Raw genomic sequence first — 97884 nt, 5'->3', positions numbered from 1 at the left:
GCTACGAGCGCAAGCCGGAACACTTCCTCGCCTTCACCGCCATCGCCGCGACCCTCATATGTCACCGCCGACTCACCAAATGAAATGGCGTCTTAGTGGGGGCTGGTCGCGCCCACGCGGCGGTAGCCGCATATCAGACACAGCCCCGCGCCCCTAGGTTTGTGTCCCTGGCGCGCCTCAAGAGACTCGGACCTTTGATGCTGCTTTTCTCGCCGCCACCAGTACGGGGTCCCAGACCGGTGAGAACGGCGGTGCGTAGCCCAGGTCCAGGGCTGTCATCTGTTCCACCGTCATGTTCGCCGTCAGGGCCACCGCCGCGATGTCGACGCGTTTCGCGGCGCCCTCGCGGCCGACGATCTGGACGCCGAGGAGGCGGCCGGTGCGGCGTTCCGCGAGCATCTTGACCGTCATGAGGTCCGCGCCGGGGTAGTAGCCGGCGCGGCTCGTGGACTCGATGGTGACGGTCTCGAACTGGAGGCCCACGCGCAGGGCGTCCTTCTCGCGCAGGCCGGTGCGGGCGATCTCCAGGTCGCAGACCTTGCTCACGGCCGTGCCGACGACGCCCGGGAAGGTGGCGTAACCGCCGCCCACGTTGGTGCCGATGACCTGGCCGTGCTTGTTGGCGTGGGTGCCGAGGGGGACGTACTGCTCCTGGCCGGAGACCAGGTTCAGGACCTCCACGCAGTCGCCGCCCGCCCAGATGTCCTCATGGCCGCGCACCCGCATGGCGAGGTCGGTCAGCAGGCCGCCGCGGCGGCCGAGGGGCAGGCCCGCCGCGCGGGCGAGGCCGGTCTCGGGACGGACGCCGATGCCGAGGACCACCACGTCCGCCGGGTACTCGGCGTCCGCCGTGGCCACCGCGCGCACCCGGCCGTCCGGGCCGGTGCGCACCTCGGTGACCTCGGTGTCGTCGACCATGGTGATGCCGAGGCCCGCCATGGCCTTGTGGACCAGGCGGCCCATGTCCGGGTCGAGGGTGGACATGGGCTCGCGGCCGCGGTTGACGACCGTCACCTCGTAGCCGCGGTTGATCATCGCCTCGGCCATCTCGACGCCGATGTAACCGGCGCCGACCACCACGGCCCGGCGGCCACGGGTGCCCGCCAGCGTGTCCAGGAGGGCCTGGCCGTCGTCGAGGGTCTGCACGCCGTGCACGCCCGGCGCGTCCGCGCCCGGCATGTCGGGGCGGATCGGGTGCGCGCCGGTTCCGATGACGAGTTTGTCGTACGACGTCCAGGACTCGGCCCCGGAATCGACGTCACGCGCGCGTACCCGCTTCCCGGCCACGTCGATCTCCGTGACCTCGGTGCGCATCCGCAGGTCGATCCCGCGCGCCCGGTGCTCCTCGGGGGACCGGGCGATCAGCTGGTCCCGTTCCCCGACGTCACCGCCGACCCAGTACGGGATGCCGCACGCCGAGTACGAGCTGAAGTGGCCGCGCTCGAAGGCCACGATCTCCAGCTCGTCCGGTCCCCGCAGCCGACGTGCCTGGGAGGCCGCGGACATGCCCGCGGCGTCCCCGCCGATCACGACCAGCCGTTCCCGCCCACCGTTCATGCTCATGCGAACACGCTACGGGGCGCGGGCATTTCGGGCTCGCTCAGGGCCGGTGGAGGCTCGCTCAGGTCTCGCTGCCGGGCCGCGCGGGGGTACGGCGCCTGCGGACCAGCTTCCACCACAGCGCCGCCAGCAGGGCCGCGAGCGCCGCGAACGGCAGGGCCGCGCCCAGGGCCAGGGCGATCCAGCGCAGCATGGTGACGAAGACGTGCCAGCCGCCGGACAGGGCGTCCACGAACCCCGGGGAGTCGTCCTTCGCGGCCGCCTTCTTCACCGGGGTCTGGGTGAGGGACAGGGTGATGGTGGCCAGGCTGGTGCGGTCCTTGAGGGAGGCCTGCTGGGCGAGCAGCGCCTCCAGGTCGGACTCCCGGGTGCTCAACTCCCCTTCCAGGGTGACCACGTCACTGAGTTTGTCCGCCCGCCCCATCAGCTCGCGGACCCGGGCCACGCTGGCCCGCTGCGACTTGATCCGGCTCTCGACGTCCACCACCTGGTCGGTGACGTCCTGCGCCTTCGCGGTGCGGTCGAGCAGCTTGCCCGCGCCCTGGAGGTCGGAGAGCACCTCGTCGTACCGGTCGGTGGGCACGCGCAGGACCACCCGGGTGCGTTCATGGCCCTGGGAGTCGCGGCTGGTGGTCTCGTCGCCGACATAGCCTCCGGCGTTCTCGGCCGTGGTGCGGGCCTCGTCGAGGGCCTTGGGCACGTCCTTGACCTGCACGGTCAGGGAGGCGGTGCGGATGATGTGGTTCACCGTGAGGGTCGGGGCCTTGTCGGTGCCCCGGCCGCTGCTCTCCTTGGCGCCGGCGGAGCCCGCCGCGTCCTGCGCCGCGCTGTTCACGTCGGCCTTGCCGGCGCTGGCGGTGGCGCCGTTGTCCGAGCTGTCGTTCCCGCTGCAGCCGGTGAGGACGAGCGCGGCGGCGAGCAGAAGGCCGGCGAAGGCGGGTTGTACGGGATGTCGCATGGTTCCCCCCGAGGGACGTGGTGACTGACGCTTCTTCGACGCCCGAGCGGGGCGGGACGTTTGGCCGGGGACGGTCCCGATGCGGTCACGGTCCGGACGCGCGCCGGTCACCGGGCCGGGGCGGCGGTGCCGGAGGGGTCTGACAGAGTGGGGGGCATGAGCGCAACGGGTACGGGCACGGGGCAGGTCGTCGTCATCGGAGGCGGGATCGCCGGGCTGGCCGCGGCCCACCGGCTGCTGGAGCGCGGCGCGCGCGTGACCGTGCTGGAGGCCTCGCGGAGAGTCGGCGGCAAGCTGCTGCCCGGCGAGATCGCGGGCGTCCGGGTCGACCTGGGCGCCGAGTCGATGCTGGCCCGCCGGCCCGAGGCGGTCGCCCTCGCCCGCGAGGTGGGCCTCGGCGAGCGGCTGCGGCCACCGGCCACCGCCACCGCCTCGATCTGGACCCGGGGCGCGCTGCGCCCCATGCCCAAGGGCCATGTCATGGGCGTCCCCGGCACCGCCGCCGCGCTCTCCGGTGTGCTGTCCGAGGAGGGCCTCGCCCGGATCGAGCGCGACGCCGGCCTGCCCCGCACGGAGGTCGGCGACGACGTGGCGGTGGGGGAGTACGTGGCGGAACGGCTGGGCCGGGAGGTCGTCGACCGGCTGGTGGAGCCCCTGCTCGGCGGGGTCTACGCGGGCGACGCGTACCGCATCTCGATGCGCTCGGCGGTCCCGCAGCTCTACCAGGCCGCGCTCACCCACGACTCGCTCACCGAGGCCGTCCGCGAGATCCAGGCCAGGGCGGTCGCCCAGCAGCAGACCGGGCCGGTGTTCATGGGCATCGAGGGCGGGGTCGGCACCCTGCCGCTCGCCGTCGCGGAGTCCGTCAGGGCACGCGGCGGCGAGATCCTGACCGGGACACCGGTGACCGGACTGCGCCGGGAGCCGGAGGGCTGGCGGATCGTCGCCGGCGACCGGGTGCTGCACGCCGACGCCGTGGTGATGGCCGCTCCGGCGCCCGTCGCCGCCGCCCTGCTCGACGCCGAGGCGCCCGCCGCCGCGGCCGAACTGACCGCGATCGAGTACGCCTCCATGGCCCTGATCACCCTCGCCTACCGCCGCACCGGCCTCGGCCTCCCGGCCGGCAGCGGCTTCCTGGTGCCGCCCGTCGACGGCCGCACCATCAAGGCGTCGACCTTCGCCTCCCAGAAGTGGGGCTGGATCGCCGACGAGGACCCGGACGTGCTGGTGCTGCGCACCTCGGTCGGCCGGTACCGCGAGACCGCGATCCTCGGCCGCGAGGACGCCGAACTCGTCGACGTCTCCCGGCAGGACCTGCGCGCCGCCACCGGCCTCGACGCCACCCCGGTCGCCACCCGCGTCACCCGCTGGACCGACGGCCTGCCCCAGTACCCGGTCGGCCACCACGCGCGCGTGGCCCGGATCCGCGAGCACGTCGCCAAGCTCCCGGGCCTCGCGGTCTGCGGGGCGCAGTACGACGGGGTGGGCATCCCCGCCTGCGTCGCGAGCGCGTACGCGGCGGTGGACCAGCTTTCGGGTGACCTCGGCGGGGTCCGGGAGCTGACGGCCAACCCGGTGCAGAGTCTGCACGGCGGAGCGGGAGAATAGGGACCATGAGTGACGACGCCCCCACCACCGAGTCCGGCAGGATCCCGAACAAGGGCAAGCTGGCCAAGGACCTCAACGAGGTCATCCGCTACACCCTGTGGTCCGTCTTCCAGCTGAAGGACGTGCTCCCCGAGGACCGCGCGGGCTACGCCGACGAGGTCCAGGAGCTGTTCGACCAGCTCGCCGCCAAGGACGTGACCGTCCGCGGCACCTACGACCTCTCCGGTCTGCGCGCCGACGCCGATCTGATGATCTGGTGGCACGCCGAGACCAGCGACCAGCTGCAGGAGGCGTACAACCTCTTCCGCCGCACCCGGCTGGGCCGCGCCCTCAAGCCGGTCTGGTCGAACATGGCGCTGCACCGCCCCGCCGAGTTCAACCGCTCGCACATCCCGGCCTTCCTCGCCGACGAGACCCCGCGCGACTACGTCAGCGTGTACCCGTTCGTGCGCTCGTACGACTGGTACCTGCTGCCCGACGAGGACCGCCGCCGGATGCTCGCGGACCACGGCAAGATGGCCCGCGGCTACCCCGACGTGCGCGCCAACACGGTCGCCTCGTTCTCGCTCGGCGACTACGAGTGGCTGCTGGCCTTCGAGGCCGACGAGCTGTACCGCATCGTCGACCTCATGCGTCATCTGCGTGCCTCCGAGGCCCGGATGCACGTCCGCGAGGAGGTCCCGTTCTTCACGGGCCGCCGCAAGGACATCGCGGAGCTGGTCGCGGGCCTCGCGTAACCGCCGCTCAGCGCTGGTCGGCCTTGCCCTTCAGGGACTCCCGCAGCTCCTTGTGCCCGGGCCGGTCGGCCGGCGCCGCCGGCTTCGGCTCCGGGTGCCCCGCGCAGGCCGCGCGCCGGTCCGGCAGCCGCCCCTCCAGCAGGTAGGCGTCCAGGTACCCGTTGACGCACTTGTTGGGTCCGCCGCCGATGCCGTGCGTGCCCGCGTCCCGCTCGGTCACCAGCACCGAGCCGGCCAGCCGCCGGTTCATCTCCAGCGCGCCCGAGTACGGCGTGGCCGCGTCCCGCTCGGCCTGCAGGATCAGCGTCGGCGGCAGCTCACCGGGGCCCGTCTGCACGTCCAGGGCCTTCTGCCGGGACACCGGCCAGTAGGCGCACGGCAGGTTCATGAACGCGTTGTCCCAGGTCTCGAAGGGCGCCGTCCGCGCGAGCCGGGTGTTGTCCCGGTCCCAGGTCTGCCACTTCGTGGGCCAGGGGGCGTCGTTGCACTCGACGGCCGTGTAGACCGCGTTGCCGTTCTCCGCCTCGGCGGCCGCCTCCGGCGCGGGCGCCGCCAGCCGGACCAGCGGCTTGGAGTCCCCCTTCAGGAACTTCGACAGCGCCTCCGCCCGGCTCGGCCAGTAGTCGTCGTAGTACCCGGCCGACAGGAACGCGCCCTGCAGCTGCCCCGGCCCGACCTTCCCGCCGGCCGCCTTCTTCGCCAGCCGCCGGCTCGCCTTGTCGTAACTCGCCTGCACCTTCGCGGCCGTGTCGCCGAGCCCGTACACGTCGTCGTGCTCGGCGATCCACTCCCGGTAGTCCGCCCAGCGGCTCTCGAACGCGGCGGACTGCTCCAGGTTGTCGCGGTACCAGATCTGCGCCGGGTCCGGGTTCACCGCGGAGTCCAGCACCATCCGCCGTACGTGCGAGGGGAACAGGGTCGCGTACAGCGCGCCGAAGTAGGTGCCGTACGAGGCGCCCATGAAGGTCAGCCGGTCCTCGCCGAGCGCGGCGCGCAGCACGTCCAGGTCACGGGCGTTGTTGAGGGAGTTGTAGAAGCGGAGCTTGCTCCCGGACCGCTTCAGGCAGCCCCGCGCGTACGCCTTGGCCTCCTTGATCCGTGCCTTCTTGTACGACTCGGAGGGGTGCGTCGGCGACTGCGAGGGCGCCTTGAAGAAGTGCTTGGGGTCCACACAGGACAGCGGCGCCGAACGGTCCACCCCGCGCGGGGCGTAGCCGACCAGGTCGTAGGCGGCGGCGATGCGCTTCCACTCGGGCAGCACGCCGACCATGGGGAAGGCCATGCCGGAGGCGCCGGGGCCGCCCGGGTTGTAGACCAGGGTGCCCTGCCGGGGCACCTTGCGCTTGCTGTTGTGCGGGTCCTTGTGGGTGGCCCGCACCCGGCTGACGGTCAGTCTGATCTGCTTGCCGTCCGGGTGCGCGTAGTCCAGCGGGACGCTGAGCGTGCCGCACCGGAAGGCGTCGGGCAGCTCCAGGCCGAGGGCGCACTTGCCGAAGTCGATGCCTTCCGCGCGGGCCCGCGCGGCGGCCACGGCGGTACCGCGCAGTTCGGCCGCCGCCCCGGCCGGGACGCCGGGGGCGCTCCCGGCCGGGGCGGCGGCCAGGGTGGTCAGGATCAGGGACCCGGCTGCCGAGTACAGGGCGGGGGCTCTCATGGCGTATCCCTTTCGGTGCACGGCTGCGGTGGCGTGGCGGCAACGGCACCGCAGCGACTGCACGGCAGCAATAAAAGGGATATTTCGACCGGTTGTCGGTGAAGGCAAGCACCATCGGGCCGGTGTCGGCGCCAATGCCCCCTATGCGCCCCCGCTCACTCCCGCGGCGGCTGGTCCCGGTGTGCGAAGGCCGCGCGCAGCTCCGGTTCGCCGACGGCGCGAATGCCGCGCACGGCGACGGAGGTCAGCAGCGCGTGGTCGTCGACCGTGCGGTTCACCCGCCGGCGCAGGGTGCCGAGGAGCCGCTGCCCGGCCGGAGAGGCCCAGCGCGAGTACGGGTGCACCTCGAACCGGGCGATGCCCAGACAGCTCAGCGTCAGGGTGAACGGCAGCGCGAACCAGACGGCGACCAGGTCGCGCGGCATGTCGGTCGGGGCGGGCAGCAGCAGCGCCGTCACCCCCAGGCCGAACACGGCGACGGCGGCGGCCCGCACCTGCCGTACGCCGGACGCGACCGTCGTCCGCGCCGCCGCGTCGGGCACCGCGAGCCCGGCCCGCACCAGCCCCTCGCCGAGACTGCGCACGGCGTCCGCGTCGGCCGCCGCCGACCGCACCGGCGCTATCCGCGACTGCCCCTCGGGCCCGATGGCCCCTATCACCGACCGCTCCATCTCGTCCCGCCCCTTCGGGTCGACGACGGTCGCCCAGCCGGTGTGGGCGAGCAGCAGCCGCTGCTGCCGGGCCATCGACACCAGCGTCAGATCGGCGACCCGCGCGGGTCCGCCGGACAGGAACGCGGCCTCGTACAACGTCAGATCGTGCCCTCGGCCCGCGTCCGCGTCGAAGGCCGCCGTCCGTACGGCGGCCAGGCACAGCCGGGTGCAGGCGGTGCCGGCGACGGCCCAGGCCAGGAGCAGGAGAAGGACCCAGAACATGACACGTTTCTATGCCAGGGGCTTGCGAACCGCCATGCCCTGTTCACATTCCGGACCGAGTGTTGTCGGTCTGTGACGTTCCGTTTACCGCGCAGGTCAGGGGCTGTCGGCGGACGGCGACGGTGTCGCCGACGGTCCGACCGGGATCGCGTCGCTCGGCGCGAAGACCGGCGGTGAGGCGGCGGGGGAGGGGGTGACCGCCAACTGCTGCGCCAGCGTGGAGAAGTCGACGTACCCCGTGGCCTCCAGGACCTTGATGTGGTCCAGGACGGTGGTGTTGGCGTCGTCGGCGAGAGCACGGACCAGTGTGTTCTGGGTGGCGGCGCGGACCTGCGCGACGACGGAGAAGACCCGGCCGTGGGCCAGCCGCACGATGTTCGCGAACTCCCGGTCGAAGTCCTGCCCCTGCGCCGCGGTCAGCGTGGCGAGCCACTGCCGCTGCTGGTCGTTGGGCTGGTTCGGGATCGGCACGTTCAGCTGGGTCGCGACGCTGCGGACATGGGCGTCCAGGGAGATGTGCCCGTCGACGAGGTGCTGCCCGGCCGTCCGTACGGCCGCCGTGGTGCCCTTCTGCTCCGCCATCTCGCCGGCCGGCAGCTCCCAGAGCCCGGCCAGCCGGACCTTGACGACGAAGTCCCGGTCCTGCGCGGACAGCGGCCCGTACGCCGTCGACACGGTCTGCGCGCTGAGCACGTTCACCGAGCCGGTCGGGTCCGAACGGTCGGCGTACGACCAGATCGGGAACACCAGGGCGGCGAGGGTCGCCGCCAGACAGGCGATGATCAGTCCGGTCCCGCTGAGTATGCCTCGCCCCTGGACGGGGGGTCGGGGTCGCGCGCGCATGATGCCTCCAGCACCGCACGGTGGGGCTTCGCCGTGCGGGCTTGGCATAGTACCCAGGTGGGTGTGTGGGGGCTTGGGGCGGATGTCGTGTGCGGGTGGGTTGTGGTGTGGGGCGGATGTCGTGTGCGGGTGGAGTGTGGCTGGTCGCGCAGTTCCCCGCGCCCCTGACGGGGCGCTCCACGGCCGCATCTCTCAAGCCGCGGGCAGGCGTGCCGCAGGGCGGCACGGGTGGGCGCGGGCGGCACCCTGCCAGCGCCGGTGAGCGACACCCCCCGCCCTCAGCCCCCGCCGCTCACGCCCTCCGCAGCAGCGCCCTTCGCCGGGGCGCCGGTCCGGAGCGTTGCAGCCACCACGCCCGCAGTCGCCGATGCGTACCGCTGCCCCCGGTCCGCCCCTCCCGCAGCAGCTGCGCCGCGAAGTCCAGGGCGTCCCGCCGATAGCCCCCGGTCATCGGCCGCCGCTGCGCATACGCCAGGAACGCCTCCCGGTACGCCGTCCCCAGGATCTCCGGCAGCTCGGGCGCCACCTTCGCCACCACATCCGCCCGCTTCGCCGCCAGCGCCCGTGCCTGCACGCCCATCCGCACCCGGTCGAACCCCTCCGGGACCGGCGTCCCGGCGACCAGCGAGGAGAGCACCGCGGCCTGGGCGAGCCCGACCCGCTGCCGGGTGGCGTCGGCGATGTCGGGGATCTCGGCGGCGGCCGGTGGTGCCGGTGGTGCCGGGGGTTCCGACCGCCCGTCGGCGCCCCCGCCACCCGCCGCGACCGCCGCCCGGATCGCCCCCAACTCCCGCTCCAGCTCGGCCGGTTCCGGGAAGAGATCGTCCCGCTCCAGCAGGACGCCGGGCGGCGCGACCCGGGACGCGAGGTCGGTGAGGATGTCCAGGACCGCCGGGGGCACCGGGTGGGCGTGGCTGTCGTGCCAGACGCCGTCGCGCTCGACGCCGCCCGCGACATGGACGTAGGCGATGGCCTCGACGGGCAGCTCGGCGAGCGCCTTGGCCGGGTCCTCGCCCCGGTTGACGTGGTTGGTGTGCAGGTTCGCCACGTCGATCAGCAGCCGGACCCCGGTGCGGTCGACGAGGTCGTACAGGAACTGCCCCTCGGTCATCTCCTCGCCCGGCCAGGCGATCAGCGCGGCGATGTTCTCGACGGCGAGCGGCACCGGCAGCGCGGCCTGGGCGATCCGGATGTTCGCGCAGAGGACGTCGAGGGCGTCCCGGGTGCGCGGGACGGGGAGGAGATGGCCCGCCTCCAGGGCCGGGGAGGCGGTGAGCGGGCCGCCCGCGCGGACGAACGCGATGTGCTCGGTGACCAGCGGGGCGCCGAGCGCCGCCACCCGCTCGGCGAGGGCGGCGAGCCGCTCCTCGTCGGGGCGGTCCGCGCCGCCGAGGCCCAGCGAGACGCCGTGCGGGACGACGGTCACCCCGCGCTCGCGCAGCCGCCGCAGCGACTCGGGGAGGTGGCCCGGGCAGGTGTTCTCGGCCACGACCTCGACCCAGTCGATGCCCGGCATCCGCTCCACGGCGTCCGCGATCTCCGGCCGCCAGCCGATGCCCGTGCCCAGCCGCTGCAAGGTCATGGTTCTCCCCCTCCTGCCCCGAGTGCCGCTCCGAGTGCTGCCCCGAGTGAGGGGGGTATGGCCCCGGAGCGCGCCCGCGAACCGTGCTGCCTGCCGCTTCAGAGCAACATTTGAGGTTCGGGACCGCGCTCCGGGGAGCTCTTCGGCTACTGGCTGAGCACGCCGCCCTCGGAGGCCTCCGGGTCGGGGCGCCCGGTGTTCACCGTGCCCGGCGCGGCGGGGGACGGCTTGGACGTGGTGCGCACATTGCCGCTGGCCTGCGCGGCCGGCGCGGAGGGCGCCACCACCCCCGGCGCCGGCACCGCCGGACCGGTCGGGCTGGCCGTGGTCCCGTTGGCGATCTCGTTGGCGATGGCCTCGAAGTCGACCTTGCCGGTCTTCTCCAGGATCGTGATGTGGTCCAGCACGGTCTGGTTGGTGTCGGAGGCCAGCTGCCGCACCAGGCTGTTGCGGGTGGTGTTCCGTACCGTCCCGATCGCCGGGAAGATCTTGCCGTGGGCGGCCCGCAGCAGGTTCACGAACTTGTACTCGTACTCCTCGCCGGTCGCCGCCGACATCTCCTGGAGCCAGCCCTGCTGCTGCTCGTTGGGCACGTTCGGCAGCTCGACGCCCAGTTGCGCCGCGACGATCCGCACCCGCCGGTCCAGGTCGGTGTGGCCGACGATCAGGTGGTCGCCGGCCTCCTTGATCGCGGCGCTCGGCGCCCGCTGGATCGCCTGCTGCCCGGCCGGCAGCTCCCACAGCCCGGCCAGCCGGACCCGCACGATCAGATCGCGGTCGGAGGCCGTCAACGGTCCCCACTCGGTCATCACGGTCCCCGCCGCCACGTTGGCCTGCCCGGTGCCGGAGCGGTCGGCGTACGACCACACGGGGTACACGAGCGCGCCGACCGTACCGGCGAGGGTCGCCAGAATGAGGGCCGTTCCGTTCAAACGCCGCAAGGGGTGCCTCCCCGTGTCGCTGGTTCAGTGCCAGGAGTTACGGCCGGGACGGCGGCGCCGCTCAAACAAACGGTAAAGTTTTCCAGGGAAGTTAAAAAAGTGCAGGTCAGCGAAGTGCCGGATAGTCCGCGACCACCGTGCAGCTGCCCGGCGCGATCTCGGTGAACCCGGCGTCCCGCACCAACGGCAGCCCGCCGCCCGTCAGTTCACGCCACTCGGCCGGATCGGCGGTCCGTACGGCGAGCGGGAACCCGGCGTCCCGCCAAGCCACCCGCTCCTCCTCCGGCAGCGCCCACCAGGCCAGTTGGGCCCCGTGCCCGGCCTGCGCCATCGCCTTCCCCGCGGACATCTCCAACTCGGGGTTCAGCCACAGCACCGGCGCGGACCGGTCGACGCCGGCGGGCGGCTCCGGGTCCTCCAGCTCGGTCCCCGACACCTGCAACTTGGCCAGATCCTTCGGCCACCCGTCCAGGGGAACCGGCGGAAACACCCGTACCTCGGCCGCCTTCCCCGTGAGGGTGATCCCGGGCAGCCCCTCGGCCCGCCGCCACTCGGCTCCCCGCGCCCGCCGCACCACCTTCCGGATCCGCGCGTCCTCCCAGTCCCGAACGGCCTGCGCCCACTCCCCGTCCCCGAGGGCGCGCGGATCACTGAGCAGCGTCAGCACGGCCCGGGCGGCCGTCTCCAGGGCGTCGGTACGGGCCGGCGGAGCCGCCTTCTCGATCCGCACGACAAGCGGCAACACGAACTGGGGTGCTTCGTCACGACTATTGGCCGAGACCTGGAAGGGAGCGCTCACCGCACCAACCTTAAGGGGCGCGGGGCTGTGCCCGTTTTGCGGCTCCGCCGCGGGGGCGCGACCAGCCACCCACGTACCCGCACCCCGCCGCGTTGGGCACCACGCACCCCCGTCCCGCACGACAATGTCCCCATGCACCGTGATCTTGAACTGGCCCGCGTAGGCCGCCGCTACGGCATACGCGGCCCCTGGGTGTTAAGAGGCGTCGACCTCACCATCACCCCCGGCTCCCTCACCCGCGTCGAGGGAACGAACGGCACCGGCAAGTCCACCCTGCTCCGCCTGGTCGCCGGCATAGACAGCCCCACCGAGGGCCGGATCACCGGCCGCCCCCGCACCGCCTACGTCCCCGAGCGCTTCCCCTCGGCGCTCCCCTTCACCCCCTCCGGCTACCTCACCCACCTCGGCACGGTCCACGGCCTCTCCCGCCGTACGGCCGCCGCCCGCGCCGCGGACTGGCTGGAGCGGTTCGGCGCCGCCGCCTACGCGGCCACCCCCATGGCCCAGCTCTCCAAGGGCACCAGCCAGAAGGTCGCGGTCGCCCAGGCCCTGCTCGCCGACCCCCGGCTCCTCGTCCTCGACGAGGCCTGGACCGGCCTGGACGCCGAGGCGCGCGCGGAGCTGGAGCGGGCGGTGGCCGAACGCACCGCCGCCGGGGGCGCCGTCGTGTTCGTGGATCACGATCCGCGGCGGCTCGCGGGCGCGCCCGACGCGATCTACCGGGTGGTCGACGGCACCCTCGCCCCCGGTGCCGTACCGGTGGCCCCACCCGTCGGCCCGCACACCGTGGTGACCGTGCGGGGCCCGGCCGGCGGCCGTCTCCCCGCCGACGCGACCCGCACGGCGTCCTCGGCCGAGGAACCGACCCCCGGCACCTACCGTCTTACGGTTCCCGCGTCCCACTCGGACGTGGTCCTGCGCGCCCTCCTCACGACCGACCCGCCCTGGCACGTGGTCACCGTGGGCCCCGCAACCGCCCCAGCTGCCCCAGCCGTCCCACCGGACGAGAAAGACCGCCCATGACCGCACTCCTCCGCTACCAGACCGCACTCCTCCTGCGCTCCCAGCGCTGGCTGCCGCCGGTGATCCTGTACGCCGTGTTCCTCGGTGTGGGCGTGCAGAGCGGCCAGCCGGTGCTGGACTCGCTCGGCTACACGGCCGCCGCGCTGCTGCCGGTGGCCGCCTGGCTGGTACGGATCTGTGTCACCGGCGAACCGCCGGCCGCCCGCGCCTGTGTCACCGCCGCGAGCGGCCCGGCCAGGGCCCATCTCGCCGCCCTGCTCACCGCGCTCTTCGCCGCCGCGCTGCTCGGCACGGCGGCCACCCTGCTCGTGACGGTGATCAGCCGGCACGCCACCAACGACCACCGGCTCCCCGTGTCACCCCTGCGGGCCGGGGCCGCCGGCCTGCTCGCGACCCTCGTCTGCGCGCTGCTCGGCACCGCCGTCGGCGCGCTCACCAACCGGCCGCTGCTGCGCTCGCCGGGCCGCGCGGTGCCCACGATGCTGCTGGCCGCGCTGCTCGCCACGGTGGTCGCCGGCTCCCCGGCCCACGCGGCGGTCAGCGGCCTGGTCACCGGCTCGGAGTCCGGCCGGATCCCGGTCTCCCCGCTGCCGCCGGCCGCGGCGGCCCTGCTCACCACCGCGGCCTTCGCCATCGCCTGCGCCCTCAACGGCCGCCGCTCACCCTGAACAGGCGCTCCGCTGCCCCTCCAGCCACTCGCACCGGGGGCACATCGTGATGCCCTTGTACGACTCCGGGTACTCCGTCGGCTCCCGGCACAGCACACACTCGGCATACGGCGGCCCGTCGGCCGCAGGCGGCTTCGCGGCCCCGGTGATCGTGCAGTAGCCCTCGTCGCTCATGTCCCCAGCGTAGGACGGTCACCGGTGACCCGGTGTCTCCCCGATCAGCTCGGACACCTTCACGAAGCGGAAGCCTCGCTTGCGGAGTTCCGGTACGACGGTGCGGACCACCTGTTCGGTGGTGGGGGCGGCGCTGCGGGTGCAGTGCATGACGACCACGGAGCCGGGCTTCACACCGTCCAGGACCTGCTGGGTCACGGCGTCGGCGTCCGTGGCGAAGGCGTCGCCGCTGACCACGTCCCACTGGACCGCGGTGACCCCGAGGGCGCCGACCGCGCGGAGTGCCTGGTTGTCGTAACAGCCGCCGGGGAAGCGGAAGTACGGCATCGGGTGCGGTACCCCGGCCCGGAGCAGGGCGGCGTAGGCGCGCTCCACGTCCGACTTCATGTTCGCGGCGGAGACGGTCGGCAGGCCGTAGCAGTCGCCGGTGAAGGCGTAGTGGCTGTAGGAGTGGTTGGCGACCTCGAACTGCGGGTCGCGGCCGAGGGAGCGGGCCTGGTCCGGGTACTGGTCGGCCCAGCGGCCGGTCATGAAGACCGTGGCCGGCACCTTCAGGCGGCGCAGGGTCGCGATCAGCGCGGGGTTGTCGAAGTGTTCGCCCGCCGCCGCGCGCGGGCCCTGGTCGGCGGTCATGTCGGCGTCGAAGGTCAGGGCGACGGTCTTGCCCAGGGTGCGCGGGCCGTTCATGAAGACGGCGGCGGTACCGCCCGGGCCCGCCGCGAGCGTGGGCGGCTTGGCGGCGGGGGCGGGCTTCGCGGGGGCCGGGGGTCCGGCGTGCGGCGCCTGGGCGGTGCCGCAGGCGGCGAGCGCGGCGCCCAGGGCGACGCAGACGGCGGTCGTACCGGTAAGACGGCGTGCTAGTCGGATCACCGTATGAACGTAGGGTGGAATGTCCGATTTTCTGAGGTGGCGCGGCGCCGGGTCACCCGGGCGGCGGGCCTTGCCTCACCGCGCTCTCGCTGATCTCCGCCGGGGTGTCGCCGTTCGGCGCCGGCTGCTGGGCCCGTTCCAGGAAGCGCAGCAGTTCCACCGGGAAGGGCAGGACCAGGGTGGAGTTCTTCTCGGCCGCCACCGCCACGATCGTCTGCAGCAGCCGCAGTTGCAGGGCCGACGGGGTGGCCGCCATCTGCTGGGCCGCCTCGGCCAGTTTCTTCGAGGCCTGGAGCTCGGCGTCGGCGTTGATGATCCGGGCCCGGCGCTCACGGTCGGCCTCGGCCTGGCGGGCCATCGAGCGCTTCATCGTGTCCGGCAGCGACACGTCCTTGATCTCGACCCGGTCCACCTGCACCCCCCAGCCCACGGCCGGGCTGTCGATCATCAGCTCCAGCCCCTGGTTGAGCTGCTCGCGGTTGGAGAGCAGATCGTCCAGGTCGCTCTTGCCGATGATGGACCGCAGCGAGGTCTGGGCCATCTGCGAGACGGCGAACTTGTAGTCCTCGACCTTGACCAGCGCGCTCACCGCGTCGACCACCCGGAAGTAGACGACCGCGTCCACGCGCACGGTGACGTTGTCGCGGGTGATGCCCTCCTGGGCGGGCACCGGCAGCGTCACGATCTGCAGGTTGACCTTGTAGAGCCGGTCCACGAACGGGATCACCAGGTTGAAGCCGGGCTTCCGGACGTCACCGGTGACCCGGCCGAGCCGGAACAGCACACCCTGTTCGTACTGCTTGACGACCCGCGCCCCGGCGGCCAGGTACAGCGCGCCGGCGCTCAGCGCCGACACCACCGCGACCAGCAGCTCCTGAACCATCACGACCCCCAGGTAAAGAGGTCCGATTTATCTGATGCTGCAACGATATGCCCGGTGGGAGGGTCGGGGCCACGGTCGCCGGGAAGCAGGTCCGGGCCGGGATGCCGAGGGGCGTCGGCATCCCGGCCCGGGTGCGGCCGCCGGTTCAGGCGGCCGTGCCTCAGGTCGCCGCGACCCCGGTGGCCGTGGCTTCGGTGGCGGTGGCCTCGGCGGCCGTGACCTTCACCGGCTCGGTACCCGCGTCGCTGTGCCGCTCGGCCCAGCTCTCCAGGGCGGTCCGGCAGGCGTGGTCGAGGTGGTGCAGCCCCGACAGGTCCACCCGGATCGGGCGGTCCTGGGGCAGCGCCTCCAGACTGTCGAGGATCTTGGGCAGCCGCAGGAAGGTCGCGTTGCCCGAGAGATAGGCGTCGATCGGGCCCGCGCCCTTGTCGACCACCTCCAGCTTGAGGTGCGAGGCCTCCCAGGCGGTCTTGACGATCGACAGGGCCAGCCCGATGAGCACCCCCTCGAACATGCTCACCGCGACGATCGACACCGCCGTGACGACCAGGATCAGCGCCTCGCCCCGGTGCTCCCGCCACAGCGCGGCCAGCGCGCGCACCGGGATCAGCTTGGCGCCCGAGTAGACCAGGATTCCGGCGAGCGCCGGGATCGGTATGTAGCCCAGCGCTCCCGGCAGCAGGGCCGCGAACAGCAGCAGCCAGACACCGTGCAGCACCCGGGACGCCTTCGTCCGGGCACCCGCCTGCACATTGGCCGCGCTGCGCACGATCACCGCGGTCATCGGCAGCGCGCCGAGCACTCCGCAGAGCGCGTTGCCCGCGCCCTGGGCGATCAGCTCCTGGTTGTACCTGGTCCGTGGACCGCTGTGCAGCCGGTCCACGGCCGCCGCGCTGAACAGCGACTCGGCGGACGCGATCAGCGTGAACGCGACGATCGTGCCGATCACCCCGAGGCTCGCCAGCTCGCCGAAGGCGCTCAGCGGCGGCGGCTGGACGGAGCCCAGCAGCCCGTGCACCTCGACGGTGGCGACCGGCAGGCCCAGGAAGAGCGCGGCCAGGGTGGCGAGACCGACGGCGGCCAGCGGCCCGGGGACCGTACGCACCCGCGCCGGGACGTACTTCCACAGCACCAGCACCGCGACGGTGCCCGCGCCGAGGGCGAGGGAGGCCAGGGCCTTCCCGTCCCCGAGGGCGTCCAGGAACGCCCCCGGCAGTCCGGCGATCTTGCCGGGGCCGGACTCGGGGGCCTTGGCGGCGAGCGCCGGATACAGCTGGCCGGCGATCAGGACCAGACCGATTCCGGCCAGCATGCCCTCGACGACCGAGACCGAGATGGCCCGGAAGTACCGCCCCAGCTTCAGGGCGCCCATGGTGATCTGAAGGAGGCCGGTGACAAGCACGATCACCCCGAGCACCGGCAGCCCGAACTCCCGCACCGCCTCGAAGACGAGCACGGTCAGGCCGGCGGCCGGCCCCGACACCTGAAGGCTGCTGCCGCGCAGCAGCCCGGTGACGAGACCGCCCACGATGCCGGTGACCAGGCCCAGTTCGGCCGGGACACCGGAGGCGACGGCCACGCCCACGCACAGCGGGAGCGCGACCAGGAAGACGACGAGAGAGGCGGCGAAGTCCTGACGTATGTAAGGGAACTTGGTCATCGTGGCGCTCACAGGGCCTCGAAGGAGTCGGTGGCGGCGCGGTGTTCGCGCACGGCACCGGTGTGGACCTCGTAGTACCAGCCGCGCAGGGTCAGTCGGCCCTCCGTCAGCTTCCGGTCGATGAAGGGGTACGAGCGCAGCCGCAGCAGCTGGGCGAGCACATGGTTCTGCACGCCCTCGGCCACGGCCGGGTCCTCCACCGCCCCGCTCGGGCGCGGCTCGGCGCTGGCCAGCCAGTCCCGTACGGCGGGTACGGCGGTCAGGTCGTCGCCGCGCACCAGCGCGCCGACGGCGCCGCAGTGCGAGTGTCCGCAGACGACGATGTCGCGGACGCCGAGCACCTCCACGGCGTACTCGATGGTGGCCGCCTCGCTGGTGGGGTGGACCGAGGCGTACGGCGGGACGATGTTGCCCGCGGTGCGCAGCTCGAAGAGCTCGCCCGGGCGGGCGCCGGTGATCAGGGCCGGGACGACCCGGGAATCGGAGCAGGTGATGAAGAGCACCTGCGGGGACTGGCCTTCGGCGAGTCTGGCGAACTCCTCAGGGCGCTGTCCGAACGTACGGGCGTTGTCGATGAGGGGCTGCATGGTCTGTGGACTCCTCCTGGCGCGCCACAGCGGCGCGTCGGGCTTGCACGACGGGCGTGGGGGGTTGAAGAGCCGGGGCGGAACCCGCCCGTCAGCAGCGGAAGACCTGGAGCGCGGCCGGTGAGTGGGCTCTGGAGGCTCTTGTCGTGCGGTGGTGCCTGGCCTGGCGAGGCGTCGAGGCGTGTATGGCCTCGGTGGGCCGGGCGGCGGGCTGACGGTCGTCGGCCCAGCCGGCGGTGGGGGCGCGATGGCGGTCCGCGGTCGGTGGGGGGCTGGGGGGCTCCCCGCAGAGGCCGTGGTCCCGGAGGGTGTGCGAGCCGTCCCGTACGGCCTTCGCCGAGGACTTCGGTCCGGGCTGAGCCTTGGCCTCGACATGACTGAGGGTGTGCGCGGCTGCGAAGGTTGCGGCGGGCGCGAAGAACTGGACGGCGAGCAGGGCGGCGGCCAGGAGCGAGAACACGGTCCGGGCCGTCGTACCTCGGAACATGAGCCCCCCTCGCGGCAGTTCACGCCTCTCGTGTGCACCAAGCACAGGTCAATGGTTGGTCAAGAAACACGTTAACCCTGCAAAGTTGTTTGCAGGGTTAAATCGGTGTTGCGAGCCCAAGAGAGCGTGAAAAATGCCGGTGGGGTGGCTCGATCAGGCTCTTGACCTGGAGGGCTTGATCGAATAGCGGCCGACCGGGCCGACTATGCGGCGGTTACGAGCCCCTTGGCGTCCCGGGCCAGCGCGGTGAGCCGGGATATCGCGCGGAAGTACTTCTTGCGGTAGCCGCCGTTCAGCATCTCCTCGCTGAACAGCCTGTCGAAGGGCAGCCCGGAGGCCAGGACCGGCACCTCGCGGTCGTAGAGCCGGTCCGCGAGGACCACCAGCCGCAGCGCGGTCGACTGGTCCGGCACCGGCCGCACATCCGTCAGGCAGACCGCCGTCAGGCCGTCGGTCAGCGCGCCGTAGCGGCTGGGGTGCACCTTGGCCAGGTGGTCCAGGAGGTGCGGGAAGTCGTCGAGCGAGGCGCCCGGGGTGCCGTACGCCGCCTTGGTCACCTGCTCGTCGGAGTACGGCGCCGGCGCCTCGGGCAGGCCGCGGTGGCGGTAGTCCTCGCCGTCGATGCGCAGGGTGCGGAAGTGGGCGGACAGGCCCTGGATCTCGCGCAGGAAGTCGACGGCCGCGAACCGGCCCTCGCCGAGCTTGCCCGGCAGGGTGTTGGAGGTGGCGGCGAGCGCGACCCCGGCCTCGACCAGCCGGCCGAGCAGACTCGACACCAGGACCGTGTCGCCGGGGTCGTCCAGCTCGAACTCGTCGATGCACAGCAGGCGGTGGCCGGAGAGGGTCCGCACGGTCTGCTGGAAGCCGAGGGCGCCGACCAGGTTCGTCAGCTCCACGAAGGTGCCGAACGCCTTCAGCGCCGGCTCGGCCGGGGTGGCGTGCCAGAGGGAGGCCAGCAGGTGGGTCTTGCCGACGCCGTACCCGCCGTCGAGGTAGACCCCGCGGGGCCCGGCGGGCACCTTCGCCGCCTTGGCCTTCCCGAAGCCGAAGAAGCCGCGCTTCGCGCCGCCGGCCACCGCGTGCGCCCCGCCGAGACCGGCCGCGAAGCCTTCGAGGACCCCGACGGCCTCGGTCTGGCTCGGCTGGTTCGGGTCCGGGAGGTAGGTGGCGAAGCGCACCAGGTCGAAGCGCGGCGGCGGCACCATCTCGGCGACCAGCCGGTCCGCGGGCACGTGCGGCGAACGGGCGCACAGCGACAGCGGGCCCGCGTCGGCTATGGGACTGACCTCGGATGCGGCAGGAGAAGACGACACGGTTACCCATGCTAGTTGCCGTGCCACACTGCACGACATGCGACGCCTGTTCCCTGTGACCGAACAAACATCAGCCCAGGCCGGGGCCCCCGGCGGGGGGACCTGGGAGACGGGGGACGGCCCCGGTGGCGTGGGGGGCTCCGGTGGGAGTGGCGACGGGCGGGGGGCTTTGGGGCAGGGGTGGTCCGGCGACGGCCGGGTGGGCGGCTCCGGTGCGCCGGGCGAGGGGGCGGGTGGTGGCCGGGAGTGGAGTCTCGGCGAGCTGGCTCTTGCCTATGCCTATCCGGAGTCGGCCGGGCGGGAGCCGTGGCTGCGGGCCAACATGGTGTCCACGCTCGACGGGGCCGGTCAGCACGACGGGCGTTCGCAGCCCATCTCCGGTGCGGCCGACATGCGGATCTTCGGCACTCTGCGAGGGCTCGCGGATGTCGTCGTCGTAGGTGCGGAAACGGTACGGCAGGAGGGGTACCGGCCGGTACGCGAGCGGGCGGAGTTCGCGGGCGCCCGGGCCGCGGCGGGGCAGGCGACGGTCGCCGCGGTCGCCGTCGTCAGCGCGAGCCTGGACCTCGACTTCTCGCTGCCGCTGTTCACCTCGCCGCTGGTGCCCACGCTGGTCCTGACCGGCGCGGCGGCCGCCCCCGACCGGGTCGCCGCCGCCGAGCAGGCCGGCGCCCGGGTGGTGACCGCGGGTGACGGCACCGGCGTCGACCCCGACCGCGCGGTCCGCGCCCTCGCCGGTCTCGGCCACACCCGGCTGCTCACCGAGGGCGGCCCCAGGCTGCTCGGGCAGTTCATCGCCGCCGGTGTCCTCGACGAGCTGTGCCTGACGGTCTCGCCGATGCTCACGGCGGGGGCCGCGCAGCGCATCGCCGGGGGCCCCGGTGTCGCGGTACCCCAGCGCTTCGAACTAGTGTCCCTGCTTGAGGAGGCCGGATTCCTGTTCGGTCGTTACCGTCGGTCCTGAAATCAGCGGAATCTACCGTTCCGCTTAGCTTCCGGCGGGCACACTGAATCCGGCAGTACCCGTGCGATCACGGGGCAGGATGGTTTCCGCAGGGGTGCTCGGCCCCACGGAGGACAGAGGGCCGAAGCGGTCCTCCAAGGAGAAGAGGCGCCTGGTGTTCACAAGCGTTCTGATGATCGAGAAGGCCCTGACGTCCGCCGACGTGGAGTTCGTCACCACCTTGCACGGGGACGAGCCGGTCGTCTTCCATGTGCTCCTCCAGCCGCGCGGCGACCAGGCGGACCGTCTGCTGCGGGCCATCGACGACATCGCACTCGGCGAACTCGACGAGGCCGCGCGTGAGCGGGAGACCCCGGAGGGGGACGCGGCGAAGGGCCCGGCCGAGCAGGCGCTGGACGTGTCCCTGACGGCCCTGCGGGCGGCCGGGAGCAGTGCGGAGGGGCGGATGGTCGAGGACCACCCGCTGGACGCGCTGCGGAAGCTGGTGGAAGAGGTGGCCGCGGACGAGGTGATCGTGCTGACCGATCCGCACTATGTGGAGGAGTTCTTCCACCGGGACTGGGCGTCCCGGGCGCGGCACAAGGTGGGGGTGCCGGTGCTGAAGTTGTTCTCGCACAGTAAGGCGTAGGCGCCGGAGGGGGGTGCGGTGCGTCGGCGGGTGCCGGTGCGCTGTGGCTGGTCGCGCCCGCGCGGCGGTAGCCGCATATGAACACAGCCCCGCGCCCCTTTCGGGGGCGCTGATGCTCGCGCCCCTTGCACGGCACCGTGTGTCCGAGCACATAGGCTAGGGCTGCTTTCGCACGTCACCGTCTCTGGGAGAAACACATGGCACCCGGCCTTCCTTCCGCCATGGAGCGACCGCACTTCGTCGGGATCGGCGGCGCCGGGATGTCGGGGATCGCGAAGATCCTCGCGCAGCGCGGTGCCGCGGTGGCGGGGAGCGACGCCAAGGAGTCGGCGACGGCCGAGGCGCTGCGGGCGCTGGGGGCCACGGTGCACATCGGGCACGCGGCGGGGCACCTGGCGGACGACGCCAGCTGTGTCGTGGTGTCGTCGGCGATCCGGAAGGACAACCCCGAGCTGGCGCGCGCGGCCGAGCTGGGCATCCCGGTGGTGCACCGCTCGGACGCGCTGGCCGCGCTGATGGACGGGCTGCGGCCGATCGCGGTGGCCGGGACGCACGGCAAGACGACCACCACGTCCATGCTGGCCGTGTCGCTCACCGCGCTGGGCCGCGAGCCGTCGTACGCCATCGGCGGCGATCTGGACGCGCCCGGCTCGAACGCCCTGCACGGCGAGGGTGAGATCTTCGTCGCCGAGGCGGACGAATCGGACCGCAGCTTCCACAAGTACGCGCCCGAGGTCGCGATCGTCCTCAACGTGGAGCTGGACCACCACGCCAACTACGCCTCGATGGACGAGATCTACGAGTCCTTCGAGACCTTCGCGGACCGGATCGTGCCCGGCGGCACGCTGGTCATCAACGCCGATCATGAGGGCGCCAGGGAGCTGACCCGGCGGGTGGCCGGGAAGGTGCGGACGGTGACGTACGGCGAGGCCGCGGACGCCGACGTACGGGTGCTGTCCGTCGTACCGCAGGGCCTGAAGAGCGAGGTCACCGTCCTGCTGGACGGGGACGAGCTGACGTTCGCGGTGTCCGTCCCCGGGCGGCACTACGCCCACAACGCCGTCGCCGCGCTGGCCGCGGGCGTGGCCCTGGGGGTCCCGGCCGCGGAACTCGCACCCGCCCTGGCCGCCTACACGGGCGTCAAGCGGCGCCTCCAGCTCAAGGGCGAGGCGGCCGGCGTCCAGGTGATCGACTCCTACGCCCACCACCCGACCGAGATGACCGCCGACCTGGAGGCGATGCGCGGCGCCGCCGGTGACAGCCGCATCCTGGTCGTCTTCCAGCCGCACCTGTTCTCCCGCACCCAGGAGCTGGGCAAGGAGATGGGCGACGCGCTGGCCCTCGCGGACGCCTCGGTCGTCCTCGACATCTACCCGGCCCGCGAGGACCCGATCCCCGGCATCACCAGCGAGCTGATCATCGAGGCGGCGCGGGCCGCCGGCGCCGACGTCACCGCCGTGCACGACAAGGACGAGGTGCCCGCCGTGATCGCGGGAATGTCCAAGCCGGGTGATCTGGTTCTCACCATGGGCGCGGGCGATGTGACCGACCTGGGCCCGAGGATCCTGGAACGCCTGGCGAAGTAAGGGGCTGAGAGTCATGTCGTACGACGTAGAGAAGCCGGACGAGCAGTGGCGGGCGGAGCTGACCCCGGCCGAGTACGCCGTGCTGCGTCAGGCGGCGACCGAGCCGGCCTTCACCGGTGAGTACACCGACACCAAGGCCAAGGGCGTCTACTCCTGTCGCGCCTGCGGCGCCGAGCTGTTCACCTCCACCACCAAGTTCGAGTCGCACTGCGGCTGGCCGTCCTTCTACGACCCGAAGGACACCGACGCCGTCGAACTGATCGAGGACCGCACCCACGGCATGGTCCGCACCGAGGTGCGCTGCGCCCGCTGCGGCTCGCACCTCGGCCATGTCTTCGACGGCGAGGGGTACGCGACCCCGACCGACCAGCGGTACTGCATCAACTCGATCTCGCTGCGGCTCGCCGAGGACGAGAGCTGAGGGCAGGGCTCAGGAGAGCCGGACCGGGCTGGGCAGCAGTGCCCGGGCCGGTACCGGCGTCCACCGGACCTCACCGGCCGCGTCGCGTGTGACGCGGCCGAAGGCCTGGTCCCCGAAGTGGAACGCGAAGCCGTAGGTGCGGGGAGCGAGCAGCTGGTCCAGCAGGGTACGGCGGGCCTTCAGCACCCCCGCGACGTCCACGTCGGGTCCGGAGGGCCACTCCGGGTGGCTCAGCTGCGCGGGCGTGTGGAAGGCGTCCCCGAGGACCAGGATCCGCCTGCCGCGCGAGGCGGAGACCACGTACGTCGTGTGGCCGGGGCTGTGCCCGGGAGTGATCAGGGCGGTGACGCCCGGCCACACCTCGTCGCCGTCGTCGAACTCGCCCAGCACGCGGGACATCGGCACCATGAACCCGTCCCACGACGGGGCTCCCACCTTGATCTCCCCCCGCCAGAACGGGCCCCACTCGGCGCCCGCCACCAGGTAGCCGGCGCAGGGGAACGCCTTGTGCGGGGCCTGGTCGCGATCGGGGACGAAGCCGACGCCGGTGTGGTCGGTGTGCAGGTGGGTGAAGGCCACGGTGTCCACGGACTCCGGGGCGACCCGGAGCGCCCGCAGGGTCTTCAGCAGGGCACCCCCTCGGGAGACACCGAGCGCCGGTGACAGGACGTTGCCGCCCAGGCCCACGTCGATGAGCAGCCTGCGCCGGCCGCGTTCGACGAGCACGCCGCCCGCCGAGGCGGCGATCCGGCCGGAACGGGTCAACGCCTCCGGGTGCTCCTGCCAGTAGGCGGCCGGGACGGCCGGGAGAAAGCCCACGGGGTCCAGCTCCATCGCCGCGTCGACGACATAGGTGAGCCTGGTGTCTCCCAGGGTGAGGGTACGGACGGCGGACTGGTCGCTCAGCGCCCCGGTCCGGGGGCGGGCGGCGTGCGCGGGCGCGGTGTCCAGGAGGGTCGGGGACAGCGCCGCCGTGCTCGCGAGCGCGGTGCGCAGCACCCTGCGACGCGAGGGGCCGGGAGTGCGGGGCATGGCGGGATACCTCCGGTGGATGGAAGGGGGCGTCGACACGAGGACGTACGTCAGAGCGCCAGCAGTGTCGCGGGGTTGGCCGAGGTGACCGCGCGGAACTGGTGAGCCGTCAGCCCGGCTTCGGTGAACCAGCGCCGACTCGTGGCCAGCCAGTCGGTGGGGTCCGGCTGGTCCGGCTGACCGAGGTCGGAGCTGAACACGACGCGCGGATGGGCGCGCACCACCTCGGCCAGGTGCCGGGTGTCCCGGTGGCCCAGCAGGAGGGTCAGGGCGGTGAGTTCGACGTACAGGCCCGGAACCCGGGCCAGTTGGGCCAGGTCGGCCGGGGTGAGGCCGGACATCGGGTGGGTGGCGTGGGTCAGCAGCAGCCGGGGGAGTTCCAGACGCACCGCTTCGTCGATCACCCGCAGGGTCTCGTCCCGGTCGCAGTGTCCGGTCGCGAGGACGACGGGCAGGTCACGGGCGGCCCTGAGCACCTCGCGCACCCGCTCGCCGAGCCGGCCCGTGCCGTCCACGACGCGGTCGCCCCGCCAGCGGTCGGGGTCGAGGCGGGGGTGGAACGGCTCCCGGCGCAGCGCGGTCGGATGGGCGGGGCCGACCAGGGTGGGAAGGTGGACGACCAGCCGGGCCGGGCTGTCCGGTCCGTGGGCGTAGACGGCCTGTTCCACGACCTGGGGGCGGACTCCTCCGGCGAGATCGTTCAGCACGACCGAGCCGGAGACCGGCAGGCCCTCCTGCCGGGCCTCCCAGGCACTCGCCGCCGTGGACCCCAGATGGCTCTTGACCACCACCCAGCCGTCGACCTCCGCGTAGGCCCGGCCGGCGCCGCCGGTCGTCAGACGGCGCCGGTACAGGTCGGGCCCGGCGTGGTAGTGGACGTCCACCACCCGTCGTACCAGGTCACGCATTGCGGGAGGCGGGGTCGGCCGGGCCTTCCCACGGCTTGGCGTAGCCGAACCGGCGGCGGGCCTCGTCCAGGCGCAGGCCCGTGCCGACCGCCTCGGCGATGGCGGACTCGGTGCCTTCGACGCGTTCCGCCCGGTCCGCCACCTCGGCGGCCCGTTCGGCGGGTACCACGAGCACACCGTTGTCGTCGGCGACGATCACGTCACCGGGGCGCACGGTGACCTCGCCGATCGTGATGTGCCGTCCGGTCGCGGCGAGTTCCACTCGGTTCTTGCCGCTCACCATGGTGGCGCCGGTGCTGAACAGCGGGTATCCGGCGGCGCGGATCTCGCCGATGTCCCGGGCCGAGCCGTGCAGCGCGGTGCCGCGCACCCCGCGGCGCTGGGCCACCGAGGTCAGCAGCGAACCCCAGTTGGTGCAGGTGGTGGAGCCGCCGTTGTCGACCACCACGAAGGCTCCCGCGGGCACCTCGTCCAGGTAGTTGGCCGCGTTGCGGAACCTCCCGTCGGTACGGTCCACCGGCTGGTAGGTGACGGTGTACGCGAGGCCCGCGGTGCGCGCTCCGGGCACCCGCGCGCTGATTCCGGCGAGCACCCCGGCGATGCCGAGACTGTCCAGCGCGTCGGAGACCGAGGCGGTGTCGAGCGCGGCCAGCCGGTCCACCACGTCCACCGGGACGGCGGCCACGGGACCGGGGACCGTGGCCGCCGACTCGGCCTCCCCGCCCGGCAGTCGGGCGGCGACCGCCTCGGCGACCTGCCGGGTGCCCGCGCCGCCGCCCAGGTCGTAGGTGACGGTGGTACGGGCGCGGGCGACGGCGCGGACGGCGCCGCGCAGGTCCTCGGCCGGTACGGGCAGGCCGAGATGGTCCAGCATCTGGCCGATGGTGAGCAGCATCGCCATCGGGTTGGCCCGGTCCTGGCCGGCCATGGCCGGGGCGCTGCCGTGCACCGGCTCGAAGTAGCTGCCGTGGTCGCCGATGTTGCCGCTCGGCGCGAGACCGAGGCCGCCCATGACGCCGGCGCCGAGGTCGGAGAGGATGTCGCCGAACATGTTCTCGGCGACCAGGACGCCGAAGCGTTCGGGCCTGCGGACCATCCAGAGGGCGACGGCGTCGACGTTGAGGATCTCGGTCTCGATGTCCGGGTGGTCCCGGGAGATCAGTTCGAGACGTTCGCGCAGATGGTTGCCGCTCTGCCGGAGGACCATCGGCTTGTCCACCACGGTGAGCCGCCGGTGGCCGTGGGCCTCCGCGTGGGCGAAGCCGAACCGCAGCAGCCGGTCGATGCCGAACCGGGTCTGCAGCCGGAGTGTGACGCTGCTCTCCCCGGGGCCGGAGGCCAGGGCGTTCGGGTGCTCGCGCACGGCGTTCCACAGCGCCTCGTCGAGTCCGTGGACGTCGTAACCGGCGTACAGGCCCTCGGTGTTCTCGCGGATCACGGTGAAGTCGAACCGGCCGTGGTCCAGGTCGGTGACCGGGCGGATGTTGGCGTACAGGCCCAGACGCTGGCGGAGCTGGATGACCGGGGAGACGAACGTCCGGCCGGTACCGCGCAGCGACGGGGTGAGTTCGGCCTCCGCCTCACGCAGCGGCTTGCTGGTGATGGCGCCCAGCAGGCAGGTGTCGGTCTCCTCCAGCAGCTTCCAGGTCCGCTGGGGCACCGGGTCGCCCTCCTGGCGCCAGCACTCCCAGCCGATCTCCCCGAACCGGAAGTCCAGGGGCAGACGGAGCCGTTCGACGGTGCGCAGCGCGGCCTCGACGACCTCCGGGCCGATGCCGTCGCCGGGCAGGACGGCGACGCTCTTCCTCGGCGCGTTCCTCGGAGCCGACTTCATTGGATTCCCTTCTCCCGCAGATAGGTCTCGATCAGCGCGGCGACCTTCGCGGGCTGTTCGGCGTGGGGGCGCATACCGGCCCCGGCGACGACGTGCACTCTGTGGTGCGGGGCGGCGGCGGTGTGCCGCCGGGTGACGAGCTGGGAGTGGCTGCCCACGATCTGGAGCAACGGGCCCGGGTGGGCGCGTACGGCGGCACCGACGTCGATCCCGGACAGCAGCCGCATTCCGGCGGCGAGCCTGCGGCCGGCCGCCGCGTCGGCCCGCACGGGGACGGGGGCCGACGCCGGTGCGTCGTGCGGGAGGACCCGCCGGTTCAGCAGGGCGAGCGCCGGGCCGGGCCGGCCGGCCGCCGCCAGGTCGGCGATCTGTGCGAGCCGCCGCTCCAGGACCGGATCGGTGCGGGCGGGGCCCGAGACGAGCAGGGCCGCCGTGCCGGCGGCGCAGTCCGGGAGCAGGGCTTGGGCCACCGCGCCGCCCAGGGCGTTTCCGCAGAGCAGGTCGACGCGGCCGAAGTCCGGCAGCAGCGCCCGCCAGCGGGCGACGAGGGCGGCCATCGAGTCCACCGTCTCGTCCCACAGGGAGAGCGTGTCCACGACGGTCACCCGGAGCCCGGCCCCGGCCAGGGTCCGGATGACCGGGGCGAAGAACGCCCCCTCGTCCCAGTGGGGGATGACCGGGGCCAGGACGAGGGCGTGGGGCGCGCCGGCGGCGGTCTCCGGTCCGAAGACCGCCGTCGGCAGCACCGGTCGGGCGTGGGTCATCGGACGCCGGCGAGGGTGCGCGCGGTCGCGATGGCCTCGCCGTGCTCGCCGAGCAGGTCCTTGCGGTGCTCCACCGGCAGGTCGTAGCGGCCGAGGACCAGGTCCGGCAGCGGCAACGAGGGCCTGCCCTCGGGGATGTTGGCGAGCAGCAGGTCCGCCAGCTCCAGGGCCGGCGCCAGGTCGAGCCGGGCGGCGGCCTCGGGGTCGGTCCGGTCGAGGTGGGCCAGCCACTGCTCGGCGATGAGGTTTCCGGGGCCCTTGCCCATGCCCTGGATCGAGGAGTCCATCCAGGTCGCGCCGGCCGCGACCGCGCTGATGGCGTTGGCCAGGGCGAGCCCCAGGTTGTTGTGGGCGTGCAGCCCGACCGGGCCGCCGGTGACCGACTTGACCAGGGTGGTGAGGTCGGTGGTGTCGACGGGGGAGAGGCTGCCGTTGGAGTCGGCGAGGTAGACGAACTCGGCGCCGGCGTCGGTGGCGGCGGTGGCCACCTCGACCACGTCCCGGCCCGGCCACTGGCTGATCCGGGCGAAGTTGACGCCCACCGTGAAGCCGGTGTCCCTGGCCTGGCGGATGTAGTCGAGGCCGGTCTCGTAGCCCCGCGCGGGCAGGATGATCCGGACCAGCCGCGCACCCGCCGCGTACATGGCGGGCAGGTCGGCGCGGGTGATGTTCTTCGGGTGCAGGATCATCGCGACCCGCTCCGGGCCGATCTCCTGGGCCGTGGCGGCGATGAACTCGTCGTCGCCGCGGCCGGTCAGCCCGAGGTCGGGTATCGGGAGCAGGGAGCCCTTGCGGTAGGCGATCTCGATCCAGTCGAAGCCGGCCTCGACGCTCAGCCTCGCGTGCTTCAGGGCGTACTCGAGCGGGAAGGCGAAGCCGTTGCGGTAGCCGCCGTCGCGGAGGGTGACGTCGATGTTGACGATACTCATGGAGTCTCCAGAAGCTGCTGACTGTGGGTGGGGTCAGACGGTCTGCCGGGCGGTGGCCGCGTGGTGCGCGGCGAGCCGTCCGAAGATGAGCGAGCGCAGGACCGAGGTGGCCGGCGGGTAGGCGTGGTAGAAGAGGCCGGTGGCCTCGCCCGCGGCATACAGGCCGGGGATGGCGGTGCCGGACGGGGTGACGACGCGGGCGTCGAGGTCGGTGCGGACACCGCCGTAGGTGAAGCAGATCGCCGCGGTCACCGGGACGCCGATGAACGGCGCGGTGTCCAGCGGGGTGGCCCAGTTGGACTTCGGCGGGGTGATGCCGACGGTGTGCTTGCCGTCCAGCCGGGTCGGGTCGAACTCCCCGGGGGCGACGGCCGCGTTGAACTCGGCGACGGTCTTCTCCAGGCCCTCGGCGTCGACGCCCAGCTTCCCGGCGAGTTCCTCCAGGGAGTCCGCCTGCTCCGGCGGCACGTCGCTGAGCAGGGAGTTCATGATGCCCGGAATCGCCAGGGTCTTGGCGTCGGCGATCCAGTACGCCTCCTGGTCCTGGTTCTTCCAGATCTCGTGGCCGATGTGCTCGAAGGTGTTGTCCCAGGTGTCACGGCCCTCGTCGAAGAACCGCTCCAGCCGGCCGTTGACGAAGATGCCCGCCGGGAAGCCGTACAGCACCGAGTCGGCCTTGGTGGTACGGCGGTCGACCGGTTCGGCGTGGATGCCGTCGAACTGGCCGGCCGTGTCCGCGCCGAGCTCCAGCGCCATGCGCAGCGCGTCGCCGCGGTTGTTGGCGATGCCCGGCGCGATCAGCGGGAGGTCGCAGGCGCGGTCGCCCAGGTAGCGGGTGAGCATCTCGGTGTTGCCCTCGAAGCCGCCGCAGGCGAGCACCACCGCGCGGCCGGTCAACTGCCGGGTGCGGCCGTCGGATCCGCGCACCACGACGCCGTCCACGGAGCCGTCCTCGGCGGTGGTCAGGCGCAGCGCCTCGGTCTCGTAGTGGATCTCGACGCGGGGGTCGCGCTCCAGGGCGGCGCCCAGGTGCTCGACGATCGAGGCGCCGCCGCCCCGGGGGCTGGCCGGCGGGGTCATGGACGGGGTGCCCGCCTCGAAGGTGTGCGGGAGCGGGAAGTCCGCGAAGTCGATCTCGACGCCGTGCTTCTCGACGAAGGCCAGGGTCTGCGGAGCCTCCCGCTCGACGGTACGGCAGTAGTCGACGTCGGCCAGGCCGCCGGAGACCCGGCGGACGTGCTCGGCCCAGTCCGTGTCCAGCTTCCTGTTCTGGTCGATCCGCAGGAACGCGCCGGTCCAGCGGGTGGCGCCACCGCGCTCCTGCTCGGCGGACCGTTCCAGCACGGCTATCCGGGCGGGCGTCTCGCGGCCCTCGGTGGCCTCCGCGAAGGACAGGGCGGCCGACAGGCCTGCGGCGCCGAATCCGACGACCACGAGGTCGTACGCGGCGGACGTGGACGAGGTGGGCATGGTGTCTCCTAGATGTCTGGCGTGCGGTGAGGGGCCGGTCGGTTGGTCGGCCGGTCAGCGGTTCGGGGTGATGACCCGACTCGTCCGGTACAGGCGGTACTTGGCGCCGGTGGTGGTGTCCGCGAAGGCCCGGTAGCGGCGCTGGAACTCGGGGTCGTCGAAGATGGCGTTGAACCGCTTCTCGTCCGCCCAGGCCGCGAGGTTGACCATCGCGTCACCGTCGACGCTGGTCAGCAGGCGGGAGCCGCGGAAGCCGTCGGCGGTGGCGGCGACGTGCTCCACGGCCGAGGCGAGGGCGTCGACCGAGGCCGGCGCGTCGTCGGTGGTGGCCACGTTGATGAGCAGCACGCTCTCGTCCGGCTCGGCGGCGGTGACCACGCCGGGGCTGATGCCCCGCGCCTCGAAGGCGACGATGTCGTACGACGCGACGCCGAGCCGGGTCCACGGGTCGCCGGCGACCAGCTCGCGCACGGTGGCCTCGTCGAGGTCGGCCGTGACGATGACGGCGCCGCCGTCCGGGCGGGGCCCGCTCAGCAGGATGCGCCCCTGGTCGGAGTGGTCGCGCAGCCATGCCTTGTGCTCGGCAAGGTGCGCGGTGACGGTCTCGCGGGAGACGAGGTAGGTGAGGGTGAGGACGTGGATCACTTCAGGACTCCGGTCGGTTCGGGGATCGGCGCCCGTCCGGGGGTTCGGGACGTGGCCGGTCAGGGGGCAGGAGGGGGGCCGGTGTTCACGGCGCGGGCGTGATGCTCCCGGCGAGTCGGCGGAGAACCGTTTCGGCTTCGGCGACGGTGTCCCGCACCACGCTCTCGGCCGACGGCACGTCGTCGACCAGGTCGAGGACCTCGCCGGCGAACAGCGCCCGCTGCCCCGTGTCGTCGCGGGCGACCGCCGCGGTCCACTCGGGTTCGACCCCGGCCCGCCGCGCGGCCAGTTCCGCGTCCTTCCCGGTCCAGGCACGGGTGAACGCGTTGCCCACCGACCGTGCCGTGTACATCTCGTCCCACGGGATGCCGCGCACGACGTCGAAGGAACGGGTGTTCACCAGGTCGGCGGTGGCGCCGGACACCAGGGCCCGCTTGAAGCCGGTGGTGCCCATGGACTCCTCGGTGACCGCGAACCGCGTGCCCATCATCACGCCGTCGGCGCCGAGGGCCAGCGCGGCCGCCAGGCCCCGGCCGTCCGCGAAACCGCCGGCCGCCACCACGGGTACCGCGCCCCGCGCGAGATCGAGGACGGCGGGGATCAGCGGCAGCGTCGCCCGGGTCTTGTGATGGCCGCCGGCCTCGGCGCCCTGGGCCACCAGCACATGGGCCCCGGCCCGCAGGGCCACGGCCGCCTGCTCGGTGTCGTGCACCTGCACCACCACCCGCGCCCCGCTCTCGGCGGCGGAGCCCACGTACCGGCGCACCTGGTCGGCGTCGCCGAAGGAGAGGGCGATGACCGGCGGCGCGTAGCCCAGCACTTTGTCCCACAGGCCGGGTCGCTCGTCGAAGGTGAACATCACGCAGCCGACGCCCCAGGCTCCGCCGTGCTCCGCCGTCGCGGCCACCTGCTCGTCGATGAAGGCGGCGTCGCCGTAGCTGACGCCCACCAGACCCAGCCCTCCGGCGCGGGTGACGGCGGTGGCGAGCCGGGCCCCGGAGACGGAGCCCATCGGGGCGCTGACGATCGGATGGTCGATGTCCAGCAGCTCGGTCAGCTTGGTCGAGATCACGCTTCTCCTCTGTTTCCCGGCGCGGCCGATGGAAGGATCGGAAATGAGGTGCGAAACAAAGGGCCACGAAACGATTTCCGCATCCACTGGTTTCGTGTTCAAAGGCTAGGTTCCGGTGTTCTTCGCTGTCCAAGACGGAAAGCGCGTGGCGGCCATAGGGCCGGGGTTATGGAGGTGACCCAATTCACCTTCCGGTGCGCGGAATGAAATATTCCGGCCGGTCTCCGGTGAAATTCCGGTGCTGCCGGTCGAGGCAGGCTCGCCCAAGAAAAGGGTCGGGGCGGGGGCCCGGGGGGGGGCGGGGCGCCCGGGGGGGGGGGGGTGATTGATGAGGTGAGGAGACGCCCGCCGCGGCCGGCGGCCCGCCGGCCGAGATGGGGGGCCGGCGCGCCCCGCCCCCCCCCCCGCCCCCCCGCCCGCCCCCCCCCCCCCCCCCCCCCCCCCCCCCCCCCCCCCCGGGGGGGAGGGGAAGAGTGATCAGGTCAGGAGCGGCCAGCCGCGCCGGCCGGCCGCCGTCCGCAGATGGCGGGCCGAGCGGCCGTCGGCGAGCGCGGTGACGGCGAGTCGCTCGCGCGGTGCGGCCCTGGTGGGCAGCGGGCGCCAGACGAGCTGCGGGTCGCCCTGGACGGCGAGCCGCGGCCGCAGCGCCACCACGTCGCCCGCGGTCTGCAGCGCGTGCACGAACAGGGCCTGCTGGTCCTGGTCGATGGGGTGCAGCGCCGCGTTCCAGCCGAGGGCGGCGAGCTGGGCGGGCACGGTGTCCGCGTAACCGGGCGCGCATCCCTCGTCGTACCAGAGGAGCCGTTGCGTCGAGAGGTCCGACCAGGTCGGCCCCGGGCGGCGGGCCAGCGGATGGCCGGCGTCCATGACGACGCCGAGCGGCTCGTCCCAGACCACGGCCCGTACCAGACCGGGCACGGCCCCCGGCAGCCGTACGATCCCGAAGGCGAGCTCGCCGTGCTGCAGTAGTTCCGACTGGTCCGCCGCGTTGACGGAGCGCATCCGCAGCGCCGGCTCCGCGCGGCCCTCGGCGCGGTCGCCGGGCCGGCCGGTGAGGCCGTTCTGCACCTCGGCGAGCACCTCGGCCGGTACGCCGCCGCACACGCCCACGGGCCAGACCAGGGGAGACGGGGCGGCGGCCGCGATGGCGGACCGCAGCTGGCCGGGAATGCTCTGGATTTCCCTCAGGAATGCTCGCCCGCCCGTGGTCAATTCGACACCACGTGAACTCCGGATGAAAAGCGGTGCGCCTATCCGCTGCTCCAGCCGTTTGATCTGCTGGCTCAGACTCGGTTGGGATATCCGCAGTTCCTGCGCGGCTCCGGAAACAGTGCCCGCCCGGACCACGGTCAGGAAATAGCGGAGGTGCCGCATGTCGAAGTCGTCGACATGTTCGGCGTGGGTGACGGCGTGTCCCACTCCTTCGTGGGTCGGGTCACCGAGGGTGTCCTTGTCGTGGATCCGGCCGAGCGGGAACGGCCCGACCCGTTCGTCCAGCACAGTCATTCGCTTTTCCCCCTTGCAGGTGTCGAGTCCTGACCGCGGCCCGGTCCGCCGGCTGCCGTGCCGAGGCGGCCCTGGCGGACCGGGGCCACCTCAGCATCACAGAAAAATCCTTCTCGAAGGTATTTTTAACGGGTTCGCAACGCACTGCTCATCGGCTGTGCGCTCCTCCTTCGGTCCCCCGGTCGCCCGGCGGCGTCCGGGGATCGCCGGTGAGCGCGTCCAGGAGCAGCTGCCACACCGCCTCCCAGGCGGAGGCGTCGGTGCACCCCGTGGGCCCGAAGGACGCGTGCAGCGCGCCGTGCATCGCGGCCAGCAGCAGCTGGGCGACGAGTTCGGGCGGACGCGGGGGCATGCTGCCCTCCTGCTGCGCGCGCCGGACGAGTTCGACCAGGCCGCGCCGCACGTCCTCGGAGACGTCCGGCAGCCCTCGGGTCAGGCTCGGGCAGTCGGTGGCCAGCCGCAGGGCGGCCCGCAGCCGGACGTCCGCCTTCAGCCGGCGGGCGAGGTCGAGGACGAGGGTCTCCAGCGCCGTCCGGGCGGTGACGCCGGGGGTGTTCCGGGTCAGCACTATCTCCTCCCACACCTCGTGGGACTGTGACAGCAGGGCACAGGCGAGGACCTCCTTGGACGCGAAGTGCCCGTAGAGGGCACCCTTCGTCATCCCGGTCCGCGCGGCCACGGCGTTGAGCGTGGCTCTGCTGTAGCCCTGGACGGCGAACTCCTCTGCTGCGGCGTCCAGGACCTTCTCCCGGGTGCGCAGCGCCCGTTCCTGTCTGACCATGCGGGTGCCCTCCAGTCTTGACGAGGGAATAAACATACCCTCGCGAAGGAATGTTTTGGGGAGGGGGGAACCGGCCGGTCATCGGCTGTTGTCCGAGGCGGCCACGGACCGTCCGCCGCCCACCGCCGTGCGGCGCGGCCCGGTGTGCCCGGCGAGCACGGTCCAGCCGGCCCGCCGGGCCTCCGCCGTCAGCGGTGGTGAGCCGCCGACCACCACCGGATGCCCGACCGACCGCAGCATGGCGAGATCGCTCACGTGGTCGCCGTAGGCCCAGCAGTCCTCGGCGCGCGCTCCCCGCTCGTGTACGAAGGCGGTGACCGCGTCGGCCTTGGCCTGTCCGATCATCGGGCGGTCCACCTCGCCGGTGAGCAGCCCGCCGTCCGTCACGGACTGCTCGGCGCACCGCACCGCGGCGGCCCCGAAGTCCTCCGCCACCGCTTCCAGCAGCGGGCGCAGGGAACCGGACACGAGCACCACCTCGTCGCCACGGCACCGGTGGGCGTCGAGCGCCTCGACCGCGGTGGTCACGAACGCCCGCGGCCCCCGGCTGTGGGCGTCGTACCAGCGGCGCGCCATCGAGGTCAGCGTGGAGACGGGCACTCCGGCGAACCGGCGGTAGTACTCCCGGTTCAGGGTGTCGCGGTCCCCGCCCGCCGCCACCAGGGCCCGCAGATCGGGCACGCGGTCGGGGAGCGGCCAGGCACCCGAAGCGGCCCAGAAGTCCCAGAAGTCGAGCAGGGTCTTCGTGGCCAGCAGGGTCTCGTCGACGTCGAAGAAGGCCATGGACGGCTGGTGTCGTGCCTCGGTCACGGCGAGCCGCCCGGTTCCGCGGACAGCACGGCGGCCGCGTACGCCCGGGCCGCGGCGTCGGGGTCGAGCGTGGCGTGGCCCGCCGCCGCCGTGGCGTCCCGCCAGGCCCGCTGCACGGGGTGGTCCGGCGACTGGGCGCGCAGACCGCAGGTGCGGAACAGCTCGTCCACCGCCTCCCGGCACAGGGCGGCGGCCGCTGTCGCGTCCCTGCGGTTCTCGGCGACCGCGAGCGCGGTGATCTCCGCGTGGTCGGCCCGTTCGGCCGCTCCGCCGAGCAGCAGCCCGGCGCAGTGGATGTGCGCCGACGCCCGGGACAGCACGGTGTGCGTCGCCGGGTGCGGGGACGCCACGGCGGTCCGCTCGCGGATCCAGGCGCGCAGGGCTCCCCGGGCGATGCCGAGCAGGGGGGCGGCGAAGAGGAGGGCGGCGACCATGGGGAAGGGGACGGTGTGGCAGCGGGCCGCGCCGGGCTGCGGGCGCAGCAGCGCGTCCAGCGTGAACGAGCGGTGGCCCGGCACCCGTACCCCGTCGGCCACCACGGTGTTGCTGCCCGTCCCGCGCAGCCCCGACGTGTGCCAGGTGTCCCGCACCGACAGCTCCGCGCGGGGCACGGCGAAGATCCGGTGCTCCGGTTCGGCGCCGCCGGGCGTCCACGAGGCGAGCAGCACCCAGTCGGCGTGGTCCACCCCGCTGGCGGGCCGCCACTCACCGTCGAGCCGCCAGCCGTCTCCCTCCGCCACCGCACGCCCCTGGGGCGGTACGACGGCGGCGGCGATCCGCGCGCCGGGGCCCCGCTCCCAGACCTCGCGCTGCCCCTCGGCGGGCAGATAGGCGGCCAGCCGGCCGTGCGCGGCATACAGCGCGGCGCACCACGCCGTGGACCCGCAGGACTCCGCGACCTCCGCGACGGCGGTCACGAGCGCCCCGAACTCCCCGGCCGCGCCGCCCCAGCGGCCCGGCACGAAGTGGCGCGGGAAGCCGGCGGCGGTGATGGCGGCGACGACCTCGGGCGTCAGCCTGCGCTGCTCCTCGGCCCGGAGTGCCGCCTCGCGGGCGAGTTCCGTGAGTCCGGCCGGCTCCGGGACCGGGCGTGCCGGTGCGCGGTCCGTCCGGGGCACGGTCAGCATGTCGCTCCGGCGAGCCGGCGGTCGGCGCACGGCAGCGCCGAGATCACGCGCGCGGACGCGAGCTCGTGGCTTCCCTGTTCCGCCCGGAGCAGGAGCTCGACCTCGCGCCCGGTGCCGTCCACGTCGCCGACGCGCTCCGCGGTGACCGACACCGGCAGGTCCAGCTCGCCGAACGAGGTGAACCGGGTGACCATCGACTTTATGTACCGGGGCCGGTCCGCGGCGGTGGCGACGGCCACCTGGCGGAAGGCGGCGAGGAGCGCCATGCCCGGGATGTGGTCCGACGGGTGGTCGAACAGGACGGGGTGGTCGAGGTCCAGCCGCAGCCACCAGCGCTCGGGCCGCGCCGGGTCGGCGGATATCAGGACGTCGCGGTCCCGCCGCTGCCCGACCCGCGACGGCGCCAGGGGTACGGCCCTGGCGGGCTCCGGTGCGGGAGCCGCGCAGGCGTCGGCGGTGCCGCGCTTCCTGAGCAGCGCGTAGCGGCGCGGCTCCAGCACCTCCCAGCGCACCCGCGCCCGTCCCGCCCGGCCGGCCGGCGAGTGCACCTCCGCGTCCAGCTCCAGCCTCGTCCGGCGCGGATGCCGGTCCGTGCGCAGGCACCGGGTGTCGAGACCGAGCACGAGGGGCGCCGTACCCGGCGCGGGCAGCGGCGCGGTGAGTTCCACGCCGAGTTCGCCGAGGACGAAGTGGTGGCCGTACGGCACCTCGTGGAAGCGGTGCGACAGGTGGATGGCCGCCTGCCGCGCCGTCTCCGCGAGCAGGACCGGGTCGGACGTCGGGCCGCCCTGGTCGTCCAGGAAGTGGTCGCGGTGCCATGCGGCGCCGACGGCGAACCGTTCCTCCTCCAGCCGTGCCGCATCCGTGAGCAGGACTTCCGAGGCCTCGTACTTGTGCACCGTCTCGCGCGGCACGGGGTGGTCGAAACGGAGCCCGTTCCAGGGGTCTTGGAGGCCGTGGGGTTCCGGCGGCAGGGCGAGTGGTGGTACGAAATGCATGTTCTGCTTCCTCCCCGTAGTCGCGGCAGCGGGAGCGGGCCCGCTGTCGTCCCGTCCCCACGGGATGCGACCCTGAGAAAGATACCTTCCAGAAGGTTTCTTGTAGAGAACGTTTTTCGCCAACCTGGCCGGACGGAACCGTCCGCCGGGTCGTACACGTCATGTCCGTACCCGTGGAAGCCGGCCAGAGCCGGTGGAAGCCGCCAGACACAGAGGAACAGAGCCATGGTGGAGCCGCAGTCGGCGTATTCCTCGTTCGCCCACCGGAAGATCGTCACCAGAAGGGGGCCCGATCCCAAGCAGGACCGGTCCGCGCGCACCCGGCAGCTGGTGCTGACCGCGGCGTCGGAGCTGTTCGCGGAGCATGGATTCCGCCACACCTCGGTCAAGGACGTGGCCGACCGGGTGGAGATGACCAAGGGGGCCGTCTACTTCCACTACCCCACCAAAGAGGCCCTCGCGGTCGCCGTGGTGGAGGAGCACTACGCGCGCTGGCCGGCCCTGCTGGAGCAGGTCGTGACCGAGGGGCACGGTCCGCTCGGCACCGCCGCCCGCCTGCTGGAGCGGGCCGCCGTGGCCTTCCGCGACGACGTCATCGTGCAGGCGGGGGCGCGGCTGCAGATCGAGCGCCCGCAGATCGACGCCGAACTGCCGACGCCGTACCTCGACTGGACGGAACTCCTCGAGTCCCTGCTGCTCGCCGCCGCCGCCTCCGGTGAGCTCCGGGACGGGGTCGACCCGCGGGCGGCCGCGCGCGTGCTGGTCTCCGCCTTCTTCGGCGCCCAGCACATCTCGGACGTGCTGCACGGCCGGACGGATGTGGCGGACCGCTGGGCCGAGTCCAGCGAGCTGCTCTTCCACGCGATCCGCGCGTGAGGGGTCGACTCCGGTACGACGGCGCACCGCGGCCGGTGCCGCGGTGCGCCAGGGGAGGGAGGTGTGCGGGTGCCGACCGCTCACGCGGGCTCGGCGACCTTGTGCCGGGAGGCGACGACCACCAGGCCGCCGGTGACGGCGAGGCTCATCAGGACGACGGCGAACACGGTCGCGCCGCTGGTCAGCCCGATGGCGTCGCTGAGGTAGCCGGCCGAGACCGGCAACAGGCCCGCCGGTACGTAACCGCCCACGTTGAGGGCCGCGTTGGCCTCGGCGAGGCGCTGGGCCGGCACGCTGTGGTTGAGCAGGGAGAGCCCGCCGAGCTGCCCCATGCCCTGACCGGCCCCGGCCAGCAGCGCGGAGGCGATCAGCACCGGGACCGACGAGGTGTGCACGGCGGTGACCAGCGTGATCATGCTGAGCGTGGTGCTGATCGCGCCGGCGGTCAGGATGGTGCGCCGGGGCAGCTTCTGCACCGCGAACTGCACACCGGTCGCGGCCAGGAACATCGCGAACGCCATGGCTCCGGCGACGATCCGGCTGGTGGTGCCGAGCAGGCCGGACAGCAGTGAAGGACCGAGCGAGAGCACGAACGAGGTCGCGGTGATGCCGGGCGCGAACACCGCGATGCCGAGGACGAGCTGCCGGCCGCTGCCGTGCGGGACACCGGGTACGCGGATCCAGGCGCCCTTGGCGGGGCCGGCGGGGCGGCGCACCGGCATGCGCAGCACGGCGAGGACGGCGGTGGCGAGCAGCGCCATCTCCACCACGAAGACGGTGACGGTGGGGCCGGGCAGGGTCTCGGACAGCACGCCCGCGAGGAGCGGGCCGAGGCCGGCCCCGAAGACCATGGCGCAGGAGGCGAGCAGGGCCGCGAGCCGCTTGCGGTGCCCGCCTGCCACGTCCGTCACGGCGGCCATGCCCGCGGAGACGACCGCGCCGACGGCGATGCCGGTGAACAGCCGGGCCACGATCAGCGCGGCCACGCCGCCGGCGGTCGCGAAGATGACACAGGCGGCCAGCGCGAGCCCCAGCGCGGGCAGCAGGACCGTCTTGCGGCCGAGCCGGTCGGAGACGACGCCGGAGACGAGCAGGGATCCGAGCAGGCCGACGATGTAGAAGGCGAAGATCACGGTCAGGGTCCCCTTGGAGAACCCGATCTGCCGCTGCCACAGCACGTACAGCGGCGTCGCCGCGTTGGACAGGATGAAGACGGCCGTCACCGGCCAGGCGGCCAGCCATACCCACCAGGTGGGAGCGGTGCCCGCCCGCGGCGGCTCCTCCACCGCGGCCTCCCGCCCGCCCACCGCCTTCACGGGTGCGGTTCGACTCTCCGACATGACAGGTCCCTCCTGCTGGTGCAGTACGAGTTTCCTCGAACATAGCATGCAGTACGATTGGAGTCGTACAGGGGATTCAGGTCAGGAGGAGTTGTCCATGCCATCCACGGCGCGTCAGGCATCGGTGCGGGTGCCGGACTTCAAGGTGCTGCCGGTACCCGCGGATCTGCCCGAGCCGCTGCCCGAGCCGGCGGTGGAGGACCTGCGGCTGGAGGTGGTGCTGGGCGCCCTGAGCGACCCGCTGCGCCTGCGTATCGTGCAGAAGCTCCTGCTGGAGTCCGAGCGGTTCGACCACACCTGCGGCTGGTTCGGCTTCGACCGGCCCAAGTCCTCGCTGACCCATCACTTCAAGGCCCTGCGCGAGGCGGGCGTCACCCGGCAGCGCCAGTACGGCCTGGAGCGCCGCAGCCATGTCCGCGTCGACGACCTCGAGACCCGGTTCCCCGGCCTGCTGGAGCTGGTCGCGGCCTGGACACCGGACGGGGGCTGACCGGCGGGTTCGCTCCTCGGCGCCGGGGAGCGGCCTCGGCGGGCGCGGGCGACGGCGGGCACCCGCGCGGGGCCGCCCGGGGTGAACCGTTCGTCGTGGACGTGCCGCGGCCGCCTGCCGCACCCCTGGGGCGAGGGCGCACGGCCGTAGGCCGCGGCAACCTGCGCGCTCGCCGGCCCGGCGAACCGCCTCCGACAGCCCTGAGGTGTGAGTGGCTGGTGCCCGGTGCGGTGCTGTTTGAGATTCTGTGAGGGTGTCGGGTGTCGCGCGATGGTTCCAGTCCCGCAGGGGAGCCGCGTCCGCCGACGGCCCGGGCCGGTCGGGCCGGCCGGCCCGTCGGGGCGGCCCGGACGGGCTCACCGCGGCCGGCGATCCGGCCGCGCCGCTGAGGCTGCTGCGGACGGTGGCGGCGGGCATCGGCACGACCCTCGACGAGCCCACGACCTGCACGGAACTGACCCGGGCGGTGGTACGGACCGTCGGCGGCGGCGCGGCCGTGATGCGCCGGACCGGGGACACCGTCTCCGGCTACGAGTCGATCACCGGCGACCCCGACCTGCTGCCGGACGCCCGCTGGGCGACGGCGGTGGCCCGGGACGCGGGGACCCCGGCGGCCGACCGCTGGGCGGACCCCTGGCTGTCCCGCCCGGCCGCCGGCGGTATCCGTCCGGCCCTGTGCGCGCCCCTGACCAGCGGGTCCGACCAGTACGGCGTCCTGGTGTGCGCCCGGGAGGGCATCGCCTTCACCCGTGCGGAGGCCGAGCTGCTGGCCCTCCTCGCCGAACGCGCCGCCTCCCACATCCGGCACGCCCGGGAGTACGAGCAGGTCAACCGCACCGCGGGCGACCTGCAGCGGGCCCTGCTCTCCGAGCCGGGCCGCCCACACCCGAACCTCGACGTGGCGATCCGCTACCTCCCGGCCGGCGGGCGGGTGCTGGTCGGCGGCGACTGGTGCGAGACCGTACGGCTGCACTTCGGGCGCACCCTGCTGGTCGTCGGCGATGTGATGGGCCACGGCCTGGAGGCCGCCGTCGACATGAACGCCTACCGCTCCTCCCTGCGCTACATCGCCTCCTCCGAGCTGCCTCCGCACCGGGTGCTGCGCCAGCTCGACGACATCGCTGCCACCGAGGCCGACCGCAGACCCGCGACCTGCCTGCTGGTGCGCGTCGACCCGAGCCGCGGCCAGGTCACCCTGGCCAGCGCCGGCCATCTGCCGCCCGCGCTGATCACCGGGGCCGGCCGGACCTCACTCCTGCCGGTCCCCGTGGGCCCGCCCCTGGGCACCGGCTTCGGCGGCTACGAGTCGGCCACCCACCGGATCGAACCCGACCAGGCCCTGATCCTCTTCACCGACGGCCTCGTCGAACACCGCGGCGAGGACATCGACCGCTCCCTGCACCGCCTGGCCGCCCTCCACTTCAGCCCTGCCGTCGGGGTCGACGCCCTCCTCGAATCCATCCTCACCCGCCTCGACGCCCGCAACGCCGAGGACGACGTCGCGGTCCTCGCGGCGCGCCCACATCCCCGGCAGGGCCCGCTCGAACCAGAGGAGGGCTAGGCGGGTAGGGCGGTGGCCTGACCTCTCCGCTCCACCGAGGCGAGGGGATATCGCCGGACGGACACCGCTCCACGCGCCGGCGACGACCGCTCATCAGGCACAAGGTGTGCGGGTACCGACCCCGATCGGCGCCCGGGACGGCGGCAGCACGGCGTTCGACGGTCCGGCCCTCGGGCCCGCGTTCGGGAGCGTGCCCGCGCTCACCGGCCGTTCAGCCGGGGCAGAGTCAGGGTGAACACGGTGGTGTGCTCCGGGGCGTCGGTCAGGGTGATGGTGCCGCCGTGGGCCTGGAGGAGGGCGCGGGCCACCGAGAGGCCGAGGCCGCTGCCGCCGCGGTCGCGGCTGCGGGCCTTGTCGACGCGGTAGAAGCGGTCGAAGACCTGGGCCCGGTCGGCGGGCGGGATGCCGGGGCCCCGGTCGCCGACGCTCACGGAGGCCGAATCGGGCGTGACGGTGACGGACACGGAGACCGGTGTGCCCGTGGGCGTGTGCACCGCCGCGTTGGTGAGGAGGTTGTCCAGGACCTGGCGGATACGGACCGGGTCGAGGCGGAGCGGGACCGGGTCCGGGCCGGTGGTCACCGTCAGGGGATGGCCGGTGTGGGCCGCGCGGAAGGCGTCCGCGGCCTCCCGCACCAGCTCGGTCAGATCGGTGTCCTCCAGCCGCAGCGGGGCTTCCACCTCGGCCGCGTCCAGCCGGGCGAGCAGCAGCAGGTCGTCGAGGAGGATGCCCATCCGCGCGGCCTCCGCGCGCAGCCGGGCCAGGTGCTTGTCGCGTTCCTCGGGGGCGTTGGCGGCCGCGTACTGGAAGAGGTCGGCGTAGCCGCGTACCGACATCAGCGGCGTGCGCAGCTCGTGCGAGGCGTCCGCGACGAACCGGCGCAGCCGCTGCTCGGCCTCGGCGCGGACGGCGAGGGAGTGGTCGATGTGTTCGAGCATCGTGTTGAACGCGGTGCGCAGCTCCTCGACCTCGGGGCCGCCGCCCCGCTTGGCCGCGCGCAGCGGCAGCCGGGCCGCCGACTCGGTCAGGTTGTGCGAGGCGATGCCGTGCGCGGTGTGCGCCATGTCGCTCAGCGGCTCCAGGCCACTGCGCAGCAGCCGGCGGCCGAACACCACCAGCGCCAGCAGGGCCAGCCCGAACGCCACCACCTGGACGGTGACCAGCTGTCGTACCGTGTCGTCGATGGTGCCCGTCGGCGCGCCGCTGACCAGCACCACCCCCGGCTCCACCTCGCAGCCGCGCAGCCGGTACTCGCCCTGGCCGGTCAGGTCCTTGGTGCGCAGCACCTCGGTGCCCGCGGCGATCTGCGCCTTCGCCACCGAGGTGAGCGGGGCGATGTCCGAGGGCAGGTCACTGCTCTCCTCGGGCTTGCGCAGCACCGGGGTGCCGTGCGAGACGTCGTACACGGCGTAGTACCAGTGGTAGTACTTCTTGCCCTGGAGGGTGCCGTTCTGCACGATGCTCTTCGACTGGGCGGTCTGGGCGAGCCCGAGCTGGTCATCGAGCTGGGCCGAGAGATAGTCCCGCATATAGGTGGTCAGGGCCGTGCCGACGACCGCGAACACCACCAGGGCCAGCGCCCCCAGTCCCAGCGCCAGACGGGTGCCCAGGCGCATGCTCCGGTACGAGCGCAGCAGCCGGCCGATCACTCCGCGGCCTGCTGCCGGATGACGTACCCGAAGCCGCGCACGGTGTGGATCAGCGGCTCCCCGCCGGCCTCGTCCATCTTGCGGCGCAGCCGGCTGACCACCAGCTCCACGACGTTGGAGCGGCCGCCGAAGCCGTACTCCCACACATGGTCGAGGATCTGCGCCTTGGTGAGCACGGTCGGCGACTTGCGCATCAGGTAGCGCAGCACCTCGAACTCGGTGGGGGTCAGGGAGAGCAGCCGGTCGGCGCGGCGGACCTCACGGGTGTCCTCGTCCATCGTCAGATCGGCGATCCGGAGCACCGACCGCTGGAAGCCGGGACCGGCGCTGCGCCGCAGCACGGTCCGCAGCCGGGCCATCAGCTCCTCCACGGCGAACGGCTTGACCAGGTAGTCGTCCCCGCCCCGGGTCAGCCCCGCGACCCGGTCGGCGACCCCGTCGCGGGCCGTGAGGAACACCACCGGCACCATCGTCCCGGAGTGCCGCAGCCGGTCGAGCACCCCGAAGCCGTCCAGGTCCGGCAGCATCAGGTCGAGCACGACGATGTCCGGCCGGAAGTCGGCCGCCCGGGCCAGCGCGTCCTCACCCGAATACGCGGTGACCGCGTCCCAGCCCTCGTACCGCGCGACCGTCGCGACCAGGTCGGCGATCGGCGGGTCGTCGTCCACGACGAGGAGTCGTACTTTTTCCACCCGCTCATATTGCGCCACCCGGCCGTGGGCGCCAGACCCCTGCTCACACAGAGAACACATCGATAACCAGTTGAAAGCATCCCGACAGGAAAACGACAGCGGCCACGGGTGAAGCTCGACTCCCAGGACCCGATCAAGGAGCTGCCGACCCGTGACGACCGTCCAATCACCCCCTGCGCCCCCCACGGCGATACGCCCCAGGGTGGTGGCCCGCACGGGCCTGTACGCCGTGCTCGCCGTGAACGCGGCCGTGGTCGCCTACTTCTTCGCCCAGGCCGGTTTCGCCTCCAACGCGCTGATCGTCATCGGCCGCCTCTTCGGCCTGTACGGCGCCCTCGTCATGGCGTTCCAGCTGGTGCTGGTGGCCCGGCTGCCCTGGCTCGACCGCCGGATCGGCATGGACCGGCTGACCTCCTGGCACCGCTGGACCGGCTTCGCCCTGCTGTGGACGCTGCTCGCGCACGCCGTCTTCATCGGCTTCGGCTACGCCGACGGCGCGGGCGTCGGCCCGGTCGGCGAGATCGTCGACCTCGCGGAGACCACGGAAGGCGTGCTCAGGGCCGTGGTCGCGCTCGGCATCATCCTCGTGGTCGGCGCCGTCTCGGCCCGCTACGCCCGCCGCCGGCTCGCCTACGAGACCTGGCACTTCATCCACCTGTACACGTACGTGGCCGTGGTGCTCGCCTTCAGCCACCAGGTCGCGGTCGGTACGACCTTCACGGCGTCGTCCGCCGCCACGGCGTACTGGTACGCGGTGTGGGGCGTCGCGCTCGGCTCGGTGGTCCTCGGCCGCCTGGTCCTGCCGCTGTGGCGCAACTACCGGCACCAGTTCCGGGTCTCCGCCGTCGTCCCCGAGTCGGACAACGTCGTGTCCGTGTACGTCACCGGGCGCGACCTGGACCGGCTCGGCGCCCAGGCCGGCCAGTTCTTCCTGTGGCGGTTCCTGACCAGGGACCGCTGGTGGCAGGCGAACCCGTTCTCCCTGTCCGCCGCCCCCGACGGCCGCACCCTGCGCCTGACCGCCAAGGCGGCCGGCGACGGCAGCGCCGGCCTCCGGCACCTGAAGGCGGGCACCCGCGTCTTCGCCGAGGGCCCCTACGGCGCCTTCACCACCCTGCACCGGCAGAAGCCCGAGTCCCTGCTCATCGCGGGCGGCGTCGGCGTCACCCCGGTCCGCGCGCTCCTCGAGGACATCGAAGGCCACGCGATCGTCATCTACCGTGTCGGCAGCGACCGCGATGCCGTCCTCTACGACGAGCTGCGCGACCTCGCCGTCGCCAAGGGCGCCGAGCTGCACCTGGTCACCGGCCCGCCGGTCCCGGACAAGCTGGCCCCGCGCGAGCTGGTCCGCCTGGTGCCGGACATCGCCGACCGGGACGTCTTCCTCTGCGGCCCGCCCCCGATGATGAACGCGGTACTGCGCACCCTGGGAGACCTGGGCGTGCCCAAGCCGCAGATCCACTTCGAGCGTTTCAGCCTGGCGGGATGAGAGAGACACCGTGAAGCGAGCCATACCTGTCGTCGCCCTGAGCATCGCGGGCCTCATCCCCGTCTGGCGCTACGAGCCGTCCATCGGCGGTACGACCACCTCCGCCGCCGAGCCGACTCCCTCGGCCTCCTCCTCCGCCGCCACGTCCGGCACGGTCGTCAAGGGCACGACCATCGACACCGACAAGGGCCCGGTCCAGGTCCAGGTGACCTTCGACGGCGACAAGATCACCGCCGTGAAGATGCTGCAGCAGCCGGACCATCCGCAGACGACTGCCGCCGTGCCGGTGCTGATCTCGGAGACGCTGAAGGCGCAGAGCGCGGACATCGACACGGTCTCCGGCGCGACGATCACCAGCGACGCGTACAAGAAGTCCCTGCAGGCGGCGATCGACGACAACACCGAGTCGTCCTCCGCGTCGCCCTCGCCGTCCGCCTCCGCCTCGTCCGCCTCGGCTTCGGCCGCCGCGAAGGTGGTCGCCGGTTCGACGGTCAACACCGACAAGGGTCCCGTCCAGGTCCAGGTGACCTTCGCCGGGGAGAAGATCTCCGCGGTGAAGATGCTGCAGCAGCCGAATCATCCGCAGACGACGGCCGCGGTGCCGGTGCTGATCTCGGAGACGTTGAAGGCGCAGAGCGCGGACATCGACACGGTCTCCGGCGCGACGATCACCAGCGACGGCTACAGGGAGTCCCTCCAGGCCGCGATCGACGCGAAGGGCTGACCATGCACCGAGTCGAACACGTCATGGGGTTCCCGGTCTCGCTGCGGGTGGACGACGAGGGGGACTTCGCGGCGGCCGCGGACGCCGTCTTCGGCTGGCTGCGGGAGGTCGACGCGCGGTTCAGCCCCTTCCGGGCGGACAGCGAGGTCTCCCGGCTCGACCGGGGCGAACTCTCCGCGTCCGAGGTGAGCCCGGACCTCGCCGAGGTGCTCGCGCTGTGCGAGGAGTACCGGCTGGCGACCGGCGGCGCGTTCGACGTACGGCTGCCGGGGCGGGGTCTCGACCCGTGCGCGGTGGTCAAGGGCTGGTCGGTGCAGCGGGCGGCGGAGCTGCTGTCGGCGGCCGGGGCGAAGCGGTTCTGCCTGAACGCCGGGGGAGACGTGGTCGCGGCCGGCGGGCCCTGGCGGGTGGGGGTGCGCCACCCCGAGCACGCCGATCAGCTGTGCCTGGTCCTTGAGATCACGGACGGGGCGGTGGCCACCTCCGGGCGCTACGAGCGCGGCGACCACATCGTCGACGGCCGCACGGGCCGTCCGGCCACCGGCCTGCTCAGCGTCACCGTGGTCGCCCCGACGCTGACGGAGGCCGACTCCGCGGCGACGGCCGCCTTCGCGATGGGCACGGACGGCGCCGCGTGGGCGGCGGGCCGCCCGGGCTGCGAGGTGTTCGTGGTGGACGCGGACCGCGCCGTGCTGCGGACGCCGGGGCTGCCGGTCGCCGCGTGACCCCGGGTACGACACGAGAAGGCGGCCGCTCCGGGCGCCCCCCCTTCTCTTCCGGGGTGGGGATCAGCTGACGTCGGAGGCGTCCAGGCGGTACAGGCCGCTGTAGGCGCTCACGGCCGAGCCGTGCTTCTTCACCCAGGTCGCGATCTCGGTGTTGGTGCCCTGGCCGCCGTCGCTGCTGACCACGATGTAGTGCAGCTTGCCGGACTTCACCAGGCTCTTGAGCTTGGCGAGGGTCATCGCGTTGTCGCTGCCGGACCAGCCGCCCATGGAGATGACGGGCTGACCGGACTCCAGGATGATCGAGGAGGCCGTCTGGTCGGTGGCCACCGCCACCAGCCAGGTGGCGCCGTCCTGGTGCTTCTTCAGGTACGTGATCATCGCCGAGCTGACCTGGCCGCCGCCCATGCCTCCGGCGGTACGGCCGGACTGCGACTCGGAGCTGGAGCTGGAGCCGGACTCGGACTCGGAGCCGGTGCCGGACTCGGTGCCGGTGCTTCCCGTCCCGGTCGGCGGCTGCCCCATGGACTGCCCGCCGGAGCTTGCGGAGCTTCCGGTGCCGCTCGGGGCGCTGCCGCTCTTGGTCCCGCTCGGCGCGCTGCCGCTCGGGCGCTGGCCACCGCCGCCGCCCATCCCGCCCATGCCACCGCCGGTGCTGGGCCCGGCCGTCGGGTTGGTGCCGTTGGTGCTCGCGGTCGTGGCCGCCGAGACGGAGTACGCGGCCGGTCCGGCCAGCAGGGCGACGATCGCCGCCAGCGCCGCGAAGCCGATCAGCTTCTGCCGCTTCATGAACCGCCCGACCAGCAGCCCGGCCACCGCGAGCGCACCGCCCAGCGCGGCCACCAGCTCGGCGACCGTGTACACCGTGCCGGAGCCGGAGACCCGCTGGAGCAGGACGACCGCCCAGACCGTGCTGGCGGCGACGGCCGCCGGAAGCACCCAGCCCCACGCGGCTGCCGAGCCTTCGCGGAAGGCCTTGTACAGCATGACCCCGCCCGCGCCGGCCAGGGCGGCGATCCCCGGCGCCATGGCGGTGACGTAGTACGGGTGGAAGGTGCCCTCGGCGAGGGAGAAGGTCAGGAAGTGCAGGACGAACCAGCCGCCCCAGAGCAGCAGCGCCGCACGCCTGGCGTCGGTGCGCGGCGCCCGGCCGCGCAGCACCAGGCCGCCGACGAGGGCGATCGCGGCGAACGGGATCAGCCAGGAGATCTGGCCGCCCATGATGTCGTTGAACATCCGGTACAGACCCGAACTGCCGCCGAAGCTGGCGCCGTTGCCCGCCGAGCCCACCGAGGAGCTCGCCCCGAAGATCCGGCCGAAGCCGTTGTAGCCGATGACCAGGTCCCAGACCGTGTTGTCGGTGGAGCCGCCGATGTACGGCCGCGAGGAGGCCGGGATCAGGTCGACGATCACCATCCACCAGGCGCTGCTCACGACCAGGGCGACCGTGCCGACGGCCAGGTTGCGGACGCGCCTGCCCAGCGACAGGTTCGTGGCCCACAGATAGACCACGAAGAACGCGGGCAGTACGACGTAGGCCTGCATCATCTTGGTGTTGAACGCGAAGCCGATGGCGACCGCCGACCAGACCAGCGGCATCAACTTTCCGGTGCGCACGGCCTTCAGCAGGGCGGCCGCGCCGAGCAGCATCAGGAAGACCAGGATCGGGTCCGGGTTGGTGTCCCGGTTGATGGCGACGGTGATCGGCGTGAGGGTCAGGACGAGGGCGGCGATCGTACCGGCCACGACTCCGAAGTCCCGCTTGACCAGGCGGTACAGCAGGCCGACCGAGCCGACCCCGACCGCCACCATCGGCAGCATCAACTGCCAGGTGCCGTACCCGAAGGCGCGGGCGGACAGGCCCATCACCCACAGGGCGAAGGGGGGTTTGTCGACGGTGATGAAGCTGCCGGAGTCCAGGGCGCCGAAGAAGAACGCCTTCCAGCTCTTGGTGCCGGAGTAGACCGCCGCGTCGTAGAAGGTGTTGCCGGTGATCGAGGAGAGGTTCCAGGCGTACAGGGCGGTGGCCAGGAGCAGGATCGCCCAGAGGGCCGGGCGGGCCCAGCGCGGGTCCTCGGGGGCGCCCAGGAAGAGCCTTCTGGCGCGGGAGACCGGCGGGGTGGCGGCCCGGTGGCGGCCGTCCTGGACCGGGGTGGGCGGCGGGGCGAGGGTCGTCATGACGCGTACTCCATGGGCTCGACGGCGGTGGCTGCCGGGGCGGGCAGGGCCGTGACGTTCTGGGGGACGGTGGTGCGGCGGGGTACGGCCTGGATGCGGGTGCGGCCGGTGACGGTGGCCCGGAACATGCGGCCCATGCCCTTCAGGTCGTCGACGGCGGTGCGGACGATGTCGACCCGGCTGTCGGGGTCGTCGACCCAGTCGACCGGGACCTCGTGGACGCGCAGCCCGTTGCGCTGGGCGAGCACGAGAAGTTCGGTGTCGAAGAACCAGGCGGTGTCCTCGATGTGCGGGGCGAGGGCGCGGAAGACGTCGGTGCGGACGGCCTTGAAGCCGCACTGCGCGTCCGAGAAGCGGGCCCCGAGCCCGGCCTTGAGCAGCAGGTTGTAGGAGCGCGAGATGAACTCCCGCTTCGGGCCGCGCACGACGGCCGACTGCCGGTGCAGCCGGCTGCCGATCGCGAGGTCGCTGTGTCCGGACAGGAGCGGCGCGACCAGGGGCAGGAAGCCCTCGAGTCCCGTGGAGAGGTCGACGTCCATGTAGGCGACCACATCGGCCGTGGACCGGCTCCACACGTGCTTCAGGGCGCGGCCCCGGCCCTTCTCCTCCAGCCGCCGTGCGTGGACGTGCGGCAGGCGCAGGGTCAGGCCGGTCGCCACCGTCCAGGTGGCGTCCGTGCTCGCGTTGTCCGCGATCGTGATGCGGAACGGGAACGGGAAGGACTCTTCGAGGTATGCGTGGAGACGGCCGATGCTGTCGGCGAGGACATGGGCCTCGTTGTAGACCGGCACCACGATCTCGACCGACCGGCGCCGGACGCCTCCCGCGTTCGTTTCGTTCATGACGATGACGATCGGGGCGTCGTCTGGGGCGGTCCTGAGGCTTCACTGAGCGAACAATGAGAATCAGGGAACTCACAGGTGGCGCACAGTGGACACCGGCAGGTCACAGACTGAAGACGACCAGTCAGTCGCCAAAGTACTGAAACACTTGCGGTTTAAACTCTCTCAACAACGGCCTGTACCACGGCGACCGTGGTCGAAAACTGGGCACTCTCTGCCAAACCCGAAGGGTATTCGGCGTTTTGATACGGATAGATTCAGTCACCAAGCGGTACCCGGACGGTACGGTCGCCGTCGACCGACTCTCCCTGGAGATACCGGATCGCTCGATCACCGTCTTCGTCGGCCCCTCGGGCTGCGGCAAGACGACGACCCTGCGGATGATCAACCGCATGGTCGAGCCGAGCGAGGGCCGCATCCTGCTCGACGGCGCCGACATCCAGGCGCAGCCGGTCAACACCCTGCGCCGGTCCATGGGTTACGTCATCCAGAACGCCGGGCTCTTCCAGCACCGCACCATCATCGACAACATCGCCACCGTGCCCCGGCTGCTCGGCTGGACCAAGCAGAAGGCGCGCGCCCGGGCGGCCGAGCTGATGGAGCGGGTGGGTCTCGACTCGGCGCTCGCCAAGCGGTACCCCTACCAGCTCTCCGGCGGTCAGCAGCAGCGCGTCGGCGTGGCCCGGGCGCTCGCCGCCGACCCGCCGGTGCTCCTGATGGACGAGCCGTTCTCCGCCGTCGACCCCGTCGTCCGCAAGGGACTCCAGGACGAACTCCTGCGCATCCAGGACGAGTTGGGCAAGACGATCGTCTTCGTCACCCATGACATCGACGAGGCGATCAAGCTCGGCACGATGGTCGCCGTGATGCGCACCGGCGGCCACCTCGCCCAGTTCGCCCCGCCCGCCGAGCTGCTCACCGACCCCGCCGACGCCTTCGTCGAGGACTTCCTGGGCGCCGACCGGGGCATCCGCCGGCTCTCCTTCTTCCCGTCCGCCGGGCTCGAGTTGCAGCGGTCTCCGATCGTCCCGATCGACGCCGACGCCACCAAGCTCGGCGCCCGCACCTCGACGGACGCCCCCTACCTCCTCGTCACCGACCTGGACGGCAGGCCGCTCGGCTGGGGCGAGCCGCGCGCGCTCACCGCCGGTTCGATCGATCCGGCACGACTGCTCCCGTACGGACGGCCCTTCGTGCCCGGCAAGGACTCGCTGCGCGCCGCCCTCGACGGCTCGGTGCTCTCGCCGACCGGCTGGGCGGTGGCCGTGGACGGCGAGGGCCGCGCGGTCGGCGTCGTCTCGCAGCAGGTCATCGGCGCCGCGATCCGCGCCGCCCACGCCGAGGGCCACGACAACGCGAAGGTCGGGGGATGAGCGGCTTCTTCGACATCCCCAGCGACCTCCAGAACACCTACTTCGGACTGATCGGCCTCCACCTGCGCGAGGCCCTCATCCCGGTGCTGGCCGGTCTGCTGGTGTCCCTGCCCATCGCCCAGCTCTGCGTCCGCTTCCGCTGGCTGTACCCGCCGGTCCTCGGCGTGACCACGATCCTCTACGCCATCCCCTCCCTGGCCTTCTTCGTCGTCCTCATCGACTACACGGGCCAGACCGAGACGACGGTGATGATCCCGCTCGCGGTCTACAGCCTGGTGGTCCTGGTCCCGGCCATCGTGGACGGCGTCCGCTCGGTCCCGGCGGAGACCCTCGCCGCCGCGACCGCGATGGGCCTCGGCCCGGTACGCCGTTACTTCCAGGTCCAGTTGCCGATCGCCGTCCCCGCGATCATCGCGGGCCTGCGCGTCGCCACCGTCTCCAGCATCTCCCTGGTCAGCGTCGGCATGCTGATCGGCAACCAGGGCGCGCTCGGCAACCTGCTCAACGACGCGAACATCTACCACCGCCCCGAACTGGCGGTGAACTCGGTGGTGACCACCGCCGTGCTGGCCATCCTGGCCGACGCCGCCCTCGTCCTCGTACGCCGTGTGCTGACGCCCTGGATGCCGAAGGAGAGCACCCGGTGAACGTCCTCAACTTCGTCCACGCCTTCTTCAGCGACAGCTCCCACTGGCACGGCTACGACGGCATCCCCACCCGGCTCTGGGAGCACATCCAGTACTCCCTGGAGGCCCTCGCCTACGCGGCGGCCATCGGCCTGCCCATCGGGCTGGTCACCGGCCACTACGGGCGCGGCGGCAACACCCTCGCCCTGATCGCCACGGCCGGCCGGGCCCTGCCCAGCTTCGGTCTGCTGGTCCTCATGTTCATCTGGCTCGGCTTCGGCATGCTGCCGGTGATGATCCCGCTGGTGATCCTCGCCGTACCGCCGATCCTGGTCACCACGTACGAGGCGATGCGCTCGGTCGACCCGTCCCCGGTGGACGCGGCCCGGGGCATGGGCATGCCGGAGGCACGCGTCCTCTTCCAGGTCGAACTCCCGGTCGCCCTCCCGCTGATCCTCAGCGGCCTGCGCTCCGCGGCCATCCAGATCGTCTCCACCGCGACCATCGCGGCCTACGTCAGCCTGGGCGGTCTCGGCCGCTACATCATCGACGGCCTCTACCAGAAGAACTACGAGAAGGTGGTGGGCGGCGCGACCCTGGTGGCGGCGATGGCCCTGATCACCCTGGGCATCTTCTGGGCGGTACAGAGACTGACGGTGTCTCCTGGCGTACGCAGGGGATAGCAGCGCCCCCTAAGGGGCGCGGGGAACTGCGCGACCAGCCACATACGGCCCGCAGTTCCCCACCCACCGCCCTACCCCCCACTACGCGCCAACGCCAGCTCCAGCACAACGAGCAGCGCGTCCCGCACGGACCCCCGGTCCCGCGCGTCGAAGACGACCAGCGGCGTCGCCTCGGCGACGTCCAGCGCCCACCGCACCTCGTCCAGCGTGTGCTCGACCTTCCCGTCGAACGCGTTGATGGCGACGGCGAACGGGATGCCCTTGTGCTCGAAGTAGTCGACCGCGGCGTAGCAGTCGTCGAGGCGACGCGTGTCAACGATGACCAGACCGCCGAGCGCGCCCTCGACGATGTCGTCCCACATGAAGCCGAAGCGTTCCTGCCCCGGCGTGCCGAACAGGTACAGCTTCAGCGTCGGGTCGATGGTGATGCAGCCGAAGTCCATCGCCACGGTCGTGGTCGTCTTGCGCGGAGTGAGCGAGAGGTCGTCCACACCCGCCGCGACCTCGGTGATCGACGCCTCGGTGGTCAGTGGCTCGATCTCCGAGATCGAGCCGACGGCGGTGGTCTTGCCCACGCCGAAACCGCCCGCGATGACCATCTTCACCGGCAGCGGCGGCCGTACGGCCGTACGCCCGGCGCCCCGGGTCAGCGAGTCAGTCGGTGTCACGGAGTACCCCTCGGGAGTCTGGGATGGCCCGCAGGCCGTCGATAACCCTGCGCAGGACGGACGAGTCGTGGGTGGCCTCGAAGTCGGGCACATGCACGGACAGCTGTCCGGCCTCGCGCAGGTCTTCGGCCAGCACCCGGACCACGTTCAGGTGCAGCCGCAGCCGCGCCGCCAGTTCCGCGAGCGACTGCGGAATCCGGCACGCGGCGACGATGTCGTGCTGCTCGAAGGAGAGCCGGGCGAGCGCGGCGAGCCCGGCGGTGGTGGCCACCACCTGGGTCTCGACGGGCATCGCCGGTCCGGAGGCGCTGTCCGCCACCCGGCCGGCGGTGACCAGGAACGGCCGTACGGCGGGGGCGGGGCCGACCGGGTCCGGGCCCGGGGGCGGGGTGCCGTCCGCCATGGCTGTGTCTTCCTCTCTCGACCGGCGGTCCCGGTCAGCGCGTCTGTGGGACGCCGACGCTGTTCTTCAGTTCCAGCACGAGCTGCGGGCTGAGTGCGGAACCGGCACGGTTGGCGAACAGCGTCATCTCGTAGGCGATGTTGCCGAGCTTGGCCTCGTTGTCGGCGACCACGCCGAGCACGGCGCCGCTGCCGATCGCGGAGACGATGACATGGCCGCCCTCCAGGTCGATGATGACCTTGTTGAGGCCGCCCAGGCCGTAGTTGCCGGAGGCTCCGGCGGCCAGGCTGGTGATGCCGGAGACGATCGCGGCCAGTCGCTCGGAGTGGGCGCGTTCGCGCAGCTCCGAGACCGCGATCAGCAGACCGTCGGAGGACACGGCGATCGCGTCCACCACGCCCGCGGTCTCGGTGGCGAAGCGGTTCAGCAGCCAGGTGAAGTCGGCTGCGGCCGCCTGCAGGTCGGTCGGCGTGATGCCGCCCGTCGGGGTGTCACCTGTCGACGTGCTCACTGCTCGGCTCCTTCCGGAAGGTGGTTCTGGTCCTGCGGGGGGTTCGGGGGGTCGATGTGCGGCCTGGGCCGTCCGTGGCTTCCGGTCTCGCTGTCGCGCCGGGCGCGCTCCACCGCGGCCTCGAACTCGTCCAGCGCGTCCCGTTCGGCCTCGGCGTCGCGGGTGCGCGCCGGCTGGGAGAGCGTCTGGGCCGCGCCGACGGTGGTGCGGAGGGTCGCACCGCGTACCCGGCGGCGCAGCGGCCGGTTCCCGTCGGCGGAGTCGGCGGAGTCGGCGTCCGGGGCGGCCGGCGGCTCGCCGGAGCGGGCGGCGGGGATCAGCGGGGCCGCCGCCTCGGACCCGGGCGCGGTCTCCGCGGCCGGCTCGCGGCGCGGCAGCCTGCGGGGGAGCGGACCGTCGGGCTCGTCGGCGGCCTGCACCGAGGTGGCCCAGGTCGGTCCGGTCCGGCCGACCTGCTCGGCGGGTGCCGCCGACGCCGTGATCTCCGGTGCCGTCGGCTCCGCGGCGAGCGGGGTGCCGGCGGTGTCGGCCACCGCGCTCATCGTCAGCAACAGCGTGCTGGGCAGGGTCACTTCGGCGGTCACACCGCCGCCCGGGGTCCGGGTCAGCTCGACGCCGATCTCCCAGCGCCGGGCCAGCGCACCGACCACGAAGAGGCCGAGCACCTTGGTCGGCACCAGGTCGAGGCGCTCACGGCGGATCAGCCGCTGGTTCTCCTCGGCCAGCCGCTCGGCGCTCATGCCGAGGCCGTGGTCGGTGACAACGATGTGCGCGCCCTGGTCGCTGGAGCGGACGGTCACCTCGACGGGGCTGCCCGCCGGGGAGAACGACACCGCGTTCTCCAGGAGTTCGGCCACCATCAGCGTGAGGTCGCCGATGATGTCCGGCTCGATCATGGAGTCCGTGCCGGCGTACAGCCGTACCCGCTGATAGCCCTCGATCTGGCCGAGCGCGGCCCGGACCACGTTGGACACCGGGGTCGGGCCGGCCGCGAGGACGGTCTCGCGGATGCCGGCCAGCAGCATCAGGCTGTCGGCGTTGCGGCGCAGGCGGACGGCGATGTGGTCGATGGAGTAGAGGCGTTCCAGGAGCGCCGGGTCGGTCTCGGCGCGCTCCACCGCGTCGATGAACGCGAGCTGGCGGGTGGTCAGGTTGCTGACGCGGCGGCCGACGTTGCCGAACATCTCGGCGGTGTTGCGGCGGCTGAGCACCTGGCGTTCGAGCAGGGCCGCCGCCGTGGTCTGCACCTGGTTGAACGCCTCGGCCAGGTCGCCGATCTCGTCGCGGGCGGTGACCGGCATGTCCCGCAGCCGGGGCGGACCGGAGTCCTCGGCGTCGTCGTCGGCGACCCGGGCGAGCTCGCGGTTCGCGACCTCGGCGACCTCGTGCGCGACCCCGGTCAGGGCCTGCACCGGGCGGATCACGGAGCGGCGCACCAGCACCGACAGGGCGAACCAGAGGACGAAGCCGAGCAGCGAGCCGTTCAGCAGCCAGATCGCGCGCCACCGCGCGGAGTCGGCGGCCGAGTCCGCCCGGTCGGCGATCTGGCCGATGAGCGAGGTGGTGATGGTCAGCCGGGCGGTGGCCTGGTCGTGATAGGCCGGGTAGTCGGTCAGCGCGTCCTTGACGGCCTGCCGGATCTCCTGCTGACTGCCGGACTGCAGCTTGGTCGGGTCGATCTGCAGCTCGGCGTAGGACTCGGCGATGGTGCTCTGCGCCTTGGTGTGCTCGACGTCGGCGAGCTGCCGGGCCTGGCCCTCGGTGGCGAACCGGCTGAAGCGGTCGGCCTGGTGCTGGTAGAGGTCGTAGGCGCCGACCGCGTTGGTGAACTCGATCAGCGCGTTGGTGTCACCGGTGGTCGCCGCGAGCACGTTGGTCTCGAAGGCGCCGTGGGCGGCGTCCGCGCGCAGCAGCGAGTCCAGCAGGTTGCCGGTGAAGGTGGAGGCGAGGTTGGCGTTGCGGTCCAGGCCGAGGCCGTCGATCAGGTCGTTGGCCGCGTTGGCGTACGCCGGGTCGATGTTGTCGGCCGGCAGATAGGACTGCTCGACGGAGTCGCGCAGGCTGGTCAGACCCTCGACCTGCCGGAGCGCGGCCGCCTCGGTGTCCGGCAGCCGGTCGCCGAAGGTGTGACGGACCGTCTCCACCTGGGCGTCCACCGCCTCCTGCGCCGTCCGGTAGGCCGTCTGCGAGGGCCTGGAGGCACCGGACTCGTAACGCACGGACAACAGGATCGCCTGCTGGTGCTCCGCCTCGACCTTGTCCACGAGACGCGCCACCTGGGCGCTGTCCCGGACCATCTGCGCCGCGGAGTCCGCGCTGCTGGACTGCTGCACCAGGTCGGTGAAGACATACGCCAGCAGTACGCCGATGACGGCGAGCGGTACACCGACCAGCAGGTTGAGCTTGCGCCGGAAGGGCCAACGGTCGGCGAATCCCCGTATCCCGCCCCGCTCCTGGGCGGGCCGGACGGGCGCGTCCACCTGGTTCGTGGACACCGGGCCTCCTTCATGAGGGTGTCTGGTCTGGGGGGCGTCTTCACCCCGAGCTGCTGCGGAACGACACCGAGTAGCGGGCCCCGTGCACCGCTGTGACCGATATCAACTGCCGTGAGACTACAGCGTTCTTGAAGGGCCGTTCCGCTTGCTCTTTATCAAGAATCCGTTACAAAGAGACCGCGCTCCGTCCACAACTGGCCACGGATCGAAGCCAATCGGTGACCCGGAGACACTTGACTGACCGAGAACGGGCTGGATTGGATCGTCCGGAGTGGTTCGCAACACCCCCACCCTTCCCACAGCTCCCGGAACGGCAACCGTGACTCCCAACACCCTTCCCAGCAGGTCAATCCGGACATACCGAGGCGTGGCGGCCGTCGCGCTCGCCGCGACGACGGCCCTGCTGGCGGGCTGTTCCTCCTCCGACGACAGCAAGTCCGACCCGCTGTCGGACAGCAAGGCGAGTGGCGACACCGTCGTCGTCGGCTCCAACAACTTCGCCGAGAGCATCCTGATCGCGGACATCTACGGCGAGGCGCTCAAGGCCAAGGGCGTCAAGGTCACCTACAAGTCGAACATCGGCAGCCGTGAGACCACCTACGGCCTGCTCAAGAACGGTTCGATCTCGGTCCTGCCCGAGTACAACGGCGCGCTGCTCGCCTACCTCGACCCCAAGGCCGCCCCGAAGACCGTCGAGGAGACCACCCAGGCCATCGAGGCCAAGCTGGACTCCAAGCTGACGCTGCTGGACCCGGCGGACGCGCAGGACAAGGACACGGTGACGCTCAACGCGACCACCGCCGCCAAGTACAACCTCACCGAGAAGTCGTCCATAGCCGACCTGAAGAACATCGCCAAGGACCTGGTCATCGGCGCCTCGCCGGAGTTCCAGACCCGCCAGCAGGGCCTGGTCGGCCTGAAGGACGTCTACGGCCTGGAGTTCAAGTCCTTCAAGGCGCTCGACGCGGGCGGCCCGCTCACCGCAGCCGCCCTGAAGAAGAACGCGGTGCAGGCCGGCGACATCTTCAGCACGGACCCGACCATCACCAAGGAGAAGTTCGTCGTCCTCCAGGACTCGGAGAACCTCTTCGGCTTCGAGAACGTCCAGCCCCTGGTCTACAAGAGCGCCCTGAACCAGACGGCCACCGACGCCCTCAACGCCGTCTCCGCCAAGCTGGACACGGCGACCCTGCTGGACCTGGACACCCAGGTGCAGTCGGACAACAAGGACCCGCTGGACGTCGCCCAGGCCTGGCTGAAGAAGGTCGGCCTCAGCTGACCCGTCGCCGAACCCCCTTGGACGGCGGCACCACCGACGTACCGAGACGGGTGCCCCCGCGCCCCCGTGTCGTGCTCGACGGCGACGGCCTCGGCCTGTCCGGACTCGTCCGGCTGGCCGACGCCGTCGCCGAACCGGTCGTACCGCCCGAGGCGCTCGACCGGGTCCGCCGCGCCCACCGGACCGCCGACGACCTTGCCGCGCAAGGCCGTTGGTACGGGCGCGGCACCGGCGTCGGCGCCCTGCGCTCCGTCGCCGTCGACCCGTCCGACGCGGCCGGCCACACCCTGCGCCTGCTGCGCAGCCACGCCGGCGGCGCCGGCCCCCTGCTGTCGCCCCGCCGGGCCCGCGCGTTGCTCGCCGTCCGCGCCAACCAGCTGCTGGCCGGCGGTTCCGGCATCCACCCGTCCTTCGTGACGGCGCTGACCGATGCCCTGCGCCTCGGCGTCCACCCCGCGATCAACGAGTACGGCGGTGTGGGCACCGGCGACCTGACGGCCCTGGCCCAGACCGGCCTCACCCTGATCGGCGAACGCCCCTGGCTCACCACGGAACCCGACGCCGAACTGCCCGCCCCCGTCACCCTCCGCCCCGGCGACTCGCTGGCCCTGCTCAGCAGCAACGCCCTGGCCCTGGGCCGGGCCGCCCTGGTCTGCCACGACCTGGACGTCCTGCTGCGCGCCACGCACGTGGTGGCCGCCCTCTCGCTGGCCGCCGTCTCCGGCTCGGCGGAGGCCTACGCGGCCGAGGTGCACGCCCTGCGCCCGTACCCGGGCCCGGCCCGCGTCGCCGCGGAGATACGGCGTCTGCTCGCGATCCCCGACCGCTCCCTCACCACCGGCCGCCGTGTCCAGGACCCGTACGGCTTCCGGGCCTTCCCCCAGGTGCACGGCGCGGCGCTGGAGGCCGCCGACCGGCTCCGGGAGGTCGTCGAGACGGAGATCAACTGCCCATCGGAGAACCCCGTCCTGGCCCCCGACGGCGACGTCTACCACCACGGCGGCTTCTTCGCGGCCCCGCTCGCCCTGGCCCTGGACGGCCTCGACCTCGCCCTCCTGCAGACCGCCCAGTTCTCCGCGGCCCGCCTCCAGGCCCTCACCCGCGCCGACCTCACCGGCCTCCCCGCCTTCCTGACCACAGGCCCGACGAGCAGCTCCGGCACGATGATCCTGGAGTACACGGCCCACTCGGCCCTGGCGGAGATCCGTGCCGGCGCGGCCCCGGCATCGGCCGGCCACGCCGTCCTCTCCCACGGCCTGGAGGAGACGGCCGGCTTCGCGGGCCAGGCGGTGAAACAGGCGGAACGGGCGACCGAGGCGTACCCGGTGGTGCTGGCCTGCGAACTGGTCACGGCGGTACGGGCGTTGCGGCTGGCCCCGGTGCCACCGAGGATCCCGGCGTTCGAGGCGGCGGCGGACGCGTTGTCGGCGGACATGACGGACCGGGACCTGTCGGGAGACGTGAGCGCGGCCATGGAGCTGCTGAGGGTCCTGGCGGACCTGTGAGGGGCGCACGCGCCCCCGACCCCCCAAGCCCCGTCCCTCTCATGTGCCCGCATGCCTCACGACCTCGGCACCCCCGTGCCCGCCCCGCCGGCCCGCATGGCCGACCTCCTCGGCGCCACCGTCCTGCCGGCCGCCCGCCGCGCCACCCCCGTCACCGAGGTCGTCATCACCGAACCCGGCGACCGTCCCGCGGCCACCCCCGGCACCCTGGTCCTCGCGGTGGGCGCCCGGTCCACGGACCTCGCCGGCCGCCCGCCCGGCGCCGCCGTCGCCGTACGCGAGGACCCCGCGCTCCGCGAAGCCGCCGAGAAGGCAGGCGCCACCCTCCTCGTCGTCCCGGCCGGCATCCGCTGGGACGAGGTCGCCGCCGTCGTCCAGGGCGAACTCGTCCGGGCCGCCGCCGCGGCCGACGACCGCTCGCACGGCGACCTCTACTCCCTCGCCCAGACCGTCGCCGCCCTCGCCGGCGGCCCCGTCAGCATCGAGGACACCGCCCACCGCGTCCTGGCCCACGCCGGTTCCGTGGACGACGCGGACGACCTGCGCCGCCGTTCCGTGCTGGGCCGCTCCTGCCCCGAGCCGTATCTCGCCCTGCTGCGGCAGGAGGGCGTGTACCGCAGGGTCCGGGAGAGCGAGGACGTCGTCGAGGTCGGCGCCCGGCCCGACCTCGGGGCCCGGCGGCGCCTGGTCGTCGGCATCCGGGCCGGTACCCGGCCGCTCGGCACCATCTGGCTCCAGGAGGGCGGCGGCCCGCTCGCCGCGTACGCCGACGAGACCCTGCGCGGTGCCGCCCGGCTCGCCGCGGGCCGGCTGGTCGACCGCTACTACCGAGGACTGACCACCGCCGGCCGTTCGTCCCGTGCCGTCGGTGTCGGATTCCGTCACCGACGGCCGGGTCGGCGGAGGAAAACCGCGATTGTCCGGCCGGGTCCGGTGCGCCGCTCCTCGCCGCTCGCAGGCTGTCCCACGCCAGGCCCCGAGCGTGAGAGGACCGCCACCCCATGACATCCGCGACCGTCCGTCCGCCGGCCACCGCCACGCCCTACCGGTGGCGGTGGCCGGCCCTTTTCGCCCTGCTCCTCGCCGAGGCGATGAACCTCCTGGACGCGACGATCGTCCAGGTCGCCGCCCCCGTCGTGCACGCCGACCTCGGCGGCCCGGTCTCCGACGTCCAGTGGTTCAGCACGGCGTACACCCTCCCCTTCGCCGTCCTGCTGATCACCGGCGGACGTCTCGGCGACATCGCGGGCCGCCGCAGGCTCTTCGTCCTCGGTGTCGCCCTCTTCGCCGTGGCCTCGGCCGCCTGCGCCCTGGCGCCGTCCCCGGCCCTGCTGATCGCCTTCCGCGCCGTCCAGGGCGCCGCCGCGGCCGTGATCATCCCGCAGACCATCGGACTGATCAGGGCGATGTTCACGGGCGACGAGATGTCCCGGGCACTGGGCAGCATCGGCCCGGTGATGGGCCTCGCGGCCGTCTGCGGCCCGATCCTCGGCGGCGTCCTCACCCACGCCGACCTGTTCGGCTCCTCCTGGCGTGCCGCGTTCCTGGTGAACGTGCCGCTCGCCGTGGTCGTCCTGGTGCTGTCCCCGAAGCTCCTGGAGAACCGCGCGCCACACCGCCCCACCCTCGACTGGCCGGGCACGGCACTCGCCGCGACCGGCACGGGCCTGCTGGTCTACCCCCTGATCGGCACCGACCTCACCGAACTGCCCCCGCGCGGCTGGGCGTCGCTGGTGTCGGGCCTGCTGGCGCTGGCCGCGTTCGCGCTGCACCAGCGCCGCGCGAACGCCCCGCTGCTCGAACCCACCCTCTTCACCCACCGGGGGTTCCTGCCCGCCCTCGCCACCTCGACGGCGTTCTTCGCGGTGACGAACGGCCTGCTGACGGCGGTGGTCCTGCAACTCCAACTGGAGGCGGGCCAGGGCGTACTGGCGGCCGGTCTCAGCCTCACCCCGTGGTCGGCCGGCCTGGCCGTGTCGTCCTGGCTGTCGGGCCGGCACGGCGCCCGGCGCCGCATGATGCCGTACGGTCTGGCCCTGGTGCTCCCGGGTCTGGCCGCCGCCGCGGCCGGGTACACCGCCACCGGGTCCACCCGCTACCCCTGGCCGCTGCTGCCCGCGCTGACCCTGGTGGGCCTCGGCGCGGGGCTGTTCACCCCCGCCTTCTTCACGCTGGCGCTGAAGCCGCTGCGCCCCCAGGAGGTCGGTTCGGCGGCGGGTGCGCTGAACGCGGTACAGCAACTGGGGGCGACCCTGGGCGTGGCAGTCCTGGGCAGTGCCTACCTGGACGGCTCGGCGGAGGCGGCCTGTGCCGTGGCCATGGCCCTCACCGCGCTCTGCTGGGCCACGAGCCGACGGATGTGAGCCGCCCCCGTCCGGGCGTGCCGGTCAGAGGTCGAACTCGTGCGGCGGCAGGTCGAGCGTGTAGCAGGCCTCGCGGACCACGGCCTGCTCGGTCTTGTCGAAGTCGCCGTCCGCGCCGCCGATCACGATGCCGATCTGGATGACGGCACGCGCCTCGGCGGGCTTCTTCTTCGCCTTGGCGACCTCCTGGAGCACGCTCACCTTGCCGAAGGCGAAGTCGGTGGTCAGCTTGTTCAGGTTCTCCTCGAAACGGCGGCGCAGGTCGTCCGCCGGGAAGTTCTGCAGCACCTCGTTGGTGGCGATGAGCTGCGCGACCCGCTGCCGCTCCGCCGGGTCGATGGTGCCGTCGGCCGCCGCCACCAGCGCACACATCGCCATGCTCGCGTCGCGGAACGCACCGCTCTTCAGGTCGTTCTTCTTCGCCACGAGCTGGGTCTGCATCTGCGTCGCGGAATCCTTGATGCGGTCCCACAGAGCCATGCGCACTCACTCCTCGGTCGGTATGTGCTTGCCAAGAACGTCGCTTGCCAAGAATTTACTTCTACAACAACGTAGAAACTGCCCCGGCGGCCGAGAAGTTCCCGCGCCCTAGACTGGTGCCTCCCTTGGGGTGGTCAGGAGGAGTACGACGGTGGCGACAGCGCCCGGCAGTGGTATCGAGGACCCCTCCGCGGACGTGCTCACGGAAGCCGCCGCGGCCTTCGGGCTGCTCGCCTCGCCCGCCCGGCTGCACATCGTCTGGGCCCTGGCGCAGGGCGAGAGCGATGTCACGGGCCTCGCCGAGCGGGTCGGCGGCGCGCTGCCCGCGGTCAGCCAGCACCTCACCAAGCTGAAGCTCGCCGGGCTCGTCCGCTCCCGCCGGGAGGGCCGCCGCCAGGTGTACCTCCTGGACGACCCGGACGTCGTCGAGGTCGTAGGCCTCCTCGTCGGCCGGCTCACCGCCCGCGCCACCGGTGCCGAACTCCCGGCCCCCCGCCGTCTCCGTGGTCTCTGAGGGCGAGGCCGCCACCGCGCTGCAGGTGCTGCGCGGGCTGGACACGGGACCGCGCGGGCTGACCGAGGCCGAGGCGGCGGCCCGGCTCGCCGACGTCGGCGAGAACACCCCGCGCCTCCCGCACAGCGCCTCCTGGCCGCTGCGCTGCCTCCGGGCCCTGCGCGACCCCTTCACCGCCGTCCTCCTCACCCTCGGCCTGGTCTCCGCCCTCGTCGCCTCCTGGGGCACGGCCGTCGTGATCCTCGCCCTGGTCGCGGTCAGCGCCGGTCTGCGGGCCGCCGGCGAACACCGCGCCGACCGCTCGCTGGCCGCCCTGCGCGAACTCGTCGCCGGCACCGCCACCGTCCTGCGCCGCACCGGGGAGGACACCGAACCGCGGGCCCGGGAGGTCCCGGTCGCGGAACTGGTCCCGGGCGACGTCGTACGGCTCGGCCCCGGCGACCTGGTCCCGGCCGACGTACGACTGCTGCGCGCCCGCGGACTGACCGTGCACCAGGCCGTGCTCACCGGGGAGTCGGCGCCCGTCGCCAAGGCCGCCGCCGATGTCCCCGACCCGGCGGCCGAAGGCCCCTTCCAGGAGCCCTGTCTCTGTTTCCAGGGCAGCGGGGTCGCCTCGGGCAGCGCCACGGCGGTGGTCGTGGAGACGGGGGAGCGGACCCGGTTCGCCGTGGCGCAGAGCGCGGCCGGCGGGCGGCGGGAGCCCAGCGCCTTCGACCGTTCCGTGCACGGCATCTCCTGGGTGCTCATCCGGTTCATGCTGCTGACCCCGCCGCTGGTCCTCATGGCCAACGCGGCCCTGCGCGGCCGGGGCCTGGAGACGCTGCCCTTCGCCGTCGCGGTCGCCGTCGGGCTCACCCCCGAGATGCTCCCGGTGATCGTCACCACCTGCCTGGCCCGGGGCGCCGCCCTGCTCGCCCGCGCCCACCGGGTCGTCGTACGACGGCTGCCCGCCCTGCACGACCTGGGCGCGGTCGACGTGCTCTGCCTCGACAAGACCGGCACCCTCACCCAGGACCGGCCGGTGGTCGAACGCGCGCTGGGACCGGACGGGGACGACGACCCCGAGGTGCTGCGCTGGGCCGCCGTCGGCGCCTGGTGGACCCTCCAGCTCGCCGAACTCCCCGCCCCCGACGCCCTCGACGAGGCCCTGCTCACGGCGGCCGGACCGGTGGGGGAGGAGTACGACGGCCTCGGCGCCGTCCCCTTCGACCCCGAGCGGCGCACGGCGACCGCGATCGTCGCCGGTGCCGCCCTCGGCTGCCGTCTCCTGGTCACCAAGGGTGCCGCCGAGGACGTCCTGGACCGCTGCGACCTGGACCCCGCCGAACGTGAGCGCCTGCTCGCCCTCGCCGCCCGCGAGGCGGGTACCGGGCTGCGCGTGCTCGCCGTCGCCACCGCCGAGGTCCCCGCCCGCACCCGCGGCTACACCTCCGCCGACGAACGCGGCCTCGCCTTCCGGGGCCTGGTCACCTTCCGCGACGCGCTTGCCCCCGGCGCCGCCGAGGCGCTGCGCGGCCTGACCGACCTGGGCATCACGGTCCGGATCCTGACCGGCGACCACCCGGCGACGGCGGCCCGCGCCTGCCGGGACCTCGGCCTCGACACCGCGCGGACGGCCGTGGCCGGCGATCCCCACGACCTCGACGCCACCGTCGTCGCCCGCTGCACCCCCGAGGACAAGGCCCGGATCGTGGCCGGACTGCGGGCCGCCGGGCACACCGTCGGGTTCCTCGGGGACGGGGTCAACGACATCCCCGCCCTGCGCGCGGCCGACGTCGGTGTCGCCCCCCGCACCGCCGTGGACCTCGCCCGGGAGACCGCCGACGTCGTGCTCGCCGAGAAGGACCTCGGCGCGATCGGGCACGCCGTCACCGCGGGCCGGCACAGCAGCGCCAACATCGCCGCCTATCTGCGCGTCACGCTCTCCTCCAACCTCGGCAACGTCATCGCCATGCTCTCCGCGGGCCTGCTCCTGCCCTTCCTGCCGATGCTCCCGGCCCAGGTGCTCGCCCAGAACCTCTGCTTCGACGCCGCCCAGCTCGCCTTCGCCCACGACCGCCCCGGCCCGGCGGCGCTGCGCCGCCCGACCGTGCTGCGGTCGCGGGCCTTCCTGCGGTTCATCACCGGCTTCGGGGCGCTCAACGCGATCGCCGACCTCGCCACCTTCGGCGTCCTCGCGCTCGCCCTGCGCGGCCCCGACGCCCTCGACGACCAGGCCGTCTTCCACTCGGCCTGGTTCACCGAGAACCTGCTCACCCAGGCCCTGGTGATGTTCCTGCTGCGCGGCGGTGTCCGCCCGGGGCCCGTCGGCCGGGCGGCGGCCGTCCTGGCCGCCGTCGGTCTGCTGCTTCCGCCGAGCCCGCTGGGTGCGGCCCTGGGCATGACCGGCCTGCCGCCCGCCTACCACCTGCTGCTCGCCGCCGTCCTCGGGCTGTACGCCCTGGCGCTGCGGGCCGTGCGGGCACGTCACGACCGGCGTGGGCGATGACCCGCGAGCGGTGACAGTCGTGGGGCCGCGTTTGTCCACCGTTTCCCAGCCGGGTTGTACAGTTGCGCAATGTAGCAACCGTCGCTGCCCGGCCGAGGCGCGTGAAGCCCTCTCCGCCGGCCCGAGAAAACGTGAGAAAGGGAGGGGGCGGCCATGCTCCGCAACGGACTCGAACCCTGGCATCTGCTGATCGTCGCGATCGTCTTCATCGTGCTCTTCGGCTCCCGGAAGCTGCCCGACACCGCCCGGGCCCTGGGCAAGTCGATGCGCATCCTCAAGAGCGAGGCGAAGGCGATGAAGGCGGACGACGCGCCCCCGGTGGAACCGACGTCGGTGCAGATGGCGGCGGAGCCGGCCCCGGCCGCCGCGCAGCCGGAGCCCAGGACGGCCGGCGAACCGACCGCCTCCCCGAGCTGACGCCTCCCCGGCGCCCGGACGGGGCCTAGTCCTCGTCCCCCTCGAAGAAGTCGCCGATCTCGTCGACCACCTCGGCCGCCACCATTCCGCCGACCACGCCCACCGCGAGGCCCGCCGCACCCGCGGCGACCGCCGTGCCCAGGCCCGGTCCGGAGTGGTGGCGGTCGTCGTGGCCGTGGTGCTCGTCGTGGCCGTGGTGCTCGACATGGCCGTACGTCGCGTGGGCGCCGTAGGACTCGCGGTGCGCGATCAGCTGGCGGATCCAGCCGTCGACCTCGCCGTTCCAGTCGAGCGCGGGCACGTCCTCGTGGCGCACCGTGAACCGGGTCAGCGCGTCGTGCCCGGAGGAGAACGGGCCGCCGCGCTTGTCCGCCTCCAGGACGACCTCCAGACCCGTGGGGGAGGCCAGGAAGGTCAGCTCGATCTCGTTCACCGCGTGCGCGTACCGCGGCGCCGGGGTCAGCTCGATCTCCTGGTAGAACGGCAGCCGCTGGCCCGTGCCGCCGATCCGGCCGTACTCCAGATCCGCCGAGCGGAAGCCGAACCCCAGCTGTCCCAGGGCCTCAAGCACCGCCTCCTGGACGGGCAGCGGCCCGACGGTGAGCGGGTCCAGATCGCCCTTGTCCCGGGCACCGGCCACCCCGACCTCGGTGCGCACCCCGAGCACGATGCCCAGCGGCTGGCCGTACAACTCGGTGACCGGGGTCTCCCACGGCACCGGCACACTGAACGGCACCTCCCGCTTCTCCTCCGCGCCGAGCCGGAACCCGCCGCCCACGGTGAACCGCTCGAAGACGACGGCGCCCTCGCTCTCCCCGTCCTCGTGCTCCGCCTCCACCCGCGCGAGCAGTTCGAGCCCGATGTGCTCGATCTCCACCGCCGCCGAGCCGCCCTTCAGCCACACCCGCCCCGACACCGCTCCGCCGGGCACCACCACTCCGCTGTCGAGAACCGTGTCCACCGAGGGCCCACCGACCCCGATCGCTCCCAGCAGCCGTTTGAACACCATGAAGCCCGCCGCTCCTTCGCCGCACTCGTCACGCACACCCGGGCGGACCACACGCCACCCGACTGCCCGATGAACTCACCAGAACGGCAAAGAAGTTCCCAAGTCACCCGTTCGGCGGAAGCGCGTGCCAGGGGGCCGTACACAGAAAGAATGGGGCGGCCGATATCCACCGGCCGCCCCTTCTTCTTTCTCTTTATCTGTCAAACCGCTTCCGCACCGTCCCCGAAGCCCTGCGCGGCGGCTCGCGCCGCCTTGCGTCGCTTCCGGCGGCTGACGCGCGGCTCCTGGTCCGGCAGCCAGCCGAAGGTGATGCAGCTGCCGACCGCCCCGAGGAGCAGGCCGACCATGAAACCGCCGAGGTTCGAGGTGAGCCAGGTTCCCAGGGAGAGCAGGATGCCGAGAACGGAGTAGAAGAGCCGCTGCGCCGGGTTGAACACGGTCAGCACGCCGCAGACGATCATCAGGGCCGGCAGGAGATAACCCGCCAGGCCCTGCATGCCGATGTGCAGGATGACCGGAAGGGGTGCCTTCATGGTCACCAGGATCTCGGCACCGGCCAGCACGAGCAGCACGCCCCCCGCGAAGGGCCGTTCTCCCCGCCACTGCCGGAAGCGCTCGCTCCGGGTCCCTGAGTCGGTCATCAGTCGCAACCGTGGTCGGCGAACGACATGTGCAGGTTCGGGAGCTTGAAGACGGCCGCGGTGGCCGCGAAGTTGTGCTGGTAGAGGTTCTCGATCACGACGCTGTCGGCCTGCTGGCCGTAGACGCCCTTCGGACCCTGGACGCCGCCCTTGTCGAAGGTGCTGGCGTCGCGGCCGATCTCGATGTTGTTGAAGGTGGCGTCGCCCTTGATGTCGTCGGAGTCGATCGCCAGGTTCTGCACGGACACCGGCTTGGACCCGCCGCCGGCCGTGAGGAGAAGCTGGATGCCGCCGAGGTCGACGCTCTGGCACATGTTGGTGATCGTGCCGTTCTTCACCACCGACGTGACGACCAGCTCCTGGCCGCCGGTGTCACCGGCGTTGGGGCTGTTCTCGATCATGTTGTCGAGGGCGCCGAACTGCTCGAAGCCGGTGCCGTCGAGCCGGTCCGCGGTCACCACGAAGGGCATGCCGGAGATGGCGAACTGCACTCCCAGGACACCCTGCGCGGTGAAGATCGCGAGACCCGCGGCGACCAGGGTGGCGGGGATCGCCATCACCGCTGCCCGGCGCGCCCGGACCCGACCGCGTCTCTGGTCCCCTCCGGTGACCCCGGTGGTGTCTGGTGTTTCGGAAAGAGAACCGCTTCCCGGGTTCTCCGGCGTGTTGTCGGCGGACGGAACGTCCGAGGACGAGGCCATGTCTGCTCCCATGCATTAGTCACGCTGGTTGGGCTTCAGTTGGCGCGTTGTCCTGGCGCGGACAGCGGCTGCCGCGCACGCCTCCTCACAACTCCCGGCGGACGCAAGGGCTTTCTCGTTACGCAGCAGTAGCCACGCCGAAAGTTACCGGCGGTTACTTTTCAGGGTCAAGGTAGTTGTGAAAAAAGGGTGTTGAATATGCGTCAGTTCTGTTCTGACCTTGCATTCCCTTGATCGGTTGCTCAACTCCCTTGATCGGCCTTGACGTTGACGGTTGATCAGGTCTACAAATCTCCCTGGTTTCCTTCGGATCCGTGGCGCCGGATCCGCCGAGCGGCATCGACCGCTTCCCGGCCTCCTCGATCCCGCTCCGCTCGCGGCGTCGGCACGGTCGCTTCCCCCCAGGGGCCGTGCCCGAACGCCCTCAACCGGCCCGGCCGGAGGCCTAACCCCCCCAGGCTTTCGGCCGGTCCGGCACGGCTGCCGTTGCCGGTCCGTCACGTACGGAGAAGGCGTCACGGGTCGGCAACGGCTGGCGCCGCACACGCGCCCCCAGAACCCCCCACCTCACCCCATGCAAGTCCCCCCGAAGAAAGAGGCAACCCGCATGCGTACGCGTTCTCTCCTCGCCCTCGCCGGTACCGTCGTCGCCCTCTCGGTCGCGGCCACCGTGCCCGCCTCCGCCGACGGCGCGGTGCTCACCACCGGCAGTGCCGGCGGCACCGCCGTCGCGGTCGGTGACACCCTCACCGCGTCGCTGGCCAGCGGCACCACCGCCACCCTCTACTCCAGCTCCACCAGCACCAGCGGCATCACCTGCGCCGCCTCGACCTTCACCGCGACGGTCACCGACAACCCGGCCGCCTCCGGCACCGCCACCGAGTCGGCCACCGCGCAGACCTTCAGCAGCTGCACCAGCAACGTCACCGGCGTGACGGGCGTCTCCAGCATCACCGTCGACAACCTGCCGTACACCACGGCGGTCTCCTCGGACGGCAGCGTCACGGTCACCCCGCCGAGCGGCTCGACCGTCCAGACCACGGTCAAGCTGACCACCCTGCTGGGCAGCATCACCTGTGTCTACCAGGCCGCCAGCCTGAGCGGCACGAGCAGCAACACCGACAACAGCCTCGCCTTCAGCAACCAGGCGTTCACGAAGTCCTCGGGCTCCATCCTCTGCCCGTCGGCCGGCTACTTCACCGCGAAGTACGCCCCGGTCAGCGACAACGGCGCCGCCGTCTTCGTCAACTGACCTTCTGACTCGGCCAGTCAGCGTCGACGCAGACGCAAGGCCAGGGCGGCGCCGCCGGTGAGCACCAGCACCGCCGCGGCGCCGCCCGCCAGCAGGGGCGCCGACGGACCCGAACCGGAGTCCGTGTCGGAGGCCACGGGAGTACTGTCGGCGGCGGTGGTTCCGGTCTTTGGGGAGACCGGGGACGCCGCCGCCGTCGTCCGTGCCGGGGCGGCTCCGCTCTTCGAGGCGCTCGGGGTCGGCGTGGCACTCGCCCGCGGCTTCGCGCTCGCCGTCGCCCCGCCGCCCTTCCCCGCGTCGCCCCCGGTGTCCTTCTTCGCGTCCTTCTTGGCCGTGAACACCACGTCGGAGCACGAGTAGTAGGTGTCCGACGTGCTGCTGTTCTGCCAGATGGTGTACAGCAGCTGACGGCCCGTCCGGTCGGCCGGCAGCGTCGCGCCGAAGTGGTACGCCCCGTTCGTCAGCGGCGGGTCCTTGACCTCCGCGAAGGGCTGCGCGGGCAGCTCGGACCAGGTGAGCGGCTTCGTCGGGTCGTACCCCGGCTTGGTCAGATACAGCTTGAACGTGCCGGTGTGCGCGATCGTCGAGGCGTACGTCATCGTGAGCCGGGCGCCCGGGGTCAGTTCGGTGGCGGGCCAGTCCGCGCGCGCCAGGTCGAGCCCCCGGTACGCCGCCAGGTTGCCACTGCACAGCTTTCCGTCCGGAATGACCTGCCGGTCCCGGCCGTTGACGTCCGCCACCCGCAGGTTGTCCCAGGCGACGAAGTTCTGCCCGCTCGCCGCGATCGCCGCCTTGCAGGCCGCCGTACCGGCGCTGCCGCCGCTGGGCGAGCAGGCGTAGACCCGGCTGATCGGATCGGTGGGCGCGCCGTGCGCCTGGGCGGGCCCCGCCGCCCAGAACAGGAGCAGAAGCGGAGCCGCCACGGCGGCTCCCGTGGCTTTCATCCGGTCGGTCGTCCGAGTCATCGGGGACGTCTCCTCGGCGGGCGCGGGTACAAGGACTGCTGAGGTGAGTACGGGAACCGGGCGCGCACCGTTCAGCGCGGTTGATCACAGCGCCGGTCGGTGTGTACGCCGCCGACCGGCTCGTCCGTTTTATGGACTCCCCGTGCGCCGTTGAGAACCAACCGTCCGGCTCGTATCGTGGCGATCACCGATGTGCGCCCGGCTCTGCGCATCGCTTCCGGAAACCGGCACGAACACGAGGGAGGGACGCGTTCTGATCTCGTCCGTTTGTGCATTGTGGGCGCCGGTCGAAGCTCGGCGGGCGCGACTTACACGTGTCCGTCACCAGGTCCGCACAGTTGTCTCCCGCTGCCGCACGGTGAGCTATCGTGTGCACGGGGTAAAAAACAAACCGCATGCCCCGTCGGTTTGAAGCCGTGCAGTCGAGAACACGAAGTCGTGAAGCCGTGATGTCGTGAAGGAGTGTTGAGTCGATGGCGAGGCAGTTACGTGCGGAACAGACCCGTGCCACGATCATCACGGCCGCCGCCGACCTCTTCGACCGGCACGGCTACGAATCCACCAGCCTGAGCGAGATCGTCGAACACGCGCAGGTCACCAAGGGGGCGCTCTACTTCCACTTCGCCGCCAAGGAGGACCTGGCCCAGGCCATCATGGAGCTCCAGTCCCGCACCTCCGGCCAGTTGGTGAGGGAGATGGACAGCCGCGGCTACTCCTCGCTGGAGGGCCTGATGCGCACCACGTTCGCGATCGCCCGGCTCTCCGTCGACGGCCCGATCCCGCGCGCGGGACTGCGGCTCGCCACCGCGGACGTCACCGTACGGCCGCCGCTCAGGCACCCGTTCACGGAGTGGCTGGAGTTCGCCACGCGCAAACTCACGGGCGCCGTCAAGGAGTCCGACGTCCACCCGGACATCGACGTCGGCGCGGTCGCCCACTCGCTGGTCTGCTTCTTCGTCGGTACCCGGGTCGCCGGCCGCAACCTGGAACCGGTGGGACGACTGCCGCGCAGGGTCGCCGAGATGTGGTTCCTGATGATCCGCGGCCTGGTCCCGGTGCACCGGCGCGCCCGCTACCTGACCCTCGCCACGCAACTGGAGCGCGAGATCAGAACGGCGTGACCGGCGCCCCGCGTTCGGCGGAGCCGGGCGGCCCGCGCGATAGCGTGACGCCCATGCCCGACTCCGCCGCCGCACCCGTGATCCTCGGCACCACCGGCCCGTTCCCGCACAGCGTGCTGGCCGAACGCCACCCCGCGATCATCCAGCAGGTGCGGGACGCCTTCCCGTACGGCCCCGAGCAGCACCGCGCCCTCGACGCACTGCTGCGCAACTGCACCGAGGGCGCCATCGAAGCCCTGCCCGGCCACGACCGGTGGCACGACTGGGGCCTGGACGCCTACGCCGGACAGTCCTGGTTCGACGTGCCGTGGCTGTGGTCCGAGAGCTGGTTCTACCGGCGCCTCCTGGACGCCGTCGGCTACTTCGGCACCGGCCCCTGGCAGGGCATCGACCCGTTCCGCCCGTTCAAGCTCGCCGAACTCGACGCCAAGGAGACCGACGAGGAACTCGCCGCCCTCGACACCCTCGACGACGACCCGGACCACGCCCTGCTGCACGGCTCCCTCTGGGGCAACCGCGCCGACCTGGGTTTCCGCCTGTCCGCGGAGGCGGGCGCGGCCGTCTCCGCCCTGGTCGCCGACGACAGCGCCGCCCTGTGGCCGCTGCTCCGGGGCGGCACCCTGTGCCTGGTCGCCGACAACGCGGGCCGCGAACTCGTCCCCGACCTGCTGCTGATCGCCCACCTCCTGGACACCGGGCGGGCCGGCCGCGCCGTCCTGCACATCAAGCCGTACCCCTACTACGTCTCCGACGCCACGACCGCCGACGTCCTCGACGCCCTGCGCAGGCTCACCGCCGCACCCGGCACGGCCGCCGCGTACGGCCGTACGCTCTGGTCCGCGATGTCGGACGGCCGGCTCACCGTCCGCGCCCACCCCTTCTCCTGCGCCCCGCTGCCCTACGCCGAGATGCCCGACGACCTGCGCGCCGAGTTCGCCTCCGCCGACCTCACGCTCTTCAAGGGCGACCTCAACTACCGCCGCCTGGTGGGCGATCGCCGCTGGCCCCCGACCACCCCCTTCGCCGACGTCACCGCCTGGTTCCCGGGCCCGGTGGCCGCGCTGCGCACCCTCAAGTCCGATGTGATCACCGGACTCTCCGCGGACACCGAGACGGCTCCGGACGCCGCCGGGGGACAGCGCTGGCGCACGGCCGGCACCCATGCGCTGATCCAGGTCAACCCACTTCCGTCGGCAGCGACTTCACCCCGTTGATGAAGTTGGAGACGAGCCGCCCGGCCGGTCCCGCGGGCCGTAGTGTCGGCGGTGCCGCCGCGTAGAGCGAGCGCAGTTGCAGCCGGGCGAAGTGGGCGCCCAGACAGACATGCGGCCCGTCCCCCAAGGAGACGTGCGGGTTCGGGGTACGGCCGAGGTCGAGCCGGCCGGGTGCGGCGAAGGCCCGCTCGTCCCGGTTGGCCGACGCGTGCAGCACGACCACCTTGGCGCCCTTCCCGATGCGCCGCCCGCCGAGTTCGGTGTCCCGCGCGGCGGTCCGGCGGAAGGTCAGCACCGGGGGATGCCAGCGCAGCAACTCGTCCACGGCGGTGTCGGCCGGCACTTTCCCGGCGCGCAACAGGGCATACGACTCCGGGTGTTCGGCCAGCGCCAGCAGCCCGCCGGGAGCCGCCGAGCGCACGGTGTCGTTGCCGGCGATCGTGAGCAGGAAGAAGAACATCTCCAGCTCCCCGTCGGCGAGTTCGGCGTCGTGCGCGAGGGCGGTCAGCACGTCGTCCGCCGGATGACGGCGCTTGTACGCGGCGAGCCGGCGGGCGTAGTCGAACATGTCCCGCAGCATCGCCGGGGAACGGGGGTTGACCGGCCGGCCTCGGTCGTCGACCGTCCGGGGTCCGGCCTCGTCCGGGTCCTGGTAGCCGATCACCCGTCGCGTCCAGTGCAGCAGCAGTCCGCGGTCGCTCTCCGGGACCCCCAGCAGATCGGCGAGGTTGAGCAGCGCGTACTCGTCGGTGACGGCGGCGACCAGGTCGACCGTGCCGTCCCCCGCCCGGGCCGTCTCCAGGGCCCGCGCGAACAGCGTCCGCGCCCGCTGCCGTACCACCGCACCGAACCGCTCGATCCGCCCCGGGGTGAAGGCCCGGCTCACCGTGCGCCGCAACCGCCCGTGGTCCGGTGGATCCTGATTGAGCATCATGCGCCGGATGAACGGCAGGTCCGCCGGGTCCGGGTCCCGGATCTGGGTCGCGCCGAGACACGAGGAGTACGTCCCCGGGTCCTTGAGCACCCGTACCACGTCCTCATGCCGCGCCACCGCCCAGAACCCCGGCCCGGCCGGCCACCCCAGCACCTCCGGCTCCTCCTGCCAGGAGACCGGATGGTGCTCGCGCAGCACGCGGTAGTCGTCGTACGGCACTCCGCCCGCGTACCGGCGCGGGTCGAAGACGTCGGGGACGGGCGGTGCCTCGCCGGAGCGCGCGGAGGAGGTCATGGCACCACCGTGGCCCGGGGGCCCGGGTCCGGCAAGACGGCGGAGCTCAGGCCGCCTTGCGCCAGATGGTCATGTCCGCGGTCATGAAGCTGATCCCGGGACGGTCCCAGAGCGCGGTCGACTTCACCGTGATCACGAGCAGCGCGATGTCCCCGGAGCGGGACTTGACGCAGATCAGGCTGCCGGCCGCGGCCACGTTCAGGGTGAGGCTGTGGTTCTTGGAGGCGGTGAGGGAGTCACGGCAGGTTTCGAGGGTGCCCTGGGCCTTGTTGTCCCACACGTTCTCGATGACGCTGGTGTCGCTCTCCAGCGCGCACCCGATCTCCTTGCAGTCGAAGCGCACGTCCCCCTTGCGGTTCTCGCGTTCGACCGGCTCCTTGAAGCTCAGGGAACTCTTCTCGTCCACCCACACCTGGGGGTACGCCTCGGGGTGCGGGGCCGTGACCGAGGGAGCGGCGGAGGTGCCGGAGCCGGTAGCGGTGCCGCCGCTGGTGTCCGCGGTGGTGCCGGTGTCGGCGGCGGTGTCCGGCGACTTCGGCGAGGTGGAACCCGCCGACCGGCCGCCGGCCGCCGGATCCGGGGTGCCGGAGGACCTGGTCCCGGTCTGCTGGCGGACCCAGTCGGCGGTCTGCGTCAGTATCAGCGCCATGACCGTCAGCGTGCCGACGACCGAGGTCACGGCGGCGATCCCGATCAGCACGGCCCGTCTGCGGCGGCCGGGCCGCTCCTCCGCCCGCTCCGGCGGCGGGGCGAACGGATGGGTCGGCGGGAGGAGCGGCCCGACCGGGGCGGGGGCGGCCGAGGTGACGGTGACCGGGGCCGCCATGGTCAGCGGAGGGTGAACCGGGGTCGGCGCGGGGGCGGGCACCGCCACCTCTGGTCCGGTGATCTCCTGCCACACGGCCGGTCCGGCGCCCGCGTCGGCGTCCGGGCCCAGCCGCCGTCGGCACCAGTCGACGATCTCCGCCAGGGTGGCCCGCCGCTCCGGGTCGGCGGCCAGACAGCGGGCGATCAGCGGACGCACCTCCTCGGGCAGCGGGGCGAGGTCGGGTTCGGAGTGCACGATCCGGTACAGCACGTTGACGGCGGGGCCGTCGCCGTACAGCGGCGCGCCCAGGGCCGCGAACGCCGCCGTCTGGCCCAGCGCGAACACGTCGGTCGCCGGGGTGACCTCGCCTCCCGAGGCCTGCTCGGGAGCCATGAACGAGGGGGTGCCGATGGCGGTGCCCGTCGCGGTGTGCGAGGTGGCGTCGGCGGCCAGCGAGATGCCGAAGTCGATGACGCGCGGACCGTCCGAGGCCAGCAGCACGTTCGAGGGCTTCAGGTCCCGGTGCACGATGCCCGCGCCGTGGATCGCCTGCAGCGCCTCGGCGACCCCCGCCATCAGCCACAGCACGGCCGGCACCGGCAGCGGACCGCGCCGGGCGACGACCTCGGAGAGGGCGGGCCCGGGCACGTACAGGGTGGCCAGCCACGGCGGTACGCCGTCCGCGTCGGCGTCGATCAACTCGGCGGTGTACGCGCCCCGGACCCGCCGGGCGGCCGTGATCTCCCGGCGGAACCGGCGCCGGAACTCCGGGTCGTCGGCCAGCTCCGGCCGCACCACCTTGATCGCCACCGGACGGCCGCCCCGGGTGTGCGACAGATAGACCCGGCCCATGCCCCCGGCGCCGAGCCGTGCGGCGAGGCGGTACCCGGCCACCCTGGGCGGATCGTCCGCCTGCAACGGCTGGAACACCTCGGTCGCGTTGTTCATCGGCCCCCGCCCCCTGAATCTGTTGGTCCGATGAGTCGACCAACGGCGGCAGCCTAATGGATGGCGTGTGAATGCTTCGGGGGAAGGGGCCCTCCGGCGCGCATGCCGGAAATACGAAAGGCGAGGAGTTCGTCCGCTCCTCGCCACTCTCAACGTATAGCGCACCGGGGGCCTTGCGGCAAGCCCCGGTCGCTGTTGCAGAATCTCCGGCCGTAGCCGGTCACCTGCGGAGATCGGTGATCCGCGCACTGTGCACGCCTTTCCTTTTCTATGGCCCTATGGGGGATTTCGATGCTCGATGTCATCGTCGTCGGCGCCGGTCCGACCGGACTGACGCTCGCCGGTGAACTGCGGCTGCACGGGGTGCGGGTGCTCGTGCTGGAGAAGGAGGCGGTGCCGACCGGTCAGTCCCGCGCGCTCGGGCTGCACGCACGCAGTGTCGAGATATTGGACCAGCGCGGGCTGCTGGAGCGGTTCCTCCCACTCGGCCAGAAGTTCGCCACCGGCGGTTTTTTCGCCGGTATTCCGGCGCCCTGGCCCGACCGCTTGGACACCGCGCATTCGTACGTTCTCGGTATTCCGCAAACCGTCACCGAGCGCCTGCTGGCCGAGCGGGCCGTCGAACTCGGCGCCGAGATCCGGCGCGGCGCCGAACTGACCGGACTGGCCCAGGACGAGCACGGTGTCACCGTCGAACTGACCGGTGGGGGCACCCCCGCCGGTGAGGGCGCGGCCGGCGGGGGAGGCACGCGGCTGCGCGCCCGCTACCTCGTCGGCTGCGACGGCGGCCGCAGCACCGTACGCCGGCTGCTCGGCGTCGCCTTCCCCGGCGAACCGGCCGCCAACGAGACCTGGCTGGGCGAGCTGGAGGTGGCCGTACCGCCGGAGGAGCTGGCCGCCGTGGTGGCCGAGGTCCGCAGGACCAGCGCCCGGTTCGGCGTCATGCCCCGCGAGGACGGCGTGCACCGCGTCATCGTGCCCGCCGCGGGGGTGTCCGAGGACCGCGCGGTCCCGCCCACCCTGGAGGAGTTCAGGCTGCGGCTGCGGGAGTTCGCCGGCACCGACCTCGGTGTGCACTCCCCGCGCTGGATCTCCCGTTTCGGCGACGCCACCCGGCTCGCCGAGCGCTACCGGTCGGGGCGGGTGCTGCTGGCCGGCGACGCGGCGCACATCCACCCGCCGACCGGCGGGCAGGGCCTCAACCTCGGCATCCAGGACGCCTTCAACCTCGGCTGGAAACTGGCCGCCGAGGTCAACGGCTGGGCGCCGGAGGGGCTGTTGGACAGCTACCACACCGAACGGCACCCGGTGGCCGCCGCGGTACTGGACAACACCCGGGCCCAGTCGGAACTGCTGTCCGCCGAACCCGGTGCGCGGGCGGTGCGCCGGCTGGTGGCGGAACTGATGGACTTCGAGGAGGTGAACCGGTACCTGATCGAGAAGATCGCCGCGCTGTCCGTCCGCTACGACTTCGGCGAGGGGCCCGGCCTCCTCGGCCGCCGGCTCCGGGACATGCGGCTGGAACAAGGACGCCTCTACGAGCTGACGCGCGCCGGACGCGGACTCCTGCTCGACCGGACCGGCCGGCTCTCGGTGGCGGGCTGGGCGGACCGGGTCGACCATGTCGTCGACGCCGGCGAGGAACTGGACGCGCCCGCCGTCCTGCTGCGCCCGGACGGTCATGTGGCGTGGCTCGGCGACGACCAGCGGGAACTGCTCGACCGCCTGCCCCGCTGGTTCGGCACCGCGACCGTCTGACCACCGGTCCGGCCGTGGCCCGGGGGCGAGGGATGCCCGTCCAACGCCACAGCCGGCGCCCGAAGTTCCCGGATACCGCCCCGGTTCACGCGATGGTGTGATCATGTGCCGCGCGGCGGATGGCCGTCGGAGCCCACGGGTAGGGCCCTGGCCATGACGCAGCCGTTCGAACTCCCGCACTTCTACATGCCGTATCCCGCGCGGCTCAACCCGCATCTGGAGGAGGCCCGGACCCATTCCACCGAGTGGGCCCGGGAGATGGGCATGCTGGAGGGCTCCGGGATCTGGACCCAGGCGGACCTGGAGGCACACGACTACGGCCTGCTGTGCGGCTACACCCACCCCGACTGCGACGGCCCCGCCCTCTCGCTGATCACCGACTGGTACGTGTGGGTGTTCTTCTTCGACGACCACTTCCTCGACATGTTCAAGCGCACCCAGGACCGCGCCGCCGGCAAGGCCCATCTCGACCGGCTCCCGCTGTTCATGCCGCTCGACCTCTCGACACCCGTGCCGGAGCCGGAGAACCCGGTCGAGGCGGGCCTCGCCGACCTGTGGGCGCGCACCGTGCCGTCCATGTCGGTCGACTGGCGCCGCCGGTTCTCGGTCGCCACCGAGCACCTGCTGAACGAGTCGATGTGGGAGCTGTCCAACATCAACGAGGGGCGGATCGCCAACCCCGTCGAGTACATCGAGATGCGCCGCAAGGTCGGCGGCGCCCCCTGGTCGGCGGGGCTCGTCGAGTACGCGACGGCCGAGGTGCCCGCGGCCGTCTCGGGGACCCGGCCGCTGCGGGTGCTGATGGAGACCTTCGCGGACGCCGTCCACCTCCGCAACGACCTGTTCTCCTACCAGCGCGAGGTCGAGGACGAGGGCGAGAACAGCAACGGCGTGCTGGTCCTGGAGACCTTCTTCGACTGCTCCACCCAGGAGGCCGCCGACACGGTCAACGACATCCTCACCTCCCGCCTCCACCAGTTCGAGCACACCGCCCTCACCGAAGTGCCCGCCCTCGCCGTCGAGAAGGGCCTCACCCCCGACCAGGCCGCCGCGATCGCCGCCTACACCAAGGGCCTGCAGGACTGGCAGTCCGGCGGCCACGAATGGCATCTGCGCTCCAGCCGCTACATGAACCAGGGCGCCACCGCCCAGACCGCCCCCTGGCAGACCCTGACCGGCCCCGGCACGTCCGCCGCGGACGTCGGCGCGTTACTCGCCGAGGCCGCCGCGAAACGCCTCCGTGCCTACACCCACGTCCCCTTCCAGCAGGTCGGCCCCTCCCTCCTGCCCGACTTCCACATGCCCTACGAGGCCGAACTCAGCCCGCACCTCGACACCGCCCGCCCCCGGCTCACCGCCTGGATGCACGGCACCGGAATGCTCGCCGAGGGCGTCTGGGACGAGGACAAGCTCGCCGCCGGCGACCTCGTGCTCTGCGCCGCCGGCCTCGACCCCGACGCCACCCCCGAGGAACTCGACCTCAGCGCCCAGTGGCTGGCCTGGGGTACCTACGCCGACGACTACTACCCCCTGTACTTCGGCACCCGGCGCGACCTGGCCGGCGCCCGGCTCGCCACCGCCCGGCTGTCCGCCTGCATGCCGCTCGCCGACGACCCCGTCCCCGCCCCGGTCACCGGCATGGAACGCGGCCTGGCCGACCTGTGGGCGCGCACCACCGCCGGCATGGACGCCGACGGCCGGCTCTTCCTCAGGCAGGCCGTCGACAGGATGACCGAGAGCTGGCTCTGGGAGATGGCCAACCACCTCCAGCACCGTGTCCCGGACCCCGTCGATTACCTGGAGATGCGCCGGGACACCTTCGGCTCCGACCTCACCCTGAGCCTGGCCCGCCGCGGCCACGGCCCCGCGATCCCGCCCGAGGTCTACCGCAGCGGCCCGGTCCGCTCCCTGGAGAACGCCGCCATCGACTACGGCATGCTCGTCAACGACGTCTTCTCCTACCAGAAGGAGATCCAGTACGAGGGCGAGCTCCACAACGCGATCCTCGTCGTCCAGAACTTCTTCGGCGTCGACTACCCCACCGCCCTCCGGGTCGTGCACGACCTGATGACCCAGCGGATGCGGCAGTTCGAGCATGTCGTCGCGAGCGAACTCCCCGTCGTGTGCGACGACTTCGAGCTGTCGGCCGAGGCCCGTGAGGCCATGCGGAACTATGTCCTGGACCTGCAGAACTGGATGGCCGGCATCCTCAACTGGCACCGACATGTGGACCGTTACCAGCCGGACCACCTGGCCCGCCGTGCCCACGGCTTCCTGCCGGACCGGCCACCGCTCGCCCCGGCCCTCCCCGTCGGCTGACGACGAGCACCTCCACCTTCTACTGGAGGGCGGTGTACAGACTCCGGGCGCGCTCGGCCTGCCGCGGGTCGCCCAGCCGGTCGAACTCCTCGGCCAGCAGGCGCAGGGGCGACAGGTCGAGTTCCTTCCTGCTGCCGGGCCGGAGCAACTGGCTCTGGTCCATGGATATCTCGTCCATCCGGCGGATCAACGCCACTCTGGCGAGCTCGGTCAGCCCCTGGTCGGCGGCCAGCCGGGCCCAGGTCGTCAGCGGCCGGCCGGCCGGGTCGCCGGGCACCTCGTGCCGTACCGACTCCCACAGGGGCGGCCGGGGGTGCGGGTCGAGCAGGTCGTAGGCGCAGTCCTCGTCCGCGTTGAGGAGGAGGAAGTCGGGCTCGGTGCGCAGCAGGGCCGTGTGCAGTCTGCCGAGCAGGTCGACGGGGGAGCGGTCGGGCAGGCCGAGCGCGGCGCGGAGTTCGGCGCGCTCGGCGTCGATGCCGTGGTACTCCCGGATCTCGTCCTCGATCTCGGCCACCCGCGCGAGGATCGCCTCCTCGCCGTCCGCCGGAGCCAGGCCCAGGTAGTCGCGCCAGCCCGGCAGGCCGATCACGATCTCCAGCGCCTCGTCGACGGACGACCCTATGATCCCGGCCGAGCCCTCGGAACTCGCGTACAGCAACGAGCCGTCCGCGCACACGAAATACGTGCCGCCGGTGTCGCAGCCCGCCACGACCTCCAGCGAGCCGCCGGAGGCGAGGCGGACCGGTTCGAGGTGGCCGTGGGCGGCCCGGTCCAGGTCGAAGTTGAAGGGGAACGCCGCCAGTTCGGCCAGGCGGCGGTGCTGCCGGAGCAGCCGCAGGCAGTCATCGGTCATGTCACAGAACGTAACAGCCACCACTGACAACGGACTCCGACCGCGGCCTCGGACCGGCGCCGCCACCGACATTGGACTCAGGCCGCGCCCCGGACCGGCGCCGCCACTGGCAACGGACTCCGGCCGTGCCCCGGACCGGCGCCGCCGCTGACCACGGACTCCGGCCGTGCCCCGGACCGGCGCCGCCGCTGACCACGCACTCCGGCTGCGACCCGGACCGGCGTCGTCGCGGTCTCACGCCGACGTGCGCGGCCGCTCCCCGGCGTGGGCGGTCGCAGCCCGCGCCAGCGACCGGACCACCGGGTGTGGGCGCGAGCCGTCGCCGGCCAGCTCGGGCTGGAAGAGCGTGGCCAGGAAGAAGGGATGGCCGGGCAGTTCGGCGACGCGGACATGGCCGTCCTCGTCGTGGCCCGACAGCCGTAGTCCGTGGGCGCGCAGCGTGTCGAGGTGGCGGGAGGGGCCGTACGAGCAGAAGTACCGCTCGACCGTGCGTCCCGAGCCGATCGCCGCCTCGGCGAGCGAGCCCGATTCGACGGTCACCGCCGACTCGTGCCCGATCAGCGAGCAGGCCAGCGGCTCGATGAGGAGGTCCTCGGCGTCGGGGTCGTTCTCGGCGTGCGCGACCCGGGTCAGTCCGCAGACGTTGCGGGCGTACTCCAGGAGCGCGTGCTGGAAACCCCCGCACGTGCCCAGGAAGGGGATGCCCTCCTCGCGGGCGGTGCGGATCGCGCGCAGCACGCCCGCCTCGCTGCGGTACGGGCTGCCGGGCAGCACCCACACGGCGTCGAAGCCGCGCACCGCGGCCACGTCCTCGGCGTCCTCGGAGGGAACCCAGTAGGCGTCCAGGACCAGCCGGTCGCGCTCGGCGAGGGCGGCCAGGAGGTGCGGGATCCGGGTGTGCGAGACGACGTTGGGGGAGCGGTCCCCGACCAGGGCGATCGTGGCGGTCCGTGCGGTCCGAGCTGCGGAGTTCGTCATGCCCTCATCCTGGGCGCCGTTTCCGGTTCACGTCCAACGATGATCGGTGCACTCTCGATAAGCGATTCTGATGCGACCCTGTACGGCATGGACCCGCACCTGCTGCGCACCTACGTCACCGTCGCCCGCCTCGCCTCCTTCTCGGAGGCCGCCCGCACCCTGGGCTACACCCAGTCCGCGGTCTCCCAGCACATCGCCGCCCTCGAACAGGACCTCGGAGCGCCCCTGCTCACCCGGCGCCCGGTGACCCCCACGGCGGCCGGGGAACGGCTCCTGGAGCACGCCGGGCCGCTGCTGCTGCGGCTGGAGGCGGCCCGCGCGGACGTCGTACGGATGGCCGCCGCGCCGGTGCCCGGCCTGACCCTCGCCGCGACCCCGACCGCGCTCGGCCCCGGCGTCCTCGCCGCGCTCCCCGCCGACGGCGTCACCCTGCGCGTCCTGCCCCGCGAGGAGATCCCGGCCGCCGTCGCCACCGGCGCCGCCGACCTCGGTCTGCTCGACGGCCTCGCCGCCCCCAGCGACCCGCTGCGCCTGCCCGACGTGGCACCGCTGACCACGCACGGCGTCGGCGAGGAACCCGTAGCCGTCCTGCTCCCCGCCGGCCATCCCCTCGCCGGCCGCCCGGGCCTGCGCCTCGCCGACCTCGCCGACGCCCGCTGGCTGGACGCACCCGGCGCGGCCCTGCCCCTCGCCCAGCTGCGCACCGCGACCGGCGGCGGCGCCTTCCGCCCGGCCCTGCGCTACGACGGCTCCGACCTCCGCACCCTCACCACCCTCACCGCCACCGGCCACGGCCTCACCCTGCTGCCCCGCCGGACGGCCACCGGCGTCCCCGGCACGGTCGCCGTCCCGGTCACCGCGCCCCGGGTCATCCACCGGGTGGAACTGGTGTACGCCGGGACCCCCGCAGGGGCGGCCGCGGCCCTGGTGGCGATCCTGGTCGACGGTGCCCGGGACGCAGATGAGGCCTAAGGCTTCCCGCTCCTGACCCCGGGTCAGTCTCACTCGTTCGTGACTCGTCGCGCCCGCGTGCGCCGGGTAGGGCTCGGGCTGGAGGCGAACCATGGAACAGACCGCTTTGCGTCCCAAACCGATCCCGGGCCAGGAACGCGGGGAGGACCCCCCACCCGACCCGGCCCACCGCCCGCACGCCGCGCGCCGCCGCGGCCGCCGGATCAGGACCCTGCTCTTCGGCCTCTTCGCCGGCACGGTGCTGGTGCTCTCCGGGGTCGGTATCGGCACGGTCGGCGCCACGGTGATCGGCCTGAGCAGGGTTGCGGAGTTGCAGCGGCAGGGCCCGCCGCAGACGCCCAGGCCGGCACCGTCCCTCACCCCCAGCCCGTCCTGGACCGTCGCCGCGACGCTCGGCGTGGAGGCCGTCGACGCCGAGAAGGTGGGCGCACTGGTGGTGGGCGTCCATGTGCCCGGGCCGGGCTACTCGGCGGGCCTGGTCAGGGGCGATGTGCTCCTCCAACTCGGCGACCGGCGGATCGACGACGCCGCTGACCTGGTACGAGCGGTGACCGAGGCCCGCCCGGGCAGGGAGGCCAAGCTCACGGTGCGGCACGAGAGCGGGGGGTATCAGCAGCTGACGGTGGTACCAGGAGTCGTCACCTGACAACGCCCACAGCCACGACGCAGCCGCACCCGCCGCACAACCGAGACACACAACGGCGCTTCCGCGCAAACCGGCTCGCGCCGCCCCACAACACCCGGCAGGATGCTCACCGAGGCCCTACAGCCCCCTCACCCGCGCAAGGAGGCCCCGGATGACCGGCACGACACCCGCCGCGCCCTTCACCGCCGACGACTACCGGGCCCGCATGACGCGCGCGGCGCACACCGCGGCCGACGCCGGACTCGCCGGCCTCCTGATCGCCCCCGGCCCCGACATGGTGTGGCTCAGCGGCTACACCCCCACCGCCGTCACCGAACGGCTCACTCTCCTCGTCCTCGCCCCCGGCAGGGACCCCGTGCTGGTCGTCCCCACCCTGGAGGCGCCCGACGCCGCGAAGTCGGCCGGCGCGGACGTGCTGACCCTGCGGGACTGGACCGACGGCAAGGACCCCTACGCCGTGACCGCCGACCTGCTCGGCAAGGGCGGCCGGTTCGGTATCAGCGACAACGCCTGGGCCATGCACCTGCTGGGCTTGCAGAAGACACTTCCGGACACCTCGTACGCCTCCCTCACCGACGCGCTGCCCATGCTCCGCGCCGTGAAGGACGCGGCCGAACTCGAACTCCTCGCGGCCGCCGGAGCCGCCGCCGATTCAACGTTCGAGGAGATCCGCAAGGTTCCCTTCGCCGGCCGCCGCGAGTCCGACGTCGGCCACGACCTCGCCGACCTGCTGCGCCGCTTCGGCCACGAACAGGTCGACTTCACCATCGTCGGCTCGGGACCCAACGGCGCCAACCCGCACCACGAGGTCGGCGACCGGGTCATCCAGGACGGCGACATGGTCGTCCTCGACTTCGGCGGCCTCAAGGACGGCTACGGCTCCGACACCACCCGCACCGTGCACGTCGGCCCGCCGACCGCCGAGGAACGCGAGGTCCACGACCTCGTGCGCGCCGCCCAGGAGGCCGGGTTCCGGGCCGTCCGCCCCGGCGTGGCCTGCCAGGAGGTGGACCGGGCCGCCCGCGCGGTCATCGCCGACGCCGGGTACGGCGAGTTCTTCATCCACCGCACCGGCCACGGCATCGGCGTCACCACGCACGAGCCGCCGTACATGATCGAGGGCGAGGAGCAGCCGCTCGTGCCCGGGATGTGCTTCTCCGTGGAGCCGGGCGTCTATCTGCCGGGCCGCTTCGGCGTGCGGATCGAGGACATCGTCACGGTGACCGAGGAGGGCGGACGTCGTTTCAACAACACCACCCGCGAGATGGTCGTAGTGGGCTGACCGACCCGGCCCCGGGAGTATCTTCTCGCCCCTATCCCACCCGAACGGCAACGGCGCGATCCATGACCCAGGCACCGACACCCACCGCGGACACCGTCCGCCGACTGGTCCGTTCGCTGCTCAAGGAGAGCGCGACCGGAACCTCGGGACCGGACGTCCGGCCCGTCGCGGCGGGCGGTGAGCACTCCACCTGGTGGGTCGGCACCCGCCATGTGCTGCGGCTGGCGCCCGACCGGGAGGCCGCCGCCCGGCAGCGCCGCGAACTGCGGCTGCGCGACCTGGCGCGCCCGCACCTGCCGGTCACCGTCCCGACCAGCGTCGCGCACGGCGAGTGGGCGCCGGGCCTGACCTACACGCTGGACACCGCGATCGCCGGGGGCACGGCCGAGGAGCACGACGTCTCCGCGGTCGGTGAGGCCGACCTGGCCGGGCTGCTCGCCGGCCTGCGCGAGGTGCCCGTACGGCAGGCGGAGACGCTCGGTGTGCCGCGCACCCCGCCGCGCTCCCTGGAGGCGCTGCGCCGGATGGCCGTACCCGCCGCCGAACGCCTCGCCGCCGCCGACGAGTTCGATCCCGCGCCGCTGCTCCAGTTCACCTCGCCGGGCGCCGCCCAGCTCGCCGCGCAGCCCGGTACGGCCGTGCTGGTCCACCACGACCTCAAGGGCGAGCACCTGGTGGTCAGCGCCGACGGCAGGGTGCGCGGCGTCCTGGACTGGACCGACGCGGCGGTGGGCGACCCCGCCGAGGACATCGCCGGGCTCGCCCTCGCGGTCGGCTCCGGCGCGGCCGTCCGCGCGGCCACCCTCGCCGGCTACGGCGCCCGGCCCTGCCTGCGCGGCCTGTGGCTGGCCCGCTGCGACACCGTCATCCGCCTCGCCGACCGCCTGGAAGGCCGCGACGACAGCCCCCTGCCGCTGCTGCGCACCCGGCTCCGGCGCGCCTGGGAGGCGATCCTGCTGGAGCGGGTGACGGAGCTGCGCGAGGCCCCCGAGGACGACGGGGACGACGTGGAGCCGTAGCGAGGCCGGCCGCTCAGGGCCGGGTCAGCACCACGCACGACTCGCCCGGCACCCGCAGCACCCCGTCCGCGCCCGGCGCCGCCACGGGGTCCCAGGCGGCCAGCACCTCCACCCGTCCGGTGCCGAGCGGGATGGCGGCCGGCTCCTTGCCCAGGTTCACCGCCACCCGTACGTCCCCCCGCCGGAAGGCCAGCCAGCGTGCCTCCTCGTCGTAGGCCACCTTGGTGTCGGCGAGGTCGGGGTCGGTGAGGTCCGGCTGCTCCCGGCGCAGCGCGGTCAGCCGGCGGTACCAGGCCAGCACGCGCGCGTGCGGCTCGCGTTCCGGCTCCGACCAGTCCAGGCAGGACCGGTCCCGGGTCGCCGGGTCCTGCGGATCGGGTACGTCCTCCTCGGCCCACCCGTGCGCCGCGAACTCCCGGCGCCTGCCCCGCCGTACCGCCTCCGCCAGTTCGGGGTCCGTGTGGTCGGTGAAGAACTGCCAGGGGGTGCCGGCCGCCCACTCCTCGCCCATGAACAGCATCGGCGTGAAGGGCGCGGTCAGGGTCAGGGTGGCCGCGCAGGCCAGCAGGCCGGGGGAGAGGGAGGCCGAGAGCCGGTCGCCCTGGGCCCGGTTGCCGACCTGGTCGTGGGTCTGGCTGTAGCCGAGCAGCCGGTGCCCGGCCACCCGCGCGCGGTCCAGCGGGCGGCCGTGGTGGCGGCCGCGGAAGCTGGAGTACGCGCCGTCGTGGAAGTAGCCGCCGGTGAGGGTCTTGGCGAGGGCGGCGAACGGGTCGCGCGCGAAGTCGGCGTAGTAGCCCTGGGACTCGCCGGTCAGCGTGGTGTGCAGCGCGTGGTGGAAGTCGTCGTTCCACTGCGCGTCCAGACCGAGACCGTGCTCCGCGCGCGCGGTGATGAGACGCGGGTCGTTCAGGTCGGACTCGCCGACCAGGAACAGCGGCCGGCCCGACTCGGCCGCCAGGGCGGCCACGGCCGTCGACAGCTCCTCCAGGAAGTGGCACGCGCGCGTGTCGCACAGCGCGTGCACCGCGTCCAGGCGCAGCCCGTCGATCCGGTAGTCGCGCAGCCAGGCGAGCGCGCTGCCCACCAGGTACGCGCGCACCTCGTCCGAACCGGGCGCGTCCAGGTTGACCGCCGCGCCCCAGGGCGTGTGGTGGGTCTCCGTGAAGTACGGCCCGAAGGCGGGCAGGTAGTTGCCGGAGGGGCCCAGATGGTTGTGGACGACGTCCAGGACGACGCCGAGCCCGAGTTCGTGGGCCCGGTCGACGAACCGTTTCAGCGCCTCGGGTCCGCCGTAGGGCTCGTGCACCGCCCACAGCGAGACCCCCTCGTACCCCCAGCCGTGCCGGCCGGGGAACGGGCACAGCGGCATCAACTCCACGTGGGTGACGCCCAGTTCCACCAGGTGCTCCAGGCGGGCGGCGGCCGCGTCCAGGGTGCCCTCGGGGGTGTACGTGCCCACGTGCAGCTCGTAGAGCACGGCGCCCGGCAGGGCCCGGCCGGGCCACTCGGCCCGCCATGGGTGACGTCCGTGGTCGACGACCGCGCTGAGCCCGTCCGGTCCGTCCGGCTGGCGGCGCGAGCGCGGGTCGGGCAGCACCGGGCCGTCGTCCAGGGCGAACCCGTACCGGGTGCCGTCCTCGGCGTCCGCCGCACCGGTCCACCAGTCCGGCCGCCGCGGATCGCGCTCCAACGCGCGCGTGACGCCGTCGCAATGGAGCGTCACCCGGTCTGCCTGCGGTGCCCACACCTCGAACTGCACGGACGGTCCCCTTCGTCTGGCTCATCGTGAGGTAGTCCGTCCATCGTGCCGGGAAAGCGATCAGACCGCTTTTGAATCCCGGCTTTCCCGGAGGGTGTCGCCGTCCGTACGCGCGCGTGACGGCCGTTTCCCCGTTTTCTGGACACTCGGGGTTCACTGACTCAGAATCGGCAGCGTGACGTCGTCCTTCGAGTTCCACACCTACCCCGCGCGGCTGTCCGACGCGGAGCGCGAGAAGGCGCTGAGTGTGCTGCGTGACGGCGTCGTCATGGGGCGGCTGTCGCACGACACGTTCGTGCGCCGCATGGAGCTGGCGCTGGCCGCCCGCCGCGCGGACGAACTCGCGGCGCTCACCGCGGACCTGCCCCAGGAGAGCCGCTTCGCGCGCGTGCTCTTCGGCACCGTCGAGGCCGTCTCCGGGTTCACCGTGCGGCTGCGCCGGGCCTGGCAGGCCGAGCGGCTGCCCAAACTGCTGCTGCCGCACCCCGGCAACGGCCATCCGCTGCGCATCGGACGCGATCCGGCCAACGGGCTGCGGCTCAACCACGAGACGGTCTCCCGGGTGCACGCCGAACTCCGCCGCCAGGGCGGCCTGTGGATACTCCGGGACCTCGGCTCCACCAACGGCACGACCGTGAACGGCCGCCGGGTGACCGGCGCCGCCGTCGTGCGCGAGGGGGACCAGATCGGCTTCGGCCGGGTGTCCTTCCGGCTCGCGGCCTCCTGAGCCCGCCCTTTGCCGGCCGCTGTCTCCGAGTGGCTGAAAAACGTATGCCCGTCGCGGTGTTGACGTACCCCTGAAGTCGTGACTGACTGTGTGGACGCCATGCACATCATGTGAACCGACGGCACCGCATTGTGGAGGTGTGTTCTGCCGCTCCTCCGCTACCCGTCCGTGGACCAGCTGGTCTCCCGGGCGGCCGCGCTGGCCGCCGACCGGCCCCGGGACGCCCGGCTGCGCAGGGTCGGGACCTCCCGCGCGGGCACGCCCATGTGGCTGCTTTCCATCGGTCACGGCGGCCGGCACGCCCTGGTCGTCGCCGGCCCGCACGCCAACGAACCCATCGGCGGCGCCACCGTGCTGCGCCTCGCCGACCGGGTGCTCGCCGACTCCCGGCTCACCGAGGCCGCCGACGTCACCTGGCACCTGCTGCTCTGCCTGGATCCGGACGGCTCGCGCCGCAACGAGGGCTGGCTCGCGGGGCCGTACACCCTCGGCCACTACTTCCGGAACTTCTTCCGGCCCGGCTTCCTGGAGCAGCCCGAGTGGCTGCCCGACGGGGCCGACGCGGTCGCGCTGCCCGAGACCCGGGCGCTGCTCGACGTCCAGGACGAGTTGCGGCCCTTCCTCCAGTGCTCGCTGCACGGCGTCGACGTCGGCGGCGGCTTCGTCGAGCTCACCCGCGACCTGCCGGGCCTCGACCGCCGCCTCACGCACACCGCGAGCCGGCTCGGCATCCCCCGGGAACTCGGCGCCTACGACACGCTGTACTGGCCGGCCCTGGGCCCGGCCGTCTACCGGGTGCCGCCGCCCCGCCGGGGCGACCTCGCCGCCGCCATCACCGAGGCCGCCGTCGAGTCCACCTGGTTCCACCCCTACCGGCACGGCACCGTCACCGCCATCGTCGAGGCGCCGATGTGGGGCGTGAACGCCGTCCAGGACGGCGCACCGCCCGCCGACCGGGACGCGGCGCTGCGGGCCGTCAGCCGGACCCTGCGGGCGGACACGGCCCTCCTGGACGGCATTCTGGCGCGGGTCAGGACCCAGCTGTCCGCGGCCCCGGACGCGGCCCGGCTGCTCGCGCCGGTCGACGACTACCTGCTCGTCTGCCCCGGCCTCGCCGACGCCTGGGACCCCGACACCGACGCGGGCAGCGCCCGCCCGCTGCCCCCGCTCAGCAGCGCCCACCTGGCCGCGCTGCGCATCGCCGGACGCCGGCTGGCCCTGCGCACCGCCGGGCTGCTGCACCAGCTGCTGCGCAGCACCGGGCACGACCCGGCCGACGCGCTGCCCGACCTGGACCGGCTGATCGACACCTGGTGCGCGGACTACCACGACTCCCTCGGCGCCCGCTGGATCCCGGTCGCACGCCAGGCCGAGTACCAGACGCGCGTCGTCCTGAGCGCCTTCGAACTGGCGCACCGCCACGCGCGCGCGGGTGCCCGTTCGGGTGAGCCGGGCTGGGGCGCCGAGGCCGCCGTGCCGATGCACAGGGAATGACCTCTCTGATCAGAGCGACAGCGGCCGGCGGCGCCCTGCTGGCGGCCACCGCCCTCCTCGCCGCCGGCCCGGCCCAGGCCGCGCCCGCCGCCACGCGCGGCGGCGACTACCTCTTCCTGACCGTCACCAAGGGCGACAGCCGCTCCAGTGACACGCGCGGCACCCTGCTGCTGTGCGACCCGCCCCAGGGACACACGCACGCGGCCGAGGCCTGTGCCGAACTGGACACGGTCGGCGGTGACATCACGCGTATCGCCCCGCCCAAGAACGCGATGTGCCCGATGCTCTACGCGCCCGTGACGGCCCAGGCGCGCGGGGAGTGGAACGGCCGGCCGATCGACTACCGCGAGACGTTCTCCAACTCCTGCGTGATGGCGGCCAGGACCGGGCCGGTCTTCGCCCTCGACGGCTGACCCCGGGGGCGGGCGGCGTGCGGCCCCCGAGACCTCACGCCGCCCCCTCGCGCGCGTGCTGCGCGGCCGCCAGCACCGTCCGGGACTGATGCTCCACCTGGCGCTCCAGCGGCACCCAGCGGGCCCGGAAACGCTCCCCGTAGGCCTCGCACCAGGCGGCCACCAGCTCCTCCAGCCGCGGGGCCGCGCGGTCGTCCGCCTCCCGCAGCACCCGCAGCAGCATCGAGGCCGCCCGCAGCGGCAGCCGCCGCCCGAAGGCGTCCACACTGCCGACGTACGCCATCGTGGTGTCGACCGGCTGCCGGGCGATCCAGTCCTCGGCGAGCCCCGGGATCAGCCCCAGCGCCCAGCGGGCCGCCCGCAGCAGCGGCCCGTCCAGGCCGTCCAGCCGGGGCAGCGCCTCGGCCAGCACCCGTTCCACCTCCCGCGAGTCCCGCAGCAGCCGGCGCGCCAGGCGCCGCATCGCCGCCGCCGGCGCCGGGTGCGGCGCCGGGTCGTCGACCAGGTCGCTCGCCCACATCGGCACCTCGATCACCGCCGTCAGACCGCCGTAGCGGTGCGCGTGGTACCAGGTGCTGTGCCGTGCGTCGTCCGGCATGCTCGGGTACGCCACCCCCGTCTCCGGACCGGGCATCACCCGCACCCCGGGCCCCGAGGCCGGCCAGCCCGCGGCGTCCGAGGCGCCCGTCTCCACCGGGATGTGCAGCTCCGCCGCGGACTTGGCGAACGGCTCGGCCAGCCCCGGCACGTCCTTCGTCAGCTGCACCCAGCTGCCGCCCAGATCGGTGCCGTGCAGGGTCACCTGGAGGTAGGGGCGCAGCTCGTCGATCACCGCGAGCAGGGCCACGGTCTCGGGCGGCAGCCGGTCCGGCGGCAGCACCGACGGCGACCACTCCGGCTGCTCCGGGCCCGCCGGCCGGTAGAAACCGAGGTGGTAGTCGAACAGGCTGCGCGGCGCCGGGGTGACGTGCAGGCTCGCCCCGTCCGGGTCCGCGCAGAGCAGGAAGTGCCAGGAGGTGTCCGCCCGCAGCTCCCGCTCCCGCAGCACCCGCTCGGCCAGTACCTGGAGAGTGCCGCCCCCGGTCGGCTCGTTGGCGTGGGCACCCGCGACCACCAGGACCGCCCGCCGGGCGTGCCCGACGGACAGCAGGTGCAGTGGTCTGCCCGCGCGGGAGAGGCCGATCTGCCGCAAGGTGCACAGGCCGGGCCGGTGCGCGGCCAATGCCCGGGCGGTTGCGACGAGTTCGGGAACACTGGGGTAACGCAGCTCCGGCAGGAGACTCACCCCCGACTTGTCCGCCCGGCTTCGCATTCCCCAGTCCCGCACGGCATAGGTGAACTGTCAAGAACCTCCCGGGGGAGGCTCCAGGGGGCGCCCAGGGGCACGAACCGTCGGCCGGCCGGGCGGTGGGCGCCGCTGGGGGTGCGAAGTCACTCCGGGGCGCGGAACGGCTCCGCGCGCCCATACGGACGCCGTCCGCGCCCGGCGAGTTTCAGCAAGGCCCCCACCCGGACCCGCATTTCACTCGTACGGGTGAATGCGCCCCTCAGTCCCCGTCTTCCACCCGCTCCAGCAGCGCCACCGGCAGCGCCTCGAAGAGCTCCGCCACGCGCGCGTGCCCCGTGAACTCCCGTCCCGGTGCGAGCACGTCGGCCCACCGCCCCGGCGGCAGCGGCAGCACCGTGTCCCGCCAGCCGCCCGCCGTGGCCAGCCGCAGCGACAGCCGGGTCACCGCCGTGACCACCTCCCCGGAGCGCGCGAAGGCAAGGCAGTGCGCCGCGGCCGGGCCCTCGGCCGGCAGCGGCGCGTACGTCGCCGTGTCGCCGAAGACAGCGGGGCGCCGCGCCCGCAGCCGCAGCGCCGCCGCCGTCGCCGCGTCCTTCTCGCCCGGGTGCGCGGGCGGGAACGCCACAGGGCGCCGGTTGTCCGGGTCCACCAGCGCCCGGTACTCGCCCTCCGTGCCCTGGTAGACGTCCGGCACCCCCGGCATCGTCAGATGGACCAGAGCCGTGCCCAGCACGTTCGCCCGGACATGCGCCGCCAGGGAGGCCCGGAAGGCCGCCACAGGCTCACCCGGCGGCCCGCACGGCCCCGCCGCGACGAACGAGGCCACCGCCTCCTCGTACGGCGGCTCCTGCTCCGTCCAGCTCGTGTACAGCCCCGCCTCCCGCACATGCTTCAGCAGCGCCTCCGCCACCCGCCCGGGCTCCGCCGGGCCGAGCCCGAACACCGTCTGCCAGGCCGCCCAGGCCAGCTGCGCGTCCGGCCCGCCCTCGCCGTCCCGGGTCACCTCGGTCAGCACGTCCGCCCAGCGCTGCGGGCACTCCGTGAGCACGGCCAGCGCCGCCCGCACATCGGCGCTGCGCTTGGTGTCGTGGGTCGTCACCACCGTCCCGGTGAGCGGCCAGTCGCGCTGCACGCGCGCGCAGTACGCGTGAAAGGCGTCGGGGGAGACGCCCGGAGCGCCGGGGTCCCCGCCCACCTCGGTCGCCGACAGCAGCGGCACATAGCGGTAGAACGCCGTGTCCTCCACCGACTTGGCGCGCAGCGCCGAGGCCGTCTGCGCGAACCGGGTCCGGAACTCGGCGGCTCCCGGCCCGTCCCCGGCCAGCAGCAGCCCGCGCACCACGTCCACCGCGCCGCCCTCCTCGGGCACCACGAAGGCCAGACGGGCCTCCTCGGCGGCCCGCTCGGTGACCACGGCCGCCACGTCACCGGAGGCGTACGGCCGGTACACCCGCATCCGCACCAGCAGCTCCTGCAGGGCGGTGCGCAGCGCCCAGGGCGCCCGGTCGCGCAGCCCGGCATCCTGCGACGTCGCGCACACGCGCGCGGCCACCCGCGTCAGCCGGTCCGTCTCGGCCGCCAGCTCGTGCGTGAGCACCTTGTACGCCGCCCGCCGCACCGTCGCCGCCCAGTCGCCGCCCCGGTCCGTCTGCGGGGCCGCGAACCGCCGGTACTGTCCGAGCAGTTCACCGGCGCCCGCCGGATCCGTGAACACGCCGTCCACCTGCCGCAGCGCGTCGTACCCGGTGGTCCCCGCGACCGGCCAGCCGGCCGGCAGACGCTCGCCGTCGGCCAGGATCTTCTCGACCACCGTCCAGCGCCCGCCCGTCGCCTCGTGCAGCCGCGCGAGGTAGCCGTCGGGGTCGGCGAGCCCGTCGGGGTGGTCGATCCGCAGCCCGTCCACCACGCCCTCGTGCAGCAGCTGGAGGATCTTGCCGTGGGTCGCCTCGAACACCTCGGGGTCCTCCACCCGCACCCCGATCAGCTCCGAGATGCTGAAGAACCGTCGGTAGTTGAGTTCGGTGCGGGCCAGCCGCCACCACGCCGGGCGGTACCACTGGGCGTCCAGCAGCTCCGGCAGCGGCAGGTCCGCGGTGCCGGCCCGGAGCGGGAAGGCGTGCTCGTGGTAGCGCAGCACGTCACCGTCGACCACGAGCTGCCCGAGCACGTCGCCGAGCGGGGCGCCGAGCACCGGCAGCAGCAGCTGGCCGCCCTGGGCCGCCCAGTCGATGTCGAACCAGCGCGCGTACGGCGACTTCGGGCCCTCGCGCAGGACCTCCCACAGGGCGCGGTTGTGGCGGGGGGACATCGCCATGTGGTTCGGCACGATGTCGACGACGAGGCCGAGACCGTGCTGCCGCGCGGTGCGCGCGAGGGCGCGGAGCGCGTCCTCGCCGCCGAGTTCCTCGCGTACGCGCGCGTGGTCGACGACGTCGTAGCCGTGGGTGGAGCCGGGGACGGCTTCCAGGATCGGGGAGAGGTGGAGGTGGGAGATGCCGAGCGAGGCGAGGTACGGCACGGCGGTTTCGGCGGCCGAGAAGGGGAAGCTGGGCTGGAGCTGGAGGCGGTAGGTGGCTGTCGGCACGGCTGTCATGCGGATGTTTGTACCCGCGCTGTGTGTTTTTGTGTCACAGCGCGGGCCGGTGGGGGTTGATCGCGCCCCGCGGCGGTAGCCGCATATCGAATACAGCCCCGCGCCCCTGACGGGGCGCGTCTATGCGGGCCTCTTCAGAACGGTCAGGCTTCGGCCCGTCAACGTCAGGCGTGCGCCGCCGTCCACCTTCGGGCCTGGGGGTACGCCCTCGGCCTGGGCGGTGTCGACCACCACCTCCCACTGGCGGCCGTGGTTCACCGGGACCACGAAGTCCAGGGAGTCGGGGGACGCGTTGAACATCAGGAGGAACGAGTCGTCGGCGATGCGCTCGCCGCGTGCGCCCGGTTCCGAGATGGCGTTGCCGTTGAGGAAGACGGTGAGGGCGGAGGCCTGGGCGGAGTCCCAGTCCTGCTGGGCCATCTCGTGGCCCTCGGGGGTGAACCAGGCGATGTCGGAGAGGTCGTCGTGGGTGCCCTCGACCGGGCGGCCGTGGAAGAAGCGGCGGCGCCGGAAGACCGGGTGCTCCTTGCGCAGCCGGGCCATCGCGCGGGTGAAGGAGAGCAGGTCGCTGTCGTCCTCGGGGGACGGCCAGGCCACCCAGGAGACCTCGTTGTCCTGGCAGTACGCGTTGTTGTTGCCGTGCTGGGTGCGCGCGAACTCGTCGCCGTGGCCGATCATCGGCACGCCCTGGGACAGCATCAGCGTGGCGACGAAGTTGCGCATCTGCCGGTCGCGCAGTTCGAGGATCGCCGGGTCGTCGGTGTGGCCCTCGACCCCGCAGTTCCAGGAGCGGTTGTGGCTCTCGCCGTCCCGGTTGTCCTCGCCGTTGGCCGCGTTGTGCTTGTCGTTGTACGACACCAGGTCGTGCAGGGTGAAGCCGTCGTGGCAGGTGACGAAGTTGATGGAGGCCAGCGGACGGCGGCCGTCGTCCTGGTAGAGGTCGGAGGAGCCGGTGAGGCGGGAGGCGAACTCGGCCAGCGCCCGGGGCTCGCCGCGCCAGAGGTCGCGCACCGTGTCGCGGTACTTGCCGTTCCACTCGGTCCACAGCGGCGGGAAGTTGCCCACCTGGTAGCCGCCCTCGCCGACGTCCCAGGGCTCGGCGATCAGCTTCACCTGGGAGACGATCGGATCCTGCTGGACCAGGTCGAAGAACGAGGACAGCCGGTCCACCTCGTGGAACTGCCGGGCGAGGGTGGCCGCGAGGTCGAAGCGGAAGCCGTCGACATGCATCTCGGTGACCCAGTAGCGCAGCGAGTCCATGATCATCTGGAGGACGTGGGGCGAGCGCATCAGCAGGGAGTTGCCGGTGCCCGTCGTGTCCATGTAGTAGCGGGGGTCGTCCGTGAGGCGGTAGTAGGACGGGTTGTCCAGGCCGCGGAAGGACAGGGTCGGGCCCAGGTGGTTGCCCTCGGCGGTGTGGTTGTAGACCACGTCGAGGATCACCTCGATCCCGGCCTCGTGCAGGGCGCGGACCGCCGACTTGAACTCCAGGACCTGCTGGCCGCGGTCGCCCCAGGAGGCGTACGCGTTGTGCGGGGCGAAGAAGCCGATGGTGTTGTAGCCCCAGTAGTTGTTCAGGTCCATGTCGACCAGGCGGTGGTCGTTCACGAACTGGTGGACCGGCATCAGTTCGAGGGCGGTCACCCCCAGTTCCACCAGGTGCTCGATGAGCGCCGGGTGCGCCAGGCCCGCGTAGGTGCCGCGCAGCTCCTCGGGCAGGCCCGGGTGGCGCATGGTGAGGCCCTTCACATGGGCCTCGTAGATCACCGTGTGGTGGTACTCGGTGCGCGGCCGGCGGTCGTCGCCCCAGTCGAAGTACGGGTTGATCACCACCGAGGTCATGGTGTGCGGCGCCGAGTCCAGGTCGTTGCGCTTGTCGGGGTCGCCGAAGTGGTAGCCGTACACCTCCTCGCCCCAGCGCACCGACCCGCTGACCGCCTTCGCGTACGGGTCGAGCAGCAGCTTCGCCGAGTTGCAGCGCTGCCCGCGCCCGGGGTCGTAGGGGCCGTGCGCCCTGAAGCCGTAGCGCTGCCCCGGCATCACGCCCGGCAGGTACGCGTGCCGCACGAAGGCGTCGCTCTCCCGCAGCTCCACCGCGGTCTCGGAGCCGTCGTCGTGCAGCAGACACAGCTCCACTCGGTCCGCGGCCTCCGTGAACACCGCGAAGTTGGTCCCGGCGCCGTCGTACGTGGCACCGAGCGGATACGCCTCTCCAGGCCAGACCTGCATGAAGTCGACTCTTCCAGGTGTGTCTCGCGCCCGGGGGCGCCTTGGTCATGAGTCTGCCCGAAAGTAATGGAACCCCAGGTGACTTACGCCCCTCTTACCCCGCGACCAGTGCACACAGCGGCCCGTGGGGCGAGGTGTGCCGAACCAGTGGGGCATACACGTACTCCCTGTGACCAAGGGGGAGTAGGGGGAAGATGTGCGCAAGATAGTGCACCGCCATCTGGGCAAAGTGGTGGCCGGTGCGGGACTGGCGGTGGCGGGGACCGCCGTGATGGTCGGGATCACCCTGCCGGGCACGGCCGGGGCCAACGAGTCGGGAGGGAGTGACGGAAGCGGCACGGCCGCCGCGCAGTCGGCGGGCCAGGGGCAGGGCCAGGACGCCGTCAAGGGCGGCGTGGTGGAACAGGCGCCGGCCGAGGGCAAGAAGGGCACGGGCAGCGACCCGCTGACCGACGACGAGACCAAGCGCGTCGAACAACTCGCTCTGACCAAGCAGATGTTCAACGCCGGGGAGAACGCCGAGGGCGCCCGCGGACCGGAGCGGATCAGCGTCGACCTCGCCGAGCCGGACGCGAACGAACTGGACAGCTCGAACTCGCCGCGCCGCGCGGACGTGACGTTCTACGACTACCGGAACGACAGCCTCGTCACCCGGACCGTGAACCTCGACACCGGCAAGGTCGAACAGACCACGAGCCGGCAGGGCGTCCAGCCGCCGCTCAGCCACGACGAGAACGTCCAGGCGCTCAAGCTGCTGATCGGCGACCCGCTCGGCGCCGGCCTGAAGGCGGACTTCAAGGACGCCACCGGCAGCGAACTGACCGACCCGGAGCAGCAACTGCTGCTCAACAGCGCGGTCTACCGCGCCACTCCGGGCGCCCAGCCGGCCGCGCTCGACAAGTGCGGCGAACACCGCTGCGTGCGGCTCTTCCCGAAGGTCAAGAACGGGCCGTGGATCGACGCCCGCTCGCTGATCGTCGACCTCAGCGCGCGCAAGGTCGTGCAGCTCGGCCGCTGAGCCGACGCCGTTCGCCCCGCCCATCGCACTTCACCGCGTCTTCCGTACGAGGAGTCACTTCGTCATGCACGTGAACGAGCGCGCGCACGCGCGTGTGCCCAGAATCAGCCGTGCCCGCAGGACGGCCGCCGTCGGCCTGTCCGTGGCCGCGCTGGCGGCCGGCGCGACCACCGCGGCCGGGCCCGCCGTAGCCCAGCCGAAGCGGGCCGCCGCGGCCGCCGCCGACTGCTCCGCCGCCTACCGCATCGAGCAGAAGCTCTCCACCGGCACCACCTGGCGGATGTGCTGGCGCTACGACAGCAAGGCCGGACTGGTCCTGGAGCACATCTCCTACCAGCCCAAGGGCGAGGCCGCCCCCATCAAGGTCCTCGCCAGCGCCCGGCTCGCGCAGATCGACGTCCCCTACGACGACGGCAGCGTCGAGTACGACGACCTGACCGGCTTCGGCTTCGCCCAGGGCCTGGTGCCGCTGGCCTCGGCCGAGTGCCCCGGCGGCACCATCAAGACCGTCAAGGTCCCCGACGCCTGGGACCCGGCCCACCCCAACGTCGACGGCCTGTGCACCACGACCCGCTCGCGCGGCCACGCCTACCGGATGCAGGCCGACACCGGCAACCGGGTGTACCAGCAGCAGGGCAAGGACCTGCTGGTCTACACCGTCAACAAGGTCGGCTGGTACGAGTACATGACCGAGTGGCGGTTCCAGGACGACGGCACCATCAACATGAACGTCGGTGCCACCGGCAGCCTCTCGCCGGGCGACTACGACGCCGGCGACGGCCGCGGCTGGCCGATCGGCAAGGGCGCCCACGCCTACGCCACCAGCCACAGCCACAACGTGTTCTGGAAGCTGAACTTCGACCTCGACGGCTCCTCCAAGAGCCGCGTGGAGCAGTACGACTCGGTGGTCAGCGCCCCGACGCACGGCCAGGAGGCGCCCACCAACAAGACCACCCGCACCAACGTCACCAAGGAACTCGCCGGTGACTCCAAGAACATGCGGTGGTGGCGGGTGGTCAGCACCGCCGGCAAGAACAAGGACGGGCACGCCCGTTCGTACGAGATCGTCCAGGGCGCGACCAACAAGTACCCGGGTCACGGTTTCACCAAGCACGACGTCTACTTCACCCAGTACGACAAGTGCGAGCTGTTCGCCAGCAACAACCCGGGCTGCGCGACCGGTCACCCCAAGACCGTCGACAAGTGGGTCAACGGACAGACCCTCACCAACCCTGTGGTCTGGGTGAACGTCGGTTTCCACCACATCGCGCGCGACGAGGACCAGCAGCCGATGCCGGTCCACTGGCAGGGCTTCTCCATCGCCCCGCGTGACGTCACCGCTATGAATCCGCTCACTCCGGCCGCCCTTGCCGATCAGAACGGTCAGCCCGGAAACGGTAGTTGAGAAACGACACTGTCCATCCGGCTGCACCGCCGACCGCTCGCGGAGTACCCTTCCTTGATCGTTGGCACGGGGAGAGCTCGGGGGAGCGGAAGGCGGTGCACGGGTGGGCTCGGGAG

At 72.8% G+C, this 97884-nt stretch carries 89 protein-coding genes (1 of these 89 cut by a window edge); 39 read left to right on the top strand and 50 right to left on the bottom strand.

Annotated elements, in window-relative coordinates:
* Positions 1 to 177 precede the first annotated feature (177 nt).
* Both ACGFZS_RS25000 and ACGFZS_RS24995 read right to left on the bottom strand, forming a co-directional pair.
* On the bottom strand, positions 178 to 1563 hold the full coding sequence (locus ACGFZS_RS25000; RefSeq protein WP_365684057.1) for an FAD-dependent oxidoreductase: 1386 nt from the start codon (positions 1561 to 1563) through the stop codon (positions 178 to 180).
* A gap of 58 nt (positions 1564 to 1621) precedes the next feature.
* Positions 1622 to 2518 carry a DUF4349 domain-containing protein gene (locus tag ACGFZS_RS24995; RefSeq protein WP_393796996.1) on the bottom strand — a complete coding sequence of 299 codons (897 nt, stop codon included), beginning with the start codon at positions 2516 to 2518 and terminating at the stop codon, positions 1622 to 1624.
* Positions 2519 to 2674: 156 nt separating this feature from the next.
* On the opposite strand from ACGFZS_RS24995, the gene hemG reads away from it, so the two are divergent.
* Together hemG and hemQ are read left to right on the top strand one after the other, a co-directional pair.
* Positions 2675 to 4126, top strand: coding sequence for a protoporphyrinogen oxidase (gene hemG, locus ACGFZS_RS24990; protein ID WP_393796995.1), 1452 nt, complete (start codon positions 2675 to 2677; stop codon positions 4124 to 4126).
* A gap of 5 nt (positions 4127 to 4131) precedes the next feature.
* A complete protein-coding gene (hemQ, locus tag ACGFZS_RS24985) occupies positions 4132 to 4863 on the top strand; it encodes a hydrogen peroxide-dependent heme synthase (protein ID WP_365684063.1) in 732 nt (243 codons plus the stop codon).
* A gap of 7 nt (positions 4864 to 4870) precedes the next feature.
* On the opposite strand, the gene ACGFZS_RS24980 is transcribed toward hemQ, so the two are convergent.
* The 6 genes from ACGFZS_RS24980 to ACGFZS_RS24955 form a co-directional block, all read right to left on the bottom strand.
* Positions 4871 to 6517 (bottom strand): alpha/beta hydrolase, encoded by a 1647-nt coding sequence (locus ACGFZS_RS24980; protein ID WP_393796994.1) that lies wholly within the window; start codon positions 6515 to 6517, stop codon positions 4871 to 4873.
* A gap of 155 nt (positions 6518 to 6672) precedes the next feature.
* On the bottom strand, positions 6673 to 7452 hold the full coding sequence (locus tag ACGFZS_RS24975) for a TIGR04222 domain-containing membrane protein (RefSeq protein ID WP_393796993.1): 780 nt from the start codon (positions 7450 to 7452) through the stop codon (positions 6673 to 6675).
* Positions 7453 to 7548: 96 nt separating this feature from the next.
* Positions 7549 to 8295: a DUF4142 domain-containing protein gene (locus ACGFZS_RS24970; protein WP_393796992.1), complete on the bottom strand. Its 747-nt coding sequence runs from the start codon at positions 8293 to 8295 to the stop codon at positions 7549 to 7551.
* A gap of 292 nt (positions 8296 to 8587) precedes the next feature.
* On the bottom strand, positions 8588 to 9877 hold the full coding sequence (locus ACGFZS_RS24965; RefSeq protein ID WP_393796991.1) for a DUF692 domain-containing protein: 1290 nt from the start codon (positions 9875 to 9877) through the stop codon (positions 8588 to 8590).
* A 146-nt stretch (positions 9878 to 10023) separates the two neighbouring features.
* A complete protein-coding gene (locus ACGFZS_RS24960; protein WP_365684073.1) occupies positions 10024 to 10818 on the bottom strand; it encodes a DUF4142 domain-containing protein in 795 nt (264 codons plus the stop codon).
* A 106-nt stretch (positions 10819 to 10924) separates the two neighbouring features.
* On the bottom strand, positions 10925 to 11617 hold the full coding sequence (locus tag ACGFZS_RS24955; protein ID WP_393796990.1) for an aminoacyl-tRNA hydrolase: 693 nt from the start codon (positions 11615 to 11617) through the stop codon (positions 10925 to 10927).
* A 132-nt stretch (positions 11618 to 11749) separates the two neighbouring features.
* Here ACGFZS_RS24955 and ACGFZS_RS24950 point away from each other — a divergent pair, with 132 nt between their 5' ends.
* Entirely contained in the window at positions 11750 to 12640 is an 891-nt protein-coding gene (locus ACGFZS_RS24950) for an ATP-binding cassette domain-containing protein (RefSeq protein WP_393796989.1), read from the top strand.
* Positions 12637 to 13308, top strand: a complete 672-nt coding sequence (locus ACGFZS_RS24945; RefSeq protein WP_393796988.1) for an ABC transporter — start codon at positions 12637 to 12639, stop codon at positions 13306 to 13308. The genes ACGFZS_RS24950 and ACGFZS_RS24945 overlap by 4 nt, the downstream gene beginning before the upstream one ends.
* Here the strand turns inward: ACGFZS_RS24945 and ACGFZS_RS24940 are convergent.
* The 7 genes from ACGFZS_RS24940 to zapE form a co-directional block, all read right to left on the bottom strand.
* Positions 13300 to 13482 carry a hypothetical protein gene (locus ACGFZS_RS24940; RefSeq protein WP_393796987.1) on the bottom strand — a complete coding sequence of 61 codons (183 nt, stop codon included), beginning with the start codon at positions 13480 to 13482 and terminating at the stop codon, positions 13300 to 13302. The genes ACGFZS_RS24945 and ACGFZS_RS24940 overlap by 9 nt on opposite strands.
* A gap of 18 nt (positions 13483 to 13500) precedes the next feature.
* Positions 13501 to 14352, bottom strand: coding sequence for a polysaccharide deacetylase family protein (locus tag ACGFZS_RS24935; protein ID WP_365684091.1), 852 nt, complete (start codon positions 14350 to 14352; stop codon positions 13501 to 13503).
* Between the two features lie 52 nt (positions 14353 to 14404).
* Positions 14405 to 15235, bottom strand: a complete 831-nt coding sequence (locus ACGFZS_RS24930; protein WP_393797019.1) for a slipin family protein — start codon at positions 15233 to 15235, stop codon at positions 14405 to 14407.
* A 160-nt stretch (positions 15236 to 15395) separates the two neighbouring features.
* Complete coding sequence (locus ACGFZS_RS24925; protein ID WP_393796986.1) at positions 15396 to 16895, bottom strand: SulP family inorganic anion transporter; 1500 nt, start codon at positions 16893 to 16895, stop codon at positions 15396 to 15398.
* A gap of 8 nt (positions 16896 to 16903) precedes the next feature.
* Entirely contained in the window at positions 16904 to 17482 is a 579-nt protein-coding gene (locus ACGFZS_RS24920; RefSeq protein ID WP_393796985.1) for a carbonic anhydrase, read from the bottom strand.
* Positions 17483 to 17573: 91 nt separating this feature from the next.
* Positions 17574 to 17969, bottom strand: coding sequence for a hypothetical protein (locus ACGFZS_RS24915; protein ID WP_393796984.1), 396 nt, complete (start codon positions 17967 to 17969; stop codon positions 17574 to 17576).
* Positions 17970 to 18172: 203 nt separating this feature from the next.
* Positions 18173 to 19282 (bottom strand): cell division protein ZapE, encoded by a 1110-nt coding sequence (gene zapE, locus ACGFZS_RS24910; RefSeq protein ID WP_393796983.1) that lies wholly within the window; start codon positions 19280 to 19282, stop codon positions 18173 to 18175.
* A 37-nt stretch (positions 19283 to 19319) separates the two neighbouring features.
* On the opposite strand from zapE, the gene ACGFZS_RS24905 reads away from it, so the two are divergent.
* From ACGFZS_RS24905 to msrB, 4 genes are all read left to right on the top strand, one after another.
* Positions 19320 to 20246: a pyrimidine reductase family protein gene (locus tag ACGFZS_RS24905; RefSeq protein WP_393796982.1), complete on the top strand. Its 927-nt coding sequence runs from the start codon at positions 19320 to 19322 to the stop codon at positions 20244 to 20246.
* A 154-nt stretch (positions 20247 to 20400) separates the two neighbouring features.
* Positions 20401 to 20874, top strand: coding sequence for an indole-3-glycerol phosphate synthase (locus ACGFZS_RS24900; protein ID WP_393796981.1), 474 nt, complete (start codon positions 20401 to 20403; stop codon positions 20872 to 20874).
* A 197-nt stretch (positions 20875 to 21071) separates the two neighbouring features.
* Complete coding sequence (murC, locus tag ACGFZS_RS24895) at positions 21072 to 22460, top strand: UDP-N-acetylmuramate--L-alanine ligase (RefSeq protein ID WP_393654449.1); 1389 nt, start codon at positions 21072 to 21074, stop codon at positions 22458 to 22460.
* 13 nt (positions 22461 to 22473) lie between these two features.
* Positions 22474 to 22881 carry a peptide-methionine (R)-S-oxide reductase MsrB gene (msrB, locus tag ACGFZS_RS24890; RefSeq protein WP_393796980.1) on the top strand — a complete coding sequence of 136 codons (408 nt, stop codon included), beginning with the start codon at positions 22474 to 22476 and terminating at the stop codon, positions 22879 to 22881.
* A 9-nt stretch (positions 22882 to 22890) separates the two neighbouring features.
* Here msrB and ACGFZS_RS24885 read toward each other — a convergent pair whose 3' ends face one another.
* From ACGFZS_RS24885 to ACGFZS_RS24825, 13 genes are all read right to left on the bottom strand, one after another.
* Entirely contained in the window at positions 22891 to 23913 is a 1023-nt protein-coding gene (locus ACGFZS_RS24885; RefSeq protein WP_393796979.1) for an MBL fold metallo-hydrolase, read from the bottom strand.
* A 50-nt stretch (positions 23914 to 23963) separates the two neighbouring features.
* Positions 23964 to 24821 carry a DUF6282 family protein gene (locus ACGFZS_RS24880; protein WP_365684108.1) on the bottom strand — a complete coding sequence of 286 codons (858 nt, stop codon included), beginning with the start codon at positions 24819 to 24821 and terminating at the stop codon, positions 23964 to 23966.
* Positions 24814 to 26655 (bottom strand): isocitrate/isopropylmalate family dehydrogenase, encoded by a 1842-nt coding sequence (locus ACGFZS_RS24875; RefSeq protein WP_393796978.1) that lies wholly within the window; start codon positions 26653 to 26655, stop codon positions 24814 to 24816. The genes ACGFZS_RS24880 and ACGFZS_RS24875 overlap by 8 nt, the downstream gene beginning before the upstream one ends.
* Positions 26652 to 27419, bottom strand: a complete 768-nt coding sequence (locus ACGFZS_RS24870; RefSeq protein ID WP_393796977.1) for an alpha/beta fold hydrolase — start codon at positions 27417 to 27419, stop codon at positions 26652 to 26654. Before ACGFZS_RS24870 ends, ACGFZS_RS24875 begins: the two co-directional genes overlap by 4 nt.
* Positions 27416 to 28348 (bottom strand): hypothetical protein, encoded by a 933-nt coding sequence (locus ACGFZS_RS24865; RefSeq protein WP_393796976.1) that lies wholly within the window; start codon positions 28346 to 28348, stop codon positions 27416 to 27418. Before ACGFZS_RS24865 ends, ACGFZS_RS24870 begins: the two co-directional genes overlap by 4 nt.
* A gap of 33 nt (positions 28349 to 28381) precedes the next feature.
* Positions 28382 to 29818 (bottom strand): FAD-binding protein, encoded by a 1437-nt coding sequence (locus ACGFZS_RS24860; protein ID WP_393796975.1) that lies wholly within the window; start codon positions 29816 to 29818, stop codon positions 28382 to 28384.
* A gap of 54 nt (positions 29819 to 29872) precedes the next feature.
* Entirely contained in the window at positions 29873 to 30463 is a 591-nt protein-coding gene (locus tag ACGFZS_RS24855; protein ID WP_365684118.1) for a YciI family protein, read from the bottom strand.
* Between the two features lie 85 nt (positions 30464 to 30548).
* Positions 30549 to 31535, bottom strand: a complete 987-nt coding sequence (locus ACGFZS_RS24850; RefSeq protein WP_393796974.1) for an NAD(P)H-dependent flavin oxidoreductase — start codon at positions 31533 to 31535, stop codon at positions 30549 to 30551.
* A gap of 477 nt (positions 31536 to 32012) precedes the next feature.
* Positions 32013 to 33041: a LysR family transcriptional regulator gene (locus tag ACGFZS_RS24845; RefSeq protein WP_393796973.1), complete on the bottom strand. Its 1029-nt coding sequence runs from the start codon at positions 33039 to 33041 to the stop codon at positions 32013 to 32015.
* 148 nt (positions 33042 to 33189) lie between these two features.
* Positions 33190 to 33822 carry a TetR family transcriptional regulator gene (locus ACGFZS_RS24840; RefSeq protein ID WP_393796972.1) on the bottom strand — a complete coding sequence of 211 codons (633 nt, stop codon included), beginning with the start codon at positions 33820 to 33822 and terminating at the stop codon, positions 33190 to 33192.
* A gap of 78 nt (positions 33823 to 33900) precedes the next feature.
* A complete protein-coding gene (locus ACGFZS_RS24835) occupies positions 33901 to 34632 on the bottom strand; it encodes an HAD family hydrolase (protein ID WP_393796971.1) in 732 nt (243 codons plus the stop codon).
* Positions 34629 to 35759: an oxidoreductase gene (locus ACGFZS_RS24830; RefSeq protein WP_393796970.1), complete on the bottom strand. Its 1131-nt coding sequence runs from the start codon at positions 35757 to 35759 to the stop codon at positions 34629 to 34631. Before ACGFZS_RS24830 ends, ACGFZS_RS24835 begins: the two co-directional genes overlap by 4 nt.
* Positions 35753 to 36757: a ScbA/BarX family gamma-butyrolactone biosynthesis protein gene (locus ACGFZS_RS24825; RefSeq protein WP_393796969.1), complete on the bottom strand. Its 1005-nt coding sequence runs from the start codon at positions 36755 to 36757 to the stop codon at positions 35753 to 35755. The genes ACGFZS_RS24830 and ACGFZS_RS24825 overlap by 7 nt, the downstream gene beginning before the upstream one ends.
* A gap of 225 nt (positions 36758 to 36982) precedes the next feature.
* On the opposite strand from ACGFZS_RS24825, the gene ACGFZS_RS24820 reads away from it, so the two are divergent.
* Positions 36983 to 37633, top strand: coding sequence for a ScbR family autoregulator-binding transcription factor (locus ACGFZS_RS24820; protein ID WP_393654424.1), 651 nt, complete (start codon positions 36983 to 36985; stop codon positions 37631 to 37633).
* Between the two features lie 80 nt (positions 37634 to 37713).
* Here the strand turns inward: ACGFZS_RS24820 and ACGFZS_RS24815 are convergent, their stop codons facing one another.
* Entirely contained in the window at positions 37714 to 38973 is a 1260-nt protein-coding gene (locus tag ACGFZS_RS24815) for an MFS transporter (protein WP_393796968.1), read from the bottom strand.
* 97 nt (positions 38974 to 39070) lie between these two features.
* Here ACGFZS_RS24815 and ACGFZS_RS24810 point away from each other — a divergent pair, with 97 nt between their 5' ends.
* The gene (locus tag ACGFZS_RS24810; RefSeq protein ID WP_393796967.1) at positions 39071 to 39463 is read left to right on the top strand and encodes an ArsR/SmtB family transcription factor; all 393 of its coding nucleotides are present in this window, start codon (positions 39071 to 39073) and stop codon (positions 39461 to 39463) included.
* 253 nt (positions 39464 to 39716) lie between these two features.
* Positions 39717 to 41024: a PP2C family protein-serine/threonine phosphatase gene (locus tag ACGFZS_RS24805; RefSeq protein ID WP_393796966.1), complete on the top strand. Its 1308-nt coding sequence runs from the start codon at positions 39717 to 39719 to the stop codon at positions 41022 to 41024.
* 200 nt (positions 41025 to 41224) lie between these two features.
* Here ACGFZS_RS24805 and ACGFZS_RS24800 read toward each other — a convergent pair whose 3' ends face one another.
* Together ACGFZS_RS24800 and ACGFZS_RS24795 are read right to left on the bottom strand one after the other, a co-directional pair.
* Entirely contained in the window at positions 41225 to 42673 is a 1449-nt protein-coding gene (locus ACGFZS_RS24800) for a sensor histidine kinase (protein WP_393796965.1), read from the bottom strand.
* Complete coding sequence (locus tag ACGFZS_RS24795; protein WP_393796964.1) at positions 42670 to 43425, bottom strand: response regulator transcription factor; 756 nt, start codon at positions 43423 to 43425, stop codon at positions 42670 to 42672. Before ACGFZS_RS24795 ends, ACGFZS_RS24800 begins: the two co-directional genes overlap by 4 nt.
* A gap of 91 nt (positions 43426 to 43516) precedes the next feature.
* On the opposite strand from ACGFZS_RS24795, the gene ACGFZS_RS24790 reads away from it, so the two are divergent.
* Genes ACGFZS_RS24790 through ACGFZS_RS24780 form a run of 3 tightly spaced genes read left to right on the top strand, consistent with a single transcriptional unit; the run spans position 43517 to position 46303 of the window.
* On the top strand, positions 43517 to 44854 hold the full coding sequence (locus ACGFZS_RS24790) for a ferric reductase-like transmembrane domain-containing protein (protein WP_393796963.1): 1338 nt from the start codon (positions 43517 to 43519) through the stop codon (positions 44852 to 44854).
* A gap of 10 nt (positions 44855 to 44864) precedes the next feature.
* On the top strand, positions 44865 to 45578 hold the full coding sequence (locus ACGFZS_RS24785; protein ID WP_393796962.1) for an FMN-binding protein: 714 nt from the start codon (positions 44865 to 44867) through the stop codon (positions 45576 to 45578).
* Between the two features lie 2 nt (positions 45579 to 45580).
* Positions 45581 to 46303, top strand: a complete 723-nt coding sequence (locus ACGFZS_RS24780; RefSeq protein ID WP_393796961.1) for an FAD:protein FMN transferase — start codon at positions 45581 to 45583, stop codon at positions 46301 to 46303.
* Between the two features lie 63 nt (positions 46304 to 46366).
* Here the strand turns inward: ACGFZS_RS24780 and ACGFZS_RS24775 are convergent, their stop codons facing one another.
* Entirely contained in the window at positions 46367 to 48481 is a 2115-nt protein-coding gene (locus tag ACGFZS_RS24775) for an ArnT family glycosyltransferase (RefSeq protein WP_393796960.1), read from the bottom strand.
* Positions 48478 to 49323 (bottom strand): dolichyl-phosphate beta-glucosyltransferase, encoded by an 846-nt coding sequence (locus ACGFZS_RS24770; RefSeq protein WP_393796959.1) that lies wholly within the window; start codon positions 49321 to 49323, stop codon positions 48478 to 48480. Before ACGFZS_RS24770 ends, ACGFZS_RS24775 begins: the two co-directional genes overlap by 4 nt.
* A 242-nt stretch (positions 49324 to 49565) precedes the next feature.
* On the opposite strand from ACGFZS_RS24770, the gene ACGFZS_RS24765 reads away from it, so the two are divergent.
* From ACGFZS_RS24765 to ACGFZS_RS24755, 3 genes are read left to right on the top strand one after another with little or no spacing between them, the layout of a single operon-like run.
* Positions 49566 to 50696: an ABC transporter ATP-binding protein gene (locus ACGFZS_RS24765; protein WP_393796958.1), complete on the top strand. Its 1131-nt coding sequence runs from the start codon at positions 49566 to 49568 to the stop codon at positions 50694 to 50696.
* Positions 50693 to 51343, top strand: a complete 651-nt coding sequence (locus ACGFZS_RS24760; protein ID WP_393796957.1) for an ABC transporter permease — start codon at positions 50693 to 50695, stop codon at positions 51341 to 51343. The genes ACGFZS_RS24765 and ACGFZS_RS24760 overlap by 4 nt, the downstream gene beginning before the upstream one ends.
* On the top strand, positions 51340 to 52005 hold the full coding sequence (locus ACGFZS_RS24755) for an ABC transporter permease (RefSeq protein WP_393796956.1): 666 nt from the start codon (positions 51340 to 51342) through the stop codon (positions 52003 to 52005). The genes ACGFZS_RS24760 and ACGFZS_RS24755 overlap by 4 nt, the downstream gene beginning before the upstream one ends.
* Before the next feature lie 71 nt (positions 52006 to 52076).
* Here ACGFZS_RS24755 and ACGFZS_RS24750 read toward each other — a convergent pair whose 3' ends face one another.
* Genes ACGFZS_RS24750 through ACGFZS_RS24735 form a run of 4 tightly spaced genes read right to left on the bottom strand, consistent with a single transcriptional unit; the run spans position 52077 to position 56082 of the window.
* Positions 52077 to 52673 carry an ATP/GTP-binding protein gene (locus tag ACGFZS_RS24750; RefSeq protein ID WP_355707762.1) on the bottom strand — a complete coding sequence of 199 codons (597 nt, stop codon included), beginning with the start codon at positions 52671 to 52673 and terminating at the stop codon, positions 52077 to 52079.
* Complete coding sequence (locus ACGFZS_RS24745) at positions 52660 to 53076, bottom strand: DUF742 domain-containing protein (protein ID WP_355707760.1); 417 nt, start codon at positions 53074 to 53076, stop codon at positions 52660 to 52662. Before ACGFZS_RS24745 ends, ACGFZS_RS24750 begins: the two co-directional genes overlap by 14 nt.
* 34 nt (positions 53077 to 53110) lie before the next feature.
* A complete protein-coding gene (locus ACGFZS_RS24740) occupies positions 53111 to 53587 on the bottom strand; it encodes a roadblock/LC7 domain-containing protein (RefSeq protein WP_365684157.1) in 477 nt (158 codons plus the stop codon).
* Positions 53584 to 56082: an ATP-binding protein gene (locus tag ACGFZS_RS24735; protein ID WP_393796955.1), complete on the bottom strand. Its 2499-nt coding sequence runs from the start codon at positions 56080 to 56082 to the stop codon at positions 53584 to 53586. The genes ACGFZS_RS24740 and ACGFZS_RS24735 overlap by 4 nt, the downstream gene beginning before the upstream one ends.
* Positions 56083 to 56449: 367 nt before the next feature.
* On the opposite strand from ACGFZS_RS24735, the gene ACGFZS_RS24730 reads away from it, so the two are divergent.
* From ACGFZS_RS24730 to ACGFZS_RS24715, 4 genes are read left to right on the top strand one after another with little or no spacing between them, the layout of a single operon-like run.
* On the top strand, positions 56450 to 57361 hold the full coding sequence (locus tag ACGFZS_RS24730) for an ABC transporter substrate-binding protein (RefSeq protein WP_393796954.1): 912 nt from the start codon (positions 56450 to 56452) through the stop codon (positions 57359 to 57361).
* A gap of 17 nt (positions 57362 to 57378) precedes the next feature.
* Positions 57379 to 58866 (top strand): aromatic amino acid ammonia-lyase, encoded by a 1488-nt coding sequence (locus ACGFZS_RS24725; RefSeq protein ID WP_393796953.1) that lies wholly within the window; start codon positions 57379 to 57381, stop codon positions 58864 to 58866.
* Positions 58867 to 58917: 51 nt separating this feature from the next.
* Positions 58918 to 59871 carry a hypothetical protein gene (locus ACGFZS_RS24720; RefSeq protein WP_393796952.1) on the top strand — a complete coding sequence of 318 codons (954 nt, stop codon included), beginning with the start codon at positions 58918 to 58920 and terminating at the stop codon, positions 59869 to 59871.
* Positions 59868 to 61229, top strand: a complete 1362-nt coding sequence (locus ACGFZS_RS24715; RefSeq protein WP_393796951.1) for an MFS transporter — start codon at positions 59868 to 59870, stop codon at positions 61227 to 61229. Before ACGFZS_RS24720 ends, ACGFZS_RS24715 begins: the two co-directional genes overlap by 4 nt.
* A gap of 24 nt (positions 61230 to 61253) precedes the next feature.
* Here the strand turns inward: ACGFZS_RS24715 and ACGFZS_RS24710 are convergent, their stop codons facing one another.
* Positions 61254 to 61709: a tellurite resistance TerB family protein gene (locus ACGFZS_RS24710; protein WP_132890095.1), complete on the bottom strand. Its 456-nt coding sequence runs from the start codon at positions 61707 to 61709 to the stop codon at positions 61254 to 61256.
* A 151-nt stretch (positions 61710 to 61860) separates the two neighbouring features.
* Between ACGFZS_RS24710 and ACGFZS_RS24705 the strand changes: the two genes are divergently transcribed.
* From ACGFZS_RS24705 to tatA, 3 genes are all read left to right on the top strand, one after another.
* The gene (locus ACGFZS_RS24705; protein ID WP_393796950.1) at positions 61861 to 62223 is read left to right on the top strand and encodes an ArsR/SmtB family transcription factor; all 363 of its coding nucleotides are present in this window, start codon (positions 61861 to 61863) and stop codon (positions 62221 to 62223) included.
* A complete protein-coding gene (gene mgtA, locus ACGFZS_RS24700) occupies positions 62183 to 64711 on the top strand; it encodes a magnesium-translocating P-type ATPase (RefSeq protein ID WP_393796949.1) in 2529 nt (842 codons plus the stop codon). The genes ACGFZS_RS24705 and mgtA overlap by 41 nt, the downstream gene beginning before the upstream one ends.
* A gap of 153 nt (positions 64712 to 64864) precedes the next feature.
* The gene (gene tatA / locus ACGFZS_RS24695; protein ID WP_365684180.1) at positions 64865 to 65128 is read left to right on the top strand and encodes a Sec-independent protein translocase subunit TatA; all 264 of its coding nucleotides are present in this window, start codon (positions 64865 to 64867) and stop codon (positions 65126 to 65128) included.
* A 25-nt stretch (positions 65129 to 65153) separates the two neighbouring features.
* On the opposite strand, the gene ACGFZS_RS24690 is transcribed toward tatA, so the two are convergent.
* The 3 genes from ACGFZS_RS24690 to ACGFZS_RS24680 form a co-directional block, all read right to left on the bottom strand.
* Positions 65154 to 66137, bottom strand: a complete 984-nt coding sequence (locus tag ACGFZS_RS24690) for a sporulation protein (RefSeq protein ID WP_393796948.1) — start codon at positions 66135 to 66137, stop codon at positions 65154 to 65156.
* Positions 66138 to 66337: 200 nt separating this feature from the next.
* Positions 66338 to 66778: a DUF6114 domain-containing protein gene (locus ACGFZS_RS24685; protein WP_393796947.1), complete on the bottom strand. Its 441-nt coding sequence runs from the start codon at positions 66776 to 66778 to the stop codon at positions 66338 to 66340.
* Positions 66778 to 67479 (bottom strand): DUF6230 family protein, encoded by a 702-nt coding sequence (locus ACGFZS_RS24680; protein WP_365684186.1) that lies wholly within the window; start codon positions 67477 to 67479, stop codon positions 66778 to 66780. Before ACGFZS_RS24680 ends, ACGFZS_RS24685 begins: the two co-directional genes overlap by 1 nt.
* Positions 67480 to 68086: 607 nt before the next feature.
* On the opposite strand from ACGFZS_RS24680, the gene ACGFZS_RS24675 reads away from it, so the two are divergent.
* Positions 68087 to 68731, top strand: a complete 645-nt coding sequence (locus tag ACGFZS_RS24675) for a Tat pathway signal sequence domain protein (RefSeq protein ID WP_365684188.1) — start codon at positions 68087 to 68089, stop codon at positions 68729 to 68731.
* 17 nt (positions 68732 to 68748) lie between these two features.
* Here ACGFZS_RS24675 and ACGFZS_RS24670 read toward each other — a convergent pair whose 3' ends face one another.
* A complete protein-coding gene (locus ACGFZS_RS24670; protein WP_393796946.1) occupies positions 68749 to 69696 on the bottom strand; it encodes a lytic polysaccharide monooxygenase in 948 nt (315 codons plus the stop codon).
* Between the two features lie 473 nt (positions 69697 to 70169).
* Here ACGFZS_RS24670 and ACGFZS_RS24665 point away from each other — a divergent pair, with 473 nt between their 5' ends.
* The gene (locus tag ACGFZS_RS24665) at positions 70170 to 70817 is read left to right on the top strand and encodes a ScbR family autoregulator-binding transcription factor (RefSeq protein ID WP_393796945.1); all 648 of its coding nucleotides are present in this window, start codon (positions 70170 to 70172) and stop codon (positions 70815 to 70817) included.
* 53 nt (positions 70818 to 70870) lie between these two features.
* Positions 70871 to 72031: a damage-control phosphatase ARMT1 family protein gene (locus tag ACGFZS_RS24660; protein ID WP_393796944.1), complete on the top strand. Its 1161-nt coding sequence runs from the start codon at positions 70871 to 70873 to the stop codon at positions 72029 to 72031.
* Here the strand turns inward: ACGFZS_RS24660 and ACGFZS_RS24655 are convergent.
* Together ACGFZS_RS24655 and ACGFZS_RS24650 are read right to left on the bottom strand one after the other, a co-directional pair.
* The gene (locus tag ACGFZS_RS24655) at positions 71994 to 73259 is read right to left on the bottom strand and encodes a cytochrome P450 (protein WP_393796943.1); all 1266 of its coding nucleotides are present in this window, start codon (positions 73257 to 73259) and stop codon (positions 71994 to 71996) included. The genes ACGFZS_RS24660 and ACGFZS_RS24655 overlap by 38 nt on opposite strands.
* 46 nt (positions 73260 to 73305) lie before the next feature.
* Entirely contained in the window at positions 73306 to 75015 is a 1710-nt protein-coding gene (locus ACGFZS_RS24650) for a serine/threonine-protein kinase (protein ID WP_393796942.1), read from the bottom strand.
* Positions 75016 to 75306: 291 nt separating this feature from the next.
* On the opposite strand from ACGFZS_RS24650, the gene rox reads away from it, so the two are divergent.
* Both rox and cyc2 read left to right on the top strand, forming a co-directional pair.
* Positions 75307 to 76773 (top strand): rifampin monooxygenase, encoded by a 1467-nt coding sequence (gene rox / locus ACGFZS_RS24645; RefSeq protein WP_393796941.1) that lies wholly within the window; start codon positions 75307 to 75309, stop codon positions 76771 to 76773.
* 153 nt (positions 76774 to 76926) lie between these two features.
* Positions 76927 to 79092: a germacradienol/geosmin synthase Cyc2 gene (cyc2, locus tag ACGFZS_RS24640; RefSeq protein ID WP_393796940.1), complete on the top strand. Its 2166-nt coding sequence runs from the start codon at positions 76927 to 76929 to the stop codon at positions 79090 to 79092.
* A gap of 19 nt (positions 79093 to 79111) precedes the next feature.
* On the opposite strand, the gene ACGFZS_RS24635 is transcribed toward cyc2, so the two are convergent.
* Both ACGFZS_RS24635 and ACGFZS_RS24630 read right to left on the bottom strand, forming a co-directional pair.
* Positions 79112 to 79945 carry a hypothetical protein gene (locus ACGFZS_RS24635; RefSeq protein ID WP_393796939.1) on the bottom strand — a complete coding sequence of 278 codons (834 nt, stop codon included), beginning with the start codon at positions 79943 to 79945 and terminating at the stop codon, positions 79112 to 79114.
* Between the two features lie 234 nt (positions 79946 to 80179).
* Positions 80180 to 80923: a hypothetical protein gene (locus ACGFZS_RS24630; RefSeq protein WP_393796938.1), complete on the bottom strand. Its 744-nt coding sequence runs from the start codon at positions 80921 to 80923 to the stop codon at positions 80180 to 80182.
* An 87-nt stretch (positions 80924 to 81010) separates the two neighbouring features.
* Between ACGFZS_RS24630 and ACGFZS_RS24625 the strand changes: the two genes are divergently transcribed.
* From ACGFZS_RS24625 to ACGFZS_RS24610, 4 genes are all read left to right on the top strand, one after another.
* Positions 81011 to 81895, top strand: a complete 885-nt coding sequence (locus ACGFZS_RS24625) for a LysR family transcriptional regulator (protein WP_393796937.1) — start codon at positions 81011 to 81013, stop codon at positions 81893 to 81895.
* A 91-nt stretch (positions 81896 to 81986) separates the two neighbouring features.
* The gene (locus tag ACGFZS_RS24620; RefSeq protein WP_393796936.1) at positions 81987 to 82541 is read left to right on the top strand and encodes a PDZ domain-containing protein; all 555 of its coding nucleotides are present in this window, start codon (positions 81987 to 81989) and stop codon (positions 82539 to 82541) included.
* 151 nt (positions 82542 to 82692) lie between these two features.
* The gene (locus ACGFZS_RS24615; protein ID WP_393796935.1) at positions 82693 to 83823 is read left to right on the top strand and encodes an aminopeptidase P family protein; all 1131 of its coding nucleotides are present in this window, start codon (positions 82693 to 82695) and stop codon (positions 83821 to 83823) included.
* Positions 83824 to 83885: 62 nt separating this feature from the next.
* Complete coding sequence (locus ACGFZS_RS24610; RefSeq protein WP_393796934.1) at positions 83886 to 84842, top strand: aminoglycoside phosphotransferase family protein; 957 nt, start codon at positions 83886 to 83888, stop codon at positions 84840 to 84842.
* A gap of 13 nt (positions 84843 to 84855) precedes the next feature.
* Here ACGFZS_RS24610 and treZ read toward each other — a convergent pair whose 3' ends face one another.
* Positions 84856 to 86601 carry a malto-oligosyltrehalose trehalohydrolase gene (gene treZ, locus ACGFZS_RS24605; protein WP_393796933.1) on the bottom strand — a complete coding sequence of 582 codons (1746 nt, stop codon included), beginning with the start codon at positions 86599 to 86601 and terminating at the stop codon, positions 84856 to 84858.
* A 175-nt stretch (positions 86602 to 86776) separates the two neighbouring features.
* Between treZ and ACGFZS_RS24600 the strand changes: the two genes are divergently transcribed.
* The 3 genes from ACGFZS_RS24600 (at position 86777) to ACGFZS_RS24590 (ending at position 89235) form a co-directional block, all read left to right on the top strand.
* On the top strand, positions 86777 to 87328 hold the full coding sequence (locus ACGFZS_RS24600) for a DUF1707 and FHA domain-containing protein (RefSeq protein ID WP_365684218.1): 552 nt from the start codon (positions 86777 to 86779) through the stop codon (positions 87326 to 87328).
* 168 nt (positions 87329 to 87496) lie between these two features.
* Positions 87497 to 88822 carry a M14 family zinc carboxypeptidase gene (locus tag ACGFZS_RS24595; RefSeq protein ID WP_393796932.1) on the top strand — a complete coding sequence of 442 codons (1326 nt, stop codon included), beginning with the start codon at positions 87497 to 87499 and terminating at the stop codon, positions 88820 to 88822.
* On the top strand, positions 88819 to 89235 hold the full coding sequence (locus ACGFZS_RS24590; protein WP_365684222.1) for an SSI family serine proteinase inhibitor: 417 nt from the start codon (positions 88819 to 88821) through the stop codon (positions 89233 to 89235). Before ACGFZS_RS24595 ends, ACGFZS_RS24590 begins: the two co-directional genes overlap by 4 nt.
* A gap of 34 nt (positions 89236 to 89269) precedes the next feature.
* On the opposite strand, the gene ACGFZS_RS24585 is transcribed toward ACGFZS_RS24590, so the two are convergent.
* The 3 genes from ACGFZS_RS24585 to glgX form a co-directional block, all read right to left on the bottom strand.
* A complete protein-coding gene (locus ACGFZS_RS24585) occupies positions 89270 to 90520 on the bottom strand; it encodes a M14 family zinc carboxypeptidase (RefSeq protein ID WP_393797018.1) in 1251 nt (416 codons plus the stop codon).
* A 262-nt stretch (positions 90521 to 90782) separates the two neighbouring features.
* Positions 90783 to 93116 carry a malto-oligosyltrehalose synthase gene (treY, locus tag ACGFZS_RS24580; RefSeq protein WP_393796931.1) on the bottom strand — a complete coding sequence of 778 codons (2334 nt, stop codon included), beginning with the start codon at positions 93114 to 93116 and terminating at the stop codon, positions 90783 to 90785.
* A 120-nt stretch (positions 93117 to 93236) separates the two neighbouring features.
* Positions 93237 to 95345, bottom strand: a complete 2109-nt coding sequence (gene glgX / locus ACGFZS_RS24575; RefSeq protein WP_393796930.1) for a glycogen debranching protein GlgX — start codon at positions 95343 to 95345, stop codon at positions 93237 to 93239.
* Positions 95346 to 95541: 196 nt separating this feature from the next.
* Here glgX and ACGFZS_RS24570 point away from each other — a divergent pair, with 196 nt between their 5' ends.
* The 3 genes from ACGFZS_RS24570 to ACGFZS_RS24560 all read left to right on the top strand — a co-directional run.
* Complete coding sequence (locus ACGFZS_RS24570; RefSeq protein WP_393796929.1) at positions 95542 to 96363, top strand: Tat pathway signal sequence domain protein; 822 nt, start codon at positions 95542 to 95544, stop codon at positions 96361 to 96363.
* A 64-nt stretch (positions 96364 to 96427) separates the two neighbouring features.
* Positions 96428 to 97768 carry a copper amine oxidase gene (locus tag ACGFZS_RS24565; RefSeq protein ID WP_393535409.1) on the top strand — a complete coding sequence of 447 codons (1341 nt, stop codon included), beginning with the start codon at positions 96428 to 96430 and terminating at the stop codon, positions 97766 to 97768.
* Between the two features lie 103 nt (positions 97769 to 97871).
* Positions 97872 to 97884, top strand: partial view of an SAV2148 family HEPN domain-containing protein gene (locus ACGFZS_RS24560; protein ID WP_365684231.1) — the beginning only. It continues 1229 nt past the right edge of the window; the window shows 13 of its 1242 coding nt (coding positions 1–13); it begins with the start codon at positions 97872 to 97874; its stop codon lies off the right edge, out of view.

This window comes from Streptomyces sp. NPDC048288 (assembly GCF_043201555.1).
Classification (GTDB): domain Bacteria; phylum Actinomycetota; class Actinomycetes; order Streptomycetales; family Streptomycetaceae; genus Streptomyces.
The sequence above is the reverse complement of the archived record's forward strand: the minus strand, read 5'-3'. Positions and strand labels throughout refer to the sequence as shown.

Bases quoted from the DNA above. Each gene is read 5' to 3' on its own strand.
- ACGFZS_RS25000 (WP_365684057.1), bottom strand. From the start codon at position 1,563: ATGAGCATGAACGGTGGGCGGGAACGGCTGGTCGTGATCGGCGGGGAC.
- ACGFZS_RS24995 (WP_393796996.1), bottom strand. From the start codon at position 2,518: ATGCGACATCCCGTACAACCCGCCTTCGCCGGCCTTCTGCTCGCCGCC.
- hemG (WP_393796995.1), top strand. From the start codon at position 2,675: ATGAGCGCAACGGGTACGGGCACGGGGCAGGTCGTCGTCATCGGAGGC.
- hemQ (WP_365684063.1), top strand. From the start codon at position 4,132: ATGAGTGACGACGCCCCCACCACCGAGTCCGGCAGGATCCCGAACAAG.
- ACGFZS_RS24980 (WP_393796994.1), bottom strand. From the start codon at position 6,517: ATGAGAGCCCCCGCCCTGTACTCGGCAGCCGGGTCCCTGATCCTGACC.
- ACGFZS_RS24975 (WP_393796993.1), bottom strand. From the start codon at position 7,452: ATGTTCTGGGTCCTTCTCCTGCTCCTGGCCTGGGCCGTCGCCGGCACC.
- ACGFZS_RS24970 (WP_393796992.1), bottom strand. From the start codon at position 8,295: ATGCGCGCGCGACCCCGACCCCCCGTCCAGGGGCGAGGCATACTCAGC.
- ACGFZS_RS24965 (WP_393796991.1), bottom strand. From the start codon at position 9,877: ATGACCTTGCAGCGGCTGGGCACGGGCATCGGCTGGCGGCCGGAGATC.
- ACGFZS_RS24950 (WP_393796989.1), top strand. From the start codon at position 11,750: ATGCACCGTGATCTTGAACTGGCCCGCGTAGGCCGCCGCTACGGCATA.
- ACGFZS_RS24945 (WP_393796988.1), top strand. From the start codon at position 12,637: ATGACCGCACTCCTCCGCTACCAGACCGCACTCCTCCTGCGCTCCCAG.
- ACGFZS_RS24940 (WP_393796987.1), bottom strand. From the start codon at position 13,482: ATGAGCGACGAGGGCTACTGCACGATCACCGGGGCCGCGAAGCCGCCT.
- ACGFZS_RS24930 (WP_393797019.1), bottom strand. From the start codon at position 15,235: ATGGTTCAGGAGCTGCTGGTCGCGGTGGTGTCGGCGCTGAGCGCCGGC.
- ACGFZS_RS24925 (WP_393796986.1), bottom strand. From the start codon at position 16,895: ATGACCAAGTTCCCTTACATACGTCAGGACTTCGCCGCCTCTCTCGTC.
- ACGFZS_RS24920 (WP_393796985.1), bottom strand. From the start codon at position 17,482: ATGCAGCCCCTCATCGACAACGCCCGTACGTTCGGACAGCGCCCTGAG.
- ACGFZS_RS24915 (WP_393796984.1), bottom strand. From the start codon at position 17,969: ATGTTCCGAGGTACGACGGCCCGGACCGTGTTCTCGCTCCTGGCCGCC.
- ACGFZS_RS24905 (WP_393796982.1), top strand. From the start codon at position 19,320: ATGCGACGCCTGTTCCCTGTGACCGAACAAACATCAGCCCAGGCCGGG.
- murC (WP_393654449.1), top strand. From the start codon at position 21,072: ATGGCACCCGGCCTTCCTTCCGCCATGGAGCGACCGCACTTCGTCGGG.
- msrB (WP_393796980.1), top strand. From the start codon at position 22,474: ATGTCGTACGACGTAGAGAAGCCGGACGAGCAGTGGCGGGCGGAGCTG.
- ACGFZS_RS24885 (WP_393796979.1), bottom strand. From the start codon at position 23,913: ATGCCCCGCACTCCCGGCCCCTCGCGTCGCAGGGTGCTGCGCACCGCG.
- ACGFZS_RS24880 (WP_365684108.1), bottom strand. From the start codon at position 24,821: ATGCGTGACCTGGTACGACGGGTGGTGGACGTCCACTACCACGCCGGG.
- ACGFZS_RS24875 (WP_393796978.1), bottom strand. From the start codon at position 26,655: ATGAAGTCGGCTCCGAGGAACGCGCCGAGGAAGAGCGTCGCCGTCCTG.
- ACGFZS_RS24870 (WP_393796977.1), bottom strand. From the start codon at position 27,419: ATGACCCACGCCCGACCGGTGCTGCCGACGGCGGTCTTCGGACCGGAG.
- ACGFZS_RS24865 (WP_393796976.1), bottom strand. From the start codon at position 28,348: ATGAGTATCGTCAACATCGACGTCACCCTCCGCGACGGCGGCTACCGC.
- ACGFZS_RS24860 (WP_393796975.1), bottom strand. From the start codon at position 29,818: ATGCCCACCTCGTCCACGTCCGCCGCGTACGACCTCGTGGTCGTCGGA.
- ACGFZS_RS24845 (WP_393796973.1), bottom strand. From the start codon at position 33,041: ATGACTGTGCTGGACGAACGGGTCGGGCCGTTCCCGCTCGGCCGGATC.
- ACGFZS_RS24840 (WP_393796972.1), bottom strand. From the start codon at position 33,822: ATGGTCAGACAGGAACGGGCGCTGCGCACCCGGGAGAAGGTCCTGGAC.
- ACGFZS_RS24830 (WP_393796970.1), bottom strand. From the start codon at position 35,759: ATGCTGACCGTGCCCCGGACGGACCGCGCACCGGCACGCCCGGTCCCG.
- ACGFZS_RS24825 (WP_393796969.1), bottom strand. From the start codon at position 36,757: ATGCATTTCGTACCACCACTCGCCCTGCCGCCGGAACCCCACGGCCTC.
- ACGFZS_RS24820 (WP_393654424.1), top strand. From the start codon at position 36,983: ATGGTGGAGCCGCAGTCGGCGTATTCCTCGTTCGCCCACCGGAAGATC.
- ACGFZS_RS24815 (WP_393796968.1), bottom strand. From the start codon at position 38,973: ATGTCGGAGAGTCGAACCGCACCCGTGAAGGCGGTGGGCGGGCGGGAG.
- ACGFZS_RS24810 (WP_393796967.1), top strand. From the start codon at position 39,071: ATGCCATCCACGGCGCGTCAGGCATCGGTGCGGGTGCCGGACTTCAAG.
- ACGFZS_RS24795 (WP_393796964.1), bottom strand. From the start codon at position 43,425: ATGTGTTCTCTGTGTGAGCAGGGGTCTGGCGCCCACGGCCGGGTGGCG.
- ACGFZS_RS24780 (WP_393796961.1), top strand. From the start codon at position 45,581: ATGCACCGAGTCGAACACGTCATGGGGTTCCCGGTCTCGCTGCGGGTG.
- ACGFZS_RS24775 (WP_393796960.1), bottom strand. From the start codon at position 48,481: ATGACGACCCTCGCCCCGCCGCCCACCCCGGTCCAGGACGGCCGCCAC.
- ACGFZS_RS24770 (WP_393796959.1), bottom strand. From the start codon at position 49,323: ATGAACGAAACGAACGCGGGAGGCGTCCGGCGCCGGTCGGTCGAGATC.
- ACGFZS_RS24760 (WP_393796957.1), top strand. From the start codon at position 50,693: ATGAGCGGCTTCTTCGACATCCCCAGCGACCTCCAGAACACCTACTTC.
- ACGFZS_RS24745 (WP_355707760.1), bottom strand. From the start codon at position 53,076: ATGGCGGACGGCACCCCGCCCCCGGGCCCGGACCCGGTCGGCCCCGCC.
- ACGFZS_RS24720 (WP_393796952.1), top strand. From the start codon at position 58,918: ATGCCTCACGACCTCGGCACCCCCGTGCCCGCCCCGCCGGCCCGCATG.
- ACGFZS_RS24715 (WP_393796951.1), top strand. From the start codon at position 59,868: ATGACATCCGCGACCGTCCGTCCGCCGGCCACCGCCACGCCCTACCGG.
- ACGFZS_RS24710 (WP_132890095.1), bottom strand. From the start codon at position 61,709: ATGGCTCTGTGGGACCGCATCAAGGATTCCGCGACGCAGATGCAGACC.
- tatA (WP_365684180.1), top strand. From the start codon at position 64,865: ATGCTCCGCAACGGACTCGAACCCTGGCATCTGCTGATCGTCGCGATC.
- ACGFZS_RS24690 (WP_393796948.1), bottom strand. From the start codon at position 66,137: ATGGTGTTCAAACGGCTGCTGGGAGCGATCGGGGTCGGTGGGCCCTCG.
- ACGFZS_RS24685 (WP_393796947.1), bottom strand. From the start codon at position 66,778: ATGACCGACTCAGGGACCCGGAGCGAGCGCTTCCGGCAGTGGCGGGGA.
- ACGFZS_RS24680 (WP_365684186.1), bottom strand. From the start codon at position 67,479: ATGGCCTCGTCCTCGGACGTTCCGTCCGCCGACAACACGCCGGAGAAC.
- ACGFZS_RS24675 (WP_365684188.1), top strand. From the start codon at position 68,087: ATGCGTACGCGTTCTCTCCTCGCCCTCGCCGGTACCGTCGTCGCCCTC.
- ACGFZS_RS24670 (WP_393796946.1), bottom strand. From the start codon at position 69,696: ATGACTCGGACGACCGACCGGATGAAAGCCACGGGAGCCGCCGTGGCG.
- ACGFZS_RS24665 (WP_393796945.1), top strand. From the start codon at position 70,170: ATGGCGAGGCAGTTACGTGCGGAACAGACCCGTGCCACGATCATCACG.
- ACGFZS_RS24660 (WP_393796944.1), top strand. From the start codon at position 70,871: ATGCCCGACTCCGCCGCCGCACCCGTGATCCTCGGCACCACCGGCCCG.
- ACGFZS_RS24655 (WP_393796943.1), bottom strand. From the start codon at position 73,259: ATGACCTCCTCCGCGCGCTCCGGCGAGGCACCGCCCGTCCCCGACGTC.
- ACGFZS_RS24650 (WP_393796942.1), bottom strand. From the start codon at position 75,015: ATGAACAACGCGACCGAGGTGTTCCAGCCGTTGCAGGCGGACGATCCG.
- rox (WP_393796941.1), top strand. From the start codon at position 75,307: ATGCTCGATGTCATCGTCGTCGGCGCCGGTCCGACCGGACTGACGCTC.
- cyc2 (WP_393796940.1), top strand. From the start codon at position 76,927: ATGACGCAGCCGTTCGAACTCCCGCACTTCTACATGCCGTATCCCGCG.
- ACGFZS_RS24635 (WP_393796939.1), bottom strand. From the start codon at position 79,945: ATGACCGATGACTGCCTGCGGCTGCTCCGGCAGCACCGCCGCCTGGCC.
- ACGFZS_RS24630 (WP_393796938.1), bottom strand. From the start codon at position 80,923: ATGACGAACTCCGCAGCTCGGACCGCACGGACCGCCACGATCGCCCTG.
- ACGFZS_RS24625 (WP_393796937.1), top strand. From the start codon at position 81,011: ATGGACCCGCACCTGCTGCGCACCTACGTCACCGTCGCCCGCCTCGCC.
- ACGFZS_RS24620 (WP_393796936.1), top strand. From the start codon at position 81,987: ATGGAACAGACCGCTTTGCGTCCCAAACCGATCCCGGGCCAGGAACGC.
- ACGFZS_RS24615 (WP_393796935.1), top strand. From the start codon at position 82,693: ATGACCGGCACGACACCCGCCGCGCCCTTCACCGCCGACGACTACCGG.
- ACGFZS_RS24610 (WP_393796934.1), top strand. From the start codon at position 83,886: ATGACCCAGGCACCGACACCCACCGCGGACACCGTCCGCCGACTGGTC.
- ACGFZS_RS24590 (WP_365684222.1), top strand. From the start codon at position 88,819: ATGACCTCTCTGATCAGAGCGACAGCGGCCGGCGGCGCCCTGCTGGCG.
- treY (WP_393796931.1), bottom strand. From the start codon at position 93,116: ATGACAGCCGTGCCGACAGCCACCTACCGCCTCCAGCTCCAGCCCAGC.
- glgX (WP_393796930.1), bottom strand. From the start codon at position 95,345: ATGCAGGTCTGGCCTGGAGAGGCGTATCCGCTCGGTGCCACGTACGAC.
- ACGFZS_RS24565 (WP_393535409.1), top strand. From the start codon at position 96,428: ATGCACGTGAACGAGCGCGCGCACGCGCGTGTGCCCAGAATCAGCCGT.